Consider the following 115,343-nt stretch of genomic DNA (forward strand, 5'->3'; position numbering starts at 1 on the left):
TTGCTCGCTGTCTATCTTAGCTATTAAACCAGCTACAAATGGACTCGATGGCAAGATTTTTTCTTTTCCTTCAATAAATAACTTAATCCATGGGTCAACTACGTAAACTCTTGAGCTGCCTACACTTTTTCTCCATTTTATTGCTTCTTTATCATTGGTATTTGGTCCATCTGCAACAATAATTGCTCTTAATTTTTCTGCTATGGAAATTAAAGCACTCACTACTGAATTTACTCCATCTATTTCAGGTAACTGATGAGTAAACTGAGGTGCAATTAATATTCTTGGCGCAACATGAACTATGCTTTCACTGCTGAGAAATGCCTCAATTCCCTGATATTCTCCGGTTTCTTTATCAACTCCACCGATTATACTTTGAATAGTTTCACTTTCTTTGAGCTTTGGATCGCTGTTTTCACTTTCTTTAACTCGAATAACTACTACTGTTGCACCAATCTGGGAAAATATTCCATTTATTGCAGAAGGTAAACTGCCACTCTTTCCGAGCTTTGCTGCTTCCTTTAAGCTTCCTGCAACTAACACTGGTTTATTTAGCGGAAATTTTTGCTCATCTGCTTCAGGTGCAGTACCAATTACACCTATCACTGATGATTTAGCTGTACGTACTGTCTTTGCTCCTGAGGTTACCTCAATAACATTTACGCCATGTAAAAATTCTTCAGCCATTTCTTTGTATTTTTTTCCTGAAATCATCTAGCAAAGTCTGTAGCTCATTTTCACTTTCGGCTTCTTCAATCTTTCTTTTGGCTAAATCTTCAAGCTCTTCACATTTAATTATTGCTTTTACTGCTTTTTTCACTTTTTCCTCAATTATTCTTGCCATTTCAATAACCGTAATACCACGGACTTTTGCTAAAGGTTCTATAATTTCTTTATCCTTTTCATCTATAGATTCTGGTGCTGCTAGAATGCTTTTTGCGGCTTCCGCTTGAATCTCATAAGATTTAGCTTTTTGGTGAGAATGACCTGCATATTGGTGAGTATGATTATCATAATAGAAACGCATACTATCAAATGCACAAAGCTTCGCATTATCCAGTAACTCCTTTTGTATATCTTCTTTAGTACGCTGAGCAATTTTTCCTCCTTCTGTTAAACAATAGCTTTTTTGCCAATCAAAATCTTCTGGTGCTTCATACCAATCATTTTCAGTTGGCTTACTTTCAAGCGTTGTTGTTTCTACTTGTTTATCATTCTCAAATCTAATGTAGATAGACATTCTTTGTTACCTCCAGAGTTCATAAGTTTCAGATAACCCAGGACATTGCCAAGCTTTTAGCGTTCTCTCTACATCTATTTCAAGCCCCGTGGTTAGAAAATTGCTACGTATGTTATATATTCCCCACTGGATAAATTGACCATAGTTGTATACATAATTTGATGCAAGCATACCTTGACTGACTTGTGTTCTGGAACATAGGTAAGATGATGTGTAAAGTAATATTGCAACTGTTTTTCCTGCTGGAATTTCTACATTGCCAGATCCAGCTAACTTGCTATCAGAACTTGTGTATTGGTAAACATTTTTCCATATTATTCTTGAAATACTTGATTTATTGGTATTATCTGGTGTTCCCACAAATAATCCTGCACCCCCATACTCCGTACTTGAGTACGATGATCCAACAAATTCTATTGTTTTATTTATGTTCACATTGGTTGTATTTTTTACAAATACTACTCCAAGTGCAGCATATGGGTAATAGTATATCTCATCATAACTACCAGAAAAACTATTTGTGCATAACTCTCCGTAAATAAATGTTCCTTTATTTCCCTCTATAAAATAGAGTTGTCTTGGCCGATAAAAACTAACGTAATCTGTATCGTATGTATGGCTACCTGCTAGTAGTTGCAGCATATAGTCTGTTTTTGTTATATCACTGCTCCACTTTCCAAGCTCTGTTGTAAAAGTTCCGTGGCCAAAGTAATTATTTTTTCTGCCAAGTACACCAAACAAGAAAGGTAATGACCCTGGTTCAACCATATTCCTCTTTTTCACTTCTCTCATAATTGATGAACTGCTAGGCACATCATTGATGGAGTTAAATTTGGTTGTCAGTGTTTTTAGTTGGTCTTCCCTGGTTTTTATTTCCTTCATGATCGATGAACCACCTGGCACATCATTAACAGCACGAAAGTTATCCACTAAACCTTTAAGACCATCTTTATGATCATTGCCAACACTATTTATTGCCGCAATATTGGTATTTTTACGAGTATCAAGTAGCGATATATGTGAATCTGATGATGCTTTTAAAGTGTTTAAGGAACTATCCCTAAGCTTGTTGATTTCACTTACAGATTCTGTTTTTGCTACAGTTATCGCCGATATAGAGCTTGCTTTATTGCTGTTTATGTCACTTAAGTGTTTTTTTGCACTATCAAGAAGTTCTTTTAGCTTACCATCTGTCATCTGTACAATTTCAGAAACCGAACTTTTGTCGACTATCAATTCCAATGCTTTAGCAAGATATGCTAATTGATCTGGTGTACTATTTGCTGCTAAATCCTTAAGCCTTCCTTGTAGTACATCAATTATTTCTTTTATTGTGGTCATTTGCACAACGTTGGAAATAGTTTTTTTATCTATTATTAATTCCAGCGATTTTGCAAGATATGCCAGTTGATCAGGTGTGCTGTTTGCTGCTAAATCCTTTATCCTTTGATGTAACGCTTCTATTGCTTCTTTCATTCCCAAAAATTCAAAAAAGTTTCAAATCTAAATCGTTTAAAATTATTTTTTAGTTGATTATGCTCATCTTCTCTTTCGGTAATATCTTCATCTATTTTCTCAATTGTGGTACGGATACGAACAACATCTTGCACAGCAATGTTTTCTGGATGAGGCAGTGGATACCCTCTGCTTGTTTTATCATCTGACATTCTGCTAAGTGATAATGATTCGTAGATTTTTGACTTTAGGGCGATAAACAACCGTTCCACTAAGTACTAACTTTACCCTCGTCTCATTACCATTAAAGTTTGTTAGCACATGAGTTCTTTCCACCCAGTTGTCTCCAATAGGTTTTCCTACTGTTAAATCTACTAATTGCCATTCTCCCACGTTTTTCTCTACATAAGTTTTAACATCTGCAGTGCCAGGTATCAGCGCATCATATGTTATGGTAATCTTAGTGTTAGCTCCTGCTGTAATGCTCCTAGTTACATAATCTCCTTTTTCCCCTATATTACCCATAACTAGCTGTAACCCAGGATATAGCACTGGACTTTTTTCTCGCCCTCCTTTTAGGCTTGCTTTTACCGTTAATTCCCCACTTATTCTTTCACGCAGTGCAAGTGGCAAATTATCAGACAGAAAGTTTTCTTTTCCTTCTTCGTCTGTTAAAATAAATTCTACATTGGTATCAAATGCTACTTTTTCGACGTTCGTTAAAACAATTAAATCTGAAGTATTGTTTGCAGTAACTTTACCAAGATCAATAACGTGAGAACTTTCGCTAAATTTTGCTGCTAATAGCCGAAACGTTAAATCTAAATTCTGATGCGGTGTCCACGTACTTGCATTGCTAGATGACAGTAATACTCCTACTTGATATGGCTGACTTGTTACCCAACGGCTATTTACTGCATCATATTTGCCAAGTTCTGCTACTTTGACCGCATTTTCCCCGTCATCGGTAAGTAAAACTATTGCATATTCCTGCCCAGCATGACAAAACACTGGCGACCAAGTAATACGTGTTGCTGTGCCATCTATCTTTATATCTTTTGGCTCAATATAGCTTTCAGCAATGACAGTCTGCGAGGGCATTCCCACTGCTGTTTCTCTAATCTGCACAACAACACGTTTTTTGCCTTTATTTATAAACCATAGCTCCACGCCTCCTATGTGTCTGCTCTCATTTAGCGTAAATGTTTGGGCTAAAGGATCAACTCGTCTTGCTGCGATCACTCTTCTTCTTTCTTCTATGGTAATAGTTTTTTTACCAGTATACGTTGTTTCTCCATAGCTTCCTTTATCCCCGTAAAACTGTACTAATTTAGTACCTGCTGGAATATTTGCTGGGATTTTTATTTTTCCACTTATTTGTCCTTGATTTTCCACTTTTTTTCTTTTTATTTTTACATAGGTTGGATAATGATGCCGTCAAATTTTACTTCTTTAAGCCTTTCACCTAGCTCAAAACCTTCAATTTCAAAATCTTGTACTGCTTCTCTCATAAATTCAGCTTCGTATGAAGTACTTGACAGCAATTCTGTTGTTTCTTTAACATTAAATACTCTGGTTACTGGACTTTTCCAATTAGTGGTAACCTCTGTCCAGTGGTCAATGTTTTTATTTAGAGTAATTTGTGCCGGGACTGGATCAAAAGCTTGATATGGATTAATCTTTTCTCCTTTAGTCTGTAAAAGCTGCTCCAGTACCGGTTCAAGTTCATATGGCAAAAGATATCTTTCCCCACCTTTTTCAATATCTGCAACTTCTACATCTATTGGCAGAACTAGCTCTCTATTTACTATTGCTGCAGACTGCGAAATTCCTTGATCGCGCATATCATCATCAAAGAACGGATCTACAAATACCCCTTTTTTTGTGGTAGGCTCTCTTGAATTTGCATCACTGCGTAAACGCTCCTCTGCAACTAATGCATAAAGATCATTTATTCCTTTTTTCATTGCTTCAAGTTCATTCATCGGTACAGCATGAATAGCATTATTCATTACTTTCACCCCTTCTTTTTCCCCATCTTTCCACGTCTGATGAATGTAGCAGAGTAAAAGTTGTCCGCTAGGTGCTTTTGGCATTGATGGTTTCCAAGGGTGGGCAATTCCTTTTATTCTCCTTACTACCCCTTTGCTATCTATAGTAATTAAATCAAAGCGTGGCATCTTCCAGGTGTAATCAATCAGAACCAAGCTGTTATCAACTGCTCCCCTTACTTTACATCCCTCTTCATTTATATCTTCAGGGCTTACATGAGTGCGACAGCGATAGGTTATCGAGTAACTACTTCCAGGAGCTGGTTCTTTGCCGGGTAATGACCAATCAACGTTTCCTGCGTTTAACTTATAGTCTATACTGTTTTCATAAATAACATCACCTTGTTTAATTTGAATAATCTCAAGTACCGCAGAGTCAGGTATCGGATCAATAGCTCCAGAGTATGAACCGTGAGTAACGGTAACTGTTTTTTGAACAGTGATATCAACCTTTTTGATTTCGCTGATTGGAAAATCATTAACCTTCAGTTCCATTACTCTTTCGCTGTTTGGCTGAAAAGTATGGGGTTCTGATTCAACTGATTTTATATCTGGATCTTCATCAAAAGAAACACGAATACTGTGAGGCAACTCAATTTCATAACCATCAACATGAGCTTTGCCCTCATTAATCACAAAAATTTCTTTTTTACCCTTTTTTACCCCTTCTTCTCCCTTTTCTTCTTTGTGGAGGAACATCACTTCTAGCCCATTTACGACGTAGGAACCATTTGCCTCCTTGTCATAACGAGCAAGCGCTGTGGTTACTATGTTTGCTTGTGGTGGCGGTGAATGCTCTATTAATACTCCGTTTTCAATGTTGTAAATTGGATAAAATTCTCCATCAGTAGAAAAAGTGGGAGAAACATTCTCTGCTTGATAACCCCAAATGGTGGAAACTTTAAGTCTTGCTGCCCCTACTTCTTGATAATTACGTGTACCAACGGCAGGATCACGAAGATTCTCATCCTCAAGTTCTGTAATAGTGGATAGGGCGAAAAAAACACCGATGCGAACTGTGGTATTCAGTGGAATAATAAATCTTTTTCCCCCTACTTTTCTCACCGCTCCACGAAGATAGATTTTTCCCGATTCAAGTGTGACTTCGCCGGTTTCCCCATCTATGATACAGTTGCTTCCTGTTATAACATCACCATCACGAAATATCGCATCTCCTATGCCTTTGAGCTTGAAAAGAGCATACTCTTGAGTCTCGTTTAATTCTGCTGACTGTAAACCCCTTCCTGCCAGGAATAAGCTTTTTTCGTACTCTTTGTCAGGATCAAAGCGATTGTAATAGCCGTTTAAACTCATGTTACTTCCAATTGACTTCAGCCTTATAAGGGATTATCACCGTAATCTCCTCTATTTTATTCGCATTAGTTGCTTTAATGACCCAATCATTCTCCAGCTCAGTTACAGTTACTTTATGAGTATCCTTATCCCAAACATTATTACCCAGTTTTATATTTACCTCACTCCCATCTGCTATTTTTGGTACGAGATAAACACCGTTATAACTTAAATCAATTTCTGGATTTTTAATTCGAGTCGAAAAAGAAGGTTTAAACTTAAACTCTCCTGATTGTTTAAATCTTTGCCACTTTTCTTGATCTACCTCACTTAACTTCACTGCCAACATGTCATAATAGTATTTTAGCTTCGGCAGAGCTTTTACTTTGTTACTTAACTCTTTTCCTCCGTTAAATGCAGTATAATCAAGATGTATAATCACATCAGAAACTTTTTCAGTATTTTGTAGCTCTAAAATCCAATCAGATACCGCCCCTGTACCTTCAAATGGTAGATAACGTTCATCATTGAAGTTTAATTCGAATAATCCACTATCTTCTTGGTTTCCTTTTGATATTGCTATCTGCTGATTTGTATTACAGTTTACTCTTAATGATTGATTATCACTGAGTTCATTATTTTCATCGAGTAATGACCTTATTGCCTCAATCTCAGGTTTCAGTACTACTCTGTTGGCTGTTTGTTGCAATGTAGCATGAATATCCTGATAAGGAGCAACTTCTGCTTTAATAGTAATTCTTATACTTTTAATCTTACGACAATAATGACCTGGAAAATCAAGATCAAACATTTTTTCTGTTAATGCAAACTTACAGCTTCCTTGAGTTTTTAACTCATTGATTGCAATAGGACTTAGAGGTATTGTTTTAGTAATCTCCAGAGCTCTTTCATTATTATCAAGATACTCTTTGGCCATTTGCTCAAGAGCAAACTTCAAGCTATGACCTGCAAGTAATCCTTCTTTTAAGCTGTTCCAAGAGCTTGCTGTAACAAATACTCTATCGTTATTCAACTCATACTGATAAGTTTTTTCCACCTGTTTTACCATCTCTAAAGCCATCTTATAAGCTTGGAAATATATTATTGCTATTTGCCCTTTCATCCAGTCATAGAGCTCTTTACTTGTAAACTTACTTTCAAAGAATTCCCTTTTTTCCTGGTTTTGCTTGATTGACTCTTTATGTACTTTTAATTCTTGCTCAGCAATGGTTTGATTAATTTGATTTGCCTCTATTGTGTGGTTGATCTGCTTCACATCACAGGCAGCTAATTTTTTCTGTAGATCCCAATCTTCAGCACGTCTTTGATAACTTGCTATGATATTGGATAATTCTGCACCTTCTTTCTTAATATCTGCTAGAGTAGTCAGAAAATCTGCTCCTGTTTGTGTAGAAAAGCCAGGTTTAGCACCACCAAAAGAAAAACCAAATACTGTAGGTATCCAATGTGCTAATGCTGCAGCTCCAAATATACCACAAGCTCCAAGTCTTGTTGAAGTTGCTTCAGAATATGATAAGATTCCTTTCACTTCATGGTATGAACGTCCAGCATTGATTAAACTTTCATAATGCGATTCACGCTCCTCAGCATTATTTAAACTTGCACTCAGTGCATCTTTTTCTTTCTTTAAGGCTTCTATGGTCTTTTCTTTAACCGATGAGATTAAATTACTGATTATTCCTTCTTGTTTGTTGTAAAGAATAGTCAGTGACTCAGCGTCTCTCTTTTCCAGAACATCAAGTAATTCTGAGCCAAATTCTATCACCGTTTCAACTATCGATTTTGCATAACTTACCATTTTACTGAAGCGATAATGTGGTATTAGCTTCACCTCTGGTAGTGCTAGAGAATAACTGCCAGTTGCTGCTGCTAATTGCTTAGGATTAAGTGGTGGTTGAAATAAAGGTAATACTGCTTTTTTTCCTCTAACATCTAAACAATGTCTTATTTTATATAAGCGATCTTCAACTTTATCCCATAGACCAATAAAGCTCTTATTTTCAGGTGTGCAGAAGTAATTGCTGTATTTGATAAGATCATGAGCTTCATCAGATTGAACTGCGAGTTGTGAACCAGCTGGTAGTTCTGTTTCCATTTTCAATAAATCATGGTCTTTTAATTCACTGAAGGATTGAGGTTGAACTGAAAAATTTCCTTTTTTAATAGGTTTTGGGCCAAGTAAATCCCAAGCTCTGATATACAGCATCGTAGCTTGATTTAATGCTTCCCAAGATCCCTTAGCAAAGAGCATATCTCCCCAATCAATGAGGTTATCTATGTAGGAGATGATGATATACTTTTCAAATGCAGTGGTACGTTGTTTTGCAATGGTGTATGGGTCAAATGGATCAATTGCCAGTTCTTCAGCAGTTTGAGTATCATTTATCGACTCAACGATATTATCACTGTTATGCTTTTCAAAAGGCAAAAACTGCCATTCTTTATTATTATTGGTAGGGTTAAAGATATATTGATACCATTTCCTTGCTGTAGCAAAGTCCTGTTCTTTGTGCAAGTGCCAAGCAACCAGCATTGGAATATGGAAAAATATTTCCCATAGATAAAGGCCATAAGCGCCACTGAAGTCCAAAGTATCACTTGGACGATGAGAGATACTATCTGTTGGATTAAATCTTGAAAATGGAAGTTGTTCTATTTTCTGTGACTTTAGAGTTAAAATACTTTTTGGCCCACCAGCATAAGCTTTTTGACGTAAATGGCGAACATTGCCGGTGATGTTTAACCTCGTAAAAGAGAATTTTATATCTTGAAAGTTAGATTTTTGGCTTTTACCATCATATTCAAACTCAAGCTTATTTTCACTTTTGTTTATCTTGTAAGTTGATTTCTCACTAATTGCAGGTAGATCGTAATCTTTAGGTAAAAGCAAGAAAGACTCACGAATATTTTCACGCTCGAGGTTACCTTCAACGATGAACCAACCAGGTTTATTGATTACTTGCTGGGATAAGGACTTTTTAAAATTACTTAGCAATGTTAACCACTTTTTATCATCATCTTTATGTAGAAGTTCAGCATTATCCTTTTTATTAGTAACGTTAGTTTCAAAGATATTTTTAGTTTTCCCTAAATGAAGTTTATCATCACGGTTAATTACATCATAAGAAGGGTATGAAATGCTTATTTGTATTTCTTGTTTAAATACGTTATTATTTTCATCAGTACCGAAAAATGATACTTTATCACCTCGAATGATAGGGCAGGCATCGCTTTTAATATTTGAAGTTATGGTTGTCCAATAATCAGCCTCATTGTTGTAAACATATACTTTTTCACAATACTTACCATCTAATTTGCTACGAAAGAAAATAACGTTATCGCCAACTACTGCAACTTTGTCTTTACCTAGTTCTCCACTTAAGGTGTGTGAAGTCCATTTTTTATTTTCATCAACTTCATCGTCATTATAGATATCTACCTGCGAAGAGTATATAAAATTACCATTTCTCAAACCTTTATTTCCTCCAAGGAAAATAGCCTTTTTGCCAATTACTGCTACTGCTGCAAAAGCCCTCGCTTCACTAGCAGCATGTACTGTCCATTCTCCAGTTTCATCATCATAAATATCTATCTGTGAGGATTTGTAACCTCCAAAGAAAATAGCTCTCTTATCTACTACTGCTACCGATATCCATTTCCGTGCTTCACTAGTGGTGTGAGTAGTCCAACTTCCTGTTTCACTGTCATAAATATCTATTTTTGAAGAATTATCTATAGTTTTTATATCTCCAAAAAAAATAGCTTTTTTGCCGACTACACCTACTCTTGCACTATACCTTCCTTCACTAGCAGTATGAGTAGTCCAACTTCCTGTTTCACTATCATAGATATCTACTTGCGAAGAACATATTACATGATTACTACTATCATAACCTTTATTTCCTGCGAAAAAAATAGCTTTCTTTCCTACTACCGCTACTGTTACACTCATTCTTGCTTCACTAGTAGTGCATGTTGTCCAACTTCTTGTTTCATCGTCATAAATATCTATTCGTGCTGAGCATTCACCATTAATCTTCTTACCTCCAAAGAAAACGGCTTTGTGATTTACTACTGCCACTGCTACATCCCACCGTCCTTCACTAGCAGTATGAGTAGTCCAGCTTCCTGTTTCACTGTCATAAATATCTATTTTTGAGGAAAATAGCTCCTTTGAGAACCGATTATTTGTAGTACCCCCAAAGAAAATAGCTTTGTTGCTTACTATTCCTACTGTTGGTTGATATCGTGCTTCGCTAGAAGTATGAGTTGTCCAATTTCCTGTGTTATCATCGTAAACATTTACTTGTGAAAAGTATTGATAATTTGGATAATTGCCACTCCTGCCACCAAAAAAAATGACCTTATTGCCAACTCCTGTAATCGTTATACTCTTTCGATTAAGGAAACTTTTGTTTAGGTCGATAATACGATATTTATAAGGAAGATTATTAATAAACTTTCCTTTCTGATTCTTACTAGCAACTAAATCTTCATCAAGAGTAAATAGATTAGATAAACTTACACTATCAAACTTTGTTTTGCCGATAACAATTACTATCCGTTTTTCTTTTCCGTTCTCTTCTTGAAGGTAAAAAGCTGCCACTTTCTTCCAGTATAATTTTTTTGCTTCATCAACTGGATCTATTTTAATATCACTTGCAAGCTTCTGTGGTGCTGTCCAACTGCCACTTGGTTTTTGAAATATGTAATTAATCGTTGCATCGATTCTTTTTTCGTTATTTTCACTTTTTTCAATTTGTTGCACCCAAAATATAAATAATCTGTTGAATGCATGTATTGGGGTTATTGTTTCAACTGGAATCGATGCCTCTATTTTCTCCCACGCAGTCCAGTAAAGTATATTTTGATTTTTCTGATCAAATACTGCTGCGCGGTAATAATAATCGTATGGTTGCGCAAGAGTTCTGCCAATAACGTACAGTGTGTTTTTTCCTTCTACTTTTTCATAACAACTATCAACTATTTTTAAACTAGTTACTTGTTCAAAATCTTCAAAATACTTCATGTATGCATCACTTACTCCTTCGTCGGTGATATTTCCTTGCATGAGCGTGTTTTGTAGTTTCTTATACTCTGGAGTAACAATTTTACGTAATGTTGGATTTAAGTAGTTTTCTGGATATAATTTTATCTTATTGCTTGCTTCCCATTCACGATAACTGGACAGCCATTTCCATTCTTCTTCCGTCAGGCCTTTAATCTCCACATCCTTATCTTTATCTTTTTCTATCTTCATCATAGCGCGATGAATGTATAGCTGAACACTATTTAGTGCTGCTTTAATCGGCGAAATCTTTGAACATTCACTCATTTCAACATCGATCAACAAAAATCCATAAAGATCTCTCATGTTTTTCAGACCTGGATTAGTATGTATCATGTACCTTGCTAGAATATCTCGCTTTTCTCTTGCTAAATATCCTTCGTCTTTTTCAGTGATCAGTTCTAAATCTTTTTCAGTATCGGTATATTTTTTCCATCCTTCACTTGCTTTTAAATTGTATAAATCCTGAAGCTTCAGTAGAACTTTGACATTGATTTCAGCTATATCCATGAGAGACTTAATCTTCATTAAAGAATTCACCGAATCTTGCTTGCCAAAATATTGCTTAAATATTTCGACTTTTTTAATAGCTTCGAGTGTATCTTTACTCCAACCAGTAAGCTGAACCATTTTCTCCGTTACTTTATCACTGCTGTAGTCATTGCCAAATAACCAGTTAATGTATTCAGGTAGTGTAGAATATGATGCTTTAAGTGTTTTATAGTTTAACAGAGTCCGAATCTGCTCAATTGACCATTTTCCCTCTACTCCATAGACACTTTTGTAACTTGTAATACCCTCTACTTCAAACTTTAGCGTTGTAAATACATCTATGTTATGAATGAGCTTTTCTAAAAATCCTTTGTCTGAAAATGACTGTGGTTTATTGGGATCAACAGTAAATGCATAAATAGCATCGAGTATTTCAGGTTGAATGTTGCCTACACACTTATATACTTCGTTATAGAAACTCTGCGAATCTTTTACTTCTTTTGTTGATTCATATAATTGTTTCGCAAGTTGCTTACTTGAAGCAGGATCAATCAATCTGCGTATTTGCTCTGTCGTAATTGCATGTTTTGTGAGCCAATCATTAAATTCAACCACATTTTCCAGATTTATTCCTTCTACGCTTAATTGTAATAAGAGCTCTGCTATTGGTATGTTTACTAATCTTGCAAGCAGAACTTGTTTATATACTTTTAAAATTTTTTCTCCGAATACCTCTTGATCATTGTGGTAGTTAATCAAAGCAGTTAATTCATTACTGTTTACTTCTAAAATATTTTGCAATGCGCTATAATTACTTGCTGTAGCAGCTAGATCTTTGAGGCTTTTTTGACTTAAAAGTGCTTTAAATTCTGGTAGACTGTCAATTTTACTTGATACACTCTCTGGTAAACTATCAGCATACAATGCAAATATCTTAGCTAAAGGTTGCTTAAATCTTTCTTGTAGATTTTTAATCTTTGCTATTTTTTTCTGATCAATTTTACTCCCATTTAGTGCTTGAGTTAATTCAGCAAATGACCAATTAAGTTTGTTTGCTAAACGAATGAAGCGATGTAGAAAGCTCAGTGCTTGATTATCAAGATTATTTATAGTTTGTTCTGTAATAGTAAGTTTTTTTGCACCTTTATAGCTATCAAGTAATGGTTGAAGCTTATCATGCTCTATACCTGTTTGTGCAATGAATTTATCAACATTTTTCAATTGATCTATTTTTCCATCTTTTATTCCATATACCTCTTTTAAATAAGCTTCTGTTTCATTATCAGACGTAATTACTTCATATTCCTCCGGAGAAAGACTCAAAAATTCTGCATCAGTGTCAGCATTTTCAATCAGTATTTTATATATCTCTGCTAAGCTTGTCTTATGCTTCTTAAGGTAAGCACGTATACTCATTAGCGGAAAATTTGCTGGAAGATTAAAAGGATATTTGGCAGTTGCAAGCTTACATAGGACATCATCTTCTTTAAGCGTAAGTTTTAGATTTTTCTCCATTATTTCATTGACAATTTCAAGATATAGCTTTTCCTTGTTGGTATTGTCACAATCGAGTTTAATATCGTAGAGATCAGGACGACGTTTTTTAAGTAATTTAGGTGGCTGCTCATATTTATCAACTATTTCCAATAATTTAACCAGATAAGCTGCAGGACTAAGTACCGATTGGCAACTTTCACATTGATTGTAATCGTCGGTATTAAAGATTTTTGGTATTTGCATTTTTTCTCCTGTAAATTTTAATGTATGTTACAACAACGTTGAGCTCGATAATGAGGCTCAGAGATGTTCCTAGCGTTTGCCATGTAAATTGAGATAAACTTTTTCCTGGCCACAGCTTTTTGATAGATATCCCGTGCTGTGCTTTCTAAAAATATATCTTTTACCGCTTCGACAAATCTATCTTCGAATAAGTCGGTAATTTTAAATGCTGAGTCGTATAAGAAGTTTTCATTATCTTTAAAACTAAGCAGCTGCTTTGCAGTTAAATCATCAAGTCCCATCTTCTGAAGACGGACAATAGCATCATTTATCATTTTTTTCTCCCTTTAAGTTTTTTAAAATGTGACAACAAAGGAAAAAGTTTCCCGAGTTGCTGCAGTTCGAATAAGTGGTACCGTATGTTCAAGTACCAACAAAATTCCTGAATCTTCAATGTCTTTTGGCTCAAAATATCTCTGTCCTGTAGGTAATCCTTTTTTTACTTTAGTACCAACCATAACCCCAAGTTCCCTGATAACTTGATTTGCTGCGTCCGTGAAATCGAAAGTAAATTTAAGATAGAGATTATTAGTTGGTACATTTGAGGGCCTAAACCTTCCGGAGGGAGTAACAAGCTCTCCATTCTCATCACCTGTGCAGAAGAGCACTTCGTTCGCAGTACGTCTGCCAAGCTCATTGAGCAGTTTTTCAGAAGTTATCAGCTCTGGTGGTGTGCTTTCACTATATTCTACAGTAACTGCACTATTTGCCCTGATAGAGCTATTTTCCGTACGTTTTATTACACCACTACTGCTATCAACTATATAATCTATACTTGACTGATAAGTTGTTTGTCCTGTAAAAACCCTTACATCTTTAATAGTGTGGTGATCTAGAGCTATTTCACCCTCAACAAAAACTTTTTCGACCTGATGGCTACTTCCAGAGCTTGAATCACCTGTTCCCCAAGCAAGATGTATAACTTGCTCTTTTATGCTGGCTGCTATTGCTGCTCTTCCTGATTGTGTAAGAATTGACACCTGTGATGAGTTTGAAAGGCTTATATAATATATATTCAGGATTTGGAAAATTTTTGTCCAAAAAAAATGAATTTTTGCCTAATTTTTTGTTGCAGTATTATTTAAAAATCGAACTGTATTATTCTCGAAAAAAAACAATAGAATATCAATAGGTTAAAAATTGCATCTGTATTATTTATTTTTGCTCCTGTCCTACAAAGTGCACCTATAAGTTCTCATCCTTAAAGCATTAATTGTTTTAGGGAAAAGTTATGAAACTAAAAACTGCCATAGTTGTTCAAAATATACGGTATCAAGCTAAGAGATTAAAACTTTTTGAATGCTTTGCTCATGAAACTCATGAAGATCTTGAGCAAGAACTTTTCTGTGAAATTTGGACTTATCTTGATAGATATGATGAAAGTAAAGGTAGCTTTAACACTTTTGTAGCAAGATTAACTGAACGTCGTGCCAATAACTTATTGGAGAAACAACTATGTATTAAACGCAACATTAATAACTACGTCAATATTGAGAAAACAGAAGCTTTTGAAGATGAAGTAGCAAAACGTACTGATGTAGATTACATGATTTCAACGCTACCAAGAAAGATGCAAAAGATATGCGAACAACTCAAGTACTTTAACTTATATGAAGTTGCTAAGATGAACAACATATCAAGAACTACTTTAAATACTATGGTAAGAAAAATACGTATAAAACTCTCTTCCATCTACTACAAGAGCAAAAAGAAAAATTGAACATAAATTCTACCTTTCCTGAATATATAACATATACCATTGAGGTGAATAAATGACTTTTAAAATTTTAAACAATAATGAAAGATTGAAAACAACTACAGGCATAAAAGTAGTAATTTTTGGTCCTTACGGTATTGGTAAAACCAGCCTCTTAAAGACTATAAGTGAACCAACACTATGTCTTGACTTTGAAGCAGGTCTGCTTGCTGTTCAAGATTGGCAGGGAGATTCAATTAGTGTTCGTACTTGGAATCAAGCTCGGGATATTGCCTGCCTAATTGGTGGTCCAAACCCTGCGCTGAAATCTGACCAAGCATACAGTCAAAAACACCATGAACATGTATCTGGCAAGTATAAAGATCTTCTTTCTGAGACTTCTAAATACCGATGCATCTTTGTAGATAGTATAACCGTTGCTTCACGTTTATGTCTTTTATGGGCAAGGATGCAACCTGAGTGTTTTTCTGATAGATCGGGAAAAGAAGACAAAAGAGCTGCTTATGGGTTACTTGCTCAAGAGATGATGGCTTGGCTCAATCAGTTTCAACATATCAGAGATAAAGACATCATCATAGTTGGCACATTAGGTCAATATCTCGATGACTGCAATCGTCCAACTTGGCTACCTCAATGTGAAGGAGCTAAAACTGCTAGTGAGATTCCAGGTATTGTTGATTAGGTAATCAGCATGGTTGGAATTAAGAAAGATAATGGCACAGAAGTACGTTCATTTATCTGTCAGACTATTAATACTTGGGGATACCCAGCTAAAGATCGAAGTGGCTGCCTGAATATGGTTGAAGAACCACATTTGGGTAAATTACTTGCGAAAATTAAAGCCAAAACTTTGGCTCCTATTGCTTAATTAAAAATTGGAGAATAATTATTATGGAACAAAGCTTTTTCAATATCGGTCAAAAAATTCCCTTTTTCAGTGTGAAAGAATATTTGAATGATCAATCGCCAATACCAGAAGATATAATCGCACCAAGGATTCTAACTAAAAGAGGTCTATTGGTACTGGGTGGCCCACCTAAGATTGGCAAGAGTGATTTTCTTATTTCCTGGTTGATTCACATGGCTGCCGGAGTTTCATTTCTCAGTATGACTCCTAGTCGTCCTATGAAAATTTTCTACATGCAAACTGAAATTGAGTATGAATACATGAAAGAGCGTTTACAGCAACTGACATTCGACCAAGAACTTTTGGATATAGCTGCCAATAACTTAATTATCACGCCAAGAGTGCAATTATCTTTCAGCAGTGAAGAAATAGATGAGATCAAAAGCACCGTTAAAGAGCGTTTCAAACCTGATATTATTGCAATTGATCCTCTTCGTAACATTTTTAACTCAAGTGAATATGGTAATGAAAATGACAACAGCGCTATGCTATTCTTTTTGCAAAAAACGCTTGAAAGACTGAGGAACATTATTAATCCAGATGCAGGTATAATCCTTACCCACCACACAAAAAAACTATCCAAAAAGATGCTGGAAGAAGATCCATTTCAAGGCCTAAGCGGTGCTGGATCTTTACGTGGATTTTATAGCACTGGCATGGTGATGTTTGCTCATGATGAAGAAAGCACTACCCGTCAAATAGTGTTTGAGCTGCGAAATGGTGAACGTGTGGCAAGCAAGCTTGTCGATAAGATAAATGGTCGTTGGAAACTTGTAGACCAATGGAGTTGATTCTTTTTTTTACTTAATTTATAGGGAACAATATGCTAACAGATTTTTTAACTGATTTTAATACTGCAAAATTACAGAGTAATTTAATACCAAAAGGTACAATAGTCAAGGTAAAAATGGCAATTAAACCAGGAGGTTATGAAAATTGGTTCACGAAAAGCTACACTACTGGCAGCATCTATTTAAACGTTGAATTTACTGTCACTGAAGGTCCATATGCAAAACGCAAGATTTTTCAAGTAATTGGTATTAAAAGTGGCAAAGCAAGAGTTGAAGGAGAAGATACTTGGGGAGAATCTGGTCGTTCTATGCTTAGAAGTATTTTGGAGTCAGCACGGAACATTCATTCAAATGACACTTCAGAAAAAGCAGCTATTGCTAGAAAAGTCAACTCTATAGCTGACTTTAACGGGGTAGAGTTTACTGCAAAAGTTGGCATTGAAGCTGATCGGTATGGAGAAAAGAACAAGATTGCTACGGTTATTACTCCAGAACAATCTGAAGTTGATTGGTTGCCATTTTGAAGTACGACGAAGAGAAGCTCTGGATTGCTGTAATTGAGAGAGCTATCAAAGATGCAGCAGGAAAAAATCTAGAGCTAAAGAAAGAAGCAATTAAATGGTTTGATTCAGAGTCTTTTGAAACTGTTTGTGAGCTAGCTAATCTCAGCTCTAAACGTATGAAAAGTATGTATGGGGGTTTTATGCAGAGAAAGGAAATAAAAGGATTATTGATTGATAATATTAAGGAGTGTGTACCTTACCTAATTCCAAACGGTAATTTTTATCGAGAGAGGACTTATGTTGGCAACTGTGACGGGGATATGATTACAGTTAAAATAGTGGGTAAAGAAGCTGGAAATTGGCATAATTTTACTAAAGGAATTAGTGGTGATATCATTGATCTTTGGACTTTAGTGAAAGGTGATATAAATTCCGCTAAGAAGTGGTTAAATACTAAAGAAAACACAACAAAACATAAAATTACATCGTTTTCAGCAAGGCATTACTTGAATGATAAATCACCAATGCCAAAAGATATAATAGGCCCAAGAATTCTAACTCCAAGTGGTCTTTTGGTCATAGGTGGAACTCCAAAAATAGGAAAAAGTAATTTTCTACTTTCCATGTTAGTACATTTAGCTGCTGGAGTATCATTTCTTGGTATGAAGCCTGCAAAGCCACTTAAGATATTCTATCTACAGAATGAAATGGAATATGATTACATAAGAGAGCGCTTACAGAAGCTAAGAATCAGCAAGAAAATCCTTGATGAAGGAACAGAAAACTTAGTTATTACTAAAAAAGTACAGTTAACTTTGAATGTGGAAAAAATAAAGGAAATTATGTCGGAAAATCTCGATGTAAAAACAGTTGATCTTATAGTAATAGACTCTGTTTTTGATTATAGGAGTATGATCTCTTTTCTGCAAAATAGTATTGATGAACTACGCTCTATAACTAATCCTACGGCTGGAGTAATAGTTACACATTACACAAAAAAAGTGTCAACAACCACGTTAAAAAAGAATCCATTTCAAGCATTGAGTGGTGCTAATGTTTTAAGAAGTTTATATACATCTGGAGTAATGATATTTAGGCCAGAAAGGAATACTCTGCAATTGATGTACGAACTTAAAAACGGCAAACCAATACCAACAAAATTCATAAACATGGTTAACGGACGCTGGATAGCCACAGCTTAACCAAATTTCTAAACTTTAAATATATTGGAGATTTTATGGGTATCTATTGTGATTTTAATACTGCAGCTCCACGAAAAAATGCACCGTTAGTAGAAAAAGAACAACTTAAAGCTCAGCTTCTGTTAAATATCAGATCATGCCTTTCATATCTATTACCAAGAGGAACTTTTCGTGGTGATAAGTTTTATGTAGGCAATGTACAAGGTGATAAAGGAAAGAGTCTAGTAGTAGAATTAAGTGGTAGTGAAGCTGGCCTATGGCATGATTTTGCAACAGGAGAAGGTGGTGACATTATCGACCTTTGGGCGGGAGTAAATAGAAAAAGTACAAGAATAGAGTTTCCTGAAGTAATGGCTTCTATAGCTGAGTGGCTTGGTCATTTCAAAACTTCAAGTAGTCCAACTGCATATTGGGATTATTACGGTGAAAACGGCCAAGCTATTGTTAGAATCTATCGTTACGATGATGATAATGGGAAGCGATATCTTCCTTTTGATATAAAAAAGTCCGACTTTGGTGCACCGAAGATAAGGCCACTCTATAATATTCCAGGTATTTTGAAGTCCGATAAAGTTATTCTTGTTGAAGGAGAAAAATGTGCAGAAGCGCTGATAGAGAAAGGAATAACTGCAACAACAGCAATGTCTGGAGCAAATGCACCTATTGAAAAAACAGATTGGACTCCACTTAAAGGTAAACACATTATTATATGGCCAGATAATGATGAAGCAGGTAAGAAATACGCTGAAAAATCTGCTATGAAACTTACTTGTCTTGGAGTTGAAGAACTTTGCATTTTGGAAATACCTAAAGATAAACCAAAGGGTTGGGACGCTGCTGATTGCGTGAAAGAAGGTGTAAATGTTAAAGAGTTCATCCTTAGTACAAAAAAGGCTCCTTCAAAAAAATCGTTGAGAATAGATACCAGAGCTTGGGCTAATATTGCTCCAGAAAGAGAATGGATTGTTAAAGATTGGCTTCCTATTGGAAGTGTTACGGCTCTCTACGGTGATGGTGGTATGGGAAAGTCTCTACTTGCTCAACAACTAATGACAGCAGCGAGCACAGGTAAATCTTGGTTGGGAATGGAAATTGAGCAGATGAAGACATATGGTGTATTTTGTGAAGATGATACAGAAGAGCTGTGGCGAAGACAGTGTGCTATAAATAGATTATATCAGTTAGATATGGAATCCTGTGACTTTCATGATAATATTGGCTTTTTATCGAGAGTGTGGAAAGATAATCTACTCATGATATTTGATAACAAAGATATAGGTAAATTAACTCATTGCTTTGAAGAATTACTTGAAGATATTAAATTGTTTCAACCAAAGCTAGTAGTTTTAGATACAGCAGCAGACTTATTTGGTGGCAATGAAAACAATCGCTCTCATGTGAGACAATTTATTCAAAGTTGTTGTGGAAAAATAGTGAAAGTAATAAAAGGAGCTGTATTATTATGTGCTCATCCTTCTGATTCAGGAATAATACGTAAAACAGGTACAGGTGGTTCAACTGCGTGGAATAATACAGTAAGATCTCGTTGGTACTTGTCAAAGCCAGATAAAGCTGATGCTTCTGGTAATGAACGAGTACTTTGCCGTAAGAAGTCAAATTATTCTGCATCTAACGAAGAAAAGATTTCATTTTATTGGCATAACGGTGCGTTTGTACAATCTGATGATACATTAAATTCAGAAAGAATAGTAAGGTCTAGCTATAATACTAAATTGGATTTAGAACGTCTAAGAAGATGTGATATAATTTTAGAGTTAATCTCTAATGAAGCGTATAGAGGAGAAGTATATACTGCAGCTAGCTTTGCAAAGTGTTTTGAAGGAAAGTTCGGACTTGGTAGTGATCGTAGCATTCGTGAAAGAATTAGTAATCTTGCAATGATAGGTCATATAAAATTTTTCAAGAAGTGTGATGAATATGGATTATCAAACACAAGATCGAAGCATGGTTACCTATGTGTAAAAGACATGGAGCTAAAAATTGCTGAAAATCAGTATGTATTGGTAAAACCAGATTACTATCTTGTACCAAACAATGGAGCGACTCTACCTGTGGAAAATAGGGATGTATGGGTCTTACATAACTCTGAGAAATAATATGGGAAAGATAATATACAATGTTAATTATTATTAGTATAATGAAAATATAATGTTACTCAATCTTCATTATAGATAACATCTATAGGAAAGCTAAAGAAGCAAATAGCCTCTTTATAGATAGCAAACGAATTAGGGGTCTGAAACAAAAATTTTTTGGAAGTAAATACCCATTCAACAAAATAGCAAAGTAAATACAAATGCTAAAAAGATAATTATAGAACAGATATAAACATGTCTGGCAAGCCTTTTAAAAATATCTGAAAATTTGAATATAGTAGGACTAAGGAATTAAAGAGAGGAGAGAAAATACTATTTCAATGAGCTGCTTGAGAAAGATCAGGACCTAGGAGCACAGATTATACCAAAAATTTCCAAATTATTATCTTTTACCAAATGCAGTTAACAGCTAAAAACCAAGAAATGTATAACATTGCAAAAGGAGATAGTAGAATTATATATTAAGTTGGCAAGATGGCAAGTTGGCAAACTGAAGAATCTGCCATTCTACCAACTTAAAATTGATAAAAATATAAGAAAATCAGTAGCTTAGAAAAAGTAATAAGTTGGTAGAATGGCAGAAAGTTGCCAACTTGAAATATGTTCCAAAGTTCCCTTCTATGGCTGATTTGAGCAAGTTGGCAGAATGGCAGATTCCTTTATATATATAATATATTACATATTAGTAGTATGTAATATATCTATTGTGATTATTAGCACAGAAGCAGTTGAAGAAAAATTCATCTTGATAACAGTCTATTTTTTTAATTCCTATTTTTAATGCTTTTTAGAGTAATTATACCACTTGGTGGACCCAAATTTATAGGTTTAACCCAAAGAACTCTTGTAAACTACATTAAAAACCCAATGAGGGGCATGTGTAGCTTAACTCAATAGAAAACCTTGTGCAGCCATATCACGTTTTATTTTAGCTGTAAAGACTTAAGAAAAAACAAAAGCCTGAAAGAGACAAAAAACATACCTTATCTACAATAGGTGAATACTGTTTTTAGCAGGCTTGCATGGTGCCATTTTGGAAATCTCAACGAGTGAATCTTCTTTGAAGGAAAAAATTTGTCAATGCAAGGCAATATGAAGAGCAGTTAAAGCACCTATGCTGCAGGTGATATAAAACCAAAAGCTACTAGCCCTGCTCCAACTGTAAAATGGGAACTGGGAAACTATTTATAGGTGATTTGAACCGGAGAGACTTTAATCTACTAAAAACTTAACGAACTACTTTTATCAGCACAGTGAAAGGGTTAATACGGTAGCCATAATCTTTACGCGATGATCCAGGCCAACCAACTGTTTGAATCACATCATTACGTTCGATGTTTAATCCTAACTTTTTAGCTAAGGTGGTTTTTATTGTTCTTTGGATTGTGTTTAGTGGTTTTCTGATGTGATGTTCTGGATCTGCTTCTGGATCAAGATTTAGGCGCTTTTCTATTTCAGTTATGCTAAGCAACATGTGTTTTTCAGGAGGTAATTCTTTTTTACAATCATGCAAAAATTGTTCAAATAATATGCGAAAAACCTTCATACATGCTACAGCTTTCTTATTTAGAATCTCTATATTGTTTACGTAAAGTGAGCCCTCTATCAATTGCAACTTTAGCAATTCCTTCTCTTTAGGAGGTTCAATTAGATTAAGTGCAGTATGTAAGATTTGCATTGAAGTATTTGGTATGAACTCTAGTACTCCTCTTTGTGCTGCTTCTTGGAATACTTCAATTAACGTCTTATGCTGAAAGAAAAGGTCAACCATTTTTACTATGGGCAAATCAAGAGGTATGTTTGATGGATTTTTTCTCAGTATTATTAATACAGTTGGATTAGCTTTAAGCTTATCTATCGTTAAGAATGTTGGATTGGTGCAAAAATCAAGTATGATTAAACTTACAATCTTACCTTGTCCACCAACATGATAAACTCCACTTTCCACTTTTTGCCACATGAAATGCGTATTACTTAGCTGACCTTCAAACCAATTCATAAATTTCTCTGGGTTTAAATATGCAGATAAGCGGTGAAATCTTTGCTTCTTGTAGGTATTAGGTAAAATATCACGGTTGCAATTTTCACAAATTATATTATCGCATGCTTCGTTAAAGTTCTCATCAATGAAAATCTCATTGTTACAGTATGGATCAACTATATTTGGCCAATCTAATTTATCTTGTCTATGAGAGCAGATAATATAGGCCCTCTCTTGCATCTTAATTAATTCAAGATTCGACAAATACCTTGCTGCTTCGATATAATTTTGATTTGGATTAACCCAAGAGCTGCCAGAATTAAGAAGATCAGAGATTTGCTCTTGGCAAGATTGTAAGACCATAAAATTGTTTTATGTATGCTTTAAAATCCTCTCTTTCCCTTTTATTCAGAGGATGTTCAGAGTAGTAAATTGCTATATACTCATCACTTCGCTTGAAAAATAAGCCTATCTTTTTGCCTTGAAATATTACTTTAATCGACTCTATAAATGGCACTATGTCTCCTACAAATGGCTTTAAAACATGCAATTCCGGTGCAATAGGATCATATGGAGCAACAGTCAAAGTGATATTAGTATAGCTGTAATTGAAACGATTTGACTGAAATTTTAACTCAAAAGTGAATATATTTGAATCAGAGCCATCAACACAAACTTTAATGAATTTATATACTTGCTCTGCAAAGTTTTTATCCTGCGCGTTTACAAAAACACATTCAGAGCTAAAATAACGACTCGCAATGCTATTTGCTATCTCTGTAGCTTGATCAATATTTTTGGCAGTAAGATCTACTTGAGTACCATTAACTAGAAAATCCAAAATCATCCAATCTGGCTTATGACCATGAATAACCTTATTTGAGTTTAGTAGTAAATCTATACCACTAGCTCTACGAACTAATACATATAAACGATTTTGATGGTAGAAGAAACCTTGTAATTGATTTTCAAAACCGTCATTGCGTTTAATGTCGTCTTCTTTCAGTATCTGCACTATGGTTTCCTGAGAGATGAAGTCTTTAAATGGAACATTTGGTTGTCGTGGTGTCTTTTGAAGAGCAAATGATACAGAACCTTTTCTTTGTATTTTTTCAAAGTGATAGACAGACTTTAAAAGGTTGTGATCTACATGAAACAATAGAAATAACAAAGACTTTTTGTCGTATTTATTGTTACCTTTTAGAAGGTAGGATTTCATGAGTTCCTCAGTCAATGCAGATCTTGCAATTTCACTGACAGTAGCTTCAAGCTTTGCACGTTCAAAACAGCTAATCAGGTAATAAATAACTAGAGAGTCTAAATGTTTAGCAATCACTTTACGTTTATATTGTATGGATGTGTTATCGTAGTCTTGATCATCAAAGAGTTGACCATTTAGCTTGTCTTTAAAGCAGTGTTGAAAGATAACACTTAACTGCCTACCAGAAAGTGAATTCATCCAAGAATGACGGACTTCTGTATTGTGAAAACGCTCAAGTAAGTAGTTAACTGGTACTTCTAAATCATCTTCCCAGAATTTACGGTTTGGGTAAACGTTCATAAGAAATTAGCTAAGCTACGTTAGCATAATAGATTAATTACACTGTTAAGATAGAAATCTGAAAGCCTTGACCAATAATTATACAATGCTTGTTTACTGATTTTTAACCAAGTTTTTTTCTAAAAAGTTTATTTATGAAGAAGATTTTTTGGACAAAAATTTTTCAAATCCTGAATATATATTATATAGCACTCTAGCGAAACAAATTCTGAATATAAGTGTCAATCCTAACACTCGATCTCGGCAAACAAACAGGCTGGGCAATTCTAACAGATGGAATAATTGAAAGTGGAAGCAAAAGCTTTCATGGTAGTCGTTTCAGTGGAGGTGGCATGTGTTTTTTAAGTTTTCGCAATTGGCTTAATTCTTTGAAAGAGATTTCTGCAGTGTACTTTGAGGGGGTGAGAAGACATCTAGGAACTGATGCAGCTCATTGCTATGGTGGTTTTCTTGCAGTGCTGTCTGCTTGGTGTGAAGAACATCACGTACCATACAAAGGTGTTAATGTTAAAACTATAAAACGCTTTATAGCAGGCAAAGGCAATGCAAGTAAGAGTGAAGTTATTGAAGCTGTAAAGGAAAAAGGGTTTTTGCCTAAAGATGATAATGAATCTGATGCTTTAGCATTAATGTTCTATGTTATGGATTTCAGTAAAAATGTTAATAAGACGAAAAATCCATAAAAAGTGGGTCCTTTCAGCCAGAATGGCGGGTTTGATGGTGCTGACCCCAGGCCTTCTTTAGCGTCAGAGATATTTTGAATATTAACTTTTTAATTATTAAGATATGAATTTAGCAATCCACTACTATCCTGTTGAAAACCTCGTCGAATATAAGCGTAATCCTCGTAAAAATGATGATGTAGTAAATAGAATGTGTGCTTCAATCAGGGAATTTGGCTTTCGTATACCAATAGTTGCAAAAAGCAATGGAACTGTGGTTGATGGTCATTTAAGACTTAAAGCAGCAAGAAAACTTGGTATGGAAAGTATTCCAGTGGTCTTAAGTGATAATCTAAATGAACCACAAACCAAAGCTTTTCGATTACTGGCAAATCAATCAGCTAATTGGGCAAAGTGGGATGATGAGCTTTTGAAAGTAGAAATTCAAGAGTTAGAAGATTTACAGTTTGATCTTAAAATGACTGGATTTGAATTAGAAAAAGTTCAAAACTTTCTTGATGATTTAGATGGTGAAGAAGAAGATCTTTCTGACTTAGTTGTTGATGACAAAAAAGTAGAAATAACAAAACCAGCTGATCTATGGATTTTAGGTGATCATCGAATCTATTGTGGTGATAGCTCTTTAGTTGAATCATATAAAGCGGTATTAGATAATAAAATGGCAGATATTACCGTATGTGATCCTCCATATAACGTTGATTACGGTAGCAGTCAGGAAAGAGAAGAGAAAAAAATATTAAACGATAATCAAGGTGAAAAGTACGAACTTTTTCTCTACGACATCTGTTCCCATATTTTAGCATATACGAAAGGTGCAATTTACATCTGCATATCATCATCAGAGTTTTCAACGTTACAAAAAGTATTTGAGGAAGCGGGAGGGAAATGGTCAACATTTATCATTTGGGCAAAGAATCACTTTACGCTAGGAAGATCAGATTATCAAAGACAATACGAAGCAATGCTCTATGGATGGAAAAGCGGCAATAAACGTGAGTGGCATGGGGGTAGAAATCAAAGTGATCTGTGGTTTTATGACAAACCAGTGCATAACTCATTACATCCAACAATGAAGCCAGTAGAGCTAATGGAAAGAGCAATAGTTAATAGCAGTAGATCAGGAGATATCGTACTTGATCCATTTAGCGGCTCTGGAAGTACACTGATTGCATGCGAGAGAACAGGAAGAATTTGTAGGACAATAGAGCTAGATTCAAAATTTGTAGATGTAACCATAAAACGTTGGCAAGTGTACACAGGTAGGGAAGCAATTCTTTCTGGTACTGGTAAAACTTTTTCAGAGATTCAAGAAGAAAAACAGTAAGAAAAAAGTGGAAAAGATAACGCAAACAGAAATTTAGTAAGCCTTGGTAGTTGTAATATTAATACTGGTATATACCGTATTTTAATGAGTTTAGCGTAACAAATAACTTTGGATTAAATGTGATGTACTCAATGAATCAAGAAAAGATGTTAGCTGGAGTAGTAACTTCGCAAACAAATAATGAAGCATCGTTTTCTGAAGAAGTAGAAAATAATGTTTCAAATTCTACACTATCTGTTAAGGAGAGAATTGAATTGTTTGAAAAAGGTACGAAGCAAGAACCTGACCTGAACACTGAATGCAAACTAGCTTCTTTAAATGTGATTAGCTGTAATAGTTCAGACTTGATCTGACAGGCGAACAAAGTAAGATAAAAATATGAATAAATTTTAAAGGAGTGTCAGATATGAGTACAACACAAGAAAAAATACTAAAACCAAAGTTGGGATTGCTAGAACTTGCAAAGCAATTAGGAAATGTATCACAGGCGTGTAAGGTAATGGGATATTCAAGGGATACATTTTACCGCTTCAAAGAACTGTATGAAAAAGGAGGAGAAGAGGCTTTACACGAGATAAGCAAAAGCAAGCCATTATATGCAAATAGGGTATCGGAGGATATAGAAAAAGCAGTAATTGAAATAGCAATAGAATTTCCAGCGTATGGACAAGAAAGAGCAGCAAACGAACTGAAAAAGAGAGGAATTCTCATCTCTGCAAGTGGAATAAGATCAGTGTGGCAAAGAAACGATCTTGAGAATTTCAAAAAGAGGTTAAAGGCATTAGAAGCAAAAGTAGCTCAAGATGGCATTATCTTAACAGAAGAGCAGATAACAGCTCTAGAGAAGGCTAAGGAAGAAAAAGAGGCCCATGGAGAAATTGAAACAGAACATCCAGGATACTTGGGTAGCCAAGATAGCTATTATGTGGGTAATATCAAAGGTATTGGACGAATTTACCAACAAACCTTTGTTGATACCTACTCTAGAGTTGCTTTTGCTAAGCTTTATACAGAAAGGACTGCTATTACAGCTGCAGACCTTCTCAATGATAGGGTGATACCGTTTTTTGATGAACAGAAAGTATCATTGCTACGCATTTTGACGGATCGTGGTACAGAGTACTGTGGCAGACCTGAAAATCACGCTTACCAGCTGTATTTGGGGGTAGAAAATATTGATCATTCTCGAACCAAAGCTCGTTCTCCACAAACTAATGGCATCTGTGAAAGGTTCCACAGAACTATGCAAGATGAATGCTACAATATTATCTTCAGAAAGAAAATTTACACCTCTTTGGCAGAGCTTCAGCTAGATGTAGACCATTGGGTGCATTCTTACAATAGATCTCGACCGCATTCAGGTAAATATTGCTATGGTAAGACACCTATGCAAACCTTTTTTGATAGTATGCATATTGCTTATCAGAAAAATATTGATAGCATTAAACAGGATGCTGATTTTGGTTTTGACTTTGTCAATTCTTCTGTCAGTTAATTCACGCCTGTCAGATCAAGTCTGAACTATTACACATTAGAGCATCGACAATTGGCAAGATACAAAAAACAAGAAGAGGATCGAAAGTAGGAAAGCATGAGTTTATAGGAGGATTTGCAGCAGTTATGCCAAAAGGAAATAGCGGTATGTTTAAACGTGAAGGAAGGGCAGCATTGCCAATAAAGGAAGTTAAGTTGCCACTGAAACCTGAGGCTTCAAGGATAATAGGGAATCTTGTTAATTATGAGGTTGAGAAAGTCTTTACAAAATTTTTTGAACGTCAATTGAGCTATAAAGGATGAATTTGAAAGATTTACATGATAAAATTTGTACCACGCTGAAGAAAGAAATTTCTGCGATACAAACATGCGAAGTATATCCAGCAATAAGGAAAGAATTAGTAGCACCGGCAGTATTTGTGGAACTTAGTGGCTTTGAAAAAGGACATGATCCAGGAACAGAAGAATTAGCGCTGAAAGCAAGATTTGAGGCACGAATTGTGATTGATAGCACAATAGAAAATGCCGCTATTATTGTCAGATCTTTAGCTAGCGAAGTTGCAAAAGTAGTAAATAAAAATACTTGGAATGTGGAAAATGTTTCGCCAGGAGAATTTATATCAGGAGGAGGAGATGATTTTAGGCCAGAGCTTGATGCATATTTAGTGTGGTTAGTAGAGTGGACTCATGAAGTGCATGCGGGTAAATCAGTATGGTCAACTGGCATAATGCCACATGTTATTGATATAGGTGAAGTGCATGTTAGACCATAGTTTTGCAATTTCAGAGCTAAATAGAAAAGTAGCGAATATCATTCGTATAGGAGTTGTAAAAGAAATAGATTATGAAAAAGCAAAAGTAAGAGTAAAAATAGGTGAACTTTTAACAGATTTTCTTCCATGGATAACTTCTAGAGCAGGAGAGGAAAGAAGCTGGCTACCACCAAGCATAAATGAACAGGTAGTAATATTGTCACCATTGGGAGAGTTATCATTAGGAGTAGTACTAGCTGGAATATATCAACAGAAGTATGCTGCACCAGAGAATAAAAAGGAAATAAATAGTGTAAAATTTCAGGATGGGACAAAGTTTACATATGATAAAGGGAAGCACCATTTAGAGATTGAAGTAGTGGACAAAATAACACTGAAGGCTGGGGAATCGAGTATAGAAATGACAAAAGATAGTATTAAATTAAAAGCAAGAAGAGTAGATTTAAATTGATATATATGAGTAAAGCAGTTGTTTGCATAGGAGATCATTGTACAGGTATGCCGATTCATGTCTGTGTGAGCGGGAGTGAAGATGTATTTGTTAATGGTAGACCTGCTTGTCGTAAGGGTGATATCTTGAGTATTGGGGAAACACTAACGCAAGGATCAAACAACGTATTTGTAAATGGTATTGGTGTAGCGAGAACAGGTGATGTGGCATCCTGTAGTTTTCAAATAGTAAGTAAAAATCAAAGTGTGTTTTCAAAATAAAAAAATTAAAATAGTCGAAAAATGAAAGGAATGGACGCTAAAACAGGTAAAGAATTAGAGGGAATAGAACATCTGAAACAATCAATAATTGATATATTAACTACTCCTATTAACAGTAGAATAATGAGGAGAGATTATGGCTCAAGATTATTTGAATTGGTGGATAAGCCAATAAATAGAGATTTAACACTTGAGATATATGCAGCAACTGCAGAAGCTTTGGAAAAATGGGAAAAGAGATTTAAGTTAGAAAAAGTAAAAGTTGAAGGAGTAAAAGAAGGGAGAGTAACATTGAATTTAGAAGGTGTCTATCTTTCAGAAGGTAAGTTCATAAATATTAATGGAGTAGTTGTTTAAAAATGCAGCAGCCAAATATTATCGAACCACTGAACTTTGAGGAAATCTTTTCGAGAATGAAGGAAGAGTTAGTGCGTAGAGATGAAAGTTTTACAGCATTAGTTGAAAGTGATCCAGCGATAAAGATTCTGGAGGTAGCAGCATGGAGAGAACTTTTGCTTAGAGAAAGAATAAATGAAGCAGTAAAGAGTAATTTACTTAAATTTGCGACAGGAGAAGATCTTGATAATTTGGCTGAGTTGTAATAGTTCAGACTTGATCTGACAGGCGTGAATTAACTGACAGAAGAATTGACAAAGTCAAAACCAAAATCAGCATCCTGTTTAATGCTATCAATATTTTTCTGATAAGCAATATGCATACTATCAAAAAAGGTTTGCATAGGTGTCTTACCATAGCAATATTTACCTGAATGCGGTCGAGATCTATTGTAAGAATGCACCCAATGGTCTACATCTAGCTGAAGCTCTGCCAAAGAGGTGTAAATTTTCTTTCTGAAGATAATATTGTAGCATTCATCTTGCATAGTTCTGTGGAACCTTTCACAGATGCCATTAGTTTGTGGAGAACGAGCTTTGGTTCGAGAATGATCAATATTTTCTACCCCCAAATACAGCTGGTAAGCGTGATTTTCAGGTCTGCCACAGTACTCTGTACCACGATCCGTCAAAATGCGTAGCAATGATACTTTCTGTTCATCAAAAAACGGTATCACCCTATCATTGAGAAGGTCTGCAGCTGTAATAGCAGTCCTTTCTGTATAAAGCTTAGCAAAAGCAACTCTAGAGTAGGTATCAACAAAGGTTTGTTGGTAAATTCGTCCAATACCTTTGATATTACCCACATAATAGCTATCTTGGCTACCCAAGTATCCTGGATGTTCTGTTTCAATTTCTCCATGGGCCTCTTTTTCTTCCTTAGCCTTCTCTAGAGCTGTTATCTGCTCTTCTGTTAAGATAATGCCATCTTGAGCTACTTTTGCTTCTAATGCCTTTAACCTCTTTTTGAAATTCTCAAGATCGTTTCTTTGCCACACTGATCTTATTCCACTTGCAGAGATGAGAATTCCTCTCTTTTTCAGTTCGTTTGCTGCTCTTTCTTGTCCATACGCTGGAAATTCTATTGCTATTTCAATTACTGCTTTTTCTATATCCTCCGATACCCTATTTGCATATAATGGCTTGCTTTTGCTTATCTCGTGTAAAGCCTCTTCTCCTCCTTTTTCATACAGTTCTTTGAAGCGGTAAAATGTATCCCTTGAATATCCCATTACCTTACACGCCTGTGATACATTTCCTAATTGCTTTGCAAGTTCTAGCAATCCCAACTTTGGTTTTAGTATTTTTTCTTGTGTTGTACTCATATCTGACACTCCTTTAAAATTTATTCATATTTTTATCTTACTTTGTTCGCCTGTCAGATCAAGTCTGAACTATTACAAATAATCATTTAAGGGGAAAAAATTGTGAATCAGAAAACCGAACAATAGTCGCTGGAGAAGTGGAAAAAGAAGCGATGAAGAGAGCAGAAGATTTATATGAAAAATGGGGAGAAAAAGCGGAAGAGTGGAAAAATTTAAGTTTTGGAAAACAGAAGGAAGTAGTGAAAAAGTTAATAAAAACAGTATTGGTGAAAGAAGATGGAATAGAAGTGCATTCTGAATCAGAGGAAAAATTTATACCAATAAAGAAGAAAGGAAATAAATGCACAGTAGTAGAACCAGAAGGAAAAACAAATAATGCGTTACTCAAAGCAGTGGTGAGAGCCCATCTGTGGAAACGTCAGCTAGAGGAAGGAAAATATGCAAGTCTGAAAGAGCTGAGCGTTAAAATTAATATAGGTACAAGACGTATACAGCAAATTTTGAGGTTGAATTATTTAGCACCAAAAATTAAAGAAGACATAGTAAATGGAAGACAGCCAAGAAGTTTAAAGCTAGCTGATTTGAGGGAAATGCCGGTACTGTGGAGTGAACAAATGAAGAGATTTTATGGTTTTAATTGCACCGTTTAACAAAAGGAAATGAATAGTCTTGACGTGAACCAGTGTTACAAAAACTGACATTAAATTATATGAGGATATTAGTATGAATAGTAAAGATTTTTAATTTATATATGAAACCAGAGCAAACTATTGAGCAAGAGTCAAACTCACATAACAACCCCTTTTCTGCTGAAATAGAACCATGTTTTTATAGTAAAGGAAATCCTATATACGAAAAACATCAAATCAACCAATTGTAACTGGTATCAGCGTTATTGGTAAGCTGTGTTGCACTTTATGTTTTGAACATTTCCATTCATTTTGCAGTGGCAGCAGATGTGGGAATGACGTGTATGGGTTTTGCGCTGTATAACCAAGCTCGAGAAAGTGGAAGACATAGACCTGTATGTTATTACACAATCTCCTTCAAACCGAGGACAAAATGTTATGCTCAAAGCTTCAGGTAAATGGTAAACTTTTCTAGAATAATCTCTAAATTATTAACTCAATACTTATTTACCTACTATTCTTTTATTTAATAATTTTAGCTACCTTATGAACATACTAATATTCCTTTCGAAGCTTCCATCTTTTGCAGTTGGTCTAAACTATCAATTGACCTCATAAGAGTAGAAGGAACACCTGATTCTTTCACTACAAAATCTGATTGTTTAATAGTTTCAGCTAACTCTATAAGTATTCCGCAGTTTCTTTCAAAATCTCCACCTTTTACAGCTTGTAAAACACTTTTTCCCCCTAAAAGACAGCTTTCCCCTAGACTTGATTGATCTTTTAACTTGTCAAACTTCTCCTTGCTCTTTTCATCAAGCTCTACCTTTATTCTATTACTACCTTCATCCCTAGGACCTAGATAAATACTAATCTTTCCTACCTCAGTAGAAAAAGACATCTCGATGCTACCTCCTAAGACATCTGTGTAGTTCCTTTTTCCTCCTACACTTTCAACTCTTACTATACTTTCTCCAATCTGCAAAATGCCACTTTCTATATTGAAATTTTCATTCACCTTACTATTTATAACCTTCACAACTTCAACAATACTGTTTTGTGGCCACCTAAAAAAAGCAAGATTGTTATCCACTTCTACTGTTAGATCATCATCTTGAGCTTGTTCATTCTTGTTTACTAAACCTTCATATGCTATACTTTTTAGTTCTTTCTTAATTTTTTCGCATTCTGCAAAAATAGGCTCATCATTTCCGTACATAATTTCATCTATCATTCTATGATCGTAAAAATCAGAGTTTATTTTCGCACCTGCTAATAATAGCTTACTGACAATACTGAATAAAGGTTTTTCACTCTCCTCCCACTCATCTATTGCCTCTTCCCCGTTTTCTTTATACCGTGATCTAGTAGTAGGAGTTATACGAATAACACTATTAGCAATATCAATTATTTTGCTGAATACAAAATTTGACACAGTGCATTCATATTGATCACAGCATAAATTTAGTCTTATTTTCCTTTTCAAATACTCATCTATTAAATGTTCTATCTTTTCTAGAGTGACCTCTGCAGAATTTTCGTATCTATTTTCATGAAACTTTTTCATTATATTTTCCATCTTTTCACGAAACTCATTAATCAAAACTTTTTCGCTCTCAGTCAACAGATTTGTTAAATTCATTAAAATTGAGTTCTCTGGAACAAAAGAACTTTCAACAACAGTATTTTTGTCTTCAATAACGGACTCATTCCAGTCATCATCACTTTGTTCTTGACTTAACAATGATGCATTGCCTTCAATGGTTTGCCGACCAAAACGTTCCGTATGCTGTTCTTCATTAGCTAACCCACCATTTGCATAAACCTGCTCATTCTTTGAAATACATTCTAACACCATACTCCCTTAATCTATGAATACATTATCTACAACAATTAGCACAAATGAAAGCTAATGCAAGTATAATTTTTCTAATACCAATTTCCGTTAGTTATAAAACACATGAAAAAGAGCTGTTTTTGCCTATAATTGAGAAGTTAAACAAATTTATCATTTGTGTTCCCAATAACGAATGTTGATATTAGCCGCATGATGCATACGCTACTTTTAAATTTGATCAAACTTAATTAAAAAAGCAATGATTTTCAATAATTTACCTAAAATCTAATTCACAGTTGGGATGAGAACAGTGTTACAGAAACTGACACTTGATTATATACTAAAGCAAAATCACTCCAGATGCAAAAGTGGTTAGCTGCATAATTTACCTAGCAATTCCTCTCCTAGAATCAGAAACTCTTCTTGAATCTTCATCTTACGTTTTACCCATGAACCCTTCTGCTTATTGGATTCGCTTATTACTTCAGGACGCATTAATCCACCAGATCTAGGAAAAACTCCTCGGTCTATAGCTTCAATAAACGATAAACCTCACAATAAGCAATTTTGTCCTATTTCTTCACAATCTTCTATTCCTTTATTGTAACTTTCTATTTCCTTCAGTAGAAGTGCACCTTCTTTACTCACTTCTACTTTTATCGAATTTTTATTTTCTTCATGAGGGCATAATCTAACTTTTAATTCTCCCAAACTAGTATAGAAAGTTAATATTACATCGCTGCCTTCTGTAAGAACCTGTTTAAAATCCCAAAGAGATGAGCTAAAGTAGGAACAGGTAAATAATGAGGTATATAAATGAGTCAAAGGTATCCAAGCGACATAAGTCGAGAGCAATTTGAAAAAATCAAACCAATTTTAGAAAGTAGGAAAAAGAAAACGAGACCAAGATTAATTGATATATACGAAGTATTTTGTGGACGTGCTAAAAAGTGGTTGTCAGTGGAGAATGTTACCAAAAGAGTTTCCAAGGTGGGAAAACATATATTACTATTTTCAAATGTGGAATAAAAAAAATGGAGAAGAACCAAGTTTGCTGGAATTGGTCTTAAAAAAAATTAGTTGGAGAGGTCCGACAAAACAGTGGTCGGAAAGAGAAAACCAGTTTCTGCATAATTGATGCTCAAAGTGTAAAAAACACAGATACTGCTGAAAAAAAGGGCTATGATGCAGGCAAAAAGATTTCAGGCATAAAACGTCATATAGCAGTTGATATTCAAGGGTTACCACATGCAATTTATGTGACAACGGCAGAAACAACCGATCGTAGCAGTGCTGTGAGAATGGTTGAGAATGCAAGAGAAAACCTCTCTGAAGTTCAAAATATACTAGTTGATGCAGGCTATACAGGAGAAAATTTTGCAAGACAAATAAAAGCCATTATTGGTGCAACTGTTGAAGTAATAAAGCGAAGTGAATTACACTCTTTTGCTGTATTACCAAAAAGATGGGTTGTTGAGAGATCTTTTGCTTGGTTAGAAAAATGTAGACGGTTATGGAAAAATTGCGAGCGAAAACTTAACACTAGCCTACAAATGGTTGTTCTTTCCTTCATCTCTCTTCTATTGAGGAGATTTTAAACAGGTTCTAAGAACAGAAGAAGGAAAGTTATATTTGTTTGTTGCAATAGATAGAACATCCAAATTCACCTATGTTGAGCTGCATAAAAGTGCTACAAAACTCATAGCTACTGAGTTTTTACGTAATTTGATTAAAATTTTACCATATAAAATCCACACTATTTTGACAGATAACGGTATACAGTTTACCAATCAGAAGCACCTTAAGAACGCTTTTCAACACATATTCGATAGTGTTTGTGAAGAAAATAATATTGAGCATCGTCTAACAAAAGTTAGCCATCCTTGGACAAATGGACAAGTTGAGCGTATGTATTAGTTCTCTCTTTTGCGTTTGAAGCTGTAGCTGTAGATGGAACTGGAGCTAGACTGGACACAACAGCAGACGTAATATGTAAAATAATGGAGTACGCTCGCAAACTAGGTGGACCGATGATCACGATAGTGATAATAGGTGCGGCTTTGCTTGCAATATTCGGCAGAATGCCGTGGCCTGCGCTTTTTGCATTGGGTACGTTTACTGCTGTGTTTTTCGGCGCTCCTACAGTTGTAAGTGCAATAAAACCGGATGCAATATCATGTAAGTAGAGCCTTCTGCTAGTCCTGCAAACGAAAGATGCTGCAAGTCTCAAAAGTTTTAGGTAAGTGGTACTTCTTGTATCATTTACTTAAATCTAATCAGAGTAAAGTAGGACAAAATAAAAATTATCGGAAGCGTGATGAAAAAAGACCTGCTGCGAAATTGTATGTACTAATTTCAGGATGAATGAAAGACCTGCCGCAAAACAAAAATGGAGTATTTTTTTTAAGAGAGAGGTAAAAGAAGCCAAAATACGCCTTGAAAAAGCGATACAAGCTGGAGAGGAAGTGCAGGCAAGAGTAAAAGCTATTAGTTTATTGTATGATGAAGCAGAAGATTTATTCAATATATCTAGGAAGATCAGATGTAATCAGGCTGCGGAAGAATCTTTAGAGCAACAATATACTTTTCTAGTTTTAAATACAGACTATAAAGAAAAAATTAAGGGTATTTGCAATGAATACAGAAGCCTCAAAGAAGAGTTAAAGAGTAAGCAATCTATTGGTAAGGAAGAATTTGATAAGTTGTCGAAGTTAAATGATGAATTTAATAGATTAAACAAAAACTTTATTAAGCGTGAACAAAAAGAAAATGAATCTGCAAAAGATGACTTAAAATTTGATGATGTGGCTATCAACGAATTGAGGTCTCATGTAATTGCAGAAATAAAACAGGCAAGAGCTGCTGCTGAGGAGGAAAGAAAATATTAAAAGAGGAACAGAAAGTAGCCGAGAAGATAATGATGCAATTACAAATGTCAGATTTAGCACAAACACCAAGCCCTGCATTTAACAACGTAACTAATGAACCAGTTGCAGGTCCTTCTTGGCAGATATGAGAGATTTAAAATTTTTGAAAGGCTTGAACTAATATAGAAAAGATTTTATAAAAACATCAGCCTATTAGTGCCATGACAAATTTAGTTATTTACTTTTTACAAAAACCACAAAAAAGTACCTACCTTCGTGAGAGCGATTTAAATAAAAGCAGCGTTGTGAAAATAAAAGCTTGAAATTGTTGTAACAAAACTAAGTAAATTAATTCATATCTAAATGCGGCAAAAATAGGCTAATATAGCTAGTTTTGTGGTATAGTAGAATTATTATAAAGAAAAGTTCGAACGGTACACTTGGTAGACCAACCGATTCCAAGAAAAATTGTTCTCACGCTTGCTGGTTTTGGGTGCTGGAAATGGTTATATTGTTTAGGTTTTTAACAGTATATATTGCTAAATTAGTAGCAATATATTAAAGACTTTCATCAAAAATTATTCCATAAAAAATTTCTAAATAGGGGTTGATAAGTTTTAAAAATGGAGTATTGTACTGAGTAGGAAAATAGTTTTTTTTATATAGTTTATGAAAGATCAAACGAGCCTTACAACGGATTTTACGCATGCTATAGAAAATGACGACTTTAAACGGTTGGAGGAATATATTGATCAACATATTGATAAATATAATGTTAATCGTGAACTTTTAGATAAGTTGCCTTTGCTGTCCTGGGCTGCCTGTAAAAATAGTGTAAATGTAGCTCAACTTCTTCTTAGTATTGGTGCTGATATTGACATTAGATGTGACCAAAATTGGACACCTCTACACTATGCTGTTAGTGCAGGTCAATACGATATGGTTAGATTTCTTGTTGATCAAGGTGCCAGCATTTTAGCTAAGGATAATAATGTTAAGACACCTTTACGCATAGTAAATGAGCTTGGTAACACAGAAGTAGCAAACTTTTTGAGAGCAAAGCTAGATAAATATTTATTTTCTGCTATAGAAAGAAAAGATATTAGAAAGGTTAGTGATTTTCTTGATGGAGGTGCTAATATTGAGGCTAAAGGTATAAACAATCAAACGCCTTTGTGTGTAGCTTCTTGTAAGGGTAATTTGTATGTCCTTAAACTTCTTCTCAGTAGAAATGCTAAGGTTAACGTTCAAGATGATAGTAGAAAAACACCTTTACATTATGCTGCTAGGGAAGGTCATTCAGATGTAGCTGAACTTCTTCTTGGCCGTGGTACTATGATTGATGCTGAAGACTGTTTTGGTATGGCTCCTCTACACTATGCTGCTTACCACAATAGAAAAAATATGGTTAGCTTTCTTATAAAACAAGATGCCAAAATTGAGGCCGTGGATAAAGAAGCTAAAACACCTTTACATTATGCTGCTGGGAAAGGTCATTTAGATGTAGCTGAACTTCTTCTTGACCGTGGTGCTATAATTGATGCTGAAGACCGTTTTGGTATGACTCCTCTACACTATGCTGCTTGCTACAATAGAGAGGATGTGGTTAGCTTTCTTATAAGCCGAGATGCTAAAGTTGAGGCCATGGATGAAGAAGATAAAACACCTTTACATTATGCTGCTGGGGAAGGTCATTTAGATGCAGCTAAACTTCTTCTTGACCATGATTCTATAATTAATGCTAAAGACCGTTTGGGTATAGCTCCTCTACACTATGCTGCTTACTACAATAGAGAGGGTATGGTAGCTTTCTTATAAGCCAAGGTGCTAAAGTTGAGGCCATGGATGAAAAAGCTAGAACACCTTTACATTATGCTGCTAGGGAAGGTCATTTAGATGTAGCTAAACTTCTTCTTGAATGTGATGCTATAATTGATGCTAAGGACTGTTATGATCGGGATCCTTTATATTATGCTGATTCGTATAATAAATTAGATGTAGTTAGACTGCTTGAAGGTAGGAATGGTGTGAACACTTGTAACCCTCTTACTAATTTTTTAAGTGCATGTATCCATTCCCCTATTGCTCGTTACTTCGGAAGTGTTTGCGTAGAAGGAGCGCCAATTTTATACAGAAGGCAACGTGCCTCTGCAATTGATCACAATGCTTTGGAAGGTAGTTTACGACTCTTCAGTATCTGTAAAGGAGGAAGAGAAGGTATAGATAAAACACGTTTCAATAAAGAGATTAGTTATCTACATGAAAATGCTTATTTGTATGATGTTTTACTGTTACAAGATGAGGAAAATCAAAACACACTTTTGCATGTGGTTATTAAAGAAAATCAGGTTGATCTTGTAAAAGAACTTTTGTGTATTCTTAAGGAGCCATATCGTTCGAATAAGGTGTATAAGTGCAAGTATTTTGAAGATAAGCAAGAAAATGAAAAGCCGCTTTCTAAAGTTATTAATTCTAAGGATAAAGACGGAAAAGATGCAATTACTCTGGCTATTGAAGGTAATGACCCAGAATGTATTTCGGCTCTTTTCAAGTATTTAACTTATGAAAATATTAACAGAAGGAAAGATGTTAAAAGCGATTACACACCTCTACATGAAGCTGTGCGTTCTAGAAGTAGTAACGCAATTAGTGCGCTTCTAAAATCAGAGCATGTAAACGTTGAGCTCATAGATGGAAGATCTTACAGAGCATGGAAATATGTTAATAATGAAGAAACAAAACAATTGTTTATTAGGTATTATAGTGATAAAATTAATGATTTGCGTAAAGAATTAGCACATTGCAATGAAAAATTAGCGCAAGTCGAGTATTTCCTGTGCAGAACAAAACTTGCTTTTGTATGCTCTGCAGCTTTTGGCTCTTGTCTTAATATGTATAAAAATTTTCATGATGCAAGAAGTGGAGATATGCCAGGTGTTACCATTCATCCTCTCTTGTTGTTATTTTCTAGTGCTACAGGTCTAATAGTGTTGTGTAATCATTTTATCGATTTAACACTTTCAAAGTATAAAGAAGAAAGTGTTAGCTTGCAAAAAAAATTGGACAGTTTTAGAGAAGCAAGAGATAAGTTGGAAAATAAATTACTTCATTTTCAAGAAGGTACATCTCAGGGTATTAGGACGAATTCAATTTCTACGCAACTATCTGATTATGATGACGTACCTGGAACATTAGAATCACCTACCTCTATAAAGAGCTTTGAAAGCTCAGCAAAGGTATCCGTTTATAACCTGCCTAAGGAATTTAAGTAGCCTAATTTAGTAAGTACATAGAAGTAATCATATTAAAGAAGATATTGGTTTTTGAAGTAAGAGGAGAAAGCTCACAATCTTTGCTCATGTGTCTAAATTGGAGAACCAAGAGAAAGTTTGTTCCACAATAGAGATGTTCAAAAAAGTGTGTCAAATCAAAAAGAAAGTAATAAATTGATATAAAAAGGTGAAATAGAAAACCACTTATTGGCTGAAAGTGAAGAAAATAATAGAAAAAATGGGAGAAATGCAAAGGCTTTACGTACAAGTGCAGATTCATTTGAACTTTTAACACCAAGAGATAGAGAAGGAACCCCAAATAGTCAAAAAAAGGCAAATAAATTTACATCCAGGGCTTGAAACGAAGATTTTAAGCACATTTGCAAGACCAATCGATTTCCAAAAAAATCTTCTCATGCTAGCTGGTTTTTATTGCTGAAAGTGGTTGTATTATTTAGGTTCTTAGTAATATTTAATATTAAATTAATAGTAATTCATTAAAAATTTTCATCAAAAATTATTTCAAAAAAATTTTAAATTAGGGGTTGACAAGTTTTAAAAGTGGAGTACTATTCCTGAAATACATTAGATTACTAATTTTTTATGGTATGTAAGTGTGTGATGGCTAAGGTAATTTTACTTTTGTGAGCGGGCTATGTTATGTGAGGGCATTCCAGAATTCTTGTTTGAGGGAAGATGGTCCTTTCTGTGTTGCTTGAGGAAAGAAAAAAGCTCAGGGTAAGAGTGGCTTGTTATAGTGTGATTGCTTAGTTAAGTTAGGTAAGTTTTTATAAATGTGGAGGGACAAATGACTTTAAACAATGATGATTTATTAGTTAGTGCTGCAGGAGCAGGACGCCTTAGTGACGTTAGAGAACTTCTTGAGAAAGGGGCTAATATTGAAGCTAGAGATAGTGATGGTTACACATCTTTGCATAGGGCTGCTGAAGGAGGTCATTTAGAGATAATTAGATTTCTTATAGATAAGGGGGCTAACATTGGAGCTAAAAATAAGGATGGTGGAAAACCTTTAGATGTAGCAAATACCTCTCGTCAGTCAGAAGTAGTAAACTTTTTAGGACCAAAGCAAAGTGAGTATGATAGACTTTTATTTGCTGCTGTAGAAAGTGGGAATGTTAGTGAAGTTACAAATCTTCTCAATATTGGAGCTAGTATTGAAGTTAAAGGTGTAGAAAATGCGGAGTTTAGGTTAGCCCGTTATGTAAAAAGAATTATGGAGATGAGTAATTACCATAATGTTCATTCGGAAAAAAAATCTGAGCTTGAAAGGATAAAAGGAGAATTACCAGAGTCAGTAAAGAATGCAGTATTTTCATCGGAGGTATGTATTAAAAGTGTTTACTATAGTAATGAGTATTTATATCCTGCTAGTGATTATCTTAGCCATGATAGGGATAGAAGGAGAGTATTTACTTGGAGGCCAGGGGGCAAAGATAGTTCATGTCAATGGAAATTTGAACCTGAAGGTAACAACATATATATAAAAAGCACTTATTTTAATGAGTATTTATATCCTGCTGGTAATGGTCTTAGCCATGATAGGGATAGAAGGAGAGTATTTACTTGGAGGCCAGGGGGCAAAGATAGTTCATGTCAATGGAAATTTGAACCTGAAGGTAACAACATATATATAAAAAGCACTTATTTTAATGAGTATTTATATCCTGCTAGTGATTATCTTAGCCATGATAGGGATAGAAGGAGAGTATTTACTTGGAGGCCAGGGGCAAAGATAGTCCATGTCAATGGAAAATTGAGGATTGTGGATCTACTCGCAAGAAGCGTGATGTACAATATAGTATTACAAAAGAAGCTAAGTGTGATCTATCTTATGATAATGCATCAGACAATTCATCGCAAAGTGACGAAATAGGCTATAACAAAATAGGAGCTACAAGCGGAGCAAGTAAGCCGTCTTCATGGATAGATGCTGTTAAAGGTGTTTTTCAGTTTATCTCTTCCCCTTTAAGGGCTGCGTTGCCTTCATTTTCAGAAAATAGCTCTAGCCGTTCTGGTACAGCAGGAAGTAGCTCCAATCATTCTGATACAGTAAGAAACCCAAATATCCAATATACTAGCCAATTTAGTCGTGAAGTTTGTGCGAGTAATAATGCTAGCTTGATGTTTTTCTTGTTACAAGCTTTTCTAGATAAAAAGTGTCCTCTTCCTAAGTTTTCTGATGTTAATCCTGTAAAGGCTCTTTTTTACACATCGGATATTATAAAGTCGTTCAAGGAAGTATTAGAGAAGCAAGCTGAATCGAAAGGTGGTATAAAAATGCACCGCTTAGATATTAATTTTGAGAAATTATTTGAGAAGATTAATGAAAAAATTAGGAGTGGTGAATTTAATGAAATTTCAGGGATTTTAAAATCATACGCAGAGGAAGCATTGCCTGGTAGAGAACCCGGAGATCCCGGTAGATTAAGTCCGAAAAAGTTTGATAAGTTTATGGCTGAATTTAATAGAAGAATAGACCCAGTAATAAATCAATTAATGCAACAAATGTTAAGCAGATTAGAAGTGAGTGACGTAAAAGAACAACAAATAAGCTTGGAGCCTAAAAGTTATCTAAATAATACTTCTGTTCAATGTCATTTAACTCAAGCTAGAGGTCAAGGTAAAGTATTAATTCCTTAATTTTTGAATTTCATCTATCGAAAGGCCGGTAATTTGAGCGATAACATCAATAGAGACACCGGCCTTAAGTGAGTTCTTTGCCACTTCGATTTTCTCTGCTTTTCTGCCTTTTTCATGTCCGATTTGGATGCCTTCTTCTTTACCTTCTTCTCTACCTTTTTCAGTAGCATCATCAAGTTTTTGAGCGAGGACAGCCTGTTCATCAAGAATACGTTTTATTTCCTGTTCATAGGCAATAAATTCTTTTTCTGACCAGTTGAATCTATTTAGCTCTTCATAGGCCTTTTTAATTATTACATCACTACCTATTATTTTTTCCAGCTCTTCTTCACTAGTCTCATCTGCATATCGAAAAAAATAAACCCATTTTTCAACTATATTTTCCAACTGATCTTCCTTATTCTTTGGAAATTTTGGCAACTCAATAAATATAAAATAGAAATCTTTTAGATCATGCTCATTAGTGTCTTCATCTCGAATAGTATGCTTTGATTTGTACTCAGATTTATTAGGAAACAGTACACAATCTGCTATAGCAATGAAGATAATTTCCTTAAGGTTATGATACTGGTCACCTTTATCAGCTTGCCTTGAGTAAGCTTTAGCAGCATAGTATTGGGCACGTTTTTCAAAGCCTTTAGTTTTAGCGACCTGCATTTCGCAAATGTATTGAGCACCTGTAGAATCTCTACAGAGAACATCAACAATACTTTGCTTTTTAGCGGCGATATCGGGGTCTTGAATAGTACTTAAAAACTCTATATCCTTTATTTCATTTTTACCAGTAAAGCCAAGAATATCATTGAGGAAGTGAATAAGGATATCTCTATTTTTTTCAGTACCGAAGATACGCTTAAACGATACATCATTTTTGGGATCAAGAAACTTAGAAAAAGTCATAAGAAAGAACCTTAAAAAGCATTAATGATTATACATAATTCTGAAGAAATGTTCAAGTTTTTTATTTTTTTAAGTTTTGAATGCGTTGATGAAAAAAATGTCTCCCATAGATGGCTTTAGAATGCTACTACGCACCTTAGACGTCCTTTTGTACATCTTTTATTAACCCTTCTATAAAGCGCCTTAAAAGGCCGGCAAATGGATGCTATGAGTTTGGAGCTGTAGGAGACATCAAAGATACCCTTTTTGGTGTATAAAAATACGAATCTACGACAACATCGTTTAAAGAAATTAGCAGCTATTAATATCTTCTACCTTTTCATAAAAAAATAAACAAAAAAAAATTGAAAATTTGATTTGACTTCACCCAAAAGCTATGGCTTTATGCCAATACTGCTAAGAAAATAACAGTAAACATTTAAAAATAATTTATTATTAGTGAAGGGTATATTATATGAACAATAAGAATAAAAGTAAAGATCGTAAAAAAGAAATAGAGTTCCGAATTGACCTTACCCAGAAAAAGTGGAGAGAAAGAAAGGAGTTTTTTCGGGTAAAATAAAATTTTGGAGGATTAGAAATGGCAAGAGAATATACGGCAGAATTCAAATTGGAAGCTGTTAAGCTGGCAAATGAACAAAGAAAGGTAGGTCAACCAGTTGCAAAAGTAGCAAGAGATCTAGGAATAAGGGATAGTGTATTAGGAAAATGGATGAAGAAATATAACGAAAAAAAGTCAGCGGCAAATGCATTTCCAGATGTAGCACCTTATGACAAAGAGAGATTTGATTTACAGAAAGAGTTAGCAAAAGTAACAAGAGAAAGAGACATTTTAAAAAAAGCCCTGGCCAGTCAAAAAGAGTAAAATATTTTTTCATAAAAGAGCATAGTAAACACTATAAAGTGCAGGAATTATGTAGGGTTTTCTGCTAGTGGCTACTATAAGTGGACTACAAGGAAAATAAGCAGTAGAGAATCAGCAAATAAAGAGTTATTAGCAGATATTCAAAAAATATATCAAGCTTCTAAATGTAGATATGGAGCTCCTAAAATTCATGCTGAATTAAAGGCTTTGGGTAAAAGTTGCAACTTAAAAACAGTGCAAAGTATTATGCAGAAAAATGGTATTCAGGCTATATTGAGAAGAAAATTTAAAATTAAGAAACAACAAACGGACAGTAGCTCCCAATATATTAGACCAAAACTTTATTGTCGATCAACCAAATAAAGTATGGGATTACTTATATAAAAACCAAAGAAGGATGGCTATATTTGGCAACAATAATCGATCTATATTCACGCATGGTAGTTAATGAGCAGTTCAATAAATAAACAATTGGTTATGGACTCTTTATTAATGGCCGTTAACAAGCGTAAACCTGCCAAAAATCTACTATTACATAGTGATCAAGGTTCACAATATACTTTGCAAGGTTATCAATATCTCTTATCCATAAAAAACATAGATGAGTCATAAAGGTTGTTGTTACGACAATTCTGTTGTGGAAAGCTTCTTTAGCTCATTGAAAAGAGAAATACTTATTGATACTTCACAACACTCTGCTCAACAAACTAGAACTGCAATATTTGAATACATAGAAATTTTTTATAACAAACAACGTCACTATTAACTATTGCATTCCTGAGCATTTTGATTCATCATTCTCTTTGTGAAAAACATTCCAAACTTTCTCTCCACTTTTTCTGGATAAGGTCAAAAAAAACGCCGATATTTTAGTACATAGTAAATAGCCAACCACCACGGGGCTTCTTTTGCCTTTTTTTTTATTTGGTAAATTTCTTAATGTTTATGGCTAAACGACAATCGTCATCCCGCTACGTGTTAGCGGGATCTATGCTTTGAGATACTGCGAATGAATCGCGGTATGATGGTTAAGTAAGGGATCTATGCTAAGAGATGCCAAAGACCTTCATGAAACTTTGCCCATTTGGCTTCTCTAAAGATTTCGTTTACAGAATCTAGTAACTCAGCTATGCAGAATAAAAAAAGTTTGTATGGTATACAAATAGTGTGTTTTTTTTATAATTATTTTCTATAATACATAAACCTTTGGTCCAAGCTGTAAATGCCACCATAGGCATTAAAAGTTAATTAACAAACTGCAATGTATAATGAAATAAAGAAACTTGTAAGACTTTGATCTTACAGATTATAAACTTGTCATAAAGTTTAATAGTGTCTGTTACTGCTTTTAGGTGTGAGGCTAGAGGGTTATTAGCAGTAACAGACACTATTAAACTTATTATAGAATTTACTTAAAGTAAATACTTAATTTAAAATATTATAATATTTTTACTTACAATAGATTTATGTAAATGCTTTTTTCCTCAATTAGTATTGTACTATTATACTTGTTGAATGCTAAAAAATTATTAACCATCACTAATCTCTATTTGCATAGTAAGTTTATATATACTATTATACAGTATATCACTTAGTTTTATAGCAAACAAACAAAAGATATGGTGAAGTTATTTGCACTATTGATAATATTTTACTCAAATATATCTGTTGCCTCTGCTCCTACTTCCTGGCAATTTGGATTTCCTGCTCCTGCAACTGAAGTAATGGAGGCTGTAGTTAGGTCACATTCGTTTGTGATGCTTGTGATGGTTACAATAATGCTTTTTGTGTGGGCGCTGCTTGCTTATATAGCGTTTCGCTTTCGTAAAAGCAAAGTAACAAACATAAGTAAAACTACCCATAGTGTTCCTTTAGAAATTATTTGGTTTGTTATACCAACTATCATTGTTGGAATATTAGCCTTTGAAAACGCTAAATTACTGAAGCTACAGGAAGAAATACCGAAAGCTGATATAACACTGAAAGTTATTGGCCATCAATGGTATTGGAGTTACCAATATCCAGAATATCAAGGTGTGTCATTTGATAGTTATATTAAGGGAAAAGAAGACTTTATCGAAGGAGATTTAAAGCTATTCTCTGTTGATAACAACATCATTTTACCCGTTAATACTAACGTTCGTTTACAAGTTACAGCAGGAGATGTGATACACAGTTGGGGAGTACCGGCTTTCGGTGTAAAAATTGATGCGATACCAGGTAGGCTGAATGAGGCGTGGTTTAATATCAAAAAGCCTGGTGTTTATTACGGGCAGTGCTACGAATTGTGTGGTCAAGGCCATGGATTTATGCCAATTGTTGTTGAAGCAGTAAGCAAAGAAGATTTTAATAAGTGGATTGAAAATAGAAAATTAGTGAGTTAAATTTGGAGTATAGATATGAGTGACGTACCAAAGGGCATAAAGCGTTGGTTGTTTTCCACCAATCATAAAGATATAGGGACACTGTACATTATTTTTTCCATATTAGCTGGAATTATTGGTGGATTATTATCGGTGATTATTCGCACTCAGCTAATGCACATTAATATACTTAACAATAACTATCAATTATATAACGTAATGGTTACAGGGCATGCGTTGATAATGGTGTTTTTTATGATAATGCCAGCCCTCATGGGAGGATTTGGTAACTGGTTTGTACCTCTCATGATTGGCGCACCAGATATGGCGTTTCCTCGTATGAATAATTTGAGTTTCTGGTTATTAGTGTCATCTTTTATTTTGCTCATTCTCTCAGTGTTTATTGGTGAAGGTCCAGGTACAGGTTGGACTTTATATCCACCTTTATCACAGGTAATGTCCCATCCAAGTGCAGGAGTTGACATTGCTATACTTGCACTTCATGTTGCTGGTATGTCGTCAATTGTTGGGGCGATCAACTTTATAGTTACTATATTTAACATGCGCACAAAAGGCATGTCATTAACTAAGATGCCACTGTTTGTTTGGTCTGTCTTGTTAACAGCATTTATGTTGATTGTTGCCTTACCAGTGCTTGCCGGTGCTATAACTATGCTTCTTACTGATCGCAATATTGGTACTTCCTTTTTTGATCCTGCCGGTGGCGGCGATCCTGTGTTATTTCAACATCTATTTTGGTTTTTTGGTCATCCAGAAGTTTACGTAATTATTTTTCCTGCATTTGGCATCATAAGTCAGGTTGTATCAACTTTTTCTCACAGACCTGTATTTGGTTACATAGGGATGGTTTATGCAATGATAGGTATAGCAGTATTTGGCTTTATGGTTTGGGCTCACCATATGTTCACTGTTGGGCTTAGTGCTGACGCTGCTGCATTTTTTAGCACTACCACAATTTTTATCGGTGTTATAACTGGTGTAAAAGTCTTTAGCTGGATTGCAACTATGTGGGGTGGAGCAATTGAGTTTAAGACCCCTATGCTATTTGCACTAGGTTTTATTTTCATGTTTGTTGGCGGTGGCATAACGGGAATAATTCTTTCTCATGGTGGAATAGATAAGCTCCTGCACGACACCTATTATGTTGTTGCTCACTTCCATTATGTCATGTCACTTGCTGCATTATTTGGAGCTTTTGCTGGCTTTTATTATTGGATTGGTAAAATGTCGGGTAAACAATATAATGAGCGCTTAGGTCAAATCCACTTTTGGCTTACTTTTATTAGCACCAATATCACTTTTTTACCTCAACATTTCTTAGGATTAGCTGGTATGCCAAGGCGTATACCTGATTATCCTGATGCGTTTATCCCTTGGAATTATATATCCTCAATTGGTTCGTATATGTCCTTTGTTTCAGTTATGTTTTTTGTGTTTATAGTTATACATCTTTTTAAATGGGGCAAGAAAGCTGGAGATAATCCTTGGGAAGGTGACACCTTGGAATGGACGGTATCTTCACCACCGCCTTTTCATACTTTCGAAAAGCCACCAGTGGTAAAATAGAATGTACACAAGTGTTTTGCTAAATGTTGAATCAACAATACTGGATTTTTGGCGTTTGCTGAAGCCAAGGATAATGTATCTTGTGGTATTTACTGCAGTTGCTGGTATGGTTACTGCACCAGGTAGTATGCACCCTTTTCTAGCACTAATATCTCTTATATGTGTTGCTCTTGGCTCAGGATCTGCAGGTGCTATAAATATGTGGTATGACAGAGACATAGATCTGCTCATGGAAAGGACAAAAAACCGCCCTATACCCTCAGGTAGAGTTTCTGCAGAAAGTGCGCTTGAATTTGGTATAACTCTTGGAATATTGTCAGTATTTATCATGGCAATAGCAGTAAACTATATTTCTGCTGCTTTGCTTGCTGTTAGCATATTATTTTACGTTTTCATATATACAATTTGGCTAAAAAGGCGTACTCCGCAGAATATCGTTATCGGTGGTGCAGCAGGTGCTTTCCCTCCAATGATTGGCTGGGCAGCTGTGACTAATTCTGTAAGTTGGGAAAGTTTCATTTTATTTTTAGTAATTTTTATGTGGACTCCACCACACTTTTGGGCCCTATCTTTAAATAAGTCTGAAGACTATGCAAAGGCATCGATTCCAATGTTCAATATTGTTTATGGTCCGGAAAAAACAAGAAAATATATATTAATTTATAGTGTTTTGCTGGTGCTAACTAGCTTGCTTCCGGCTCTATTTTTGAAAAAGGCTTTACTTTATCTAAGCATGGCAACCTTTGAAGGTTGCGTTTTTATTTGGTACGCTGTATCTGTTATGAAGTTCAAGAATCACAGCTCACAGAAAAAAATGTTTTCTTATTCAATTTCTTATCTATTTTCCCTATTCGCCAGTATTATTTTTTGTTCTATTGATTTATTTTAGTTATGAAAGAACGGCAGAAGCATAAAAACTATTTTTTACTTTTCCTTTTGGTAATGCTCGTTGTCACACTTTTTTTTGTTTCTATAATAAAATTTAAAGGTGCAGCTTAAACTACCTTTAGAAATTGTGCTTTCATAAAAGCAACTATATACTTTGTTAACCGATATAAACAAAGATGAGTAAAAAAGAAGTGACAATATATACGGATGGGGCGTGTTCTGGTAATCCTGGAGCGGGAGGATGGGCAGCTATCATATTATTTCAAGATTACAGAAAAGACATTTATGGTAGAGAAGAAAATACCACAAACAATAAAATGGAGTTAACAGCGGTGATCAATGGGCTGAAAGTATTGAAATTTTCTTGTAATATTAATTTATATACGGATAGTCTTTATGTTAAGCATGGCATAACAGAATGGATAAATAAGTGGAAAATGAATGGCTGGAAAACAAGTAATAAAAAATCAGTAAAAAATATGGAATTGTGGAAAGAGCTAGACAACGTTGCTTCACAACACGAAATTGATTGGAAGTGGGTTAAAGCACACAGTGGCGATAAGTATAATGAGGAGGCTGATAGTTTAGCAAGAAAAGCAATAATCGATGCTTAAAAAAATTACTATATTATTTTCCGTAGCTTTATTATTCATATTGTGCTTCTTTATTTTTTTTAAGCCTTTAGAAATCAATATTAATTATATTGATTTTTATGTTAAACATAAAATATCAAAAATATTTGTTGGCTCAAGCGTTAATATGGAGAATACCTCAGTTGTTTGGCAGAAAGATGGCAAAGATCCGTATTTAGTCATTACGGATTTGGCAATAGCAAACCCTAATTTTACTATAAAAGTTCCTGAGCTTTTTGTACATTTTAAGTTAAGTTCCTTATATAAAGCTAGCACAAATCTCTCTCAGGTTTCAGCTGATAATGTGCATGTATGTATCAAGAGAGAAGAAACTAATGTTAATCCGCAAAACTCATTAGACCTTTTGGATAATCATTATTTAAGTAGTAACCGCCTTCCTTCGGTGTCATTCCAGCGCGTGACGCTGGAATCTAGAAAAAAAGAAACAAGTAGTCAAGCTACTTGGATGACAAGGACGAGTGCTGGGATGACAGGAAAAAAAGATACTGGGATGACAGGGAAGAATTTCAAGATGACAGAAAGTAGTGCAAAAAATCTATTAAAAACAATAAGGGAATTTTTTTTTGACTTAAATGCGGATTCAAAAATTGAATTTACTAACATCGCTATTGATAAAAGCACAGAAGATGAATTTTTTATTGATAAATTATATATAGGGAAGGGGGAAGATTTTAATGTTTTAGATATTCATGTGAATACAAAAGATGGAAAGGGATTTTTGGATGATTTATCAATTACGATAAAAAATCGCAACAATTTGCTAAATGTGTACGGGACATTTTATGATCTAAAATTGGGACTATTGAGCAAGTTTTCTACATTAGTTAAAAGCTACAATTTGGACAAAAATATAGGATTCAAAGGAAGCTTCTCAGTGAAAATTAATAAAAAGGATGAAATTGTAGATGGAAATATATACGTATTAAATACAGAAAATTATTTGAACAAAAATTTGGCCTTAACTAATGTAAATATAAATTTAACATATAGTAATGGAATTATTAGTGTAAAAAACTTCCATTTTAAGTTAAATGACACGTATCTCTCTTTAATAGGCAAAATGAACTTTGGTACAAGTCATGCTTTGCTTAGAATTAATATTAGTAAGTTTGCTGCAAAGGATTTATGTACTTATATACCAGATAGTGTAGTAAATAGTAAATTTAAAAGCTGGTATTGTGATAATATTGATGGGGATGTTTTAAATACCATTGTAAGTTTCAATGGCAAAATTAACAATTTGGTTGATGACGATCTGTCAGACATTGTAATTGTTGCTGATATAGAAAACGGTAGCGTAAAATTTGATGAAGATTTTGAGCAAGTAAAGGAATTAAAGGGTGATTTGATCATCAAGAATAACGATCTTGAAATTACTGTAAATAGCGCTAAGTTTCAGAATTTCACTGTTAATGGTGGTGATATTGAAATGAAATCTCTAAATAAGGAAGATTCAGTTCTAACCATTAATGGCAAAGCTGTAAGTGATGCGTATGGTTTATATGAGCCTATAAGATTTAAGCTGGATGATGTGGTGAAGGTTGAAAGGGATAAAGTAAGTGGAATGGCAAAATCCGTATTTAATTTTCGCATTTTTAATCTAAATGCTGATGACAAAAAAGTAGACTTCTCAGCAAATTTTCATTCTGAAATTGACAATTTGGCTATCTATAATGCAAGTCTTGGTAAATATGATATTAAGCTTAATTTTGGCAGTGACTTTATAGATTTAAATGGTAGTGGTATGGTGAATAACACACAGTTATTATTTGACCTGAAAAGTAGCAATAGGAATGAAAGTTTCGCCTGGAATTTGACCGGAGATTTACCCGCTCAAATACTTAATTTTGATGAAAATATAGGTGGCTATGTCAATACAAATATAGAATCGGTGATAAATCAAGATAAGACGGGGCATGTTAATGGTGATATAGATTTATCAGAATTTGAATCACATTCAAGCTACTTAGGGTGGAAAAATCGCTTTGAAGATCACAATAAAATTTTGTTTTCTACAAGGTTAAAAGGAGCAGGTGAATTGTTAGTAGATAAATTAGATGTTGTAGGAAATGACCTAGATATAAAATTCAGCGGAAGAGTAGAAAATGGAAATTTATATTTAAATTCTAGTAGCTTTAAATTGCCTGATAATGATTTTAGTATAGAAATTGAATCAGGTAAGGAGAAAAATGCCATAACTATTTATGGTGAGGAAATTAACTTAAGTGATATTTTAGGCTTGCTTGGCAAAAACAGTAATGGATTAAATAAAGATATAGAGATTAGTATGAATGTTGACAATGTAATTATGAAAGAAGGCATCGTTATCAAAAATGCTAAGCTGAATGTAACCTGTACTAAAGGTAATTGCAATGGAAGTCAATTTACAGGGCAGTTTCTGGAAAATAGCAGCAACATACTAGCAGAATACAGTGGAATAGGGCTCGAAATATATGCGGATAATTCAGGTATGCTTTTGCGTTCCTTAGGCATTAGTAAATCAATTAAAAACGGCAAATTGTCTTTTTATCTCTCTCCTCAGAGAGAAAGTGGAGAACATTATGGTACGTTATCCATTAGCAATTTCTACATCAAAGATGCTCCACTACTTACTACTTTATTGTCGATGTCTTCATTGCCTGGCATTGTAAATGCTATAAAAAATGAAGGTGTATACTTTTATAAATGCAATGCACCTTTCTCATACAAAGACGGCTCTGTTGAAATTGAAGAATCTTGGCTTGAAGGAGCGGAATTAGGCATTAGCACTAGCGGTAAGCTCGACATTAGAAATTATAAATTCCAAGTTGAAGGACAAGTAATACCAGCATATTCAATTAATAAATCTTTGTTAAAAATTCCTATAATTGGAAAACTTCTTACTGGTGGGAAAAGTAGGGGAATCGTTTCAATAGACTATAAAGCAAGTGGTGATGACAAAAACAATAACGTATCTGTTGATCTTATCTCTTCGCTAACTCCAAACCTATTAAAGAGGTTATTGGGAGTGTTTGATCGCATTATGACAAAAACTAACGAAAGTGGCTTAAAAGGTGGTGTGAAAAAGAAATTTGGTTCGATATGACCAAAAGGGAAGTTATTTAACAAAATTATGGACAAAAATGCAAGAATTTCAGAATGATCTACCTGGTTTTTTATTTAGTTGTTTAAGTAATACCACTCCCTTTAACCTCTCTATATTTGCTGAACAACTAAAAAGGGTAGGGTGGTGGTTGTAAATTGTATCTGTTCAGCAGAGTGGCAAAATAAGGTAGACGAGAAAAGACAACTATAGGAACAAATGGGTGTCATGCCAGTGCGTGACACTGGTTTCCATCCAAAAGGGTGTCATTCCAGTGTCAGCTACTTTCATGACATCGTTTACTATGTGCCATATTGTAATGTTCGTACAGTTGTGGAATGAATCGCGGTATGACGTGTTGCTTGGGTCAGCTATAGTATAAATATACTAGGGGTTATAGTTTTCTTATGCTGCCTTTTTGTTATTAGACAACCACAATATAAAGGAGTGAAACGGATGCAAACAGTAGTGCATTTCTGCACCAAACGTATTACCTTTAACGAATAGTAAAATGTGAGATTTTTTGGAACTACCGTGGAGCAATTGCTCCACGGTTTCATTCTACTTAGAATCCACCCATGCCACTCATTTCTCCTGCACCCATAGGAGATGAAGCATTTTCTTTGCTTGGTACATCAACTATCATAGATTCAGTAGTTATCAGCACACTCGCAACAGATACCGCTGTTTCAAAAGCAATACGCACCACTTTTGCTGGATCAATCACACCAGCTGTAAACGCATTAGCATAATTCATAGCCTCAACGTTGTATATAAGCTCTTTATCATTCTGCTTAATCAAATAGTCAATTATAACAGCAGATTCAAGACCAGCATTTTTGACTAACCTTCTAATTGGAGCACTGAGAACTTTCTTGATAATGTTTATGCCTATTTGTTCCTCGTCACTTGCACCTTTTAATTTGTCGAGAACAGATGAAGCATAAAGAAGCGCAACCCCACCACCTGGAACTATACCTTCTTCAATTGCAGCTCTTGTTGCATGCAGCGCATCTTCGACTCTATCTCTACGTTCTTTAACTTCCACTTCAGTTGCTCCACCAACTTTGAGCACAGCAACGCCACCTGATAATTTCGCTAAACGTTCTCTTAGCTTTTCTTTATCATAATCAGAAGTTGAAGTTTCAATTTGAGATTTAATCTGCTCGATTCTAGCTTTCACACTGTCAGAATCGCTATTTTCGCTGACAACTGTGGTATTATCTTTAGTAATTTTAACATTTTTAGCCGTACCAAGATCATCAAGCGTGAGATCTTCCATCTTGATTCCAAGTTCATCTTTTATGACGTACTTAGCACCAGTTAAAGTTGCTATGTCTTCGAGCATCTCCTTTCTTCTGTCACCAAAACCTGGAGCTTTTACTGCAGCAACTTTTAAACCACCACGCAATTTATTGATAACTAAAGTGCTTAATGCTTCACCTTCGATATCCTCTGCAATAATAACCAAAGGTTTACCAGATTTAACAATAGCTTCAAGAATAGGAAGTAAAGGTTGAATAATATTTAATTTTTTCTCTGTAATTAATAGATAAGGATTATCAAGCTCCACGATCATTTTTTCATTATTTGTAATAAAATACGGAGAGAGATAACCGCGATCAAATTGCATGCCAGTAGTCAGCTCAACTTCTAACTCTTTTGAACCTTTACTCTCTTCAACAGTTATTACACCCTCTTTTCCAACTTTTTTCACGGAATCAGCGATACTGTTACCTATATCCTTATCACCATTTGCAGAGATTATTGCAACTTGTGCCACTTCGTCTATTTTCTCTAGAGAAATTGTACGAGACATTGACGCAATTTCCTTTAATATTACATCTTTTGCCTTCTGTATTCCGTTTTTAATACCAACACGATCGTTTCCAGCAGCAATTGATTTTGAAGCTTCCATTATCATGTTGCTAGTTAGTATTGAGCACGTTGTTGTACCATCACCAACTTTATCGTTACATTGAGAACAACTTTGTGCAAAGATGCTTGCTATCGCAGCGTTTAATGGTTTTTCAGGCTTGATACCCTTCATCACCTTATAACCATCTTTTGTAATTTCTGGTGCTCCATAGGGCTTATTAATCCCTACTGTTTTTCCTCTAGGTCCTGCAGTTATTGCTACCGTTGAATCCACTATTGCTGCAACTTCACGAAAGGCTTCTTGCAACTGCTCACCTGATACTACTACATTAGTCATTTTTATCACCTCTTGTTAATAAAAAATTTAGAAAACTATAATAAAATCATTTACAATGCGCTATGTTGCGCTTTGTTTCAGTTTAGTAAAATAAAGACTGCTACTTAATGACAGCAAGTATATCGGACTCTTTCATCACGATAAGCTTCTCATTATTATGTTCTATTTCTGTACCAGCCCATTGGCGATAGAACACTTTATCACCAGCTTTCACAGTTAAAGTTACGCGTTCGCCACTTGAATTGCGTGAACCTTCACCAATTGCTATAACTTCACCTTTAGTAGGTTTCTTTTCAGCACTTGATGGAAGCACAATTCCACCTTGCTTTTCTTCGCTAATAGGCTTGATCAGCACGCTATCATCTAATACATTTAAACTTATACTTGACATTTGTTTTTCCTCATCAACAAATTAACTTATAAGTTTATATATATATACTCGTAAGTTAGATTTCAAGGGCTGGAGCTTGTAAAATATGCACGCCATTATAAAATATGCACGCCAAAAGCAGTTTCTAAAAGAGCCTAATGTTATATAATAAAATTTAGATTTATTTATAGAGATTTCATGAGTTATATACCATTTTTAAGTCGTGGTGTGATAGTGCTATATGGGCCTGACACTAGAGATTTTCTGCAGGGTATTATAACCAATGATATTAATAAGTTGGATAGCCAAAAAGCCATTTACTCTTTATTGCTTAGCCCTCAGGGAAAATATCTATATGATTTTTTTCTTATTGAATATGGTAAATACACCCTCTTGGAGTGCGAAAACATGCACTTGCAGCAAATAATCGAGAAACTAGATTTACTTAAAACTTATTTGAGGGTAAAGATTAAAGACGTTAGTGCACTATATAAGGTTGGGGTTTTGTTTAATACTAAGTTGGCGGAGTGTAGTAGTAAGTCACAAGTTATTTTTCAAGATCCAAGGCACAAGCTGCTAGGAATGAGGATCATACATAAAGATGAAATGAAAGAGCCGGTTGGGGATTTTACTCAGTATGAAAAAGTCAGAATTCAAAATCTCGTTCCAGATGGAGCGAAAGATATGGTGCAGAATTCATCGTTTCCGCTGCAATTTTTAATCGATAAAGTAAACGGTATAAGCTTTAATAAGGGGTGTTATATAGGTCAGGAAGTTGTAAATCGAATGAGCAGACAAGAAATATTCAGAAGAAAACTTTACCTTGTTGAGGGGGATAACGCACTTCCAGATATTGGCACTAAAGTGACAAATGAAAACAATGAGGAAATAGGGGAACTGCGCTCTAGTGTAGACAACATTGGATTTGCATTGCTTAATACTGGAAAGAGCCATGCAAATTTATATGCTGGTGGGGTCAAGTGCGTTAAGACGTTGAAGTCTTAAGGTAGCCCATATAGAAACGAAAAACTTGCTTGACAAACTCCGCCAGCCCCCTTATCATGGTATTGAAGGTATTCAGTTATCTTCATCTGTGCAGATTAAACAGCAAGAAAACAACGTAGTTGGCGTCTTATTTTTAATTTTTTGCACTATGTGCACCTTATGTCTTCACAACATTTCTGGGTTTTTACCTATATAAGCTGAAACGCGCTTATAAGTCGTTTAAGACAGTATAGTACGCCAATTTGCAGGATTAGAGAGTGACAACTAGCTAACACGGGGTTTCTTTTGCCTTTTTTTCTGCTTAGTAAATTTCTTAAACATTTGCAGCGTAGGTTAGTTGCATTCAAAAGCAGCTAAATTGCAGTGTTTAAGACTTAAAAACGCCAATACTGAAAATAGACAATGACTAGGGTTTCTTTTGCCTTTTTTTTCATTTGGTAAATTTTTTAATGTTTATGGCTAAACGACAACCGTCATCCCGCTGCTTGTTAGCGGGATCTCTTGTTAGCGCCGCGGCGGTATGACGGTTCGTGGCGGCGTGACGATAAGCTCGTCATCCCACTGCTTGTTAGCGGGATCTAGAGATACCGCGAATGAATCGCGGTATGACGGTTCGCGGCGGTATGACGGTTCGCAGTGGCATGACGATAAGCTCGTCATCCCGCTACTTGTTAGCGGCTAAGAGATACCGCGAATGAATCGCGGTATGACGGTTAAGTAGGGTGTCATCCCAGTGTCACGCACTGGGATGACATTATAGGAGCACTGGGATGACACCCCATAAGTGTTGAAAGTAACACAAAAAAGACATAAAGAACTATTATTGCAAGAAAATGGAGGCAATAATGGATCAAATAGAAAGAGTACTAAATTTAATAAAAGATGAGGATTTAGAAAGGCTAGGAAAATTAAGTGAAGTAGATAAATGTAATACTAAATTGTTGGGCAAGATTATATTTAAAGGTCTAATGAAGTTAATATTAATGGGGCAAAAAACAAGCCTAAGAGTGCTAGAAATGGTAATAAACAGGTGTATAATGGATAAGAATAGCGATAAAAGTACAGTAACATACAGTGGTTTGTCAAAAAGGTTAAAAGTTATAAATCCAGAATATTTTAAGGGAGTATACATTGATTTGATGAGCAAGATTAAAAAGCTATTACCCCAAAAAACATCAAATAACTTACATAAGTTTGATTCGACGATCATAAATTTATCGGGATATCTCATAAAAGATGGGCTAAAAATAGGCGGTAAAAGTAACGACAGTCAAGTTAAAGTGAGTGTAGGATTAAAGGATCAATTGCCGACAAGTATAAGATTTTGTAAAGGACAAGAAGAAAGTAGTGAAGATATAGCATTAGTGAGAGCAATTAATGAAGCTAAAGTTGAAAAAGAGGATATTTTATTATTTGATAGAGGAATCAGAAAAGTTGGAACTTTTGCCGAATTTGATGAAAAGGAGTACAAATTTATCACAAGAGTTAAAGTAGGAAGAAAACATGATGTTATAAGCAGGAACAAAGTTATAAGAGAACAAAAATCGGATGGATCAGAGATTTTAGAAGATATAATAATTCACATTGGATCTAAATGACTCTTTTATACGTTCGATTGTTTTACTGTCGGGAGGTAATTTACATGCCGTTGATCATCTCATATCACGTTATTTTTGATACTTTCAACACTTATGGATGACACCCTCTTGGATGGAAATCAGTGTCAGATAATTTCATGACACCAGTTGTTGTAAACTCACTTTTTCTCGATTTTTTGGTTTATCTTGTCTACCTATTTTGCCACTCTGCTGAACAGATACACTCAACTAATGGTCAATACATCTTCTATTAAAAATTGTACAAATTCATTGCCATTCCAGTAATTCATAGAGATTTTACCCAAAATAGCTTTAACATTACCCTGCATGATAGCAGAGCCAAGATGAGTATTTGCAGAACGAAATGCAATAGCTCTTACCATAACATTATCATCAGCAATAAAACATTTTATATGGTCAACTCCTATAACTTCAGGCTTTCTTATCTTTGCTCCTTGGATAATAAACCTTGGTTCAGGATTTCCAACTCCAAATGGTCCCAAGCGTTGCAATTGATTCCATAAAGACAAATTTATTGCTTTAGCAGTTACTATACTATCAGCTTTTAAAGTTTTCTCATTTATAGAGTTTGAAAATCTTTCAGTAAAAAAATCATGCAAATCATTTATTTTGTCTTCTTTAATTGAAAATCCTGCCGCCATACTATGGCCACCACCTTCAATAATCAAATTTATAAACTTTGCGGAAAGGACTGCAGCACCGATATCAACTCCCAAAATTGATCTACAGCTTGCTTTTCCTATTCCATTATTTAAAGATATCACTGCTGTTGGCAAGTGAAACTGCTCCTTTAGCCTTGATGCAATTATACCAATTATTCCCTGGTGCCAATTGCCACTTATCATTATAAAATTCGCACCTGATTGGGCAGACTTTTCCGCTTGTGCTGTAGCTTCCAAGAGAGCCTCATTTTCTAACACTTTTCTTGCATTATTCAAATCTATTAATTTTAGCGCGATTGAATGTGCCTCTTCATCATCATCGGTGGAAAGCAACCTTGCACCAAGCGATGCTTCTCCAATTCTTCCTCCAGCATTTATGCATGGCCCAATACTAAACCCTAATCGAGAAACACTTGGTTTTTCAAGGATTCCCAAAGCATCAAATAAAACACGCAAGCCAACGTTTTTTCTTGTTGACATAACTTTTAATCCTTGTGAGACAAGTGCTCTATTGAGGCCTGTGATCTGCATAACATCACAGACAGTTCCCAGGGCAACCAAATCCAACAGATCAAATAAATCTGGTTCTTTTTTGTTGGTAAAAAATCCTTGCTCACGTAGGCTTTTATTAAGAGCAACAATTAGCAGAAATGACACTCCAACTGCTGCTAGGTTATTATAAGGAGAGCTCTCATCAAGGCGGTTTGGATTCACAACTGCTACGGCGCTTGGTAATTTTTCCGTACCAAGGTGATGGTCAACAACTATAATATCAAGACCAAAAGCCTTTGCATCTTCTATTGGTTGATATGCAAGCGTACCACAATCAACGGAAATACATAAATCAATTCCATTCTTTTTAAGTTGCAATAAAGCATCTGTGTTTAATCCATAGCCCTCATCAACACGATCTGGAATGTAGATTATAGAGTGTATATCGATTGCTCTCAGGTACCTGTTAATCAATGCTGACGACGTTGCACCATCAACATCATAGTCACCAAATATTGCAAGGTTTTCATCATTTTTTATTGCCCGTATTATACGAGAAACAGCTTTATCCATATCAAGAAGGTGAAAGGGATCTGGTAATAGCGATCTGATTAGTGGATATAAGAAGTCGCTTGCATTTTCTATGTTAACACCACGAGTAACCAATATTCTTGCTAATATTTCTGGTAACTCAAATCTCTGTGTAAGAGTTAAGATTTGCCTTTGATCTGCTTCTTGCAACTTCCACAATGCATTTGTTATGCTGCGCTTTTCAATTTCAAGTAGCATATTCTTTCTTTGTAAATCAAACTACTTTACCAGAATTTTTAAGCTTGTTCTATAATTGTATTAGACTTCTGCATAACCTAAACTAAGTAGAAAAAAGGTATCATCTAAGTAGCTGACACTGGTCTCCATCCAAGAGGGCAGTAGCCCCTTCGGTGTCATTCCAGCGCGTGACCAGGTCTTTTTAGCTATCATAGGATGACAGAAGCAGACACTCCACTTTGTCGTTCCAGTGCCTCCTTTTTTTGTCATTCCAGTGCCTTGACTATTTGGATCCAGGAAAAAGAATGGTGTCATCCCAGTGCCCCTATGATGTCATCTAAGTAGCCTCCCTCTCCTGTCATCCCAGTGCTCCTTTTTTTGTCATCCGAGTAGCTGACACTGGGATCCAGGAATTTTATTAAGTTGGTAAGCATAAAAGTGTTATGTAAAATACAACGTTCTTGATGGGATTGCGTGAAATGCTGGATCCCAGTGTCTGGGCACTGGGATGACAAAGGAGGACAGTGTCAGCTACTCGGATGACAAAAAAAGGAGCACTGGGATGACAGCAGTCCTACGTCATACCGCCGCGGTATCTCTAGATCCCGCTAACAAGTAGCGGGATGACGATTGTCGTTTAGCCATAAATATTAAGAAATTTACCAAATGAAAAAAAAGGCAAAAGAAGCCCCGTGGTTGGCTAATTACTTACATTATACTTTCAAGTATGGCGTTTTTTTATTCTAAACGCTTAATAACCGCGATTTAGTTGCTTTTAAGCCGCAACTAATCTAAATTATAAACATTAAGAAATTTACTAAACAGAAAAAAAGGCAAAAGAAACCCTAGGGTAGCTAGTTATTCACTATCCATTTTTTAAATCGGCGTTTTTTGATGTTTTAAATGCTTTATAAGCGCATTTCAGCTTATATTAGGTAAAAACCTAGAAATTTTATAAAGACATAAGGTGCACATAGTGCAAAAAATTAAACATGGAACGCCAGATACGTGAGTTTTTTTGTCATTTAATCTGTACAGAGAAGATAAATAAATAGCTTCAGTTTCATGATAAGGGGGCTGGCGGAGTTTGTCAAGGAAGTTTTTTCGTTTCTATGAGTCAGTTGGTACGCGCTTTGCCTTTTAACAGATGTAAAAGCACAATTATTACGAACAACATTCCACCAACAACTGATATAGCGCCACCTATAATGAAGCACGTGCGTGCTAACATTGACGAAATGCTTGGCAGATCTGCAACCTTCCTTAAAGCACCATATCCACCAAGCCACACAAGGCCAGTAATATGGAGAAAATGCCCTACACTGTAGGCATAAATCTGTAATCTTACCATGGAGTTTTTTACCTCTTTAAAGTTTAATTTGGGTAACAGCCAATAAATGAAATTCATAAAAGCTATAGTGATCCCAACTACAGAACCGTGATAATGAGCAGGAATCGTGACATTCCCTTCAATAGTCAACACTCCGAGCACATCTCCATAAGTGAACAACAAAAATGAATGTAATAAATAGTTGCTTTTATCATTAATAAAAGTTCTGATGTTGCAGCACACTAATATTATCAAAAAGCACGGCAAAACTGCTCCAGCAATTCTCATATGCCAAGTAAAAAACTGTATTAACTTGGCACTATCAACTGGATAAACAAAATATACAAACGGTGCGCCTACAGCTAAAATCGTGTTTATAAATAGTGGTAAAATAGTAATTTTACTGTTTGAAGCTAAACTAACATCACCAGAACTCAGCATTATTAAATACACTAAAAACATTCCTTGAGTAAAAGCAAACTGCAATAAATGTCCGCCTCCCCAAAAGAGATATTCGTAAAATAAATTATTATCTGAGTGATATAGACCTGGAGGCATATTATTATATGCTAAAACAAAGCAAAGAAATGACGATACAAGTATAATAACTAGCCCAATTTGCCCAACAGAGAGAAATGAAACCTCTTTTTTTGATGTGTATGCTAGCATTGTATTTACTAATATACTGGCAATAAATAAACTGAGTCCAAGTAAAAATAATTTGTTTTGTAATACGGGAATATAGTTACTTTTGATAACTTCAGTGTTTGGAACGAATGCGGATATAAACATGAGCAGCATCGAAAGGGTTGATAGAACCCATGAAAAGTTAAACCAACTATTGGTATTTTGTAGGTTTATGATAAAGAGCAGAGATATTATAGAGCACATCCACACTAAAATTGACAAGTTCACGTGTATTACCAGCGCATTATCAAAAATATATTGTGCAGAAGGAACAAGAGAGGAGATAAAAGGCAATCGTAGAAAAATAACAATTATTGACAGTAACCCAGAGCAAGCAAGAGCACATACTGCCAAGAACATCCATTTTCTACAGAGCGGAGCGTTGTCTTGTATATTAAGCACAATCTTTTTTCTCAATTTTGTTCAATACAATATATAACACTGCAATAATACCTAAAACATAGCAATAGTATACGTGTGGCACGACTGCCAAAGGTGAAACTCCAGCAATAGTGCTAGCCAAAAGCAATTGAGCGCCATACGGTATTAATCCTTGAAATACACAAGAAAATATGCCTAGCCATGCTGCACTATAGTGAGGCGGTATTTCATATTTCTTAGCAATATCTCTAGCAATTTCACCACTAAAAATTATAGCGATGGTGTTATTTGCAAGTAAAATATCAAATATGCTGACTATTTTTGCAATAAATAATTGCGCAGTTTTTTGTCCACCACGTTGTATCATAACCCAAGATGAAAGTTTATCTGCAAGCTCCTTAGAATTTTTACCTACTAGTCCTGAAAGTCCGCCAACCATCAATGACAGTAGCATAATTTCATGCATACTCATAAACCCTTTGGTGATGTTTTGGCTTAAAAACAATAAACCATGATTGTTGTTATTTATAAATCCAATAATTCCAGCAAAAGTTATGCTTAAAACCAATGCCGTAAATACATTGATTCCAAAGTTTGCAAGCAATATAAGTATGATGTAAGGAGCCACAAGCAATAAAGAATACTCCTTAACTGAAATAGCAGCACTATTGCTTGAGCTATAAAATAATATAATTATTGTGAATATAGAAGCAATTAGTGCCACTTTTGCATTCAGTTTTAATTTTTTCTTTATATCAGCCTTTTGAGACATCACAGATGCAATTGTAGTATCAGAGATAATAGATAAATTGTCGCCAAACATTGCTCCTCCTACAACGGTTGCCACTCCTAAGGAAGGAGAAATCCCAGCTTGTGTCAGTTCAACTGCAATAGGAGCAATTGTTGCAATGGTGCCCATTGATGTACCAATAGCAGTGGAGATGAAAGCTGCTACAAAAAATAATCCTATGAGTAAAAATTGTGTTGGTATAAATGAAAGAGCCAAATTAACTGTGGCATCAGCACTACCGATTGCTTTAGTTACTTCACTGAATGCACCTGCAAGTAAAAAAATGATGCACATAGTGATAATATTACGATCTCTTACCCCATCTAGAAAGGCATACATTTTTTCTTCAGTATTGCCCTTGTATAAAACCCAACCCAGAGCTATGGCAGGAACAATGGCTACTAGTGGAGATAACTGATAAAAAGCATTTGACACGCCAAGAACAGTAAAATATATGCCGCTTCCTACAAAAAGAAATAGGAACAGTAAAATAGGCAAAAAATTTGTAAAATAAAACATACCTCAGCTCTGATAAACGCAAATCAACTATGATATAATTTATATTATTATAAACCACAGTTGGCACCTTGACCAATGTTTTTCTAGAAAGCAATCTACCAGAAAAGGTTTCCATGAAAAGGACTATTATAATATATCATCTACTTGAATTAAACTGGGAGATAGAATAAGTAAAAAATATGAATGACATAACAACAAAGCAAGTCATATCCTTATGGAATGCACAAGCTGGTAGATTCTTGCCGGATAAAAGAGAAATGGAGATTGATAATATTTTTTTAATCTAATGCTTCAATGTTTCCGACATAGGAAAAGTATCATCTTTACTTTCTATAGAGGAAGGCACACTATTTTGATTATCATCACCATCAATTGGAGTAGTAGGGTGCATTAAAGCAACTTTCATAACTTCATCAATATTCTTAGCAAAAACTACGTTGATCCCCTCTTTGATGCTTGCCGGAATCTCTTGCATATCTTTCTCATTTTCACTTGGTATAATCACAGTTTTGATTGATCCTCTGAGCGCTGCAAGCAATTTTTCTCTTAAGCCCCCAATAGCTAAAACTCTACCACGCAATGTCACTTCGCCTGTCATAGCAACATTTTTGTTAACTGGTATATTCGTCATAAGAGAAACAATAGACGTACATACCGCGCCGCCAGCAGAAGGGCCATCTTTTGGTACAGCACCCTCAGGTACATGCAAATGTATATCATTATTTTGGAATTTTTCGGGCTTTATACCAAAAAACAAACAATTTGATCGAATATAACTATACGCAGCTTTTATAGATTCTTGCATAACCTCTCCAAGCTTTCCTGTGTATTTTATTTCTCCCTTGCCCGGAATTAGGACTGATTCTATCATCAAAATATCACCACCTGTTTCAGTATAGGCGAGCCCAGTTACTATTCCTACTAAACTCTCATTTTCCGCAATGCCAAAGGTATATTTACGTACCCCTAAATAATCTTGTAAATTGTCAACCCCTACGGATATTTTCTTATTTTTATCAGTCAATATTTCTTTAACTGCCTTTCTCATGAGCTTTGCAAGCTCCCTTTCCATACTCCGCACACCACTTTCACGTGTATATAAACGTATCAACTCGTATAACGCCTCATTAGTTATGTCCCATTCCTTCTGATACAAACCATGCTCCTTCTTTAACTTCGGAATAAGGTGGTGTGTAGCAATACTGATTTTTTCATCTTCAGTATACCCGGACAATTGTATAATTTCCATCCTATCACGCAAAGGATGTGGTAAATTTAAGCTGTTTGCCGTAGCTACAAACATTACACTTGAAAGATCAAACTCAACTTCCAAGTAATGATCCGTAAAGTGTTTATTGTGCTCAGTATCTAAAACCTCAAGTAATGCAGACGCAGGATCGCCACGCGAATCAGAACCCATCTTATCTATTTCATCAAGCAGAAAAAGCGGGTTGCATGAATTAGCTTTTTTCATGTGTTGAATGATTTTACCAGGCATTGAGCCAATATAAGTTTTCCTATGCCCTCGTATCTCAGACTCATCACGCACACCACCAAGAGCTATGCGAACAAAATCTCTTCCTACTGCTCTTGCCATAGACTTAGCTAAAGAAGTTTTACCAACACCTGGCGGTCCAACTAAGCAAAGTATAGGACCTTTTATCTCTTTTACTCTTTTTAATACCGCTAAAAATTCTATTATTCTATCTTTTACTTTCTCTATGCCATAATGATTTTCATCTAAGATTTTCTTAGCTGCATTTAAGTTAATTTTTGCATCTTTGTACTTTCCCCATGGCAACTCAAGCAACCAATGCAAGTAACTAGATATAACTGTAGCTTCAGGAGAAATGGGATTCATTTTCTTGTATCTCTTCAAATCAGTTATAGCTTTCTCTCTTGCTTCCTGAGAAAGCTTTGTTTCATTTATCTTTTTTTCAAATTCATTGAGTATATTCCCTTCATCACCATTCTCAAATTCGCCTAATTCTTTCTGTATAGCTTTCAATTGCTCGTTAAGGTAGTAAACTTTCTGAGTGCTTTCAACTTGCGATTTAATTGTCTTATATAAACGGTTTTGTGCGTTCAAAATACTCATTTCTCTCTCAATAAAAGCAAAAGCTTTTTTTAAACGCTCTTCTGGGTCATAAGCCTCAAGTATACTTTGTTTATCTGATACTTTTATATTTAAATGTGAAGCTACCGTGTCTACAAGTTGATCAACTTCTTTGATTTGATCAATGGAGTTAATGGCAACCTCGGGTTGATTTTTCTTGTTTAGCTTACACCAGCTATCGAACGCGTCTACAACAGACCGCCTTAAAGCTTCTAAATCAATATTGTCTTCATCTTCTTTATAATAATTGTCTAACTCTACCCTGGCTTGTAATAAAGTATGAGAGCTAATATATTCTACAACTCTTCCCCTTCTTATCCCCCGGATTATAACTTTTACTGCATTGTCAGGTAATTTTATTAACGGTTGTACAATGCTTGCTAACACACCTACTTCATAAAGATCTTCAGGCTCTGGATTATCAACAGAGCCATCTTTCTGTGCTACAAGAAAAATCTCATTTTGGTGATTACTACTACTTATTGCATACTCTAGTGCATTAACAGATTTTTCTCTGCCTATGAATAAAGGCACCATTATATTTGGAAAAATTACTACATCTCTTAAAGGTAATACTGGCAATGCAGTAAAACTAGAGCTTACAGCACGTTCAATGTTCATAATATATGCCTCAAATTAATCATTAACCGTTATAACATTGCCATTGTTATTATGATTAACCGTTGCTTTTCCTAATTCTACCATTTTCTTAGTGATTACTATAGTGCTACCTTCAAAGCCTCCGTTTCCAGATGTATACATAATGTCAAGCAAAAGTGACTCCAAGATAGCACGTAACATTCTTGCACCTGTTTTGTAGCTTATAGCCTTTTTAGCAATAGCTGATATTGCTTCATCTGAAAACTCAAGGTTTACTTTGCTAAACGCAAGCAATGCTTTGTACTGTTTTATTAGTGCATTCCTTGGCTCTGTCAACACATGTATTAAATCTTCATGATCCAGCTCATCTAAAACAGCAGTTATTGGAACCCGCCCTACAAATTCGGGTATTAAACCGAATTTGATTAAATCTTCAGGTTGAACATCATGTAAAGCATTCTTTTTCTTTTGCTCTTTAGACTGACTTATATCTGCTCCAAAGCCAACTGACGTTCCCTTTTTTCTCGCTTCAATAATTTTATCGAGGCCTTCAAAAGCTCCTCCACAAATAAACAGTATGTTACTAGTATCCACTTGTATAAACTCTTGTTGTGGGTGTTTTCGCCCTCCTTGTGGCGGAACATAAGCAACTGTACCCTCCATAATCTTAAGCAGAGCTTGCTGGACCCCTTCACCTGAAACGTCACGGGTTATTGAAGTGCTTTCAGATTTTCTTGTAATCTTGTCTATTTCATCTATAAACACTATACCACGCTGTGCTTTTACAACGTCATAATTTGCAGCTTGTAATAAACGCGACAACACGCTTTCTACATCATCACCCACATAACCTGCCTCAGTTAAAGTTGTCGCATCAGCCATAGCAAATGGCACATCTGAAACTTTAGCAAGTGTTTTGGCTAGCAAAGTCTTACCAGAACCAGTGGGACCAATAAGCATTATATTTGACTTCTCGATTTCAATATCACTTATAGCATGAAATTGTACCATGGATTGACAATGGTTATACATAGCTACAGATAAAACGTGTTGCGCGTGTTCTTGACCTACAACATGCTTGCTGAGAAAGTTTTTTATATCCTCAGGTTTCTTTAGTAATAGCTTCATATCAGATATACGATCTGAATTAAAAGATCTATCTTTCTTTTGACTTATTGCTTTATGGGATAATTCTATGCACTCATTACAAATAAACACCTTTAAACCATCCGAAGAGTTAGTAATCAATTTATCTACTTCATCTTGCGCCTTGTTGCAAAAAGAACAGTAGTGTAAATCATTATTGTTATCCATTAACCCACCTTTTGTTTAACTTTAATATTTTCAATTTCAATATCTGTACGCTCAGCTATCACCCTGTCAATTAAGCCAATTTTCCTTGCTTCTTCAGGATCCATGAATTTATCTCTTTCCATCATTCCTTCAATTTTCTTCAGTGAATTTCCAGTATGTTTTTCATAAATTTGATTTAGTTTTTTCTTAACCCGCAAAATTTCATTAGCATGTATTTCTATATCAGTTGCTTGACCATGATAACCACCAGATGGCTGATGTATCATAATTCTTGAATGAGGTAGAGAGTAGCGCTTACCTTTTGTACCAGCTGCAAGCAATAAAGAACCCATAGACGCAGCTTGACCTATACATAAAGTTGAAACGTCTGGGTTTATATACTGCATTGTATCGTAGATCGACAAACCAGCAGTTACAACACCACCTGGTGAGTTGATGTACATACAAATGTCTTTATCGGGATTTTCCGATTCTAAAAATAAAAGCTGTGCTACTATTACACTGGCCATATTGTCTTCAATAGGACCTGTTACAAAAATTATTCTTTCTTTCACTAGTCTTGAATATATGTCATAAGCGCGCTCACCGCGACTAGTTTGTTCAACTACAATTGGTATAAGAGTCATACCTTTTCCTATTAAATATTATCAAATAATTCCTTTAATTCTTTCACAGAAACAATCTGCTCTTCTTTACTAACTTTTTCTATTATATAATCTGTCACTTTATACTCAAGCGCTTGCCCTCTAACTAATTCTTGAAATTGTTTATTTGATTCAAAATGCTTAAGTACTCTGTCAAATTGCACATCTTTACTGACATATTGATTTACAATAACACTCAAAACATCATTTTGAGTTAATGATATTTTATGTTCTGCACTAAATTTCATAAATAACATAGCAAGCTTTACACGTTTTTCAGCTTCTTTACGAGAATCATTTTGAGCACCCAATTCTCCTTCCATTCTTTGTTGCTCCTGTTTTACTATGTCTGTGGGTAAATCAAAACTATAATTAGCATCCAAATAATCAAACAGCTCCTTTTTAATTAAGAGATTTCTCATTTCGGTGCACTGATCACCAATCATTTTTTTTGCATGATTTATTAGCAAAGAATAATCTTTAAACCCAATACTCTTAGCTATTTCATCATCATTTTCAAAATCTTTGGCAATTTGAATCTCATTAACTCGCACAGAAAAATCAGCTTCCTGTCCTGCAAGGGAAATGGCTTGGTAATTTTCAGGAAATTTCAACTTAAAGTTCTTTGTTTCTCCCTTTTTCATACCAGTTAATTGATCTTCAAAACCATTAATAAATGTGCCAGACCCTAAATTAACGGCAAAATCTTTGCTACTTCCACCTTGAAAGAGCTTATTCCTAATCCGCCCTTCAAAATCAATTATCAATTTATCCCCATCTTTCGCTTGATAAGAAGCATCATCAACAGAGGCAAAATTGGGGAACTTTGTTTTGATAGAATCAATAAATTCTTTTATATCTTCCTCTTCAATCTTTGCTTCAATTTTCTTTAAGTTTATTTTGTCAAGATCTATCATCGGTACTTCAGGCATCGACTCAAAAGATAGCTTGTATACAAAATTGCCCTCCTCATTTTCTTTGCCCAGATCTGGTAATGATATAACATCAACCTTAGGATAAATGTGAGACTTGACTTCAATTTTTTTCATCAAATCACTTGAGCAATAATCAATTGTATTATTTATCACATATTCCAAAGCCTCGTTTTTATAATTTGCAACAACAAGGTCATAGGGCATCTTTCCAGCCCTAAATCCAGGTGATTTTGCATTTTCTGCTATCTCTTGCAACCTGGAATTTACCTTTTGTTTTATATAATCACTACCAACTGTGATTTCATACTCATACTTTAGTTTATCTATACTAAGCTCTTTGTAGGTATATACGCTACTTACTTCGACTGTATTTTGAGGTATATTATTAGACATCATAATTCATTTATTAACATTTTAATTCATATCTTAATAGAGTCATTTTACCAGAATTTAAGTTAAACACAATCCTTAAGAACAGGTTTTTACACAAACAAAAGTGTATTTAGTGATTATAAATTTTCCCTTAAAACCTAAGTTACATGACTTTAAAGTGCGGATAGAGGGACTTGAACCCCCACGAGCAAGCTCACCAGGACCTAAACCTGGCACGTCTACCAATTCCGCCATATCCGCAAGAAATTTTTAGTACCCTATTATAGGTATTCCATTAAAAATATTCAAGGTTTAAAGTCTTACTTAATTTATGGTATTTACACAATCAAAAAAGCTTATTAACATTTCTTAATGAAAGCTCTAAACCCTGAAAATCAATAATGAGATTAATAACAAGCTTCTTGCTCGCAATTTTTTTGATTACACAAAGTGGTTGCACAACCCTTATAATAGGTGGTGTGGTGGCTACAGCGACAGCAACAGCAATAACAATGCAGGACAAATCCTTGGGAAATATCATTGATGATACGACTATGGTCATCAGAATTAATAAGGGGCTCTTAAAACATGGGCTATTTTCATCCATAAAGGTTAAAGTAAGTGAAGGAAGAGTATTGCTCATTGGAAGTGTTGACACTCCTGAAAAACAACTTACAGCAGAAAAAATAGCTTGGCAGCAAAAAGAAATTAAAGAAGTGATAAATGAAATAAGAGTAATACCAATTCAAATGGCTTCCATGCTAGACACCACTGTAGATGGCATGATAACAGCGGAAATAAGAACAAGACTCCTGGGAAAAAGAAATATTAAGTCAATTAATTATAGCGTTAATACGGTTGATAGAGTTGTTTATTTGATGGGTATAGCCCAAAATAAAGCGGAATTAAAAGCTGTAATAGCAATTGCAAGAAAAGTAAAGGGAGTAAAACAAGTTGTAAGTTATGTACGATACAGGTACAGTAAGTTACGCCATTAGGCAAAAATCGCTTTCAAATTATAACATTTGTACAGTTGTGACAATAGGTAGAGAACATAAATGAAAATTGCCTTTCAGATGGATGAAAATATAAATTTTGAAACTGACACTACATTCGTGCTAATAAAGGAAGCACAAAGGAGGAAGCACGAAGTTTTTGTCTATGCTCCTAACAATTTAGCACTAAAGCTAAACCATCCAATTGCTCTGGCTCAGAAAGTCAGCGTTGATGATTTTAGTTTTATCTCTAAAGAGGATGTAGCAATCAACTTGAATGAAATGGACATCATATTTATCAGACAGGATCCACCCTTTGATATGCGTTATATTACAACAACATATATCTTAGAAAAAACCAGCGCATTGGTAATTAACAATCCAACAGAAATAAGAAATTGTCCTGAAAAATTGATAACTTCATTATTTCCAGAGCTAATTCCGCCAACTTTGATTACTGAAAATATATCAATGATTAGAGATTTCTACTACAACTATCAAGATATTATTCTGAAGCCATTGTATAGTTATGGAGGAAACGATGTGATAAGAATACAAGATGAGAATAGTATTCATGTAGTAGTGGATCTCATGATAGCAAAATACGAATGCCCTGTGATTGCACAATCATTTTGTAAAAACATAGATAAAGATAAAAGAATATTGCTACTTTATGGCCAACCAATTGGTGTAATGAAACGAATTCCAAAAATCAGTGGAGAGATCAGAACAAACATGCGACTTGGAGCAAGTTTTGAGCCCGCTCAAATGAACGATAGAAACAATGAAATATGTAACAAAATTGGTCCTGAATTAAAGAAAAGAGGGCTAATATTTGTTGGTATTGATATTATAGATGACTTCCTGCTCGAAATTAACACAACTTCACCCACGGGAGTAGTTCATATCAATAAATTGTATAATATATCGCTAGAAAAGGATCTTTGGGACGTGTTTGAAGAAAAAGCAAGCAGCCATCAACTAAACCTGTGAACAATCACCTTAACAAACTCAGTAGTCCCATTCTTTATCCCTGTTTTTTCTGTACTATTGGTCATATCACGCAATTTTTGAGAATTATTTAATAGATCAAATAGTACCTCTGTTAGATTTTTTTTTGCTTCACTATTCTGCTCAACTATTATAGCTGCTCTCGAGTCTTCAATATATTTTGCGTTATAAAATTGGTGATTATCTTTTGAGTAAGGGTAAGGAATATATATAGCAGAACGCCTAGCAAGAGTGATCTCTGCTATTGAAGTTGCTCCTGCTCTGCTAATTACCAAGTGAGCATTGGCCAGTCTATTCTCCATATCATCAAAAAATTCACTCAATTCACAATCGATCTTTTCACTTTTGTATAGACTTTTGACCTTGTTTACATTTTTCTTCGTACATTGCTGCGTCACTCTAATTTTCTTTTTCATTTTAATAGGTAAATCACAAATTACGCTGCTTACTACATCATCAAAAAAATTTGCACCTTGGCTGCCTGCTATGACCAATATATTTAGGATTTTCTCAGTGCTAGAATGGCTCTGTGCTTTTATATCAACAAAATTTCCTGTAAAAATACATTTATTGCCCTCTGCATATTTAGTCTCCGGAAAGCTGGTTGCAATTAATTTTGCACTCTTGAAAAAGAATCTATTTACTCTCCCTAAAACTGTGTTTTGTTCATGTAAAATTATAGGTATAGAAAGAACTCTTGCTGCAAGAAGAGTTGGAAAAGAAGCATAGCTACCAAAACCAATGACCGATTTTGGTTTTAATTTTCTTACTTGATACAGTGCTAACATAGAGCTGTATATCAAGAAAAGGAAAAACTTAAATTTGTTGCTGCTTGGTCTACGTAATGGTAAGGTGTAGCTTTCTATGTCGGTATTTTTATTTGTTTTTTTATCAGTGAATAATATGCAATTGTATCCTTGTGTCTTTAGTGCTTTTGCTAAAGCTATGGCCGGAAAGATATGCCCACCTGTGCCACCTGTTGCTAAAATAATATCCATCTGTAAATAATAAATCCTAGATTGTTAACTGTTATTTAACAATTTGCACGTAGAATTTTATTAAGCGTTATGATAGTTGAGTTAAAAATGCCTAAAAGTAATAGTAAAAAAGAACCTAATGAGAAAAATAAACCTCAAGAACAAAGAGAAGGCAGAAGCGGAGGTTTTTTAGAACTGCTAAAAAATATAATAAAAATTCTTTTCAATTCGGTCGTTGACCTACCTGAGCACGAGCAGTATAATAAAATGAAAAACACTAATCTACAACAAGGTTTGGATACTAAAGGAAAAGGCCCAGAAGATCTTCATCCAAAGGCAAAGCTTGAAGTTAAAGAAGCAGCTAAGGGATTGAAAGAAGAGTTACAGAATTCTGATGCTGGTGGTAATCAATCTATTGAAACTAAAGTGCCTAATCAAACTACTACTCAAGACATTGACAACTCTAAAACGATGGAACGTTAGTTCAACTATTTAACATCTGCAGCAAGCACTGATTCATGTATCATCTCTGAAATGGTTGGATGAGGAAAAATCGTAGATTTTATGTCGAAGTCTGTTCCTTCTAGTTGCTTTGCAAGAGCAAAATTGCTAATTAACTCCGTTACTTCTGCACCTATCATGTGGCTACCCAGAATTTCTCCGGTTTTTTTATCTATAATCGTTTTCACTAACCCTTCAGTTTCACTGAGTGCAACAGACTTACCATTAAAGTTAGAGTAAAATTTTCCTATTTTTATATCATACCCACCTTTTATTGCCTGTTCCTCAGTAAGGCCGATGCTCGCTATTTGTGGATGAGAATAAGTGCAATTTGGTATGCATTCTTTTTTTAACGCATGAGCATTTTTACCAGCAATCTTTTCAATGCAGATCACGGCTTCATGGCTCGCTTTATGTGCTAAACATGGTGGGCCAGCTACATCACCTATTGCATACACATTTGATTCACTAGTTTCATACCATTCATTCGTTTCAATAAAGCCAGAAGGGCTTAATTTAATTTTTGTATTTTCTAAACCTATATTTTCAATATTTGCTTGAATTCCAACCGCAACAATCACCCTCTCAAATTCTTTGCTCTCACCACTACTTAGTAGCACTTGAGCAGAGTCTTTACTTTTAGTAAGAGCTTTTACGCTACTGCTTGTATATATTTCTATCCCCTGTTTTGTGAATATTTCTTGTGCTAAATCTGAAATGTCCTTATCCTCCAGCGGCAAAATAGTGCTCTTTATCTCTATGATTGTTACATCAACCCCCAAAGTACTATAAAAACTTGCAAATTCTATTCCAATTGCACCAGACCCTATAATTAGTAGCGATTTTGGTAATCTCTCTGGAGTCATAGCGTGCTGCGCATTCCATATTAAATCTCCATCTGCCTCTATTCCAGGCAGATTCCGTGCCCTCACGCCTGTTGCTAAAATGATATGCTTGGAAACAATTTCTTGTTCTTCCTTATCGCTAACGACTTTTATAGTACTATTGCCTGCAAGTTTACCAAAACCTTGATGAACTTTGATATTATTTTTTTTCATCAAATATGCAACACCGCTTGACAATTTATCAACAACGTTTCTTGAGTATTTCACTATTGATTGTATATCAAAATTCGCTCCCTTTACTTCTATACCAAACTCTTTTGATCTTTTTATTAGCCTATAAACCTCAGATGCTCTAAGCAGTGATTTTGTTGGTATACATCCCCAATTTAAGCATATACCGCCTAAATTTTTTTCTTTTTCCACAATTGCAGTTTTAAACCCAAGCTGTGCCGCCCTAATTGCCGCTATATAACCACCAGGACCGCTACCTATAACCGTAATATCATACTCATTCATCAGTTTTCTTCGTATTCAAAAAGATTATATATAACAGATGGAACCCATACAATCAATGGTCTGTCATCTACCGTCTTAAGAGTCAAGATAAAAGTTGTTATTTTTTATCATGGCATTTAAACAAACGATAATTTTTCTCATGACAGCAACTAATGCAACCTTAGCAGCTTTGCCAGAATCAACCAAACGCTGATAAAACGCTTTCATTTTTCTGTTGTGGCGCATAGCAACAAGAGCTGACATGTATAGTGCTTTCCTTGCATAAAACCTGCCTCCTTTGATTTGAGCTTTGCCAACTTTTCTTCCACTTTCACTAGTTTTAGGTGCAACTCCAACTAAGCATGCAATTTCTCTATTCTCTAATCTACCAAGCTCAGGCACCTCTGTCAGTAGAACGCTCGCCGTCTTTGACCCAATACCTTTATAGCTGATTAAAAGCTCATTTTTTCCTTTCAATTCAGCTATTGCGTCTTCTATGTCTTGCCTAATTTCTTTCAATTGTTTTTCAGCAAACCCTATCTGTCTTTCTATGTATTCTCTAGCTTTTCCCGTCGCACTTTGCAGGCGACACTTGTTTGCATGAATTGCATCATTTAAATTACGCTCAACTGCCCCCAGCTCCTTTAATTCCTCTTGCTTTTGTGAAATTATACATCCTTTTACTTCACCGTCTTTACTGACAAATTCAGCGTATTTTTCCAGTAATTTAGCATCTAACTTGTCAGTTTTTGCAAAATGATTGCAAGCTTTGGCAAATGCATATACCCGATTCGGGTGAGCTTTATGGACAGTTATCTTGCAACAATTTTATAATGAGCTTTTCATAGCCACCAGTTTACACATAACTTGATGGGTAAATCGACTATATTTGTTTCTATAAACTTAGATATAGCATCACTCACGTTTGCTATGCGCTTATGCTTGCCATTAATTGAGATGTCCAATGCTTCCTTGGAAACATCTACTCCCATGAAAATTATTCTAGCCATTTTTGTACCTATAAATATAATCAAACAATAATGCAAAATGCTGTATACAGGATTGTAATTCGATCTTTTAGATCCACCTACCGTTCGTACTACATTTTGCTTTAAGCCTTACTATTACCCACAAATAAAAACATAATATTGTATTTACTCAAATAATTTAATTTTATTAACCTGAAAGCTTATTAGACTAAAATTATTAAACTAAGAGTTATAATTTTAGCAACTAAAAGCTGTAAATTGCACCATATAAACAGTTATTTCAAGCAAAAGTTATGCCATTAAGAGCTATGCAACAAACATTTATATTTGTGGGTAATAGTAAGATCTAAATCCGATAGAGCATTGTTGGCACACCATCAAAAGTCGCCTCAGACCTCTAATGCATCAATGTACAAACTTACACCTTTTAGTTGGTAATACCATTTTAGACGTTTATCATTCGTTTTAGAAAATACTATAGGAGGTTGTCCGGAAACTAGTAAATTCAAGCATATTCCCTCTTTAACATAACCCTACTCATAGCTAGGTATATGAAATTCTCAGTGGATGTTGTGAGTAAATCATACTCCTTCGATAGCCTTCTATTCCTATTAACCCAAGCAAAAGTCCTTTCTACAACCCATCTTCTTGGCTGTACTTTAAACCCTTGTTCTCTTGTTGGTAGTAGCTCAGGTGGCGTATCTTTGTGCACCCAAAATCTACATGGAGGCCTTTTAACAATTTCAATATCTATGTCATATTCTTCCTTTATGTGATTCTTTAAATTTCTTCCTTGGTATCCCATGTCAGCCCACATTTTTTTAACTTTAGTATATTTTGTTCTCATATTGTTTAATGCTATTTTAATACCATCTCTATCATTTTCGTTAGCAGCGCCTACGTAACAACCTAGTATAAAACCCTGAGTGTCTGTAATTATATGCCTTTTTCTACCCTTTACTTTTTTACTTCCATCATAGCCTTTGATCCCCCCTTTTCTGTAGTCTTTACAGATTGACTATCTACTATACAGGCACTCGGCTGCTCATTCCTTCCTATTTTTCTTCTACTATATTTTGTAATTTCATAATTCATTTTCTCAAAAATTCCCTGCTTCTTCCATTGCCTGAACTGCTCATACATAGTCTTCCATAGCGGAAAATCATTTGGTAAATGCCGCCATTGACACCCTGTACGCAATACATAGAAAATTGCTTCTAATATTTCTCTTTTGCTATACTTTGGCGGCCTTCCTCCTTTCTTGTATGATACTCTGAAGTGTTTTTCTATTCTTGCCCATTCCCTTTCGCTTAGATCTGTTGGATACTTTTTTCTCATCTTTACCCCGTACTAAAATTTCAGATATTATAGCCTTTTACTAGTTTCCGGACAACCTCTAGTAGCGGAATGACGAATTTTTGTTTTTCAAATTGTCAATAAATCTAAGTCAGTTTAGCTATATAAAACATAGTATAAAAAGAGCTATTTTAGCAAAATTTTAAACAAATAAAGTTAATTACTTCACAATTGATACCTTACGAGAAAAGCACATTTGATACAGATTTAAAATACAAGTTAACGAATTATTATGATTTTTACCAAGATAATAATATAGTAAGGTTTGGTAGTGAGGTATCAAAATGGAAAAATACACCAACGCATGGTTTAATAAGAAAGATAATCATGATTGTGCAAATGATGGCACTTGCGGGCAATCTATAAAGGATTTTAGGATTGGTAATTCTGATATTTCTTTTTTTGATAGTAACAAAAACTTAATTGCCAAAGTACCTAAACTACCAAAGTATTCTAGTGATAAATATGGGCATCAATTGTATAAGGAAGCCGAGTCAAAGCAGTTCAATTATTTTTCCACAAATATACATGATGTTTTGTCTAACAGCTTTACCGTTAAATACGGGTATATAAATTGTACTATAAAATACGACAACTTATCTGAGCAGGAACAAAACCAAATAGAAACAGACATTAAAACTGCCTATGAGGCATTTAAAGAAAAGTTTTGCTTCAAAGATAGTAGCATAAGTAAAAATATAACGGTTTACATTTTCAATAATAGAAGCGATTATACAAAGTATAACAATCTTCTCGGCATAGATGAAGATGGTAGTCCAGGATATATTACACGAGGAGTAACAGATTGTCAGAATATTCTGACATATAAGCAAAGTGCCATGGATTTTGTTCTAGGTCATGAGCTAGGCCACATATTTCAATTGTGTTTTTCACCATCGGCAACAGTCCAAACTTTGAGTATTCTGGATACTGAACTCATAGCAAATGTTGTTGGACGAGAAGTAGAAGAAAAAAATTATAAAGCTATTTGCAAGCAGATGGGTGTAGATGAATATAAATACGATGGATGGAGTTTTATTTTTAAATACATAGGTACAACTGGTAGTGTATACCGCCTAAACCTTTCAGAAGAAGAGAAATTTCAAATTATACAACGTGTCAAGAGTTCTGGACTAGATGAATATGAAGACCATGGATGGATGTTTAAATTTAAATATAAAGATACAACTGGTAGTATATACCTCAAGGACCTTTCAGAAGCAGAGAAATTTCAAATTATACAACGTGTCAAGAATTCTGGACTAGATGAATATGAAGATCGTGAATCAATGTTTAGTTTTAAATACAAAGGCACCACTTATAGAGCAGAACACAGAGATTATCTTTCAGCAGAAGAAGAAAAACTTCAATTTATCAAAGACATTAAGAACTCTCATGAATCGCTCGTTAGTGAATGTGATGGATTGGGGAATGAGAATACAACTTTAGTGATTTACGTTGATGAAAATAAGGAGATAAGTCAAATGTATTTTCATAATCTAGACAAGAATATATTCAAATGGTTAGATAAGACACTTATAAGCAGAAGTAAACCTGAAGAAGATGTGGATGACACAGCAGGAAAAGAGCCTGAACCAGAATCAGCCGAAGAGGATACTCAGCAACCCAGTAATTTCTTATCCAATATTTTTTCAACAATTAAATCCATTATTGATTCTATCTCATCACTCTTTTCATGGTTATTTGGGTCGAAAGAGAAAGAGTCTAATCAACAATCTGATGATAATCCTTCTTTGTTTAAGCTCGATGCTAATGAGTTAGATCACGAAGTTAAGCCTGATGCCAATGAGTTAGGTCACGATGTTAGAGATCACTTATCAGACAATTATAACCATTACAACTCATCTGATGGGCTAATGTAATATAGCTAATTTACAGTATCTGTTCAGATGCATGGCTAATGTACAAATATTGAAACAAAAATTCCAGTGCCCCTGTGATGTCATTCCAGTGCTTGACACTGGAATCCAGCTTTTAATCGAAAATGTTGTATAGTACACAATCAAATTTTCTGGATCCCAGTGGGCTTTGTTGCATCGCTCAAGTGAAAAGAACTGGCAGTTACTGACAAAATTCATTATAAATAGCCATTTAACTGTTGAAGAAAAAATATGCCACAAAAAATGAGAGTCAGTAACTGCCATGAATATAACAAATTTCTCCAAGAAAGAGGAAGCATTTTTTGTTATATCAATGACGCCATAGAAAATTGGTACGAGAATTGTCCAAAAATGCAGGGCGGCAACTATATTTATAGTGATAAAGTTGTGATTTTGGTGCATATAATCGTCAGTTTCTTTAGAATTGGTTTAAGACAAACAGTCGGGTTTATAAAAGGGTATTTGCAACAAATAGGAAGAGATTTGGCAGTTATCAGCTATTCACAAGCATCAAGAAGGTTTAAGAAACTTAATATTAAGATAAATGATTGCAGAATTGATAAAAATAATATGGAAGATATCGAAATTGCTATAGACAGTACAGGAATTAGTATATACAACAACACACAGCAAGGAAAATAGCACTGACAGAAAATATCGTGGCTATGAGCAAACGAGAAAATTGCACGTAATGTTGAATATAAACAACAAAAAAGCCATAGCTGTAAAATACAGTAACGGTGTCTACTCTGATCACTATGGAGCTTGTGATTTGCTAAAAGAAGTTGATTTTCAGCATGCCATAAAAGCACTATATGCAGATAGAGCATGTGATAGGCACAAGTTTTATAAGTTGTGTAACGAATATGATATAAAGACAAAAATTCCACCAATAAACAATGCGGCAGAACATCCAGAAATAGATTATATGTCTGACAGGAATGCTGCTATTAGGTTAATAAAATTATACGGTGAAGATGGCATGAAAGAATGGAAAAAAGAAGTAAATTATGGGAAAAGATCTTATATTGAAGGGTTTTTCTCAAGATTAAAGCAAATATTTGGATTTAGTTTTAGGAATAAATCTGAGATAAATCGAGAAAAAGAACTAAATGCTATTTGCTTAATAAATTCACTGATATTGGTATGGCTAAATTTGAGATAGTTACATGAATTTACCATAAATCACCATCTCATAAAGTGTGATGCAACAAAGCCATCCCAGTGTCAAGCACTGGGATGACACCCTCCTTATGGGCCAAAATCACAATGTTCGTACAGTTGTGGATTCATTTGCGGTATCTCGGCATAGATTCCGCTAACAAGTAGCGGAATGACGAATTTGTCGTTTTTCAGATTGTCGTAAGTCAGTTTAGCTATAGCATAATGCTATATTAATAAATAATCTATATAATACTATTAAATATAATAATTAAAATCTAAATTACTTTCTCTATAAAAGGAGAAATTTACCTTAATGAAAATATATATATATTTAATATTATTTTTATTTTTTTCTTGCGCTCAACTATATGCTGACGAGGAAATTGCAAAATTTGATTTACTTATTGGCGAGATAAATGAAGCAAGCTTCACTCTTAAAGGTGCAATAAAGGTTACAGTAGAACCAGGCTGGCACATATATTATAAAGATCCTGGAGATTTTGGCCTTCCCACGTCTATTAGTTACAAAGGTAATGCATCAGATATAAATATTCACTGGCCTATTCCAAAGGAACATAAAGATAAAGTAGGGAGAGAGACGTTTGTAAGTAACGTATATGAGGATATGGTATTATTTCCCTTTAAGATGAATATATTTTTAAATCAAGGGTATATTGACCTTAACTTCCATATAAATTATGCGATATGTAAAGATAGGTGCATCCCTAAAAATGTTGAGATAAAAATCAGGCAACCATTAAAGGATTTTATAGATTCTGATATCAATAAACTTATAAATGAGTGGTATGAAAAATAGAGTTCTCATGGGGTAGGTGTCATTCCAGCGCGTGACACTGGAATCTCATTTACTTTTTTGTTCACTATGTGAGGAACTTGGGCCTACAAGTATATAAACATAATGGTTTCGCATAAAAAATTTAGATCCCAGATACTGTCTCTGTTGTCAAACAAATTATCCAACAAAATTACAATTAAATGGTTGATTATTTTTAAGAATACCAAAAAAGACATGCATTAATTTTCGCATTAACGCAAGAACTATGACTTTTGGACATTTGCCTTTACTTGCTAGACGCTGACAAAACTTTTGAAAATGATTATTATGGTTTTTGACTACTATAGCTGGCATATAAAGAGCTTTTCGAATACGCTCAGATCCTATTTTGCATATGCAACTTCTCTTACTTACTGACGATCCCGATTGATAATGTCCTGGCAGCAAAAGCTGTAAATTGTTTAGCATTGTCAAAGTTATCAACTGATGGCATTTCTGCGACAACAGCAACAGCAGTAAGATATCCTATACCTTTTATAGTCTTAAGGTTTTCCACCATATTTTTTAGATGTGGATAGTTATTTATATGCTCATTAATTTCTTTTTCGAGAACAATAATTTGCTCCTCTATTGCCAAAATTACTTTAGATATAGCTTCTTTGCAACTGGAATGCATATTTTTGTTTTCCAAGCGATTTGTCTGTTGCACCTTATCATCTTTTAGCGATTGCATGCAACGGTAAAGCTCCCTCAAATGCCTCATTTCAGGTGCAATGGGCTTCCAAAGAGCAGGTTTGTTGGCGATACAAAATCTAGCTATCATAGCTGCATCTGATTTATCTGTCTTATTTCTGAGCAGCTCACTTTTGCCAAAAGCTTTCTGGGTTTACTATACTGACATTATGTCCTAAATCGTGCATAAAAGTAGCCAAATCTTCTCCATACCAACTAGTTGCTTCAAGACATAAATGAGTAAGATTTGCTCCATGGCCATTGCACCAAACTACAAGTTTTGCAAAACCATCTTGATTATTTTGAAAGACTTTGTGTCGTTTTTTACTGTCCACTAACAAACAAACATCAAATTTCTTTTTTGAAATATCCACACCCAAAATAGCATTTACTTGCATAAAATTGCCTCCAAGACTATAAATAAACTGAGAGTTTAGACTAACCTTGTAATACGGGATATAATTCCAAAAGATACTGTTCAGTCTTTAACTCTATGGGAGGGAAGCAAAATCTGGCTTAATGGCATTAGTGTCGCATCAGCTTCACCCTCCCTGTGAGGTATTTTAGCTCTAATGCCTCACATCATAAAGATACAAGTGTCACGCACTAACTGTACGAACATTGAGATATAAGAGTAATTTGTACCAAGAAAAAAGATGTCATCCCAGTGCCCAGACACTGGGATGGCTTTGTTGCATCGCTCTTCGGATAGTAGGTAACGCACAATAAATTTATGAAGCTATCTCAAATTTAGCCATACCAATATCAGTGAACTTATTGAGCAAATAGCATTTAACAAGTAGTTCCTTCTCTCTATTTGTCTCAGATTTATTCCTAAAACTAAACCCGAATGTTTGTTTCAGTCGCGAGAAAAAACTTTCTATATAAGATCTTTTTCCATAACTCATCTCTTTTTTCCACTTCTTTATACCATCTTCATCATATGACTTTATGAGCTTGACTGCAGAATTTCTCTCAGCCATATAGTCTAACTTTGGATGCTCTGCTGCGTTGTTTTTCGGAGGAATTTTCGTTTTTATACCATATTGATTACACAGCTTATAGAGCTTTTCTCTGTCATATGCCCTATCTGCATATAGTACTTTTATGACATACTGAAAATCGACTTCTTTTAGCAAATCACAAGCTCCATAGTGATCAGAGTAGACACCGTTACTGTATTTTACAGCTATGGCTTTTTTGCTGTTTGTATTCAACATTACATGCAATTTTCTTGTCTGTTCATAGCTGCGATACTTTCTATCTTCGCTATTTTCTTTGCTATGACCAGGAGTGTTGTTGTATATACTAATTCCTGTACTGTCTATAGCAATTTCGATATCTTCCATATTATTTTCTGCAATCATTGATCTTAATATTGAGTTTCTTAAACCTTCTTGATGATTGTGAATAGCTGATAACTTGCAAATTTTTCCCAATTTGCTCAAGGTATCCTGCTATAAACCCAACTGTTTGCCTCAGGCCTATTCTAAATAAACAAGTTATTATGTGCACCAAAATTACAATTTTATCGCTATAAATATTGTTGCCACCTGGTATTTTTGGACCATTCTCGTACCACTTTTCTATGGCTTCGTTGATATAATGAAAAATATTTCCTCTTTTTTCTAGAAATTTGTTATATTCGCTATGGTTACTGACCCTCATTTTTTGTGGCATATTTTTTCTTCAACAGTTAAATCGCTATTTATAATGAATTTTGTCAGTAATCACTAATTTTTCTGCTGCTATGCAACAAAGCTCACTGGGATCCAGATTGGACACTAAGTTGGTGAGTATAAAAGTAGCTAACCTTATGTTAAAACACAATATTTTTGGTGAGGGGTTGCATTAAAAGCTGGATTCCAGTGTCAAGCACTGGAATGACATCGTCTTAACATTGTACCATATTACAATGTTCGTACAGTTATGTGTCACGCTACTTGGATGACAAGAAAAGGTTTCTAGAATGACGGAAACGAAGTCATACATAGAAAATAGGTTAGGTATTTTCAATTTTTGTTGTATACTCAAATAAAAATCTCACTTTTACAGATGGATACAGTAAAGTTTGTTTTATTACTGCCAACAATATTACTCATGCTAGTTGCTGGTGTTTACCTATCGATTAAACTAAAATGGCTACAGGTATTTAGATTACCATACGCCCTTTCACTCCTTGGAGCTAAAAAAGGAGAAAATAAATTTTCTTCTATAGCCGCTCTGTTTACAATTTTAGGGGGAAATTTAGGAGTAGGAAATATTTCAGGAACTGCTGTTGCTCTAAAAACCGGAGGACCGGGCTCTATTTTATGGATGGCAATAATTATTGTTATCACTTCTGTGATAAAATATGTCACTTGTTATCTAAGTATAAAAACCAGAAAGGAAAAGAACGAACGGTTTATAGGTGGCCCTGTAGCCTACATGACTGATGCGTTTAACTCTAGGAAGGCCACAATTGTCTTTCTAGTTATCATGATGATGGTTTCAATAACAGTTGGTAACCTTGTTCAGGTAAATTCTCTATCAATACCACTTAATATGATAGATGTGCCTGTAGTTGTTGGTGGCATTGTAATGGCCATAATATTTTTTGTTGTTGCAGCTCTCAGCTTAAAAAAAATTAAAATTTTTATATCGGCTATGATACCGATAATGACGGTAAGTTACCTCACACTTTGCGGTATCATATTATTTAAATTTAGTGAAAATATTCTTCCTTCTCTAAAACTAATAACAAGCAGTTTTTTTACAACTAGTAGCTTTAACTCTGGTTTATCTCTAGGTTTGATTTTAGAAATGTTGACTATTATTCAAGTTGGAACTTTGCGAGGTATTTTTGCAACAGATATAGGGCTTGGCCTCGAAGGAATCGTACATTCTTCAATTGTTCCTAAGAAAAATAATAATAAATTTATTATTGAACAGAGCCTAATCACAATAATATCGCCTTTTATAGTTGCATTCATAGTGTTTATTACAACAATGGTACTGCTTGTCACAGATTCTTGGGTCACTGATTTAGAGAGTACTAACATGTGCATATTTGCTTTTAGAAAAGCTATGAATTGGCCCTATATTGACTATTTAATTATGGCCATAATGTTTTGTTTTGCCTTTACTACTATTTTTACTTGGTTTTTTTGCTCAAAACAGACAATACGCTATGTGTCTATGGATAATAAATACACTAAAATCTGGATTGTAATTTTTACCATGATCATTCCGCTTGGTGCGATAGGTAAAGTCCGGTTGCTATGGGATGTTGCTGATATCTCGATTGCTGCTTTGTTGTTTATCAACATACTCGCTATACTCAAGCTAACCTCTCAAGATCCAGAAGTGTTTACTATGAGTAGCAGATATTTGAAGTTGCAAAAACAGAGCTATAGCTAAAGCAATTTAGGCTATGCAGCTGTTGTGATATAAGAGTGATTTCCGCCAAGAAGGATGTCATCCCAGTGCCCAGACACTGGGATCCAGGAATCTTGATTGGCACTAAGTTAGTGAGCATAAAAGTAGCTAATCTTATGTTAAAACACAACATTTTTGATGGGGTTCGTGAAAGGCTGGATTCCAGACTGGAATGACAACTTAAATCGTTTGATGTTACCATAAAATAGCTTGTGTCATCACATTAGTAACACAACCTTCCTTAATAAAAATTCAACCAATGCTTGTGATAATTATATTAGCTAGTATTAGCTAGAACTAAAGGCAGAGGGTTATTAGTGAGGGATATATGGGCACTAACGATACACAACAAGAACACATTTATAATGAGCGCATTCAAGAAATTTTTCCTTTATTTGATAAAATAAAAAAGGAAGACGACCCAATTTATAATGCTAGAGTTGATTTTAACACAGTAAAGTTTTTAACAAAACACGCCAACTGGAATTGGGACGAAGAAGAAAACAAAGATAAAGCATATGGAGTTATTCTTCAGAAATGCGACAAGACAAAGAAAGCTGGACAAGACCTTGAAAGTGAAGTTAAAGAAAGGTTGAAAGAGTATGTTGATGATGTTGCAGGAGTTTCAATATACGGTAATCACGCAAGTATTACGCTGGGAAATAACAAAAAAGAGTTTAAAATCAGCGAATTTTTAAACAGTGATTTTTGTGAGAAGAATGAAATCTCGGGATTTTCAACATTGCATAGTGATGGAAAGAGCGGAATGCATGGTTTTGTTGCCGAGGAAGAAGGGAAAAAAATAAGACATTATGTCGTAACTGATGGTTCATATGAAATGACTTTAAAGTGGTATGCGGAGGGGAAGGAATGTAAGATCAAAATTAAGATTGATGCTAACGGTGTAGACCTTGTTAAAGGTGATGATTTTTCTCTAGAACGGTTAGAAGTAAACAGAGATGTAAAAATAGGTGGTTTATTCTTGCATGAAATACAATTCAGGGAGAAAGGACAAGGAAAAGCGAATGAGATGCAACATAATAAAGACAGTAACGAGCTATCATCTGAAACTACAACAAGAATTGATGTTAATAGAGGTGTTAGCGTTCAAGCTACTGATATAACTCAAAAAAAAGAAGACCACCATTCACATTTTGGACTACAATCTAACAGCAGAAGGCAGTCTTACGATAGCGGAATTGGAAAAGATTTTGACGATAAAATTAATTCTCAGGAGGCTAAAGAAAAGCGTGAGCTTAGACAAGCAGCACGAGAAGCAAATTCGGGAGGTCAAGTTTATAACCTACAATCGCTTTTTGAGGAGAATCCTCAGAACAAAAAAACTCCTCCGCCACTTCCACCTAGAACTAGTTCACTACCACCTAAAAAAGGTGTTTTCGATGAGCAAGGGGGAGCCAAATCTGGAAGCCAAAAACCAGATGACTTGCGCGAAAATGAGCAAACACCTAATAATCAGCAAAAAGGTGCAACTTCTGATTCTTCAGATAGTTCTACTTTCACCAAGTCTGTAAGCCACAATCAAGATAATAGGCAAGAAGATGAACGGTATGACAATCCTACATTTGGACATGCTGTACCTGGAAGCCAAAAACCAGATAGAAGTGAGCAAACACCTAATGATCAGCAACAACCTAAAACCCAGCAACAAGAAGGAAATAGCAAAGGCGATCTGTTACAAGACATCAGAAATTTCAAGAAAAACAACTTACGGCACATTGATGTTGATGATAGAAAAGCATCAATTGCAGGAAGTAGAAAAAATAACCCATCACCGTTAGAGACATTAAAGGACATAATTCCTTATTCATCTTCTCCAGATAACAGTGATAACCAAGATGCTAGTGATGCTAAGTGGAAAGAAAGTGAACAGCCGCTCTCTGCTACAGCACTCAATAATAAAAGTGACTCGGGCTATTCATCTCCAACTCATGACAATAATGAACAATCTCAAGTAAATCCTGAACAGTTAAAGAAGAGCTTAGAGAACATTGAACAAAGTGATCAAACTCCACCTGAAAATCTTCTTAAAGAAATCAGAGATAGATCACAGCAGGATAATAGAGGATTAAGGCAAGTTGATCCTACTGATAAACTGTCACAAGATAAAGAAGATGGATTGCAAAAAGACGATTTAGCAGATGTAAAAATAGTGGAAGGTCCAACTATTAGTGTCTCTGCTTCAACACCAAATAGTATAAGTGATTCAGGCTATATATCTCCAACTAATAGTGATAGTAAATCTCAAACAGATTTAAAACAGGTAGGAAGGAAATTAGAAGAACATATTAGACAAAGTAATCTAACTCTATTTGAAGAACTTAAAAATACATTAGGTCAAGAAAATCTCGGGTTAAAACCAGCTGATCAGAGTCAGATTAGCGAAGAAACTAAAAAACGCTTGAGAGAAGTTGGGTTGCTAAAAGACAGCTCAACAGACATAAAAGCAAACGATTCGGGCTATTCATCTCCAACTCATGACAATAATGAACAATCTCAAGTAAATCCTGAACAGTTAAAGAAGAGCTTAGAAAACATTGAACCAAAAGAAATCGGAGATACGAGTGAGTTAAAAGGAGCATTGGGAAACCCGGATAAAGGGTTAAGAGAACCGGCACAACAGGCTACTAAAGAAAATATTCCTAAAGATTCATTCTCAGAAAACATTTTAGAAAAGATAGGAGAAGGTAAACAATATGACCCTATACGTAAGTGGTTAGAAAAAACAGTGGCAGAACGAGAAAATAATGACACTAATCCAACTGTAGATAAAAATAGCGAACTATATAAATTACTAGAGAAAGATGAAGCACAACTGAAAGCTGGAGTAATAGAAGAAGAAAGAGGAGATACTTTAACAGAACACACTGATGGTTATGATCGCAATAGAATTGCATTAGCTAACAGAAATAAAAGACCACTAGATTGGGCTAAACAGGTTGCTGAGTCACAACAAAAAAAAGATACTAATAAAGGTATTTCAATATAAATTGAAGTTAAAATAATTGCTTAGCAAACAATAGGTTTCATGTAATGGTAACCCTATAACGGAAGAGTAGGAGCCGCGTAAGAACAATACGAACACTCCAGCTAGGCCTTGTATATTGCATCCCCCCGCCCTATTTTTCCACTCTTCTGATGCTAAATAATACTTAATTTCTTGTTCACTGAGACGTTTAAATTTCACTATTGTAACCACAGTCCTGATATGTTGTTTAGATTGATCGGGAGTTAATAGACATACACTGGTGTATACTCTATGCCTTCTTCCTGATAACAAGCGGATACATTTTTCTGCTTGCTCAACGTTTTCAGCTTTGAGCAATATCCTTCTACCACAAGCAACAACTGTATCAACACCAAGCACAAAATAATTTGGATTTAAACTTTGTATTTTCTCAGCTTTACTTTTTGCCATACGGATTGAGTAATCCTTCGGAAGTTCCTTTTTTAAAGGGGCTTCATCTATATCTGCTGGCAAAATTAAACCTGGCTCAATGTTTATTTGTTTTAGTAAAGCTATACGCCTTTTCGATGATGAAGCAAGAATAAGATTATTTAGAGATCGTTCTGTCACTTGTACCTTTAAGCCTTCTAATGATCCTACCCTTTCTCGCATTCCTATCGTAAATGCTCATCTCAACTAACACCCTATCCCCTATAATGATGCGTATTTTACTTCTTCTCACTTTCCCTGATACATGACAGATAATCTCATGTTCATTGTCCAGTTTCACTCTAAATTCTGCTGCAGGTAGTAAAGCAGTTACTGCCCCTTCCACTTCAAAAATTGTTTTCGATTTCTCGTCTTTTATCATATGTTATATTATAATTTAATAATCTTTTTTAGTCTACTATAGATTTTAAATTATTATCAACACAAAAGACCTTTTGCGCCCCACTTAAGTTGCAACTTAACCCCAACCATCTTCACAATGATACCCTACCTACGTTTCTACTCTCTGCCACCTTCTCAATAGAACTTATAGGACTTATGTTGAAAGATAAATCATTATCACAATTTTCTTCATCGCTATCAAGTCCACTATCAACGCTTAAAGATCTGAGTAATGTTGTCTTCTCTCTCAGTGGAACATAAGACTCATTATCAACGCTTGAAGATTTGGATAACCTTTTCTTCTGTCGTGGGGCATTACCAGACTCATTAGAAATTTCTCCCGTTAATTGATTGTTGAAGCTCCTTTGTTCATCAGCACGAATTTTTTCTTCCAGTCCATCAAGCATTCCTACCAATTCATCACCCCATTCATTTTCTTCTTCTAATAATTGTTTACACTTTTCTTTCTCACGCTCTAGCTCGTTTCTTAACTCTTCGACTTTATCTTCATCTTTAGTGAGTTCAAGTGTAAGCACCTTATCTCCTGGAAATTCCTCGTACTCGTTTTCTAGTTCTTCAATGTTGAGTTTTAGTCTCTCTTCTCCAAGTGTATCTTGTAAATCGCTATCCTGCCTATCTGATTCTTTAATCTTTTGCTCAATTTCTACTTGTACCTTATATTCCTGATCTAATTCTCTTAGCTGATCTTTCAAGCGCTCTTTCTGCTGGCGTCGTTCAACCATTATCTGTTCCGCATCTTCTCGTGCTTGATTTAGCTCTTTTTCCAAATTCTTCTTTCCTGCATTAACAATTTTCAGCTCTTCCTTTAGCTTTCTTTTTTCTTCATATACACCTTTAAGTTCTTGTGCTTTCCCTTGTAGCTCTTTTAACACACCTGCTAATTCTTCATTTTTTTGTGCCAGTTCAGTTTGCAATTCCGTGTTTTTTTGCTCCTCTTTTTCAAACCTGTCTTGTAAATTGCTATTCTGCTTCTCTAACTTTACAATTGTTTGATTAGCTTCTGCTTGGGTTGTTTCTAGTTTCTCCTGTAGTCGCTGATTTTCTTGTATTAATTCATGGTGCTTTTTATTTATCACTTGCAACCCTGCTTCTATTTTTTGCTTCAATTCAACAGCTTCTTTTTTCAAATTTGACATTTCTTGCTTCAATTCAACGTTTTTTTCGGACAGCATCTGATTATTTAAAATCAATTCATCCATTTGTTGTGAAGCAAATTCTGTCTGAGTTCCAGTGTGCTGTAAATTGACTTCCGTTTTAGTTTCAATTTGTTGTGAAGCAACTTCTGTTTGAGTTTCAGTGTGTTGTAAATTGACTTCCGTTTGAGTTGATGCATTGCTATTAATAGAAGGAGGAAGGCTATTGTCAGCATCAACTTTAGGGTCTAATTCCCCCTCTGGTTCCTCGCGATAGGCCGCTATAGACTCATTTTGAAAATTATTATTAGCAGTAGGTACAACATCAGCAGCCTTACCTTTTTCTAGTACAGCATCATATAAGGAGAGACCTTGAATATATAATTCATCGTTTTGCTTTATTAATTCTAAGATCTCATCCGATAGCACAAAATCTTCATCATTAAATTTTAGTACTTCAGTTATGCCATCGCTACTCACATTCATAATCATGGTACACATTTCGGATCCATCCTTTACAGGCCAAGTGCTTTTCATTTCATAATATGCGCCCTCTTTAAATTTATAATATCTTTCCTTACCTTTCCGATGAGCGTGTATTTCATGTTTTTTATTGCAATAGATATTCAGCTCTTTAATATCTTTCTCTTGCTGTAAAATGTTACTAATCCTGGTTGGCTCACTTCTATTGTAATTAATAGAGTTGATATTCAAAACTCTATAAGCGTTATCAGTTTCTGTGTAATAAGCTTGAAGCTCTACGCCTTTCCTTCCAAGATATTTACTTGCAGCTTTTTTTCCCTGCTCTGCCAACTTTATGCATTTATCTATATCTTTCTTAAAGCTCTTATTAGCAGACTCTGTTACTGCTTTATCTATGTACGTTTTTTTAAAATCTCTATCATTTATTAGATCATAAAAACTCCACTCATCTCTATAAGCCTTCTGTATAGCAGTGAAGTCACTTTCTTCTTTCAAAAGCATTAAGAAGCTTACCTTGTCTCCTAGGTCTTTTAGTTTAAAGCCTGTTATTATCTTCTCTAATTGAGAAAATTTTTCAGCAGGATTATTTAAATTTTTTAACTCTTTGTATAATTTATTATTTTCTGCAATTGAGCGGCAGAACTTTATTATAGCAGAGTCCTTAGTGAAAGAATTGTCTTTTTCCATTTTATTGATACAGTCCTTGAGGGATGTAAAATGCGATTCAAGCCATGACGAATATAGATCGTATTCATAAAATGCCAACAAGCAATGTATTGCATTCCAAGCACATGATGCTACCCTTATAACTGATTCAACATCATAATTCTCTGACTGATTACTTGTTTTTCCTGCCTCTGCTGTTTTTTCTTCCTTAGCCAAACTTCCAGTCATAATACGCCTCCTTAACTATATTTATATTATACCAATTAACATATATTAAAAGAAATCAAACTGTATAACCTCGTCCTACACTAACTTTTATGATTACTTAATTGTGTAAAAATAACTGCAAGTGTTAAACTTGAGCTTTTATTTTTCATTATACATTTCTTACTACATGTTTATACTGCTGTCTTGCATAATAGACTATTCGAAGTTACACAAGTATTTTTTTTATTAGATAAGAGTTAGTAAGAGCCTGTTCATAATTTTTTCAGAAGTAAGGCAGTGAAAGCCAGAACGACCATTTGTAGGCTAGTATTGAGTTTTCGCTCACAATTTTTCCACAATCTTCTACATTTTTCTAACCAAGCAAAAGATCGCTCCACAACCCATCTTTTGGGCAATACAACAAAGGAACGTAATTCATTTCTTTTGATCACTTCAACGGTTGCACCAATAATCGTTTTTATTTGAGTTACAAAATTCTCTCCAGTATAGCCTGCATCAACCAGTACATTTTTAACTCCCGAGAGGTTTTCTTTTGCATTTTCGACCATTCTCACAGCACTGCTACGGTCAGTTATCTCTGCTGTTGTTGTATAAATTGCATGCTTGCGTATCTACTGCAATACGGCCCTGAAATCTTCTTGCCTGCATCATAGCTTCAGCAGTATCTGCATTTTTTATACTCTGTGCATCAATTATGCAGAAGCTTTTCCGACCATTGTTTTGTCGCAATTATTTTTTTTTAATACCAGCTCCAGAACACTTTCTTTATTTACATCTGGTTTTTCACTCCACTTCTTAAAATAGTCGTAACAATTGCGCCATTTTGGGAACTCTTTTGATACCATTCTCCACTGGCAACCACTTTTTAACACGTATAACACTCCACAAAATATATCATGTAAATCAAGTGTTCTTGGTTTTGTCTTCTTTCTGCAAGATTCCAGATCTGCTACAATAATCTCAAACTTTTCTCGACTTATGTCACTTGGTTATAAACTTCGCATATCCTACTTTATATACTTTATCCTCTCACTTTATCTCTTTTTTGAGATTACGTACAGGCTCTAAGATACAAAGACGTTTTCAGAAATCTTTAAGCTTAATAACATCCTCTCTCTTTGGACTAGTTGAGATTAGATGAATTGGTACACCTATTAATTTTTCTAACCCTTCTATATATTTTATTAAATTGATAGGCAATGTTTCAATCGACCTTTTACCTTGAGTGTTTTCTTTCCAGCCAGGAAACTCTTCATATATTGGCTCTAATTCCCCTTGTATTGAATGCGATGCGGGTAAATAATCATACATTTTTCCGCTATACTTGTAACCAGTGCATATTTTAATTGTATCAAAAGAATTAAGCACATCTAATTTGGTTAATACAATGCTTGAAACTCCAGAGAGTTGTACGGCCTGGCGCACTAAAACTGCATCGAACCATCCGCAACGCCTTCTTCTATTGCTCACTGTTCCAAGTTCCTTACCTATAGTAAACAAGCTATCTCCTACTTCATTTTTCTGCTCAGTAGGAAATGGGCCATTGCCCACTCTTGTTGTATAAGCTTTTACCACACCAATAATGTAAGCATTGGAGGATAACCCTGAGCCTGTTATTGCTTGCGATGCTACAGTATTACTTGAAGTAACAAAAGGGTAAGTTCCGTGGTCGATATCTAAAAATGCGCCTTGGGCACCTTCAAATATTATTTTCTTACCTTCTTTCATCAAGTCATTTAATATCTTCCACACAGGTTTTTTATATGAAAGAATTTTTTCTGAAATCTCTTGAATTTCCTTTAATATTTCTTCTTTTTTAACCACCTGGTAGTTAAGGCCTTTCCTGATAGCATTGTGGTAATTCAAAAGAGTATCCACTCTTTTATTGAGCTCATCTGCGTTTTCTAAGTCACAAAGGCGTATAGCTCTCCTTCCAACTTTATCTTCATAACATGGCCCTATCCCTTTGTTTGTTGTATCAATTTTGTGATTTCCATTTAAATCTTCAAATAGCTTTTCCTTGTCCTTATGTATGCTAAGTATTAATGGACAGCTCTCGGATACCATCAAGTTGTTATAGTTTACGTCTACTCCTTTAACTTTCAATGACTCTATTTCTGAGATTAGAGCGTGTGGATCAAGAGCAACGCCATTTCCTATGATAGATATTTTGCCTGGCCTCAAAACAGCAGAGGGCAGTAAATTTAATTTATAAACCTCATCATCTACTACTATAGTGTGCCCTGCATTATTTCCTCCCTGAAATCTCACAACTACATCTGCATTCTCAGAAAGATAATCTACTATTTTACCCTTGCCTTCGTCACCCCATTGCAGACCAACAATTACAATGTTATTCATCATTATTTTCTAGATTAATACATAAATATTAATGCAGTACGCTACAAATGGAAAGAGAAATCTACGCCTTTCCTACACCCCTTAAATAAAGAAATATACTGTCGATTTTCTTAATATATTACCAAATTATTCATCATTATATGATATAACTTACAGCATATTTACAGTAAGGTGTTATTTATGAAAGAGACAAAAGGAAAAAATAATAAGAGTCCAGTAGTTAGATTAAAGGCCACAGCTAAAGAGTTCAATTTTAGTAAATTAAGAGCAGATCAAGATAATAAATTAGCGAATTCCGGTGAAACAATGTTCTTAGATTTTCAAAGGATGAATTTTATTATTAACGGAAAAGAAATAGATAAAAATCTTATTATTGCATTTAAGGAAGGAGCTAAGCACCGCAAAAGCGAACTTTTTAATAGTGATGATATATATAATGACGAAATATTTAACAAAAAAGGAACAAGAGAAATAGATACGGATCATGGCAAAGCATTTGTTGCTTCAGTACTTGAAGATATTGAGAAAGAGCTTGCAAGTGATGCATTGGGTGAGCTGTGGAAGGATCACTGCGAGAATCCCAAAACTGCTGATTATCAAAAAACTGATTCATATAAGAAAGAATTTGAAGAATTTTACAATGCTGGCCACGGGTATATCCATCTATTACCTACAGAGAGAGATGAAAACAAGGATTACCGTTCCTTTGCAAAAGAAGTTTTCAAGAAAATGTTTAGATACGCTAGTGCGGAAGTTCCAAGTGATGCTATTTTAGAAGAGCTAGTCACCAATTGTAATCAAGCAGGGTATGAGGCTGCTCCATTTATACAAACTCAACTTGCACTTGGACAGTCGTTCATAGTAGAAAATCCTAAAAAAGTAATAAACATTGATTGTGCTAACCAAAATAATGTGAGAATTAGATCTGATATGAGGCTACCAATACTCTCTGTTAAAAATCAAGTTATGCATGGCGATAAGATATGTAATCTGCCCAGTTCATTGGAATTTACAATTGAATCTCACAATAGTGAAGACTTTGTAACATACAGAGATGGTAAATTGTCACTTACTATTCCTGAAGAGTTAAAAAATTATAAAGATAATGGCAAGAACTTGTTTGACATTATTAAAGAATATTTTCAGAAATTCTGTGCAAAATTAGGATTTAAACCTGAGACAAAAATACAAATAGAGCATAGCTTAGGTACTCAAAGTAACTATTTAGATGGTACAATATCTACTACAGGATCAGATGCAAATGAAGAGTTTATCAATCTTTTAAGCGAAAATCTCAGAGAGAGGTTCTTGGGGTTAGGACTTGCTCTAGAAGATGTTAATGATCTTGTTGAAGTCAGAGTATCTACAGTTATGGATCTATTGAGTGATTATGCTAAATTGGAAGATAATAAAGAAAACAGAGAGTTATTAATAAGTGAAGTAGCAGATAATTTAGGGCTTTCCTTTCAAGGTAAAATAGCATCAGAAGTATTGAAAGAGTTTGATGATGAAATGTTAATGCATACAGAAGGTATAGATAATAACATAGGTCAACATATAATGGAATTAGGCTCTTTACCTTCTTTGATAAGAGGCCATATTAATCATAATCAAGTGCAGTCTGTTGTAAATACTTTTATTAAGTTAATTATTGAAGGGAAAAGCGAAGTATACAAAGAAAAAAATGCAATTAATGCAATTGATGCAATTTATCAGAAGGTAGATAAGGCAATTGTTGAGCAAGAAAAAAGAGCAACCAACAAACAAGATATAGAAAATGATAAATGGACAGATAGAATCAAAAAACAGAAATTATCTGTGGAATCACATGAACATTTACTTTAAAGATACTGGTAGGCTCCTTAAATATTTTAGAGTTCATGGTTGCAACGGTTGCTATTTTACAGCGCACCTCATCGTAAAAACTACGTGCCGTTGCATCATATGTTTCAAGAACGTTGGTAAAATGTTCAAGTTGATCTCGATTCAATACCTGATCTATTCTAGTTAGTTGGTCATTGCTGCTTTTAAAATTAGTTAGATCACATAACATAGCACGTTCTTCAGTTTCAGCAGGCAAGTATTTAAAGTGACCAAAGATATTTTGCCTAATTCTCTCTAGCATATTTACCTGTATACTTACAAAGCTACCTAATACCGCATACTGATTTCTCTCTTTATTTTGTACGAATTAATCAAATGAAGCGAATACAGTATCCACACTACTAAAAAAAATGTGGCACAAAACATAAACATTACAATGAGTGGCAACAGCAAAGAACCTTCTATTGCTACTCCACCTCTTCTCAAAATGCTTGCAGGCTGATGAAGAGTAGACCATAAATTCACAGAAAATTTTACTATGGGAATATTTATAGCACTAAAAATGGCAAATACTGCTGCTGATTTTTCTGCCCTCGCTTCATTATCAAAAGCGCTCCACAATGAAAGGTAGCCAACATATAGGAAAAATAAAATCAGCATTGAAGTAAGCCTTGCATCCCATACCCACCAAGTGCCCCAGGTTCCTTTTCCCCAGATGCTGCCTGTGATTAAACATATTGCCGAAAAGACTGTCCCTGCAGGAGCAGCAGCATGTGCCAAGACACTAGCAATGCTATTGTTCCACACCAATGAAATGAAACTGAGTGATGCAATTAATCCATATATTCCAAGAGCAAGCCATGCAGAAGGCACATGAAGATACATAATTCGTACAATTTCTCCTTGTTTATAATCTTCTGGGGAGAAGAATAACGCCAAAGACATTCCAATTAAAAAACATGCGAAACAAATCACCCCAAGCCAAGGTAGAGCTTTCTTAGAAAAATAAGAGAAATTTGTAGGCTTTAATAAAAACATTCGTTTTGAGAATAATTGTGTTAAGAATTTACCAATTAGTTTGAGTTTTATCAACAGGATAGTTTTTCTATATTTACGTAGGTCAACAAATTAGCATAATTTCAGTAGCAGATTGCTAGCTATTATTTTTAGTATATGACCCTTAAAAAGCTTAATCTACACTTAGTATCAGATTCAAGTGGTGAAACTGTTATATCAGTTGCAAAATCAGCTCTGAAACACTTTCGTTCTGTAGAAACGATCGAATATGTTTGGTCTTTTGTAAAAGGAGAAGAGCAGATTGACAAAATTCTGGAGGAAATTAATAGGAAAAGTGATGAGCATAATTTTGTTATATGCACTATTACTGATGATGAGCTAAGAAAATATCTAAAAGATAACTGTATAAAGTTGAAAATTCCCTATAGAGCAATATTATCACATATTATTAGAGAAATTTCGTCTTATCTTGAAATTGAAAAAGACGAAAAGCTTGACTTGCATACTGAGATAAATAACGAATATTTTCAGCGCATTGAGGCAATAAACTACACTATTAATCATGATGATGGACAAAATATTCAAGATATTGATAAAGCAGATATAATTTTGGTTGGAGTTTCACGTACATCAAAATCTCCCACCAGTACGTATTTAGCTTACCGAGGCTATAAAGTTGCAAATATTCCTTTTGTTAGTGGAGTACCCTTTTATGTTGACTTGGCAAAATTAAAAAATAAACTAACGATAGGGGTAACAATAGACGTAAGTAGGCTAATAGAAATACGCAAAAATAGACTTACTTCAATTAACAACGAAGATAATAATATATATGCTAACCCTGAGAAAGTAGAAAAGGAAATTAAAGAAGCAGAGGAGCTCTTTAAACAGAATAACTGGCCAATTATCGATGTCACGCAAAAGTCGATCGAAGAAGTATCAGCAACAATTATACAATATTTTAATAAAATGTTATCAATTGACTAACTCTTGATAAGTGATTATAATGTAAAGTAATTTAATTCTTACTATAGATATGAAAGTCAAAGGGTCGCTAAAATCTCATCGTAACAGAGATAAAAATTGTAAAGTTGTGAAAAGGGGTGGTAAGATTTACATTATAAATAAGGTAAAGCCAAGGTGTAAAGCGCGTCAAGGTTCTTAGCTTTTTGTTCACCTTTTCATGTTATATATTTTTTATATGTGAAAGTACGGTGCTTATATCTAAAAAGAAGCAAAAGTTACTGTGTTTAAGCGCAGCCTTACTCATTTCTTCCCTTACATTATATTTCAGCATTAGCACAATTACAGGTAAACGTGGCTTATTGACGTTAATCGATTTAAAAAAAGAAATCGAGTACAATAAACTTTTGCTAAAGGATGTCTCTTCTGAAAAGGAAAAGTTGGACAACAAAGTATTTGGCTTATATGAAAAAAGTTTAGATTTAGATCTGCTTGATGAGCAAGCAAAAAATGCTTTAGGTTATGTGAACCCTAATGAACTTATGGTTGTTCTTGACGTGGAATAGCAGTAGTGACCTTACCCAGAAAAAGTGGAGAGAAAGAAAAGAGTTTTTTTGGGTAAAATAAAATTTTGGAGGATTAGAAATGGTAAGAGAATATACGGCAGAATTCAAATTGGAAGCTGTTAAACTGGCAAATGAACAAAGAAAGGCAGGTCAAACAATTACAAAAATAGCAAGAGATTTAGGAATAAAGGGTGGTTTATTAGGAAAATGGATAAAGAAACACAACGAAAAAAAGTCAGCGGCAAATGCATTTCCAGGTAGAGGTAACATGGCTCCTTACGACAAAGAGAGGTTTGATTTACAAAGCAAGAGTAACAAGGGAAAGAGACATTTAAAAAAAAGCCCTGGCCAGTCAAAAAGAGTAAAATATTTTTTTATATAGTAACTGCTATAAAGTACAGGAATTATGTAGGATTTTCTGCTAGTGGCTACTATAAGTGGACCACAAGAAAAATAAGCAGTAGAGAATCAGCAAATAAAGAGCTACTCGAAGCTATTCAAAAAATATATCAAGTTTCTAAATGTAGATATGGAGCTCCTAAAATTCATGCTGAATTGAAGGCTTTGGGTAAAAGTTGCAATTTGAAAACGGTGCAAAGTATTATGCAGAAAAATGACATCAGGGCTATACTGAGAAGAAAGTTTAAAATTAAAAAACAACAAACAGATAATAGAGCTGTAGCTCCCAATATACTAGATCAAAACTTTATTGTTGATCAACCAAATAAAGTATGGGATTACTTACATCAAAACCAAGGAGGGATGGCTATATTTGGCAGCAATAATTCTCACGTATGGTAGTTAATGAGTAGTGCAATAAATAAACAATTGGTTATGAACTCTTTATTAATGGCCATTAATAGGCGTAAACCTGTTAAAAATCTACTGCTGCACAGTGACCAAGGTTCACAATATACTGCGCAAGGGTATCAATATCTCTTAGCTGTAAAGAATATAGATGAGTAATAAAGGCTGTTGTTACGACAATTCTGTTGCAGAAAGCTTCTTTAGCTCATTGAAAAGAGAAATACTTATTGATACTTCACAACACTCTGCTCAACAAACTAGAACTGCAATATTTGAATACATAGAAATTTTTTATAACAAACAACGTCACTATTAACTATTGCATTCCAGAACAATTTGATGCATCATTCTTTTTGTAAAAAACATTCCACACTTTCTCTCCACTTTTTCTGGGTAAGGTCAAAGGATCTTATGTCTTAAACCTTATCACCAGGCTTAACAAATAGGTGGCCCAATACTATTAACTTTATGGGTTTATCTTCGTTATTTGCTACTATCCAAACCCCATCGCTCTCATGATCAACAATTTCTATTGGTGCAAATACTACATAATTATTGTCATCAACAATCTTTATTCCAAGAGCACCCTCGTCACTTAAGCTCAGGGCTGAAGAAGGAACTTTATATGCAAATCTTTCGCCTGAAGGTAGCCTTACGTTGGCAGTTAGTCCCTGCAAGGATATCATTTTATTATTAGTTACCTTTACTTCTACCCTATAAGACCCAGTTTTAGGCTCAGCAATTTTACTAATAAAACTTACTTCACCTGCCAATTCTTTTCCGTCCAGCAAATTAATTTGAGCTGTGCTGCCTAGCTCTATTTTATTTACTTCATTTTCCGAAACGTATAACACTACAAGAATTTGATCGAAATTAACCACGTCAGCTATTTTTTGCCCAGCATTAACAAAATCCCCTTCGTTTGCATTGATTTTATCAATATAACCATCTATAGGAGATGTGACTGCAGTATTTTCTAAATCCAATTCTAGCCTTTTTAGGTCAGCTTTTGCACTTTGTAACGCAGTAAAAGCTGCTTCTACTTGTATTTGTGCCCCATAGCCTTTTTTATTCAGTTTGTGAGAGGAATCATACTCAATTTCACGCTGCTTTAATAAAGCTTTGGCTTTCTGAGCTTGCTCAATCCTGTCATAATCTTCTATCTTTAACACTACATCATCTCTTTTTACCTTTTCACCATCAGGTAAATAAATAGCAATAATCTTACCACTTATTTTTGAGACAAGGCTAGCTCTATGTAAGGGATTTACTGTACCAGAAAAATTTAAATATATAGTGCGGTTTTGCGGCGCACATTCTTGAGTTTTTACTGAAAAGCTACTAGTTGCATTATCGCTATGAACCGCCTGATCTTTTTTTAAAAATGCACTACTGATAAAAAACAGTAGAATAAAAGCAATACTGGAAATGATGATTACTTTATTTCTCATCTTTAAACAATAGAATTTGTTGACCAATCTTGTTAGAAACAACTGCATAAATTTTCGAATCAGAAATGTAAGTATAATACATGTACCATTGTCACTCCATAAATAGTTTTATATGAGAACAAACACAAGATTTTCCTATAATAAGTAAGTTTTTTATTGCTAAAATGCAATTTTTAATCGAATAAAATTGCAAACAAGGTTGTGCATAAGACTGGATTTAAAAAAATCTCGAAAAACATACTAAAACTTTTAAATAATAACTTTATATCTAGTGGCTTTGCCTTCTCCAAGACGCTGTAAGTATTTCATCCCTAGCAGTTTCTTTGTAATTGCCTCTACTGTTCTTGGAGGAAATCCTAGAGCTTCTATAGCATCTTTTCTACTAAATTCTTTATCTGCAAGGCTAAGTGCCCATTCCCAGAAGAATAATTGTTTTCTTGATAATAAATATTCAGTATTCTCCCTCTCAAGAATATAATGCGCCTCATTTGCTTGCGTTTTGAGCACATTAAGAAAAAATATTAACCATGGGGAAATATCTTCTTTGCTACTTTTCCAGCTACTTTGTGTTTTATTAAGCGCTAAATAGTAATCAAGTTTGTTAGTTTCAATTATCTTTTCATGTGATACAATAGATACAAAATCATAACCCTGCTGCAACAGCATTAAATTAGTCATCAATCTACTAGTTCTGCCATTCCCATCTTGAAAAGGGTGTATTGCCAGATACTCAAAAACAAAGTTAGCAATAATAATAAGAGGATGCTTAAATTTATTATTTAAGGACCAGTGATACCAATCAATAAGCTCTTGTACTTCCTTTCTAACAAGGTAAGGTGGTGTGGGATCAAAAATTATACCAACAACTTTTCCATTCTGATCTTTTGCCTCAACTCTATTAGAACTTGCTTTGTATTTTCCTCTATGATACAAATCTTTTTCACTATAAAGTAGCATCTGGTTGTTAATGTGCAATATTGATGACTCACTAATTGGAATATCCGTATAATCATGAAATATTAGTTTAAGCATTTCTAAGTAGCCAGCAATTTCTTGCTCATCTCTATTTTTAAATTTTTTGACACGTAGGTTTTTATATAGATCCTCAACTTCTTTATCGGTTAGACGATTTCCTTCAATACGGTTAGAAGCGCCAGAAGATGTAACAATAACTGAATGAGTTAATCTTTCAATTGTTTGTGGTAGTAGTTTTTTCGTTATCTGCCAGCTATTTTTAACACTATCAACTGCAGTAATTAACTCGTACACTTGCTCAATTACAGGCCCTTCTAGGTTGAGACGCGTACTAAGACGAAAATTCTTCCAGTTCATATTCTTCTCACATGCATATTATGTGAGATAATGTGAGATAATGTGATAAAAGTCAATAGTAAACTTTATATGCACAGCAGAGCTAACTACAAAAATTATACATTTTCAAGTGATCCTAACCATATCAAAAACTACAGGGCAAAGCTGTTAGAGGAAGGCTTAATTAGTTAAAAATTTCAATCTTATGTAAAATATTGTCTTATTTTGTAATTTTCTTGTTGACTAACGAGACGATATCTACTTTTCAATAAACTCCATTTGCATTTCTTGTATACTGCTTTCTATTTGCTTTATTTGTTCTATCAACCTTTCCTCTAAGTCGAGATTACCGCTCAGCCTCGCTTCGGTTCTTTCTTTTCGTAATGCATTTAACTCTTTTAGTAACACTATATTATTCCACACAATTTCTGCAGATTTTCTCTCGTTCAGTTGGCTATTTAGTACACTAGTTTTTTCAAATACATACTTTATAACGTTAAACTGTTTCAATTCTTGTAACAAAGCCTCTTTATCGAGTTTGCTTTTGTTACTTATTACATCAATTATACGCTGTTGTAATCTTTTCATCTCATTAGTAAATTCAAAATGAGAAAATTGCTCAAAAAATATAGGACGGTTCAAGATTTCAGGAAATTCTACGGCTATACGCAAAATTACGGCCTGATTTTGCTCTGCTTCAATTAGCTCTGGAGACTTGTTATGAAGATACTCACCTTTTGTTGCTCTAGTTTTACTATTAAAAATCTGTTTTTTGAAGCTACTTCTTAGTTCACTAGCCTTATTGTAAAAATAATCTCTGTAATACCTTCTAATACTGCTGTTGCTAATAGTATTTACATATTCCATGAACTTGTGCTCAAGAATTGAATATTTTTCCGGAGCAAGTTTTTCATAATTTTGCAAATTGCTATCGATTATGTGATGCCATAAATATTCAGAATGCAGTTTTGTTGAATGGTCAAGAGCAGTCAACACGTCTTCTTTCTTGTATGCCAGTTCGTTACATATATCGTATGGATCTTTATTACTTGGCAAAGTCACAAACTTTAACGTGTATCCAGGCTCTAATATTGGCAGAGCAAGTTCTGCAACTCGAGTAGCAGCATGACGTCCAGCACTATCGCCATCCATACAGATGGAGATTTCTTTAGCAAATCTCCATAGATTTTTTATCTGCTCTGCAGAAATTGCGGTACCAAGCGGAGCAACTGCATTACTAATTCCTGCTTGATGTAGCGCTATAGCGTCCATATATCCTTCAACAACGAGTATGTGCTGTTTTTTACGTATTTCGCTTAAAGCAAAGTTTAATCCGTATAAATTCTCCCTCTTCTTGAAGAGCTGACTCTCTGGACTGTTTAAATATTTCGGCTGTTGCTCAGAACTTAGCGCACGTCCGCCAAAACCAATAACTCTCCCTGCAATGCTCTGTATAGGAAATATCAGCCGGTCATAAAAATAATCATGAAAATTTTTGTTTACTAATCCAATATCAATTAAAATTTTGTCTTCAATACCTGAAGAGTTTAAATACTCTTTCAAACCAGAGCTTGGTGCATAACCTATCTTAAATTTATCTATGATTTTAGGTGAAATCTTACGCTGCTTTAAATAATCTACAACACCTTGATTTTTTTGTGCAAACCAATTTGCAGCTAAATCAAGCGCTAAAAATAGTTTATTGTCCTCTTTTGTAATACTAAGATTTTTGGGCAGTTCAACACCTGTAACCGATGCTAATTTTTCCAATGCTTCTTTAAAGCTTAATCCTTCAGTTTGTGAAATAAATTCAAATGCATCACCACTAGCCAAGCAACCAAAACAGTAATATAACCCCTTAGTATTGCTCACCGAAAAAGATGGGGTTTTTTCGTTATGAAATGGACAGAGCCCAACAAAACTATCTCCTCTTTTTATTAATCTGACTTTTTTACCTACTATGTCGGATAATAATAATTTTGATTTTATAATATCTATATGATCCATCTTGTTAAATTAGTAGTAGGATAAAAATTATATAGAATTTATACACATCTGACTCGAAATTTATTTCTATAACTAAAGCAATTTAGATTTACCGACAATGTAGCTATACAAATTCAAGAGCAATCCTGTCATCCAGGTAGCCCACAGAAACAAAAAACTTCCTTGACAAACCTCGCCAGCGCCCTTATCATGAAACTGAAGCTATTTATTTATCTTCTCTGTACAGATTAAATGACAAAAAAACTCAACGTATCTGGCGTCTCATGTTTAATTTTTTGCACTATGTGCACCTTATGTCTTTATCAAATTTCCGGGTTTTGACCTACACAAGCTGAAATACGCTTATAAAGCATTTAAAACATTAAAAAACGCCAACTTAAAAAATGGATAGTGAATAACTAGCTACCCTAGGGTTTCTTTTGCCTTTTTTTCTGTTTAGTAAATTTCTTAACGTCTATAATTTAGATTAGTTGCAGCTTAAAAGCAGCTAAATCGCGGTTATTAAGTGTTTAGAATAAAAAAACGCCATACTTGAAAGTATAATGTAAGTAATTAGCCAACCACGGGGCTTCTTTTGCCTTTTTTTTCGTTTGGTAAATTTCTTAATATTTATACAGAAGGTGTCATTCCAGTGCTTGACACTGGAATCCAGTTCTTATTATACAGCTATCTGGTGTACTTATTTAAAATTAAGTTTTCTGGATCTCAGTGCCAAAGCACTGGGATGACACCCTTCCTGGCGGAGATTATTCTCAAATCACAATGTTCGTACAGTTGTGGAATGAATTGCGGTATGACGTAGGAAAACCTTAGCTATAGCTTTAGAACTCCCAAAAGGTCAGAAGCATTGAATGACTTGACAGAAAGTTCAAACCCATATAAAATGTCCTTATTTCTTATATGTTAGGTATAGTATCAATTGCCTCAGATCATGCTGGTTATGAATTAAAATCAGAAATAAAACCTTACCTGGAAGCCCTAGGTTACAGAGTAGTAGATCAAGGCTGCACTGCTAAGCAAAAGTGTGTAGATTACCCAAACTATGCTGTTAAAGTTGTAGAAGATATAACAAGCAAAAAAGCAAATTATGGGATATTAATTTGTGGTACAGGTTTGGGCATGAGTACTGTGGCAAATCGTTTTGAAGGAATCTACGCTGCTTTATGTAACAGTGTTGAGATCGCAAAATTAGCTCGCGAGCATGGCAACGCAAATGTACTGTGTCTTGGTGCAGGGTTTACTGCGAGTGGATTAGCAAAAGACATAGTCAAACAATTCCTCGAAACAGAATTTTCAAAAGAAAGCAGACATAAAAAACGCCTTGATAAACTCAGCAATATAACCTCTAAGAAAAAAAAAACAAAAACTTATAACGAAGATGAAATATCAAAATTCGCTAAAATGGCAGGCCAGTGGTGGGATGAGAACGGCAAATTCAAACCATTGCACATGATGAATCCTGTTAGAGTATCTTACATTATTGAGAAAATAAAAGAGTTAAAAAAATGCAATTTGAAAGAATTATCATTGCTTGATGTTGGATGCGGTGGTGGCATTTTGTCAGAGTCAATGGCACGCGTTGGCATTAACGTTGTGGGAATAGATGTATGTGAAGAAAACATAAAAGTAGCGCATTCACATGCAAAAAAAGTAGGGTTAAATATAGAATATATACACACCAGCATTGAAGAGCTAAGCAATGACAAGAAGTACGACGTGGTTCTGCTGATGGAAGTAGTTGAACATGTGGATAATTTAGAGCTTTTCATGAAAAAAGCGATAGAACTGCTAAAACCGAATGGGCTGATATTTATATCCACAATAAATAGAACTATCAAATCCTTCTGCCTTGCAATAATTGGTGCAGAGTACATATTAAATTGGCTGCCAAAAGGTACACATAACTGGAATAAATTTCTCAAGCCGTCAGAAATTGCAAATCACTTAAGAGAAAATAATGTAACGCTGCAAAACATGGCTGGCATGGAGTACAACGTAATAAAGCGTGAGTGGAATCTAACTAAAGGCGTGGATGTTAATTATATACTCTGCGGTTTGTTAGATTTAACTCTATAAAAGCACCATTTTCACTTCCAATACTTTGAAGGATCTTGGCCAGCTTTTATACAGTAGCCTTTATTAGTTAGCGCCCAACCGGAACGACAAGCATAACCTGTACCTACACGTTCATATCCAGGAGCAGCAACACACTTTCCATTCTCCAAGGTTTGACCTTTAAAAAGACAACAAACTTCTTTTTCTGTTACCTTTGTTACAATTTGAGGAGCACCAAAAAACACAGCAACAAACATACCCAGTGCGAAAAGTGCAGGCCAAGGCATTCTGCCAAATATTGCAAGTAAGCTTGAACCAATTATTACCACTGTAATCATTGGTCCACCTATTCCATGAACGTAACCTATTACATTACACATTACATCTGTTGCTCCATCAGCGTGTGCATCAAATGCATAGAAAACTATAAATAGAATTACAAGAAAATTTCTCATTGTTCTTTCAATAATCATGCCTGATTGTTTCTTATTTTAATAAAATTTCAGTAAATAGCTTTTTTCAAAAATTATGCTTAACCTAATCAATATTTATTTATTACTGCCTTTTTAATACTATAATTAACTCAGTTGATTTTTATCAAAATGCTAAACCATGGAACAATTCGAGAACTTTTACATCACCACGCCAGTATATTACGTAAACGATAAGCCGCATATTGGTCATGCATACACTTCTCTCTTGTGTGACGTGGTGGCAAGGTTCATGAAACTAGCTGGGAAAAATGTCAAATTTACCACTGGTACAGATGAACATGGACAAAAAATAGAAAAAGCAGCTAAAGCAAAGGAAATGCAGCCAAAAGAATTTACAGATGAAGTGAGCGTTTCATTTAAAGAATTGGCTAAGTTCATGAATTTTGAGTATGACGATTTTATTCGCACTACGGAGGAACGTCACAAAAAAGCAGTTATAGCTTTATGGAATAGACTTGAAGAGAGAGGGCAAATATATTTGGATTCCTATTCGGGTTGGTATTCAGTTCGTGATGAAGCATTTTATCAGGAATCAGAGCTGATAGATGGCAAAGCACCAACAGGCGCAGAAGTTCAGTGGATAAAAGAAGAGAGCTACTTTTTTCGCTTGTCAAACTGGCAAGACAAATTACTGGAACTCTATAAAAATCAGCCAAGTTTTATCTTTCCTGAGAGCAGAAGAAATGAAGTGATATCGTTTGTAAGATCAGGGCTCATTGACCTCTCAATCTCTCGCACTAGTTTTAACTGGGGAATAAAAGTACCAGGTAATGACAAACACGTAATCTATGTCTGGATAGATGCATTAACCAATTATCTTACATCAATAGGTTTCCCTAGTACTGAAGGTGAGGAATATAAGAGGTTTTGGGCAGAACCAGAAACACAGATTCCAGTGTCAAGCACTGGAATGACACCAAACCAAGGGAAAACGCAGATTCCAGTGTCAAGCGCTGCAAACCTAGCTGACAACTCTTTCAACGTTCATGTAATCGGTAAAGACATATTGCGCTTTCATGCTGTATATTGGCCAGCGATTCTCCTTGCAGCAGACCTGCCACTGCCAAAACAAATTGCAGTTCATGGTTGGTGGTTGAACGAGGGAGAGAAAATATCCAAGTCCCTTGGTAATGTCATAGATCCAATTGGCCTCGCTCAAGAGTTTGGTGTTGATCAGCTACGCTATTTTCTCCTTCGGGAAGCAAGCTTCGGCCAAGATGGCAACTTTAGTAAGAAAAATATGATCAGCCGGATAAATTCAGAACTGGCAAACAACATAGGCAATTTAGTACAAAGAACAATTTCATTTTTACACAAGCAATGTTCTGGAATTGTACCAACAATCGATCAAAGCCTACTTAAAGGTGAAGAAAGTCTTCCAGGTTGCAAAGCTATACTCGATCAAGTGATGAATCACCTATCAAAGTATGAATTTAACCATATCATACTTCTAATCATCAACATCTCTTCTGAAGCAAATGCCTACATAGACAAAAGTGCACCCTGGACACTAAGCAAAACTGACAGAGAGCGCATGAATTTAGTAATTTACAAGTTACTGGAATATATCAGGATAATAGGCATTTTATTGCAGCCAATTGTCCCGAGGTCAGCGGAAATGATACTTGATCAACTGCAAATCCCGAAAGAGCAACAAGATTTAAAATCTCTGTGCAACGCATGCGTAAGCTTAGGCATTACGCTGCCTAAACCTACGCCGGTTTTTTTGAGGGTTGATGCTAAAGAGGAGAAATAGTGTAAAAACTATTTCTCCTGGATGGGATTATCTTTAGTTAACAACGGTGCACACCGCTGTCTACATATTCAAGTTAGGTGGCAAGTGCCTTAGTTACTTTAGCAAAATATGGTTTAGTAACATCAGCATCTATCACTACTACTTCAGTCATTGCCGACTTAACCTTTCCTAGGCTCCATGCAAACCAGCCTTGACCATTTTCTTCTTTAGTTGGCTGACTTTCTGGGCTAGAAATCTCAGTACCTTTTTCATCACCAGATTCTGCATCATAAAATACATCCTGATCCTCAGAAAGACTCATTAAATAACTTTTAGCAGCATCAACATTTAAATGATCAGGTTGCTTAGGAACGTTATCAATATTTAAATAATCCAAACTATTAGCTCGTTGCTTTTGCTCACTGGAAAGAACCTCAAGATTTAAATAATCCAAACGAGTTAGTTCTTGCATGCTAGGTTTAGATCCATCTTCACGCTTAAACTGCTCTTCCGGACTAGAAACCTTAGTACCATAAATCCTACTGTACAAGCTGCTTCCAACGCTGTTAAGTGCTCCTCTTACAGATGCAATTGACGCATCATAAGTATTTTTCAAGCCATCTTTAACAATACGAGTTACACGACCACTAATAAATGCTTCTTTTGTAGATGTAAATGCTTTTTCAGATGCTGTTTTGATATCCTTTGCAAACTCAGCTGATGGCATAGTATCATAAATATTTTTTAATTTATTTCCAACACTATTAAATTTCCCTTTTGCTTGTGAAATAATGGCTTGCTCTTGAGTTTGTACTTCGAAATCTCTCTTAGTAAGCTGCTGGTTTATGCTATCAAATTCTACCGCATTACCTGGCTGAGAAGCATTAATCCTTCTGGTTGCAGCCAACTCATTTTTCATTCTAAAAATCTCCCGATCTTTCTCAGAAATAGTTTTATCTTTATCTTCTATCTCTTTTGCTTGATTAGCCAGTTGAGTATTTTTTTCGGATATTTCTTTTACTTTCTCAGAAATTATTTTACCTTTAGCTTCTACTTTACTTTTTTCATCAGAAAGCTGAGCTTCCTTCTCAGAAATAGTTTTGTTCTTACTAACTGCTGCATACGAAAGTGCAATAGCTACAGCAGAAAATACAGCACCACCAATAATAAATGGAAGGCCAACACTTAATGCTGCAACTGGAGCTAAGAAACCAATATAAGGAGCTGCAGCAAACACTCCAGATGCTAATAAAGTTAAAGCAGCCAGAGTTCCAGCTATATAATAGGGTACATTGTTTTTATTCATCATCTCACGTATTATAAAATATAATACCATTATAAAAGGATTTTTAAGAAGTTGTCAAGCTATCTTTACATAAAAAAAAATAATTGATAAACTTGGGAACAAGAAGATTGCTGCCAAGCTATGAACTATGCCTTTCCGTGTAATCTTTAAATGCACCTCTGTTAGAGTCAAAATATAGCTTCACACTGCCAATTGGTCCATTTCTCTGCTTTGCAATAATGAGCTCTGCAATGTTTCTAATTTTTTCCATTTTCTCTTGCCATTCCCGATGTTTATTGTTTCCTTCATTTGGCTGTTTTCTTAGTTCATAATACTCTTCTCTATAGAGAAACATTACTATATCTGCGTCTTGCTCTATGCTCCCTGAATCACGTAAATCAGAAAGTTGTGGTTTTTTATCATCCCTCTGCTCAACAGAACGAGAGAGCTGAGATAGTGCAACAATGGGAATATTTAGCTCCTTTGCAATTGCTTTCAAACCCTGCGTCACTTCCGAGATTTCTTGCACTCTATTTTCATTACTCCTTTTTGTTGTTCCTCTGATTAGCTGCAAATAATCAATGAATACCACTTCTACATTATATAATTGATACAGCAAGCGTATTCTGGTGCGAAGGGCACTAATTGATAGCGCAGGGGTGTCATCTATGATGAAAGGCAGTTCAGATAATTCTGTACTAGTATTGATAAATTCATGCAATTCAAAATCACTAATTCTCCCGGTTAATGCCTTATAATAACTAATTCCTGAATCTATAGTGATCAGCCTTGCAGTTAATTGCTCTGCTGACATTTCAAGCGAGAAAAACGCTACATAGTGTTGCTTATCTGCTCTTTTTTGCAACATCTTACAAGCATTAAGTGCGATGTTTAGCGCCAATGCTGTTTTACCCATAGAAGGCCTTGCAGCTAAAATTAATAAATCAGATTTTTGTAGACCACCAAGAAGCTGATTTAGATCTTGAAGTCCGGTTGTAACGCCTAGCGCTTCTGGATTATTTTTCAGTGTGCTGATCTTCTCAACTACATCTTTAATTGAACTTGCAAGTTTTATATATGTTTTCTCACCTTGTTTTTTTACTGCCAAATTGAACAATTTTGTCATTGCTTGTTCAATTTGCGCCTGTGCAGGATTTTCAATATCGTAGTTGTAGCTATCACCAACTATTTCTTGCCCGAGCTTGATTAAACATCTCCTTAAGTAAGTATCACGGATTATTCTAGTCAAACTATAAATATCAAGTGCAATACTTGCCTTCGCTGCAAGCTTTGCTAAGTACTCTACCCCGCCACACTCGGTAAATGCTTGGTCGTTCTCAAAAAACATTTTGAGGCTCAGTTCATTGGCAACTATACCGTGTTTCCTGGTTTTAGATATTTGCGTAAAAATACTTTGATGCAGTGGATCATAGAAATTTTCTGCTGTAATTGTGTCTTCAACTGCATCACAGATTCTATTATCACGAATCATTGCACCAATAAGCATCTGTTCAGCTTCTAAATTATGCGGTAATTTACATATTTCCTTATCTACACTTCTTGAACTGAGGAGATTGGCTAATTCATTCATTTTAAGTTTTGAGAGTAACTGTTGATTATTGTAGAATATTTAGTCCTCATTTGAAAGATGTAAAGGCAAAAAAATTTGACTAATTCCGTGTTGCCTATAGCATTAAAACTTAATGCCCCTGTGGTGGAATGGTAGACACGGCAGACTCAAAATCTGTTGCTTGCAAAAGCATGCTGGTTCAAGTCCGGCCAGGGGCACGTTAAATATTGGAAAGCGTATATATGTTACATAAATTTTTTGATCGTTTATTCTCTATTTTTTCTTCTATAAATGTTATTCAAAAGGTAAAGAAAGACGAAAATGGAATATGTTATGTAACGGGCCTCAGGCGCTATATATCAGTATTGCTTGATTTAATTATTATCGTTTTGTTCTTGCAGTTTTGCAGCCAAGCCTTTAATCAGCTCTTTACAAACTCAGAGGATAGCAAAATATTCAGCCAAGTTGCTGCAAAATCCCCAATGCAAGTGCCACTTTCTATAGAAGAAAAGGCAATGCAGAGTAGACTTGTAAAATTAATGATTCTAAATCAAATAGTCCAGTTTATTATGCTCTTTTGCTATGTAATATATATGTGGGTAAAGTTTGCTACTACACCTGGAAAACTATTATTTGGGCTTAGAGTTGTGGATGCACAAACTTTCGAAAAGATGACCCTAAAACAAGCAACAAAGAGATTTTTTTCCTTTATATTGTCAGTTGCACCATTATTCTTGGGCTTTTTATGGTCAAATTTCAACAAACGCTGTCAAACTTGGCACGATAAGATCGCAGGCACAGTGGTTGTCACGAGTAAAAGCCTTAGAAGGCAGAGCTAAAAACTACTTGACACCCTTCGCCAGCCCCTTTATCATGATAGTGAAGGTATTCAGTTATCTTCATCTGTGCAGATTAAACAGCAAGAAAACAACGTAGTTGGCGTCTTATTTTTAATTTTTTGCACTATGTGCACCTTATGTCTTCACAACATTTCTGGGTTTTTACCTATATAAGCTGAAACGCGCTTATAAGTCGTTTAAGACAGTATAGTACGCCAATTTGCAGGATTAGAGAGTGACAACTAGCTAACGCGGGGTTTCTTTTGCCTTTTTTTCTGCTTAGTAAATTTCTTAAACATTTAAACTAAGGTGAGTTGCGTTTAAAAGCAGCTAAATTGCAGTGTTTAAGATTTAAAAAACGCCAAATACTGAAAATAGACAATGACTAGGGCTTCTTTTGCCTTTTTTTTCATTTGGTAAATTTCTTAATGTTTGTAGCTAAACGACAACCGTCATCCCTGTAAAGATCAAGTATCCCGCTACTTGTTAGCGGGACCTAGAGATACCGCGAATGAATCGCGGTATGACGGTTCACGGTGGCATGACGGTTAAGTAATTCGTCATCCCGCTACTTGTTAGCGGGATCTCTTGTTAGCGGATGAGATACCGCGAATGAATCGCGGTATGACGGTCTGCGGCGGTATGATGGTCTGCGGCGGTATGACGTAGAGCTCGCGTCAGCTACTTTCATGACACCATTTGCTGTCTTCAAAAATGAATGTTCTTACAATTGTGCGTCATGCGCTTTATTAAATATTTTACTTAAAAATCTAATTTCTTATTATACAAGAGATAAGCAATTCATTGATGATGAAAAATTACAAAAAGGGGCATAGAAAGCGCCTAAGAGAGAAAATTATTTTAGATAATGGACAATCATTACTTGATTATGAAGTTTTAGAGCACATTTTATATTCAGCATATAGTAGAATTGATGTAAAACCGGTGGCAAAGAGTTTGATAGAAAGTTTTGGCAGCTTAAATAAAGTTTTTAATGCTGACCTGGAAGCGCTGCAAAACGTTGATGATGTCAGCAATGCAGCGATATCTGCCATCTTTTGTGTAAAACAAGCCTTTGTTCGTTCTGCAAGAGAAGAAATAAAAAACCTGCCTGTAATCGATAACTGGGAAAAATTGCTTGATTATTTAAGAATAAGTATAGGAAGCCTCAATAAGGAAAATTTTCGCGTCATCTATATGAATAAAAAGTATCGTCTAATAGCGGAAGACCTGCAAAATATTGGTACAGTAGATCAAACTCCTCTTTATGTCAGAGAGATCATCAAGCGCGCACTTTTGATTGGTTCAACATCCATTGTAATATCTCACAATCATCCAAGCGGAGATACACAACCTTCAAATAGCGATATATCTCTCACTAGACAACTAGCAGAAGCTTGCCAAAGTATAGGAATAGAATTAATAGATCACATTATTATTACATTCAGTAGCTATTTTAGTTTCAAGGAAAATAGGTTGTTGTGAAAGCCTTTATAGCTACAGTAACTTAGATTTACCGACAATCGTCATTCCGCTACGTGTTAGCGGCTAAGAGATACCGCGAATGAATCGCGGTATGACGTAGATTGCTGTCATCCCGCTGCTTGTTAGCGGCTGAGATACCGCCGCGGTATAGTAACTCGTCATCCCGCTACGTGTTAGCGGGATCTATCTGCGGCGGCATGACGGTAAGTTTTATTGTGGTATGATGGTGTAGTATAATGTTGGTAAACCTCAGTTACTTTAGCTATAAACGATTAAGATGAAGTTATCATATATCTATATACTTACAAATAAAGCTAATAGCACATTATATATTGGTGTAACTGCAAATTTGATCAAGAGGATTTGGGAACACAAAAACAAAATTGTTTCAGGTGTTACATCAAGATATAATGTAAATAAACTTGTATATTTTGAAGAGTTTGAAGATATAAGTTTAGCTATTGCAAGAGAAAGGCGCCTGAAAGAATGGCCAAGGCAGTGGAAAATTAATTTGATCAATCAAAAGAATCCTAGCTGGATTGACTTATATTACTTAGCTTTAAGATAGCTATGCTGAGATCCCGCTAACACGTAGCGGGATGACGAGAAAGGAGCAGCAGGATAACGGTTGAGTAATTCGTCATCCCGCTACTTGTTAGTGGCTGAGATACCGCGGCGGTATGACGGTTTGCGGTGGTATGACAGTTAAGTAATTCGTCATCCCGCTACTTGTTAGCGGGATCTATCCGCAGCGGTATGACGTAGGACTGCTGTCATTCCGCTACGTGTTAGCGGCTGAGATACCGCGAATGAATCGCGGTATGACGGTCTGCGGCGGTATGACGGTTCGCGGTGGTATGACGTAGTAGCTATTTCTTGCAATCAAGTTTCGTTAAAAGTCAGATTGAATGGTTAAATCTTCCACCCAAATAACCACGCACTCTACTTGCTTGTTTGGATATATTTCTTGTACTAAGGTTTTATAGATTAACATCTGTTTTTTTATTTCATTTAATAAGGAAACAGAAACGTTACGGTGTGATTTGTAGTCAATTATGATTGCTTTATCTTGCGTTATGCATAGCCTATCTAGTCGTACTAATACTGACTTGCCATCAATTGTTCCACTCAGTGTAATCTCTGATTTGCCTTCCAAGTCAAACAAATAGCCATATTTTTCATTAAAGGCCAATATTTTACTGTAAATTTCATCCTTATCTTCACTGATGTTGATGTTATCAAGGTATTTTCTGACCCAATTTTTTCTCCTTTCTTTTTCTATCTTGGGCATATACTGCAATATGCTGTGAATAATCAGGCCTCTTGCATAACCATCTGTCATCCAAGTAGCTGACACTGGGATCCATTCTGCTCCTTCTTTTTCACTGGATTCCAGCGTCACGCGCTGGGATGACACCGAAGAGTGGGCTAAAGCTGGTGGAAGGGAAATGACCGGAACGTCAAAATAATCACGTTTTTTATAAATGTAAGGGTAGTTTGCATTCACGCATAATACTTCAACTTTTTCTTTAAATATTGGCTGTAAATCCCTTTGTTTCTTTTCATATGGCTCTCCGTACTTAGTGATTAGATCATACCAAGAGCCCTTTTGCACTGGCTCTTTACTTAAGATGTATAACTCATCTTCAGCACGCGTGAGTGCTACGTATAATAAACGCAAATATTCATTATAATCCTCTAGTTTTTTCTCTCTTTTTACTTGATCGCAATAAGCGTTGTTGTTTTTTCCACACCAAAATGGCACTTCTGTTCCATCAAAGATAATGCTTTCACTGTTTCTTGGCACTGTGTTTGTATCAACCAAAAATACTATGGGAGCTTGCAGACCTTTTGATTTATGAATTGTCATTATTCGCACAGCATTGCGTTCTGATTGCATATCATTCTTAATCTCCGGGTTATTCTCCTTGATCCACTGAACAAACGCTTGAAGAGATGGATTTTCAAATTGCAACACAAGGTTCATAAATTCGTCTAGAACCTCGAAGCACTCAAGACCTAGCCTTGCAGCAAATTTCTTCTTACCTGTACGCAATATATGTGTAAATAGTGTAAGAGGAGATTCTATGCGAGATAAGTTAATGAGATAGTTTAATTCACTATAGATAACCTTTTGATAATCTTGAAGTTTTTCCCATAACGACTGTTCTTTGCGGTCGTATGCAATATTGAATAAATCATCCTCGGTGAAATTAAATAGCGGTGATTTTAAAGCATTTGCAAGAGCTAAATCATTTGCCTGGAGGAGTAAAAATTCGGCCAAAGCTATTAAGTCCTGCACGGCTATATAGTCCATAATTCTAAAATAATCCCGGCCTACAACTGGCACGTTTGCTTTTTTAAGTTCGCTTATTATGTAATCAACTAATACGTTTCGTTGCCGTACCAAAATCATAATGTCTCTTGGCTCTATATGGCGATCTTTAGCGACTAAAATTCGCCCTTCATTTAACCAATTGTGAATTCTGTTGGCTATTGTTTGAGCAAGTAATCGGTCTGCTATTATATAATTTTCCCTGCATGTCAGAGGAATTTGTAAAGCTTGCTGTTCTTTCTCTTTGCGCCTTGGTAACGCTGGCCAAATTTCAATATATCCTTGGTCATTTTCTCTATGTGGAACATGTTTTATTTCATTATCATTAAAAGATATTTCTGCGCGGAAGTTATTAAATATTCTATC

At 35.0% G+C, this 115,343-nt stretch carries 102 protein-coding genes, 2 tRNA genes and 11 pseudogenes (2 of these 115 only partly in view); 63 read left to right on the top strand and 52 right to left on the bottom strand.

The genetic code is table 11. The annotated features are described in order from the left end of the window. The 9 genes in view from ABWU73_RS02505 to ABWU73_RS02545 are tightly spaced (at most 21 nt apart) and all read right to left on the bottom strand, a layout consistent with a single transcriptional unit that may run on beyond the window. Positions 1 to 687 carry the 5' portion of a phage tail sheath subtilisin-like domain-containing protein gene (locus ABWU73_RS02505; protein ID WP_065095403.1) on the bottom strand. 501 nt of this gene lie to the left of the window's left edge, so 687 of the gene's 1,188 nt are visible here — the first part of the coding sequence; it begins with the start codon at positions 685 to 687; its stop codon lies off the left edge, out of view. Further along, positions 680 to 1,240, bottom strand: coding sequence for a hypothetical protein (locus ABWU73_RS02510; protein WP_065095397.1), 561 nt, complete (start codon positions 1,238 to 1,240; stop codon positions 680 to 682). Before ABWU73_RS02510 ends, ABWU73_RS02505 begins: the two co-directional genes overlap by 8 nt. Positions 1,241 to 1,246: 6 nt before the next feature. Next, entirely contained in the window at positions 1,247 to 2,716 is a 1,470-nt protein-coding gene (locus ABWU73_RS02515) for a hypothetical protein (protein ID WP_065095396.1), read from the bottom strand. Further along, positions 2,713 to 2,907, bottom strand: a complete 195-nt coding sequence (locus ABWU73_RS02520) for a hypothetical protein (protein WP_065095395.1) — start codon at positions 2,905 to 2,907, stop codon at positions 2,713 to 2,715. Before ABWU73_RS02520 ends, ABWU73_RS02515 begins: the two co-directional genes overlap by 4 nt. Before the next feature lie 4 nt (positions 2,908 to 2,911). Beyond that, positions 2,912 to 4,090 (bottom strand): hypothetical protein, encoded by a 1,179-nt coding sequence (locus ABWU73_RS02525; protein WP_065095394.1) that lies wholly within the window; start codon positions 4,088 to 4,090, stop codon positions 2,912 to 2,914. 17 nt (positions 4,091 to 4,107) lie between these two features. Next, a complete protein-coding gene (locus tag ABWU73_RS02530) occupies positions 4,108 to 6,060 on the bottom strand; it encodes a DUF4815 domain-containing protein (protein ID WP_265038507.1) in 1,953 nt (650 codons plus the stop codon). 1 nt (position 6,061) lies between these two features. After that, on the bottom strand, positions 6,062 to 13,360 hold the full coding sequence (locus ABWU73_RS02535) for a neuraminidase-like domain-containing protein (protein ID WP_341810179.1): 7,299 nt from the start codon (positions 13,358 to 13,360) through the stop codon (positions 6,062 to 6,064). Positions 13,361 to 13,377: 17 nt separating this feature from the next. Next, complete coding sequence (locus tag ABWU73_RS02540; RefSeq protein WP_065095317.1) at positions 13,378 to 13,674, bottom strand: hypothetical protein; 297 nt, start codon at positions 13,672 to 13,674, stop codon at positions 13,378 to 13,380. A 21-nt stretch (positions 13,675 to 13,695) separates the two neighbouring features. Beyond that, entirely contained in the window at positions 13,696 to 14,379 is a 684-nt protein-coding gene (locus ABWU73_RS02545) for a hypothetical protein (protein WP_065095316.1), read from the bottom strand. Positions 14,380 to 14,630: 251 nt separating this feature from the next. On the opposite strand from ABWU73_RS02545, the gene ABWU73_RS02550 reads away from it, so the two are divergent. The 6 genes and pseudogenes from ABWU73_RS02550 to ABWU73_RS02575 all read left to right on the top strand — a co-directional run bounded on the left by ABWU73_RS02550 (position 14,631) and on the right by ABWU73_RS02575 (position 20,636). Continuing rightward, positions 14,631 to 15,119, top strand: coding sequence for a sigma-70 family RNA polymerase sigma factor (locus tag ABWU73_RS02550; protein ID WP_065095315.1), 489 nt, complete (start codon positions 14,631 to 14,633; stop codon positions 15,117 to 15,119). Between the two features lie 52 nt (positions 15,120 to 15,171). Next, positions 15,172 to 15,984, top strand: a pseudogene (locus ABWU73_RS02555) (ATP-binding protein). A 23-nt stretch (positions 15,985 to 16,007) separates the two neighbouring features. Then, complete coding sequence (locus tag ABWU73_RS02560; RefSeq protein WP_065095313.1) at positions 16,008 to 16,814, top strand: AAA family ATPase; 807 nt, start codon at positions 16,008 to 16,010, stop codon at positions 16,812 to 16,814. A gap of 32 nt (positions 16,815 to 16,846) precedes the next feature. Next, positions 16,847 to 17,338, top strand: a complete 492-nt coding sequence (locus ABWU73_RS02565; RefSeq protein WP_065095312.1) for a hypothetical protein — start codon at positions 16,847 to 16,849, stop codon at positions 17,336 to 17,338. Beyond that, positions 17,335 to 18,519: an AAA family ATPase gene (locus tag ABWU73_RS02570; protein ID WP_065095311.1), complete on the top strand. Its 1,185-nt coding sequence runs from the start codon at positions 17,335 to 17,337 to the stop codon at positions 18,517 to 18,519. The genes ABWU73_RS02565 and ABWU73_RS02570 overlap by 4 nt, the downstream gene beginning before the upstream one ends. A gap of 35 nt (positions 18,520 to 18,554) precedes the next feature. Then, positions 18,555 to 20,636 (top strand): AAA family ATPase, encoded by a 2,082-nt coding sequence (locus ABWU73_RS02575; RefSeq protein ID WP_082941387.1) that lies wholly within the window; start codon positions 18,555 to 18,557, stop codon positions 20,634 to 20,636. 1,228 nt (positions 20,637 to 21,864) lie between these two features. On the opposite strand, the gene ABWU73_RS02580 is transcribed toward ABWU73_RS02575, so the two are convergent. Continuing rightward, positions 21,865 to 22,980: a hypothetical protein gene (locus ABWU73_RS02580; protein WP_065095463.1), complete on the bottom strand. Its 1,116-nt coding sequence runs from the start codon at positions 22,978 to 22,980 to the stop codon at positions 21,865 to 21,867. Continuing rightward, positions 22,946 to 24,178, bottom strand: coding sequence for a hypothetical protein (locus tag ABWU73_RS02585; RefSeq protein WP_065095464.1), 1,233 nt, complete (start codon positions 24,176 to 24,178; stop codon positions 22,946 to 22,948). Before ABWU73_RS02585 ends, ABWU73_RS02580 begins: the two co-directional genes overlap by 35 nt. A gap of 218 nt (positions 24,179 to 24,396) precedes the next feature. Here ABWU73_RS02585 and ABWU73_RS02590 point away from each other — a divergent pair, with 218 nt between their 5' ends. The 10 genes and pseudogenes from ABWU73_RS02590 to ABWU73_RS02635 form a co-directional block, all read left to right on the top strand. Further along, the gene (locus ABWU73_RS02590; protein ID WP_065095465.1) at positions 24,397 to 24,861 is read left to right on the top strand and encodes a Holliday junction resolvase; all 465 of its coding nucleotides are present in this window, start codon (positions 24,397 to 24,399) and stop codon (positions 24,859 to 24,861) included. A gap of 103 nt (positions 24,862 to 24,964) precedes the next feature. After that, positions 24,965 to 26,185: a DNA modification methylase gene (locus tag ABWU73_RS02595; RefSeq protein ID WP_065095466.1), complete on the top strand. Its 1,221-nt coding sequence runs from the start codon at positions 24,965 to 24,967 to the stop codon at positions 26,183 to 26,185. Positions 26,186 to 26,316: 131 nt separating this feature from the next. After that, complete coding sequence (locus tag ABWU73_RS02600; protein WP_341810288.1) at positions 26,317 to 26,538, top strand: hypothetical protein; 222 nt, start codon at positions 26,317 to 26,319, stop codon at positions 26,536 to 26,538. Positions 26,539 to 26,591: 53 nt separating this feature from the next. Next, positions 26,592 to 27,680, top strand: a complete 1,089-nt coding sequence (locus ABWU73_RS02605; protein WP_264329420.1) for an IS481 family transposase — start codon at positions 26,592 to 26,594, stop codon at positions 27,678 to 27,680. Between the two features lie 26 nt (positions 27,681 to 27,706). Next, a pseudogene (locus tag ABWU73_RS02610) lies at positions 27,707 to 27,982 on the top strand (phage tail protein); the annotation flags it as partial. After that, on the top strand, positions 27,979 to 28,452 hold the full coding sequence (locus tag ABWU73_RS02615) for a hypothetical protein (protein WP_264328537.1): 474 nt from the start codon (positions 27,979 to 27,981) through the stop codon (positions 28,450 to 28,452). The pseudogene ABWU73_RS02610 and the gene ABWU73_RS02615, both read left to right, overlap by 4 nt. Next, a complete protein-coding gene (locus ABWU73_RS02620; RefSeq protein ID WP_264328538.1) occupies positions 28,439 to 28,903 on the top strand; it encodes a phage baseplate assembly protein V in 465 nt (154 codons plus the stop codon). Before ABWU73_RS02615 ends, ABWU73_RS02620 begins: the two co-directional genes overlap by 14 nt. 5 nt (positions 28,904 to 28,908) lie before the next feature. Next, positions 28,909 to 29,163, top strand: coding sequence for a PAAR domain-containing protein (locus tag ABWU73_RS02625; RefSeq protein ID WP_065095513.1), 255 nt, complete (start codon positions 28,909 to 28,911; stop codon positions 29,161 to 29,163). 21 nt (positions 29,164 to 29,184) lie between these two features. Next, positions 29,185 to 29,520, top strand: a complete 336-nt coding sequence (locus ABWU73_RS02630; protein ID WP_065095512.1) for a GPW/gp25 family protein — start codon at positions 29,185 to 29,187, stop codon at positions 29,518 to 29,520. Between the two features lie 2 nt (positions 29,521 to 29,522). Beyond that, positions 29,523 to 29,759, top strand: a pseudogene (locus tag ABWU73_RS02635) (baseplate assembly protein J); the annotation flags it as partial. 35 nt (positions 29,760 to 29,794) lie between these two features. Here the strand turns inward: ABWU73_RS02635 and ABWU73_RS02640 are convergent. After that, the gene (locus tag ABWU73_RS02640; RefSeq protein WP_264329420.1) at positions 29,795 to 30,883 is read right to left on the bottom strand and encodes an IS481 family transposase; all 1,089 of its coding nucleotides are present in this window, start codon (positions 30,881 to 30,883) and stop codon (positions 29,795 to 29,797) included. A 71-nt stretch (positions 30,884 to 30,954) separates the two neighbouring features. On the opposite strand from ABWU73_RS02640, the pseudogene ABWU73_RS02645 reads away from it, so the two are divergent. Together ABWU73_RS02645 and ABWU73_RS02650 are read left to right on the top strand one after the other, a co-directional pair. Beyond that, positions 30,955 to 31,533, top strand: a pseudogene (locus ABWU73_RS02645) (recombinase family protein); the annotation flags it as partial. A 101-nt stretch (positions 31,534 to 31,634) separates the two neighbouring features. Beyond that, positions 31,635 to 31,763: a hypothetical protein gene (locus tag ABWU73_RS02650; protein WP_264328353.1), complete on the top strand. Its 129-nt coding sequence runs from the start codon at positions 31,635 to 31,637 to the stop codon at positions 31,761 to 31,763. 293 nt (positions 31,764 to 32,056) lie between these two features. Here ABWU73_RS02650 and ABWU73_RS02655 read toward each other — a convergent pair whose 3' ends face one another. Both ABWU73_RS02655 and ABWU73_RS02660 read right to left on the bottom strand, forming a co-directional pair. After that, positions 32,057 to 33,370 (bottom strand): hypothetical protein, encoded by a 1,314-nt coding sequence (locus tag ABWU73_RS02655; protein ID WP_264373832.1) that lies wholly within the window; start codon positions 33,368 to 33,370, stop codon positions 32,057 to 32,059. Positions 33,371 to 33,901: 531 nt separating this feature from the next. Then, positions 33,902 to 34,174 carry a hypothetical protein gene (locus ABWU73_RS02660; protein ID WP_065095500.1) on the bottom strand — a complete coding sequence of 91 codons (273 nt, stop codon included), beginning with the start codon at positions 34,172 to 34,174 and terminating at the stop codon, positions 33,902 to 33,904. Between ABWU73_RS02660 and ABWU73_RS02665 the strand changes: the two are divergent. From ABWU73_RS02665 to ABWU73_RS02705, 9 genes and pseudogenes are all read left to right on the top strand, one after another. Beyond that, a pseudogene (locus ABWU73_RS02665) lies at positions 34,166 to 34,947 on the top strand (IS5 family transposase). The gene ABWU73_RS02660 and the pseudogene ABWU73_RS02665 sit on opposite strands and share 9 nt — an antisense overlap. A 7-nt stretch (positions 34,948 to 34,954) precedes the next feature. Continuing rightward, positions 34,955 to 35,260 (top strand): annotated as a pseudogene (locus ABWU73_RS02670) (DDE-type integrase/transposase/recombinase); the annotation flags it as partial. Positions 35,261 to 35,262: 2 nt separating this feature from the next. Continuing rightward, positions 35,263 to 35,535, top strand: a pseudogene (locus tag ABWU73_RS02675) (TrbC/VirB2 family protein); the annotation flags it as partial. A 174-nt stretch (positions 35,536 to 35,709) separates the two neighbouring features. Then, positions 35,710 to 36,237, top strand: coding sequence for a hypothetical protein (locus ABWU73_RS02680; RefSeq protein ID WP_341810289.1), 528 nt, complete (start codon positions 35,710 to 35,712; stop codon positions 36,235 to 36,237). A gap of 648 nt (positions 36,238 to 36,885) precedes the next feature. Continuing rightward, entirely contained in the window at positions 36,886 to 38,034 is a 1,149-nt protein-coding gene (locus ABWU73_RS02685) for an ankyrin repeat domain-containing protein (protein ID WP_264329543.1), read from the top strand. 23 nt (positions 38,035 to 38,057) lie between these two features. Beyond that, entirely contained in the window at positions 38,058 to 39,488 is a 1,431-nt protein-coding gene (locus ABWU73_RS02690; RefSeq protein ID WP_264329544.1) for an ankyrin repeat domain-containing protein, read from the top strand. A 183-nt stretch (positions 39,489 to 39,671) separates the two neighbouring features. Beyond that, positions 39,672 to 39,891, top strand: a pseudogene (locus ABWU73_RS02695) (transposase); the annotation flags it as partial. A 405-nt stretch (positions 39,892 to 40,296) separates the two neighbouring features. Further along, positions 40,297 to 41,382 carry an ankyrin repeat domain-containing protein gene (locus tag ABWU73_RS02700; protein ID WP_264329545.1) on the top strand — a complete coding sequence of 362 codons (1,086 nt, stop codon included), beginning with the start codon at positions 40,297 to 40,299 and terminating at the stop codon, positions 41,380 to 41,382. Between the two features lie 104 nt (positions 41,383 to 41,486). Next, entirely contained in the window at positions 41,487 to 42,149 is a 663-nt protein-coding gene (locus tag ABWU73_RS02705) for a hypothetical protein (RefSeq protein WP_220468173.1), read from the top strand. On the opposite strand, the gene ABWU73_RS02710 is transcribed toward ABWU73_RS02705, so the two are convergent. After that, positions 42,138 to 43,049 carry an Rpn family recombination-promoting nuclease/putative transposase gene (locus ABWU73_RS02710; RefSeq protein WP_015589128.1) on the bottom strand — a complete coding sequence of 304 codons (912 nt, stop codon included), beginning with the start codon at positions 43,047 to 43,049 and terminating at the stop codon, positions 42,138 to 42,140. The two genes, ABWU73_RS02705 and ABWU73_RS02710, sit on opposite strands and share 12 nt — an antisense overlap. 580 nt (positions 43,050 to 43,629) lie before the next feature. Between ABWU73_RS02710 and ABWU73_RS02715 the strand changes: the two genes are divergently transcribed. From ABWU73_RS02715 to ABWU73_RS02765, 11 genes are all read left to right on the top strand, one after another. Then, complete coding sequence (locus tag ABWU73_RS02715) at positions 43,630 to 43,914, top strand: transposase (protein WP_038198869.1); 285 nt, start codon at positions 43,630 to 43,632, stop codon at positions 43,912 to 43,914. A gap of 147 nt (positions 43,915 to 44,061) precedes the next feature. Further along, positions 44,062 to 44,277 (top strand): IS3 family transposase, encoded by a 216-nt coding sequence (locus tag ABWU73_RS02720; protein WP_245836010.1) that lies wholly within the window; start codon positions 44,062 to 44,064, stop codon positions 44,275 to 44,277. Continuing rightward, positions 44,259 to 44,381 (top strand): hypothetical protein, encoded by a 123-nt coding sequence (locus ABWU73_RS02725; RefSeq protein WP_285534504.1) that lies wholly within the window; start codon positions 44,259 to 44,261, stop codon positions 44,379 to 44,381. The genes ABWU73_RS02720 and ABWU73_RS02725 overlap by 19 nt, the downstream gene beginning before the upstream one ends. Next, positions 44,362 to 44,526 (top strand): hypothetical protein, encoded by a 165-nt coding sequence (locus ABWU73_RS02730; RefSeq protein ID WP_156768652.1) that lies wholly within the window; start codon positions 44,362 to 44,364, stop codon positions 44,524 to 44,526. Before ABWU73_RS02725 ends, ABWU73_RS02730 begins: the two co-directional genes overlap by 20 nt. Next, entirely contained in the window at positions 44,516 to 44,680 is a 165-nt protein-coding gene (locus tag ABWU73_RS02735; RefSeq protein ID WP_080717614.1) for an IS3 family transposase, read from the top strand. Before ABWU73_RS02730 ends, ABWU73_RS02735 begins: the two co-directional genes overlap by 11 nt. 853 nt (positions 44,681 to 45,533) lie before the next feature. Further along, on the top strand, positions 45,534 to 46,298 hold the full coding sequence (gene coxB, locus ABWU73_RS02740) for a cytochrome c oxidase subunit II (RefSeq protein WP_010962498.1): 765 nt from the start codon (positions 45,534 to 45,536) through the stop codon (positions 46,296 to 46,298). Between the two features lie 15 nt (positions 46,299 to 46,313). Continuing rightward, entirely contained in the window at positions 46,314 to 47,864 is a 1,551-nt protein-coding gene (gene ctaD / locus ABWU73_RS02745) for a cytochrome c oxidase subunit I (RefSeq protein WP_010962499.1), read from the top strand. 1 nt (position 47,865) lies between these two features. Then, on the top strand, positions 47,866 to 48,753 hold the full coding sequence (locus tag ABWU73_RS02750; protein WP_155968887.1) for a heme o synthase: 888 nt from the start codon (positions 47,866 to 47,868) through the stop codon (positions 48,751 to 48,753). Positions 48,754 to 48,928: 175 nt separating this feature from the next. Continuing rightward, a complete protein-coding gene (gene rnhA, locus ABWU73_RS02755; RefSeq protein ID WP_151807582.1) occupies positions 48,929 to 49,366 on the top strand; it encodes a ribonuclease HI in 438 nt (145 codons plus the stop codon). Continuing rightward, positions 49,359 to 52,490 carry a DUF3971 domain-containing protein gene (locus tag ABWU73_RS02760; RefSeq protein ID WP_264329546.1) on the top strand — a complete coding sequence of 1,044 codons (3,132 nt, stop codon included), beginning with the start codon at positions 49,359 to 49,361 and terminating at the stop codon, positions 52,488 to 52,490. Before rnhA ends, ABWU73_RS02760 begins: the two co-directional genes overlap by 8 nt. A 216-nt stretch (positions 52,491 to 52,706) precedes the next feature. Continuing rightward, on the top strand, positions 52,707 to 52,829 hold the full coding sequence (locus ABWU73_RS02765) for a hypothetical protein (RefSeq protein WP_255703183.1): 123 nt from the start codon (positions 52,707 to 52,709) through the stop codon (positions 52,827 to 52,829). A 223-nt stretch (positions 52,830 to 53,052) separates the two neighbouring features. Here the strand turns inward: ABWU73_RS02765 and groL are convergent, their stop codons facing one another. Beyond that, positions 53,053 to 54,702, bottom strand: a complete 1,650-nt coding sequence (groL, locus tag ABWU73_RS02770) for a chaperonin GroEL (RefSeq protein ID WP_010962503.1) — start codon at positions 54,700 to 54,702, stop codon at positions 53,053 to 53,055. Positions 54,703 to 54,802: 100 nt separating this feature from the next. Then, a complete protein-coding gene (locus tag ABWU73_RS02775) occupies positions 54,803 to 55,084 on the bottom strand; it encodes a co-chaperone GroES (protein WP_173862895.1) in 282 nt (93 codons plus the stop codon). 186 nt (positions 55,085 to 55,270) lie between these two features. Between ABWU73_RS02775 and ABWU73_RS02780 the strand changes: the two genes are divergently transcribed. Both ABWU73_RS02780 and ABWU73_RS02785 read left to right on the top strand, forming a co-directional pair. Next, on the top strand, positions 55,271 to 56,077 hold the full coding sequence (locus ABWU73_RS02780) for a YgfZ/GcvT domain-containing protein (protein ID WP_010962504.1): 807 nt from the start codon (positions 55,271 to 55,273) through the stop codon (positions 56,075 to 56,077). Positions 56,078 to 56,910: 833 nt separating this feature from the next. Continuing rightward, positions 56,911 to 57,675, top strand: a complete 765-nt coding sequence (locus ABWU73_RS02785) for a hypothetical protein (protein ID WP_341810291.1) — start codon at positions 56,911 to 56,913, stop codon at positions 57,673 to 57,675. 224 nt (positions 57,676 to 57,899) lie between these two features. Here the strand turns inward: ABWU73_RS02785 and recJ are convergent, their stop codons facing one another. From recJ to ABWU73_RS02835, 10 genes are all read right to left on the bottom strand, one after another. After that, the gene (recJ, locus tag ABWU73_RS02790; RefSeq protein WP_264329547.1) at positions 57,900 to 59,639 is read right to left on the bottom strand and encodes a single-stranded-DNA-specific exonuclease RecJ; all 1,740 of its coding nucleotides are present in this window, start codon (positions 59,637 to 59,639) and stop codon (positions 57,900 to 57,902) included. A 60-nt stretch (positions 59,640 to 59,699) separates the two neighbouring features. Continuing rightward, positions 59,700 to 59,933 carry a hypothetical protein gene (locus ABWU73_RS02795; protein WP_010962507.1) on the bottom strand — a complete coding sequence of 78 codons (234 nt, stop codon included), beginning with the start codon at positions 59,931 to 59,933 and terminating at the stop codon, positions 59,700 to 59,702. Further along, positions 59,930 to 60,133: a hypothetical protein gene (locus ABWU73_RS02800; RefSeq protein ID WP_010962508.1), complete on the bottom strand. Its 204-nt coding sequence runs from the start codon at positions 60,131 to 60,133 to the stop codon at positions 59,930 to 59,932. The genes ABWU73_RS02795 and ABWU73_RS02800 overlap by 4 nt, the downstream gene beginning before the upstream one ends. A gap of 602 nt (positions 60,134 to 60,735) precedes the next feature. Continuing rightward, positions 60,736 to 61,995 (bottom strand): cbb3-type cytochrome c oxidase subunit I, encoded by a 1,260-nt coding sequence (locus ABWU73_RS02805; protein WP_264329841.1) that lies wholly within the window; start codon positions 61,993 to 61,995, stop codon positions 60,736 to 60,738. A 34-nt stretch (positions 61,996 to 62,029) separates the two neighbouring features. Next, positions 62,030 to 63,325: a Na+/H+ antiporter NhaC family protein gene (locus tag ABWU73_RS02810; protein WP_264329548.1), complete on the bottom strand. Its 1,296-nt coding sequence runs from the start codon at positions 63,323 to 63,325 to the stop codon at positions 62,030 to 62,032. Between the two features lie 283 nt (positions 63,326 to 63,608). After that, positions 63,609 to 66,062, bottom strand: a complete 2,454-nt coding sequence (lon, locus tag ABWU73_RS02815; RefSeq protein ID WP_264329549.1) for an endopeptidase La — start codon at positions 66,060 to 66,062, stop codon at positions 63,609 to 63,611. A 15-nt stretch (positions 66,063 to 66,077) separates the two neighbouring features. Continuing rightward, complete coding sequence (gene clpX / locus ABWU73_RS02820) at positions 66,078 to 67,355, bottom strand: ATP-dependent Clp protease ATP-binding subunit ClpX (RefSeq protein WP_006279985.1); 1,278 nt, start codon at positions 67,353 to 67,355, stop codon at positions 66,078 to 66,080. Continuing rightward, positions 67,355 to 67,981, bottom strand: a complete 627-nt coding sequence (clpP, locus tag ABWU73_RS02825; RefSeq protein WP_006280254.1) for an ATP-dependent Clp endopeptidase proteolytic subunit ClpP — start codon at positions 67,979 to 67,981, stop codon at positions 67,355 to 67,357. The genes clpX and clpP overlap by 1 nt, the downstream gene beginning before the upstream one ends. Before the next feature lie 11 nt (positions 67,982 to 67,992). After that, a complete protein-coding gene (tig, locus tag ABWU73_RS02830) occupies positions 67,993 to 69,327 on the bottom strand; it encodes a trigger factor (protein WP_155968869.1) in 1,335 nt (444 codons plus the stop codon). A gap of 158 nt (positions 69,328 to 69,485) precedes the next feature. Beyond that, positions 69,486 to 69,567, bottom strand: a tRNA-Leu gene (locus ABWU73_RS02835). 140 nt (positions 69,568 to 69,707) lie between these two features. On the opposite strand from ABWU73_RS02835, the gene ABWU73_RS02840 reads away from it, so the two are divergent. Together ABWU73_RS02840 and gshB are read left to right on the top strand one after the other, a co-directional pair. Beyond that, the gene (locus ABWU73_RS02840; RefSeq protein ID WP_006279461.1) at positions 69,708 to 70,304 is read left to right on the top strand and encodes a BON domain-containing protein; all 597 of its coding nucleotides are present in this window, start codon (positions 69,708 to 69,710) and stop codon (positions 70,302 to 70,304) included. Between the two features lie 60 nt (positions 70,305 to 70,364). Beyond that, positions 70,365 to 71,294, top strand: a complete 930-nt coding sequence (gene gshB, locus ABWU73_RS02845) for a glutathione synthase (RefSeq protein ID WP_264329550.1) — start codon at positions 70,365 to 70,367, stop codon at positions 71,292 to 71,294. Here the strand turns inward: gshB and murG are convergent. Beyond that, entirely contained in the window at positions 71,279 to 72,310 is a 1,032-nt protein-coding gene (murG, locus tag ABWU73_RS02850) for an undecaprenyldiphospho-muramoylpentapeptide beta-N-acetylglucosaminyltransferase (RefSeq protein ID WP_015589119.1), read from the bottom strand. The two genes, gshB and murG, sit on opposite strands and share 16 nt — an antisense overlap. 69 nt (positions 72,311 to 72,379) lie before the next feature. Between murG and ABWU73_RS02855 the strand changes: the two genes are divergently transcribed. Then, the gene (locus ABWU73_RS02855) at positions 72,380 to 72,772 is read left to right on the top strand and encodes a hypothetical protein (RefSeq protein ID WP_264329551.1); all 393 of its coding nucleotides are present in this window, start codon (positions 72,380 to 72,382) and stop codon (positions 72,770 to 72,772) included. A 5-nt stretch (positions 72,773 to 72,777) separates the two neighbouring features. On the opposite strand, the gene lpdA is transcribed toward ABWU73_RS02855, so the two are convergent. From lpdA to ABWU73_RS02875, 4 genes are all read right to left on the bottom strand, one after another. Then, positions 72,778 to 74,151: a dihydrolipoyl dehydrogenase gene (gene lpdA, locus ABWU73_RS02860; RefSeq protein ID WP_264329552.1), complete on the bottom strand. Its 1,374-nt coding sequence runs from the start codon at positions 74,149 to 74,151 to the stop codon at positions 72,778 to 72,780. A 75-nt stretch (positions 74,152 to 74,226) separates the two neighbouring features. Further along, positions 74,227 to 74,649: an IS110 family transposase gene (locus tag ABWU73_RS02865; protein WP_049973639.1), complete on the bottom strand. Its 423-nt coding sequence runs from the start codon at positions 74,647 to 74,649 to the stop codon at positions 74,227 to 74,229. Positions 74,650 to 74,972: 323 nt separating this feature from the next. Next, positions 74,973 to 75,140 carry a hypothetical protein gene (locus tag ABWU73_RS02870; RefSeq protein WP_182319366.1) on the bottom strand — a complete coding sequence of 56 codons (168 nt, stop codon included), beginning with the start codon at positions 75,138 to 75,140 and terminating at the stop codon, positions 74,973 to 74,975. 484 nt (positions 75,141 to 75,624) lie between these two features. Further along, positions 75,625 to 76,457, bottom strand: a protein-coding gene (locus tag ABWU73_RS02875) for an IS5-like element ISWpi1 family transposase (protein WP_341810292.1) whose coding sequence is annotated in 2 segments (ribosomal slippage) — positions 75,625 to 76,088 and positions 76,088 to 76,457 — 834 coding nt in all. Because the reading frame shifts where the segments join, the coding sequence is not laid out codon by codon here. Between the two features lie 302 nt (positions 76,458 to 76,759). Between ABWU73_RS02875 and ABWU73_RS02880 the strand changes: the two genes are divergently transcribed. The 4 genes from ABWU73_RS02880 to ABWU73_RS02900 all read left to right on the top strand — a co-directional run bounded on the left by ABWU73_RS02880 (position 76,760) and on the right by ABWU73_RS02900 (position 80,357). Then, a complete protein-coding gene (locus ABWU73_RS02880; protein ID WP_151807944.1) occupies positions 76,760 to 78,358 on the top strand; it encodes a hypothetical protein in 1,599 nt (532 codons plus the stop codon). Between the two features lie 249 nt (positions 78,359 to 78,607). Next, on the top strand, positions 78,608 to 79,018 hold the full coding sequence (locus ABWU73_RS02890) for a transposase (protein WP_151807722.1): 411 nt from the start codon (positions 78,608 to 78,610) through the stop codon (positions 79,016 to 79,018). Positions 79,019 to 79,067: 49 nt separating this feature from the next. Then, complete coding sequence (locus tag ABWU73_RS02895; protein WP_250296353.1) at positions 79,068 to 79,541, top strand: transposase; 474 nt, start codon at positions 79,068 to 79,070, stop codon at positions 79,539 to 79,541. A 312-nt stretch (positions 79,542 to 79,853) separates the two neighbouring features. Further along, positions 79,854 to 80,357 carry a protein-disulfide reductase DsbD domain-containing protein gene (locus ABWU73_RS02900; protein ID WP_015589109.1) on the top strand — a complete coding sequence of 168 codons (504 nt, stop codon included), beginning with the start codon at positions 79,854 to 79,856 and terminating at the stop codon, positions 80,355 to 80,357. A 156-nt stretch (positions 80,358 to 80,513) separates the two neighbouring features. Here ABWU73_RS02900 and ABWU73_RS02905 read toward each other — a convergent pair. The 4 genes and pseudogenes from ABWU73_RS02905 to ABWU73_RS02920 all read right to left on the bottom strand — a co-directional run bounded on the left by ABWU73_RS02905 (position 80,514) and on the right by ABWU73_RS02920 (position 82,748). Beyond that, positions 80,514 to 81,466, bottom strand: a pseudogene (locus tag ABWU73_RS02905) (IS110 family transposase). Positions 81,467 to 81,645: 179 nt separating this feature from the next. Further along, positions 81,646 to 81,792: a hypothetical protein gene (locus ABWU73_RS02910; RefSeq protein ID WP_190321476.1), complete on the bottom strand. Its 147-nt coding sequence runs from the start codon at positions 81,790 to 81,792 to the stop codon at positions 81,646 to 81,648. A 7-nt stretch (positions 81,793 to 81,799) separates the two neighbouring features. Then, positions 81,800 to 82,417, bottom strand: coding sequence for a transposase (locus ABWU73_RS02915; protein WP_264329489.1), 618 nt, complete (start codon positions 82,415 to 82,417; stop codon positions 81,800 to 81,802). A 1-nt stretch (position 82,418) separates the two neighbouring features. Continuing rightward, on the bottom strand, positions 82,419 to 82,748 hold the full coding sequence (locus ABWU73_RS02920) for a transposase (protein WP_264329437.1): 330 nt from the start codon (positions 82,746 to 82,748) through the stop codon (positions 82,419 to 82,421). A 375-nt stretch (positions 82,749 to 83,123) separates the two neighbouring features. On the opposite strand from ABWU73_RS02920, the gene ABWU73_RS02925 reads away from it, so the two are divergent. Next, positions 83,124 to 84,467 (top strand): alanine:cation symporter family protein, encoded by a 1,344-nt coding sequence (locus ABWU73_RS02925; RefSeq protein WP_038198671.1) that lies wholly within the window; start codon positions 83,124 to 83,126, stop codon positions 84,465 to 84,467. On the opposite strand, the gene ABWU73_RS02930 is transcribed toward ABWU73_RS02925, so the two are convergent. Further along, positions 84,421 to 84,687 carry a hypothetical protein gene (locus ABWU73_RS02930; protein ID WP_353285506.1) on the bottom strand — a complete coding sequence of 89 codons (267 nt, stop codon included), beginning with the start codon at positions 84,685 to 84,687 and terminating at the stop codon, positions 84,421 to 84,423. The two genes, ABWU73_RS02925 and ABWU73_RS02930, sit on opposite strands and share 47 nt — an antisense overlap. Before the next feature lie 126 nt (positions 84,688 to 84,813). Here ABWU73_RS02930 and ABWU73_RS02935 point away from each other — a divergent pair, with 126 nt between their 5' ends. Continuing rightward, positions 84,814 to 87,492, top strand: coding sequence for a hypothetical protein (locus ABWU73_RS02935; protein ID WP_209472823.1), 2,679 nt, complete (start codon positions 84,814 to 84,816; stop codon positions 87,490 to 87,492). Here ABWU73_RS02935 and ABWU73_RS02940 read toward each other — a convergent pair. The 5 genes and pseudogenes from ABWU73_RS02940 to ABWU73_RS02960 form a co-directional block, all read right to left on the bottom strand. Beyond that, positions 87,484 to 88,080, bottom strand: coding sequence for a Maf family nucleotide pyrophosphatase (locus tag ABWU73_RS02940; protein WP_010082554.1), 597 nt, complete (start codon positions 88,078 to 88,080; stop codon positions 87,484 to 87,486). The two genes, ABWU73_RS02935 and ABWU73_RS02940, sit on opposite strands and share 9 nt — an antisense overlap. Further along, positions 88,058 to 88,321, bottom strand: coding sequence for a translation initiation factor IF-1 (infA, locus tag ABWU73_RS02945; protein WP_007550159.1), 264 nt, complete (start codon positions 88,319 to 88,321; stop codon positions 88,058 to 88,060). The genes ABWU73_RS02940 and infA overlap by 23 nt, the downstream gene beginning before the upstream one ends. 112 nt (positions 88,322 to 88,433) lie before the next feature. Continuing rightward, complete coding sequence (locus ABWU73_RS02950) at positions 88,434 to 90,872, bottom strand: hypothetical protein (protein WP_264329556.1); 2,439 nt, start codon at positions 90,870 to 90,872, stop codon at positions 88,434 to 88,436. A gap of 251 nt (positions 90,873 to 91,123) precedes the next feature. Beyond that, a pseudogene (locus ABWU73_RS02955) lies at positions 91,124 to 91,852 on the bottom strand (IS5 family transposase). 103 nt (positions 91,853 to 91,955) lie between these two features. After that, entirely contained in the window at positions 91,956 to 93,233 is a 1,278-nt protein-coding gene (locus ABWU73_RS02960; protein ID WP_353285522.1) for an adenylosuccinate synthase, read from the bottom strand. Positions 93,234 to 93,413: 180 nt separating this feature from the next. Between ABWU73_RS02960 and ABWU73_RS02965 the strand changes: the two genes are divergently transcribed. Beyond that, on the top strand, positions 93,414 to 95,078 hold the full coding sequence (locus ABWU73_RS02965) for a hypothetical protein (protein ID WP_264329557.1): 1,665 nt from the start codon (positions 93,414 to 93,416) through the stop codon (positions 95,076 to 95,078). Here ABWU73_RS02965 and ABWU73_RS02970 read toward each other — a convergent pair. Both ABWU73_RS02970 and ccmC read right to left on the bottom strand, forming a co-directional pair. Continuing rightward, positions 95,032 to 95,358, bottom strand: a complete 327-nt coding sequence (locus tag ABWU73_RS02970) for a hypothetical protein (RefSeq protein WP_264329558.1) — start codon at positions 95,356 to 95,358, stop codon at positions 95,032 to 95,034. The two genes, ABWU73_RS02965 and ABWU73_RS02970, sit on opposite strands and share 47 nt — an antisense overlap. A 26-nt stretch (positions 95,359 to 95,384) precedes the next feature. Then, entirely contained in the window at positions 95,385 to 96,095 is a 711-nt protein-coding gene (ccmC, locus tag ABWU73_RS02975; RefSeq protein WP_264329559.1) for a heme ABC transporter permease CcmC, read from the bottom strand. 135 nt (positions 96,096 to 96,230) lie between these two features. Between ccmC and ABWU73_RS02980 the strand changes: the two genes are divergently transcribed. The 7 genes from ABWU73_RS02980 to ABWU73_RS03010 all read left to right on the top strand — a co-directional run bounded on the left by ABWU73_RS02980 (position 96,231) and on the right by ABWU73_RS03010 (position 98,726). Continuing rightward, positions 96,231 to 97,061, top strand: a complete 831-nt coding sequence (locus ABWU73_RS02980; RefSeq protein WP_006280267.1) for a pyruvate, water dikinase regulatory protein — start codon at positions 96,231 to 96,233, stop codon at positions 97,059 to 97,061. 49 nt (positions 97,062 to 97,110) lie between these two features. Next, entirely contained in the window at positions 97,111 to 97,239 is a 129-nt protein-coding gene (gene ykgO, locus ABWU73_RS02985; RefSeq protein WP_006279631.1) for a type B 50S ribosomal protein L36, read from the top strand. 160 nt (positions 97,240 to 97,399) lie between these two features. Beyond that, a complete protein-coding gene (locus ABWU73_RS02990; protein ID WP_233700147.1) occupies positions 97,400 to 97,603 on the top strand; it encodes a septum formation initiator family protein in 204 nt (67 codons plus the stop codon). A 79-nt stretch (positions 97,604 to 97,682) separates the two neighbouring features. Continuing rightward, a complete protein-coding gene (locus ABWU73_RS02995) occupies positions 97,683 to 97,985 on the top strand; it encodes a transposase (protein ID WP_264373917.1) in 303 nt (100 codons plus the stop codon). Positions 97,986 to 98,107: 122 nt separating this feature from the next. Beyond that, the gene (locus tag ABWU73_RS03000; protein ID WP_094189604.1) at positions 98,108 to 98,404 is read left to right on the top strand and encodes an IS3 family transposase; all 297 of its coding nucleotides are present in this window, start codon (positions 98,108 to 98,110) and stop codon (positions 98,402 to 98,404) included. A 3-nt stretch (positions 98,405 to 98,407) separates the two neighbouring features. Then, the gene (locus ABWU73_RS03005) at positions 98,408 to 98,569 is read left to right on the top strand and encodes a DDE-type integrase/transposase/recombinase (protein WP_010082071.1); all 162 of its coding nucleotides are present in this window, start codon (positions 98,408 to 98,410) and stop codon (positions 98,567 to 98,569) included. Then, the gene (locus ABWU73_RS03010; RefSeq protein ID WP_010082072.1) at positions 98,562 to 98,726 is read left to right on the top strand and encodes an IS3 family transposase; all 165 of its coding nucleotides are present in this window, start codon (positions 98,562 to 98,564) and stop codon (positions 98,724 to 98,726) included. Before ABWU73_RS03005 ends, ABWU73_RS03010 begins: the two co-directional genes overlap by 8 nt. A gap of 100 nt (positions 98,727 to 98,826) precedes the next feature. Here the strand turns inward: ABWU73_RS03010 and ABWU73_RS03015 are convergent, their stop codons facing one another. The 4 genes and pseudogenes from ABWU73_RS03015 to ABWU73_RS08130 form a co-directional block, all read right to left on the bottom strand. Beyond that, positions 98,827 to 99,909, bottom strand: a complete 1,083-nt coding sequence (locus ABWU73_RS03015; RefSeq protein WP_174515936.1) for an efflux RND transporter periplasmic adaptor subunit — start codon at positions 99,907 to 99,909, stop codon at positions 98,827 to 98,829. A gap of 201 nt (positions 99,910 to 100,110) precedes the next feature. Further along, entirely contained in the window at positions 100,111 to 101,193 is a 1,083-nt protein-coding gene (locus tag ABWU73_RS03020; RefSeq protein ID WP_174515935.1) for a Fic family protein, read from the bottom strand. A gap of 237 nt (positions 101,194 to 101,430) precedes the next feature. Next, positions 101,431 to 103,179 carry a DNA primase gene (gene dnaG, locus ABWU73_RS03025; RefSeq protein WP_264329561.1) on the bottom strand — a complete coding sequence of 583 codons (1,749 nt, stop codon included), beginning with the start codon at positions 103,177 to 103,179 and terminating at the stop codon, positions 101,431 to 101,433. A gap of 618 nt (positions 103,180 to 103,797) precedes the next feature. Next, positions 103,798 to 103,884 (bottom strand): annotated as a pseudogene (locus tag ABWU73_RS08130) (WPE palindromic element domain-containing protein); the annotation flags it as partial. 195 nt (positions 103,885 to 104,079) lie between these two features. Between ABWU73_RS08130 and ubiG the strand changes: the two are divergent. Continuing rightward, on the top strand, positions 104,080 to 105,255 hold the full coding sequence (gene ubiG, locus ABWU73_RS03035) for a bifunctional 2-polyprenyl-6-hydroxyphenol methylase/3-demethylubiquinol 3-O-methyltransferase UbiG (RefSeq protein ID WP_264329562.1): 1,176 nt from the start codon (positions 104,080 to 104,082) through the stop codon (positions 105,253 to 105,255). 11 nt (positions 105,256 to 105,266) lie between these two features. Here the strand turns inward: ubiG and ABWU73_RS03040 are convergent, their stop codons facing one another. Beyond that, positions 105,267 to 105,689 carry a TrbC/VirB2 family protein gene (locus ABWU73_RS03040; protein WP_233395601.1) on the bottom strand — a complete coding sequence of 141 codons (423 nt, stop codon included), beginning with the start codon at positions 105,687 to 105,689 and terminating at the stop codon, positions 105,267 to 105,269. A 157-nt stretch (positions 105,690 to 105,846) separates the two neighbouring features. On the opposite strand from ABWU73_RS03040, the gene metG reads away from it, so the two are divergent. Then, positions 105,847 to 107,484, top strand: a complete 1,638-nt coding sequence (gene metG, locus ABWU73_RS03045) for a methionine--tRNA ligase (RefSeq protein ID WP_264329563.1) — start codon at positions 105,847 to 105,849, stop codon at positions 107,482 to 107,484. A 73-nt stretch (positions 107,485 to 107,557) separates the two neighbouring features. On the opposite strand, the gene ABWU73_RS03050 is transcribed toward metG, so the two are convergent. Together ABWU73_RS03050 and ABWU73_RS03055 are read right to left on the bottom strand one after the other, a co-directional pair. After that, entirely contained in the window at positions 107,558 to 108,700 is a 1,143-nt protein-coding gene (locus ABWU73_RS03050; RefSeq protein ID WP_353285507.1) for a hypothetical protein, read from the bottom strand. 187 nt (positions 108,701 to 108,887) lie between these two features. Further along, the gene (locus ABWU73_RS03055) at positions 108,888 to 110,339 is read right to left on the bottom strand and encodes a replicative DNA helicase (RefSeq protein ID WP_015589094.1); all 1,452 of its coding nucleotides are present in this window, start codon (positions 110,337 to 110,339) and stop codon (positions 108,888 to 108,890) included. A 114-nt stretch (positions 110,340 to 110,453) separates the two neighbouring features. Here ABWU73_RS03055 and ABWU73_RS03060 point away from each other — a divergent pair. The 4 genes from ABWU73_RS03060 to ABWU73_RS03075 all read left to right on the top strand — a co-directional run bounded on the left by ABWU73_RS03060 (position 110,454) and on the right by ABWU73_RS03075 (position 113,210). Beyond that, positions 110,454 to 110,536, top strand: a tRNA-Leu gene (locus tag ABWU73_RS03060). A 24-nt stretch (positions 110,537 to 110,560) separates the two neighbouring features. Beyond that, positions 110,561 to 111,157 carry an RDD family protein gene (locus tag ABWU73_RS03065; protein WP_264329565.1) on the top strand — a complete coding sequence of 199 codons (597 nt, stop codon included), beginning with the start codon at positions 110,561 to 110,563 and terminating at the stop codon, positions 111,155 to 111,157. Positions 111,158 to 111,967: 810 nt separating this feature from the next. After that, positions 111,968 to 112,642: a RadC family protein gene (radC, locus tag ABWU73_RS03070; protein WP_010962534.1), complete on the top strand. Its 675-nt coding sequence runs from the start codon at positions 111,968 to 111,970 to the stop codon at positions 112,640 to 112,642. A gap of 277 nt (positions 112,643 to 112,919) precedes the next feature. After that, a complete protein-coding gene (locus ABWU73_RS03075; protein WP_264329566.1) occupies positions 112,920 to 113,210 on the top strand; it encodes a GIY-YIG nuclease family protein in 291 nt (96 codons plus the stop codon). A 324-nt stretch (positions 113,211 to 113,534) separates the two neighbouring features. Here ABWU73_RS03075 and ABWU73_RS03080 read toward each other — a convergent pair whose 3' ends face one another. Then, on the bottom strand, positions 113,535 to 115,343 hold the 3' portion of the coding sequence (locus ABWU73_RS03080) for a UvrD-helicase domain-containing protein (protein ID WP_341810294.1). Its footprint extends 1,518 nt past the window's final position; the window shows 1,809 of its 3,327 coding nt (coding positions 1,519–3,327); its start codon lies beyond the right edge, outside the window; the stop codon is at positions 113,535 to 113,537.

Origin of the sequence: Wolbachia endosymbiont (group A) of Andrena helvola (assembly GCF_964028415.1) — a bacterium.
Classification (GTDB): Bacteria; Pseudomonadota; Alphaproteobacteria; order Rickettsiales; family Anaplasmataceae; genus Wolbachia; species Wolbachia pipientis.

What these genes read in the sequence shown, in the direction of transcription:
- ABWU73_RS02510 (WP_065095397.1), bottom strand. Translation starts at nt 1,240, where the DNA reads ATGTCTATCTACATTAGATTTGAGAATGATAAACAAGTAGAAACAACA.
- ABWU73_RS02515 (WP_065095396.1), bottom strand. Translation starts at nt 2,716, where the DNA reads ATGAAAGAAGCAATAGAAGCGTTACATCAAAGGATAAAGGATTTAGCA.
- ABWU73_RS02520 (WP_065095395.1), bottom strand. Translation starts at nt 2,907, where the DNA reads ATGTCAGATGATAAAACAAGCAGAGGGTATCCACTGCCTCATCCAGAA.
- ABWU73_RS02530 (WP_265038507.1), bottom strand. Translation starts at nt 6,060, where the DNA reads ATGAGTTTAAACGGCTATTACAATCGCTTTGATCCTGACAAAGAGTAC.
- ABWU73_RS02535 (WP_341810179.1), bottom strand. Translation starts at nt 13,360, where the DNA reads ATGCAAATACCAAAAATCTTTAATACCGACGATTACAATCAATGTGAA.
- ABWU73_RS02540 (WP_065095317.1), bottom strand. Translation starts at nt 13,674, where the DNA reads ATGATAAATGATGCTATTGTCCGTCTTCAGAAGATGGGACTTGATGAT.
- ABWU73_RS02550 (WP_065095315.1), top strand. Translation starts at nt 14,631, where the DNA reads ATGAAACTAAAAACTGCCATAGTTGTTCAAAATATACGGTATCAAGCT.
- ABWU73_RS02560 (WP_065095313.1), top strand. Translation starts at nt 16,008, where the DNA reads ATGGAACAAAGCTTTTTCAATATCGGTCAAAAAATTCCCTTTTTCAGT.
- ABWU73_RS02565 (WP_065095312.1), top strand. Translation starts at nt 16,847, where the DNA reads ATGCTAACAGATTTTTTAACTGATTTTAATACTGCAAAATTACAGAGT.
- ABWU73_RS02575 (WP_082941387.1), top strand. Translation starts at nt 18,555, where the DNA reads ATGGGTATCTATTGTGATTTTAATACTGCAGCTCCACGAAAAAATGCA.
- ABWU73_RS02580 (WP_065095463.1), bottom strand. Translation starts at nt 22,980, where the DNA reads ATGGTCTTACAATCTTGCCAAGAGCAAATCTCTGATCTTCTTAATTCT.
- ABWU73_RS02585 (WP_065095464.1), bottom strand. Translation starts at nt 24,178, where the DNA reads ATGAACGTTTACCCAAACCGTAAATTCTGGGAAGATGATTTAGAAGTA.
- ABWU73_RS02595 (WP_065095466.1), top strand. Translation starts at nt 24,965, where the DNA reads ATGAATTTAGCAATCCACTACTATCCTGTTGAAAACCTCGTCGAATAT.
- ABWU73_RS02600 (WP_341810288.1), top strand. Translation starts at nt 26,317, where the DNA reads ATGAATCAAGAAAAGATGTTAGCTGGAGTAGTAACTTCGCAAACAAAT.
- ABWU73_RS02605 (WP_264329420.1), top strand. Translation starts at nt 26,592, where the DNA reads ATGAGTACAACACAAGAAAAAATACTAAAACCAAAGTTGGGATTGCTA.
- ABWU73_RS02615 (WP_264328537.1), top strand. Translation starts at nt 27,979, where the DNA reads ATGAATTTGAAAGATTTACATGATAAAATTTGTACCACGCTGAAGAAA.
- ABWU73_RS02620 (WP_264328538.1), top strand. Translation starts at nt 28,439, where the DNA reads ATGTTAGACCATAGTTTTGCAATTTCAGAGCTAAATAGAAAAGTAGCG.
- ABWU73_RS02625 (WP_065095513.1), top strand. Translation starts at nt 28,909, where the DNA reads ATGAGTAAAGCAGTTGTTTGCATAGGAGATCATTGTACAGGTATGCCG.
- ABWU73_RS02630 (WP_065095512.1), top strand. Translation starts at nt 29,185, where the DNA reads ATGAAAGGAATGGACGCTAAAACAGGTAAAGAATTAGAGGGAATAGAA.
- ABWU73_RS02640 (WP_264329420.1), bottom strand. Translation starts at nt 30,883, where the DNA reads ATGAGTACAACACAAGAAAAAATACTAAAACCAAAGTTGGGATTGCTA.
- ABWU73_RS02650 (WP_264328353.1), top strand. Translation starts at nt 31,635, where the DNA reads ATGAAACCAGAGCAAACTATTGAGCAAGAGTCAAACTCACATAACAAC.
- ABWU73_RS02655 (WP_264373832.1), bottom strand. Translation starts at nt 33,370, where the DNA reads ATGGTGTTAGAATGTATTTCAAAGAATGAGCAGGTTTATGCAAATGGT.
- ABWU73_RS02680 (WP_341810289.1), top strand. Translation starts at nt 35,710, where the DNA reads ATGAATGAAAGACCTGCCGCAAAACAAAAATGGAGTATTTTTTTTAAG.
- ABWU73_RS02685 (WP_264329543.1), top strand. Translation starts at nt 36,886, where the DNA reads ATGAAAGATCAAACGAGCCTTACAACGGATTTTACGCATGCTATAGAA.
- ABWU73_RS02690 (WP_264329544.1), top strand. Translation starts at nt 38,058, where the DNA reads ATGGATGAAAAAGCTAGAACACCTTTACATTATGCTGCTAGGGAAGGT.
- ABWU73_RS02700 (WP_264329545.1), top strand. Translation starts at nt 40,297, where the DNA reads ATGACTTTAAACAATGATGATTTATTAGTTAGTGCTGCAGGAGCAGGA.
- ABWU73_RS02710 (WP_015589128.1), bottom strand. Translation starts at nt 43,049, where the DNA reads ATGACTTTTTCTAAGTTTCTTGATCCCAAAAATGATGTATCGTTTAAG.
- ABWU73_RS02715 (WP_038198869.1), top strand. Translation starts at nt 43,630, where the DNA reads ATGGCAAGAGAATATACGGCAGAATTCAAATTGGAAGCTGTTAAGCTG.
- ABWU73_RS02730 (WP_156768652.1), top strand. Translation starts at nt 44,362, where the DNA reads ATGAGCAGTTCAATAAATAAACAATTGGTTATGGACTCTTTATTAATG.
- ABWU73_RS02735 (WP_080717614.1), top strand. Translation starts at nt 44,516, where the DNA reads ATGAGTCATAAAGGTTGTTGTTACGACAATTCTGTTGTGGAAAGCTTC.
- coxB (WP_010962498.1), top strand. Translation starts at nt 45,534, where the DNA reads ATGGTGAAGTTATTTGCACTATTGATAATATTTTACTCAAATATATCT.
- ctaD (WP_010962499.1), top strand. Translation starts at nt 46,314, where the DNA reads ATGAGTGACGTACCAAAGGGCATAAAGCGTTGGTTGTTTTCCACCAAT.
- ABWU73_RS02750 (WP_155968887.1), top strand. Translation starts at nt 47,866, where the DNA reads ATGTACACAAGTGTTTTGCTAAATGTTGAATCAACAATACTGGATTTT.
- rnhA (WP_151807582.1), top strand. Translation starts at nt 48,929, where the DNA reads ATGAGTAAAAAAGAAGTGACAATATATACGGATGGGGCGTGTTCTGGT.
- ABWU73_RS02760 (WP_264329546.1), top strand. Translation starts at nt 49,359, where the DNA reads ATGCTTAAAAAAATTACTATATTATTTTCCGTAGCTTTATTATTCATA.
- ABWU73_RS02765 (WP_255703183.1), top strand. Translation starts at nt 52,707, where the DNA reads ATGGGTGTCATGCCAGTGCGTGACACTGGTTTCCATCCAAAAGGGTGT.
- groL (WP_010962503.1), bottom strand. Translation starts at nt 54,702, where the DNA reads ATGACTAATGTAGTAGTATCAGGTGAGCAGTTGCAAGAAGCCTTTCGT.
- ABWU73_RS02780 (WP_010962504.1), top strand. Translation starts at nt 55,271, where the DNA reads ATGAGTTATATACCATTTTTAAGTCGTGGTGTGATAGTGCTATATGGG.
- ABWU73_RS02785 (WP_341810291.1), top strand. Translation starts at nt 56,911, where the DNA reads ATGGAGGCAATAATGGATCAAATAGAAAGAGTACTAAATTTAATAAAA.
- recJ (WP_264329547.1), bottom strand. Translation starts at nt 59,639, where the DNA reads ATGCTACTTGAAATTGAAAAGCGCAGCATAACAAATGCATTGTGGAAG.
- ABWU73_RS02795 (WP_010962507.1), bottom strand. Translation starts at nt 59,933, where the DNA reads ATGACACCATTCTTTTTCCTGGATCCAAATAGTCAAGGCACTGGAATG.
- ABWU73_RS02805 (WP_264329841.1), bottom strand. Translation starts at nt 61,995, where the DNA reads ATGTTCTTGGCAGTATGTGCTCTTGCTTGCTCTGGGTTACTGTCAATA.
- ABWU73_RS02810 (WP_264329548.1), bottom strand. Translation starts at nt 63,325, where the DNA reads ATGTTTTATTTTACAAATTTTTTGCCTATTTTACTGTTCCTATTTCTT.
- lon (WP_264329549.1), bottom strand. Translation starts at nt 66,062, where the DNA reads ATGAACATTGAACGTGCTGTAAGCTCTAGTTTTACTGCATTGCCAGTA.
- clpX (WP_006279985.1), bottom strand. Translation starts at nt 67,355, where the DNA reads ATGGATAACAATAATGATTTACACTACTGTTCTTTTTGCAACAAGGCG.
- clpP (WP_006280254.1), bottom strand. Translation starts at nt 67,981, where the DNA reads ATGACTCTTATACCAATTGTAGTTGAACAAACTAGTCGCGGTGAGCGC.
- tig (WP_155968869.1), bottom strand. Translation starts at nt 69,327, where the DNA reads ATGTCTAATAATATACCTCAAAATACAGTCGAAGTAAGTAGCGTATAT.
- ABWU73_RS02840 (WP_006279461.1), top strand. Translation starts at nt 69,708, where the DNA reads ATGAGATTAATAACAAGCTTCTTGCTCGCAATTTTTTTGATTACACAA.
- gshB (WP_264329550.1), top strand. Translation starts at nt 70,365, where the DNA reads ATGAAAATTGCCTTTCAGATGGATGAAAATATAAATTTTGAAACTGAC.
- murG (WP_015589119.1), bottom strand. Translation starts at nt 72,310, where the DNA reads ATGGATATTATTTTAGCAACAGGTGGCACAGGTGGGCATATCTTTCCG.
- ABWU73_RS02855 (WP_264329551.1), top strand. Translation starts at nt 72,380, where the DNA reads ATGATAGTTGAGTTAAAAATGCCTAAAAGTAATAGTAAAAAAGAACCT.
- lpdA (WP_264329552.1), bottom strand. Translation starts at nt 74,151, where the DNA reads ATGAATGAGTATGATATTACGGTTATAGGTAGCGGTCCTGGTGGTTAT.
- ABWU73_RS02870 (WP_182319366.1), bottom strand. Translation starts at nt 75,140, where the DNA reads ATGGCTAGAATAATTTTCATGGGAGTAGATGTTTCCAAGGAAGCATTG.
- ABWU73_RS02880 (WP_151807944.1), top strand. Translation starts at nt 76,760, where the DNA reads ATGGAAAAATACACCAACGCATGGTTTAATAAGAAAGATAATCATGAT.
- ABWU73_RS02890 (WP_151807722.1), top strand. Translation starts at nt 78,608, where the DNA reads ATGCCACAAAAAATGAGAGTCAGTAACTGCCATGAATATAACAAATTT.
- ABWU73_RS02895 (WP_250296353.1), top strand. Translation starts at nt 79,068, where the DNA reads ATGTTGAATATAAACAACAAAAAAGCCATAGCTGTAAAATACAGTAAC.
- ABWU73_RS02900 (WP_015589109.1), top strand. Translation starts at nt 79,854, where the DNA reads ATGAAAATATATATATATTTAATATTATTTTTATTTTTTTCTTGCGCT.
- ABWU73_RS02915 (WP_264329489.1), bottom strand. Translation starts at nt 82,417, where the DNA reads ATGGAAGATATCGAAATTGCTATAGACAGTACAGGAATTAGTATATAC.
- ABWU73_RS02920 (WP_264329437.1), bottom strand. Translation starts at nt 82,748, where the DNA reads ATGCCACAAAAAATGAGGGTCAGTAACCATAGCGAATATAACAAATTT.
- ABWU73_RS02925 (WP_038198671.1), top strand. Translation starts at nt 83,124, where the DNA reads ATGGATACAGTAAAGTTTGTTTTATTACTGCCAACAATATTACTCATG.
- ABWU73_RS02930 (WP_353285506.1), bottom strand. Translation starts at nt 84,687, where the DNA reads ATGGTAACATCAAACGATTTAAGTTGTCATTCCAGTCTGGAATCCAGC.
- ABWU73_RS02935 (WP_209472823.1), top strand. Translation starts at nt 84,814, where the DNA reads ATGGGCACTAACGATACACAACAAGAACACATTTATAATGAGCGCATT.
- infA (WP_007550159.1), bottom strand. Translation starts at nt 88,321, where the DNA reads ATGATAAAAGACGAGAAATCGAAAACAATTTTTGAAGTGGAAGGGGCA.
- ABWU73_RS02950 (WP_264329556.1), bottom strand. Translation starts at nt 90,872, where the DNA reads ATGACTGGAAGTTTGGCTAAGGAAGAAAAAACAGCAGAGGCAGGAAAA.
- ABWU73_RS02960 (WP_353285522.1), bottom strand. Translation starts at nt 93,233, where the DNA reads ATGAATAACATTGTAATTGTTGGTCTGCAATGGGGTGACGAAGGCAAG.
- ABWU73_RS02965 (WP_264329557.1), top strand. Translation starts at nt 93,414, where the DNA reads ATGAAAGAGACAAAAGGAAAAAATAATAAGAGTCCAGTAGTTAGATTA.
- ABWU73_RS02970 (WP_264329558.1), bottom strand. Translation starts at nt 95,358, where the DNA reads ATGCTAGAGAGAATTAGGCAAAATATCTTTGGTCACTTTAAATACTTG.
- ccmC (WP_264329559.1), bottom strand. Translation starts at nt 96,095, where the DNA reads ATGTTTTTATTAAAGCCTACAAATTTCTCTTATTTTTCTAAGAAAGCT.
- ABWU73_RS02980 (WP_006280267.1), top strand. Translation starts at nt 96,231, where the DNA reads ATGACCCTTAAAAAGCTTAATCTACACTTAGTATCAGATTCAAGTGGT.
- ykgO (WP_006279631.1), top strand. Translation starts at nt 97,111, where the DNA reads ATGAAAGTCAAAGGGTCGCTAAAATCTCATCGTAACAGAGATAAAAAT.
- ABWU73_RS02995 (WP_264373917.1), top strand. Translation starts at nt 97,683, where the DNA reads ATGGTAAGAGAATATACGGCAGAATTCAAATTGGAAGCTGTTAAACTG.
- ABWU73_RS03005 (WP_010082071.1), top strand. Translation starts at nt 98,408, where the DNA reads ATGAGTAGTGCAATAAATAAACAATTGGTTATGAACTCTTTATTAATG.
- ABWU73_RS03010 (WP_010082072.1), top strand. Translation starts at nt 98,562, where the DNA reads ATGAGTAATAAAGGCTGTTGTTACGACAATTCTGTTGCAGAAAGCTTC.
- ABWU73_RS03015 (WP_174515936.1), bottom strand. Translation starts at nt 99,909, where the DNA reads ATGCAGTTGTTTCTAACAAGATTGGTCAACAAATTCTATTGTTTAAAG.
- ABWU73_RS03020 (WP_174515935.1), bottom strand. Translation starts at nt 101,193, where the DNA reads ATGAACTGGAAGAATTTTCGTCTTAGTACGCGTCTCAACCTAGAAGGG.
- dnaG (WP_264329561.1), bottom strand. Translation starts at nt 103,179, where the DNA reads ATGGATCATATAGATATTATAAAATCAAAATTATTATTATCCGACATA.
- ubiG (WP_264329562.1), top strand. Translation starts at nt 104,080, where the DNA reads ATGTTAGGTATAGTATCAATTGCCTCAGATCATGCTGGTTATGAATTA.
- ABWU73_RS03040 (WP_233395601.1), bottom strand. Translation starts at nt 105,689, where the DNA reads ATGAGAAATTTTCTTGTAATTCTATTTATAGTTTTCTATGCATTTGAT.
- metG (WP_264329563.1), top strand. Translation starts at nt 105,847, where the DNA reads ATGGAACAATTCGAGAACTTTTACATCACCACGCCAGTATATTACGTA.
- ABWU73_RS03055 (WP_015589094.1), bottom strand. Translation starts at nt 110,339, where the DNA reads ATGAATGAATTAGCCAATCTCCTCAGTTCAAGAAGTGTAGATAAGGAA.
- ABWU73_RS03065 (WP_264329565.1), top strand. Translation starts at nt 110,561, where the DNA reads ATGTTACATAAATTTTTTGATCGTTTATTCTCTATTTTTTCTTCTATA.
- radC (WP_010962534.1), top strand. Translation starts at nt 111,968, where the DNA reads ATGAAAAATTACAAAAAGGGGCATAGAAAGCGCCTAAGAGAGAAAATT.
- ABWU73_RS03075 (WP_264329566.1), top strand. Translation starts at nt 112,920, where the DNA reads ATGAAGTTATCATATATCTATATACTTACAAATAAAGCTAATAGCACA.